The 113,028-nt window shown below is 58.3% G+C and carries 109 protein-coding genes, 3 tRNA genes, 1 pseudogene and 1 riboswitch (1 of these 114 only partly in view); of the genes and pseudogenes, 78 read left to right on the top strand and 35 right to left on the bottom strand.

The genetic code is table 11. From position 1 onward, the window contains the following. Positions 1-434, top strand: the 3' portion of a protein-coding gene (locus ABJ99_RS11200; protein ID WP_054085894.1) for an NAD-glutamate dehydrogenase. It extends 4,423 nt beyond the left edge of the window; only the last 434 of its 4,857 coding nucleotides appear in the window; the start codon falls outside the window, past its left edge; its stop codon occupies positions 432-434. An 85-nt stretch (positions 435-519) separates the two neighbouring features. On the opposite strand, the gene mntP is transcribed toward ABJ99_RS11200, so the two are convergent. Then, positions 520-1,092 carry a manganese efflux pump MntP gene (mntP, locus tag ABJ99_RS11195; protein ID WP_054085893.1) on the bottom strand — a complete coding sequence of 191 codons (573 nt, stop codon included), beginning with the start codon at positions 1,090-1,092 and terminating at the stop codon, positions 520-522. Between the two features lie 6 nt (positions 1,093-1,098). After that, a riboswitch (yybP-ykoY riboswitch) is annotated at positions 1,099-1,264 on the bottom strand. A 106-nt stretch (positions 1,265-1,370) separates the two neighbouring features. Beyond that, positions 1,371-3,971, bottom strand: a complete 2,601-nt coding sequence (gene acnB / locus ABJ99_RS11190) for a bifunctional aconitate hydratase 2/2-methylisocitrate dehydratase (protein ID WP_054085892.1) — start codon at positions 3,969-3,971, stop codon at positions 1,371-1,373. A 402-nt stretch (positions 3,972-4,373) separates the two neighbouring features. Here acnB and ABJ99_RS11185 point away from each other — a divergent pair, with 402 nt between their 5' ends. The 5 genes and pseudogenes from ABJ99_RS11185 to ABJ99_RS11165 form a co-directional block, all read left to right on the top strand. Then, on the top strand, positions 4,374-4,844 hold the full coding sequence (locus tag ABJ99_RS11185; protein ID WP_007250303.1) for a DUF1289 domain-containing protein: 471 nt from the start codon (positions 4,374-4,376) through the stop codon (positions 4,842-4,844). Positions 4,845-4,939: 95 nt separating this feature from the next. Further along, positions 4,940-5,563, top strand: a complete 624-nt coding sequence (locus tag ABJ99_RS11180) for a MiaE family protein (protein WP_054085891.1) — start codon at positions 4,940-4,942, stop codon at positions 5,561-5,563. 148 nt (positions 5,564-5,711) lie between these two features. Further along, the gene (locus tag ABJ99_RS11175) at positions 5,712-6,200 is read left to right on the top strand and encodes a MarR family winged helix-turn-helix transcriptional regulator (RefSeq protein WP_054085890.1); all 489 of its coding nucleotides are present in this window, start codon (positions 5,712-5,714) and stop codon (positions 6,198-6,200) included. A gap of 98 nt (positions 6,201-6,298) precedes the next feature. After that, on the top strand, positions 6,299-7,507 hold the full coding sequence (locus ABJ99_RS11170; protein ID WP_054085889.1) for an HlyD family secretion protein: 1,209 nt from the start codon (positions 6,299-6,301) through the stop codon (positions 7,505-7,507). Positions 7,508-7,558: 51 nt separating this feature from the next. After that, a pseudogene (locus tag ABJ99_RS11165) lies at positions 7,559-9,109 on the top strand (DHA2 family efflux MFS transporter permease subunit); the annotation flags it as partial. A 369-nt stretch (positions 9,110-9,478) separates the two neighbouring features. Here the strand turns inward: ABJ99_RS11165 and lpxH are convergent. Further along, a complete protein-coding gene (gene lpxH, locus ABJ99_RS11160; RefSeq protein ID WP_054085887.1) occupies positions 9,479-10,225 on the bottom strand; it encodes a UDP-2,3-diacylglucosamine diphosphatase in 747 nt (248 codons plus the stop codon). Then, positions 10,222-10,725, bottom strand: coding sequence for a peptidylprolyl isomerase (locus ABJ99_RS11155; protein WP_054085886.1), 504 nt, complete (start codon positions 10,723-10,725; stop codon positions 10,222-10,224). The genes lpxH and ABJ99_RS11155 overlap by 4 nt, the downstream gene beginning before the upstream one ends. A 207-nt stretch (positions 10,726-10,932) precedes the next feature. Between ABJ99_RS11155 and ABJ99_RS11150 the strand changes: the two genes are divergently transcribed. Continuing rightward, the gene (locus tag ABJ99_RS11150) at positions 10,933-12,627 is read left to right on the top strand and encodes a glutamine--tRNA ligase/YqeY domain fusion protein (RefSeq protein WP_007250310.1); all 1,695 of its coding nucleotides are present in this window, start codon (positions 10,933-10,935) and stop codon (positions 12,625-12,627) included. Between the two features lie 24 nt (positions 12,628-12,651). Then, on the top strand, positions 12,652-14,034 hold the full coding sequence (cysS, locus tag ABJ99_RS11145; protein ID WP_054085885.1) for a cysteine--tRNA ligase: 1,383 nt from the start codon (positions 12,652-12,654) through the stop codon (positions 14,032-14,034). 212 nt (positions 14,035-14,246) lie between these two features. On the opposite strand, the gene ABJ99_RS11140 is transcribed toward cysS, so the two are convergent. Next, positions 14,247-16,100, bottom strand: a complete 1,854-nt coding sequence (locus tag ABJ99_RS11140) for a sigma-54-dependent Fis family transcriptional regulator (protein ID WP_054085884.1) — start codon at positions 16,098-16,100, stop codon at positions 14,247-14,249. A gap of 298 nt (positions 16,101-16,398) precedes the next feature. Here ABJ99_RS11140 and ABJ99_RS11135 point away from each other — a divergent pair, with 298 nt between their 5' ends. The 6 genes from ABJ99_RS11135 (at position 16,399) to ABJ99_RS11110 (ending at position 22,419) form a co-directional block, all read left to right on the top strand. After that, on the top strand, positions 16,399-17,493 hold the full coding sequence (locus ABJ99_RS11135; protein ID WP_054085908.1) for an ABC transporter ATP-binding protein: 1,095 nt from the start codon (positions 16,399-16,401) through the stop codon (positions 17,491-17,493). After that, a complete protein-coding gene (locus ABJ99_RS11130) occupies positions 17,493-18,608 on the top strand; it encodes an ABC transporter ATP-binding protein (RefSeq protein WP_054085883.1) in 1,116 nt (371 codons plus the stop codon). Before ABJ99_RS11135 ends, ABJ99_RS11130 begins: the two co-directional genes overlap by 1 nt. Further along, positions 18,601-19,467 (top strand): carbohydrate ABC transporter permease, encoded by an 867-nt coding sequence (locus ABJ99_RS11125; RefSeq protein WP_054085882.1) that lies wholly within the window; start codon positions 18,601-18,603, stop codon positions 19,465-19,467. The genes ABJ99_RS11130 and ABJ99_RS11125 overlap by 8 nt, the downstream gene beginning before the upstream one ends. 10 nt (positions 19,468-19,477) lie before the next feature. After that, positions 19,478-20,278, top strand: a complete 801-nt coding sequence (locus tag ABJ99_RS11120; RefSeq protein ID WP_003376266.1) for a carbohydrate ABC transporter permease — start codon at positions 19,478-19,480, stop codon at positions 20,276-20,278. 12 nt (positions 20,279-20,290) lie between these two features. Beyond that, a complete protein-coding gene (locus ABJ99_RS11115) occupies positions 20,291-20,563 on the top strand; it encodes a DUF2160 domain-containing protein (RefSeq protein WP_003376264.1) in 273 nt (90 codons plus the stop codon). Between the two features lie 86 nt (positions 20,564-20,649). Beyond that, entirely contained in the window at positions 20,650-22,419 is a 1,770-nt protein-coding gene (locus ABJ99_RS11110; protein WP_054085881.1) for an ABC transporter substrate-binding protein, read from the top strand. A gap of 62 nt (positions 22,420-22,481) precedes the next feature. Here ABJ99_RS11110 and folD read toward each other — a convergent pair whose 3' ends face one another. Beyond that, complete coding sequence (gene folD / locus ABJ99_RS11105; RefSeq protein WP_054085880.1) at positions 22,482-23,336, bottom strand: bifunctional methylenetetrahydrofolate dehydrogenase/methenyltetrahydrofolate cyclohydrolase FolD; 855 nt, start codon at positions 23,334-23,336, stop codon at positions 22,482-22,484. A gap of 293 nt (positions 23,337-23,629) precedes the next feature. Between folD and ABJ99_RS11100 the strand changes: the two genes are divergently transcribed. The 4 genes from ABJ99_RS11100 (at position 23,630) to ABJ99_RS11085 (ending at position 25,360) form a co-directional block, all read left to right on the top strand. After that, a tRNA-Arg gene (locus ABJ99_RS11100) sits at positions 23,630-23,706 on the top strand. Between the two features lie 51 nt (positions 23,707-23,757). Continuing rightward, positions 23,758-23,833, top strand: a tRNA-His gene (locus tag ABJ99_RS11095). Between the two features lie 55 nt (positions 23,834-23,888). Beyond that, a tRNA-Leu gene (locus ABJ99_RS11090) sits at positions 23,889-23,973 on the top strand. A 163-nt stretch (positions 23,974-24,136) separates the two neighbouring features. Beyond that, the gene (locus tag ABJ99_RS11085) at positions 24,137-25,360 is read left to right on the top strand and encodes a tyrosine-type recombinase/integrase (protein WP_054085879.1); all 1,224 of its coding nucleotides are present in this window, start codon (positions 24,137-24,139) and stop codon (positions 25,358-25,360) included. On the opposite strand, the gene ABJ99_RS11080 is transcribed toward ABJ99_RS11085, so the two are convergent. The 8 genes from ABJ99_RS11080 to ABJ99_RS11045 all read right to left on the bottom strand — a co-directional run bounded on the left by ABJ99_RS11080 (position 25,333) and on the right by ABJ99_RS11045 (position 28,549). After that, entirely contained in the window at positions 25,333-25,569 is a 237-nt protein-coding gene (locus tag ABJ99_RS11080; protein ID WP_054085878.1) for a helix-turn-helix transcriptional regulator, read from the bottom strand. The two genes, ABJ99_RS11085 and ABJ99_RS11080, sit on opposite strands and share 28 nt — an antisense overlap. A gap of 36 nt (positions 25,570-25,605) precedes the next feature. Then, positions 25,606-25,851, bottom strand: coding sequence for a hypothetical protein (locus ABJ99_RS29095; RefSeq protein ID WP_230081010.1), 246 nt, complete (start codon positions 25,849-25,851; stop codon positions 25,606-25,608). Positions 25,852-25,903: 52 nt separating this feature from the next. Beyond that, positions 25,904-26,104: a hypothetical protein gene (locus tag ABJ99_RS11070; RefSeq protein ID WP_054085877.1), complete on the bottom strand. Its 201-nt coding sequence runs from the start codon at positions 26,102-26,104 to the stop codon at positions 25,904-25,906. After that, on the bottom strand, positions 26,101-26,337 hold the full coding sequence (locus tag ABJ99_RS11065; protein WP_054085876.1) for an Arc family DNA-binding protein: 237 nt from the start codon (positions 26,335-26,337) through the stop codon (positions 26,101-26,103). Before ABJ99_RS11065 ends, ABJ99_RS11070 begins: the two co-directional genes overlap by 4 nt. Then, positions 26,324-26,521: a carbon storage regulator gene (locus ABJ99_RS11060; protein WP_054085875.1), complete on the bottom strand. Its 198-nt coding sequence runs from the start codon at positions 26,519-26,521 to the stop codon at positions 26,324-26,326. Before ABJ99_RS11060 ends, ABJ99_RS11065 begins: the two co-directional genes overlap by 14 nt. Positions 26,522-26,564: 43 nt before the next feature. Beyond that, positions 26,565-27,167, bottom strand: a complete 603-nt coding sequence (locus ABJ99_RS11055) for an Lcl C-terminal domain-containing protein (RefSeq protein WP_054085874.1) — start codon at positions 27,165-27,167, stop codon at positions 26,565-26,567. A gap of 132 nt (positions 27,168-27,299) precedes the next feature. Continuing rightward, complete coding sequence (locus ABJ99_RS11050) at positions 27,300-27,605, bottom strand: response regulator transcription factor (RefSeq protein ID WP_054085873.1); 306 nt, start codon at positions 27,603-27,605, stop codon at positions 27,300-27,302. Positions 27,606-27,769: 164 nt separating this feature from the next. Then, positions 27,770-28,549, bottom strand: coding sequence for an XRE family transcriptional regulator (locus tag ABJ99_RS11045; RefSeq protein ID WP_054085872.1), 780 nt, complete (start codon positions 28,547-28,549; stop codon positions 27,770-27,772). A gap of 86 nt (positions 28,550-28,635) precedes the next feature. Between ABJ99_RS11045 and ABJ99_RS11040 the strand changes: the two genes are divergently transcribed. The 46 genes from ABJ99_RS11040 (at position 28,636) to ABJ99_RS26905 (ending at position 63,878) form a co-directional block, all read left to right on the top strand. After that, complete coding sequence (locus tag ABJ99_RS11040; protein ID WP_054085871.1) at positions 28,636-28,941, top strand: transcriptional regulator; 306 nt, start codon at positions 28,636-28,638, stop codon at positions 28,939-28,941. 135 nt (positions 28,942-29,076) lie between these two features. Further along, on the top strand, positions 29,077-29,484 hold the full coding sequence (locus ABJ99_RS11035; RefSeq protein WP_054085870.1) for a hypothetical protein: 408 nt from the start codon (positions 29,077-29,079) through the stop codon (positions 29,482-29,484). Then, positions 29,481-30,008 carry a hypothetical protein gene (locus tag ABJ99_RS11030; protein ID WP_054085869.1) on the top strand — a complete coding sequence of 176 codons (528 nt, stop codon included), beginning with the start codon at positions 29,481-29,483 and terminating at the stop codon, positions 30,006-30,008. Before ABJ99_RS11035 ends, ABJ99_RS11030 begins: the two co-directional genes overlap by 4 nt. Next, on the top strand, positions 30,005-30,826 hold the full coding sequence (locus tag ABJ99_RS11025; RefSeq protein WP_054085868.1) for an ORF6N domain-containing protein: 822 nt from the start codon (positions 30,005-30,007) through the stop codon (positions 30,824-30,826). The genes ABJ99_RS11030 and ABJ99_RS11025 overlap by 4 nt, the downstream gene beginning before the upstream one ends. Next, positions 30,823-31,137, top strand: a complete 315-nt coding sequence (locus tag ABJ99_RS11020) for a hypothetical protein (RefSeq protein WP_054085867.1) — start codon at positions 30,823-30,825, stop codon at positions 31,135-31,137. The genes ABJ99_RS11025 and ABJ99_RS11020 overlap by 4 nt, the downstream gene beginning before the upstream one ends. Next, the gene (locus ABJ99_RS11015) at positions 31,134-31,730 is read left to right on the top strand and encodes a hypothetical protein (RefSeq protein ID WP_054085866.1); all 597 of its coding nucleotides are present in this window, start codon (positions 31,134-31,136) and stop codon (positions 31,728-31,730) included. The genes ABJ99_RS11020 and ABJ99_RS11015 overlap by 4 nt, the downstream gene beginning before the upstream one ends. Then, positions 31,727-32,515, top strand: coding sequence for a hypothetical protein (locus ABJ99_RS29090; RefSeq protein ID WP_230081009.1), 789 nt, complete (start codon positions 31,727-31,729; stop codon positions 32,513-32,515). The genes ABJ99_RS11015 and ABJ99_RS29090 overlap by 4 nt, the downstream gene beginning before the upstream one ends. Then, the gene (locus tag ABJ99_RS11000) at positions 32,512-33,297 is read left to right on the top strand and encodes an ATP-binding protein (protein ID WP_054085865.1); all 786 of its coding nucleotides are present in this window, start codon (positions 32,512-32,514) and stop codon (positions 33,295-33,297) included. The genes ABJ99_RS29090 and ABJ99_RS11000 overlap by 4 nt, the downstream gene beginning before the upstream one ends. Next, the gene (locus ABJ99_RS10995; RefSeq protein WP_054085864.1) at positions 33,294-34,673 is read left to right on the top strand and encodes a replicative DNA helicase; all 1,380 of its coding nucleotides are present in this window, start codon (positions 33,294-33,296) and stop codon (positions 34,671-34,673) included. Before ABJ99_RS11000 ends, ABJ99_RS10995 begins: the two co-directional genes overlap by 4 nt. Further along, positions 34,670-34,954, top strand: a complete 285-nt coding sequence (locus ABJ99_RS10990; protein ID WP_054085863.1) for a hypothetical protein — start codon at positions 34,670-34,672, stop codon at positions 34,952-34,954. The genes ABJ99_RS10995 and ABJ99_RS10990 overlap by 4 nt, the downstream gene beginning before the upstream one ends. Beyond that, positions 34,951-35,337, top strand: coding sequence for an antiterminator Q family protein (locus tag ABJ99_RS10985; protein WP_054085862.1), 387 nt, complete (start codon positions 34,951-34,953; stop codon positions 35,335-35,337). Before ABJ99_RS10990 ends, ABJ99_RS10985 begins: the two co-directional genes overlap by 4 nt. A 300-nt stretch (positions 35,338-35,637) precedes the next feature. Then, positions 35,638-35,961 (top strand): phage holin, lambda family, encoded by a 324-nt coding sequence (locus ABJ99_RS10980; protein ID WP_054085861.1) that lies wholly within the window; start codon positions 35,638-35,640, stop codon positions 35,959-35,961. Further along, positions 35,958-36,347, top strand: a complete 390-nt coding sequence (locus tag ABJ99_RS10975; protein WP_054085860.1) for a hypothetical protein — start codon at positions 35,958-35,960, stop codon at positions 36,345-36,347. Before ABJ99_RS10980 ends, ABJ99_RS10975 begins: the two co-directional genes overlap by 4 nt. Next, positions 36,307-36,495 (top strand): hypothetical protein, encoded by a 189-nt coding sequence (locus tag ABJ99_RS29085; RefSeq protein ID WP_050585968.1) that lies wholly within the window; start codon positions 36,307-36,309, stop codon positions 36,493-36,495. Before ABJ99_RS10975 ends, ABJ99_RS29085 begins: the two co-directional genes overlap by 41 nt. Before the next feature lie 240 nt (positions 36,496-36,735). Further along, positions 36,736-37,104: a Gp49 family protein gene (locus ABJ99_RS10970; RefSeq protein ID WP_054085859.1), complete on the top strand. Its 369-nt coding sequence runs from the start codon at positions 36,736-36,738 to the stop codon at positions 37,102-37,104. 131 nt (positions 37,105-37,235) lie between these two features. Next, the gene (locus tag ABJ99_RS10965) at positions 37,236-37,565 is read left to right on the top strand and encodes a hypothetical protein (RefSeq protein ID WP_054085858.1); all 330 of its coding nucleotides are present in this window, start codon (positions 37,236-37,238) and stop codon (positions 37,563-37,565) included. 247 nt (positions 37,566-37,812) lie between these two features. Then, positions 37,813-38,022, top strand: a complete 210-nt coding sequence (locus tag ABJ99_RS10955) for a hypothetical protein (RefSeq protein WP_054085856.1) — start codon at positions 37,813-37,815, stop codon at positions 38,020-38,022. Beyond that, the gene (locus ABJ99_RS10950) at positions 38,022-38,357 is read left to right on the top strand and encodes an HNH endonuclease (protein WP_054085855.1); all 336 of its coding nucleotides are present in this window, start codon (positions 38,022-38,024) and stop codon (positions 38,355-38,357) included. Before ABJ99_RS10955 ends, ABJ99_RS10950 begins: the two co-directional genes overlap by 1 nt. A 222-nt stretch (positions 38,358-38,579) precedes the next feature. After that, entirely contained in the window at positions 38,580-39,068 is a 489-nt protein-coding gene (locus tag ABJ99_RS10945) for a terminase small subunit (protein WP_054085854.1), read from the top strand. A gap of 3 nt (positions 39,069-39,071) precedes the next feature. Next, positions 39,072-40,751, top strand: coding sequence for a terminase large subunit (locus ABJ99_RS10940; RefSeq protein ID WP_054085853.1), 1,680 nt, complete (start codon positions 39,072-39,074; stop codon positions 40,749-40,751). Between the two features lie 2 nt (positions 40,752-40,753). Then, positions 40,754-41,968, top strand: coding sequence for a phage portal protein (locus ABJ99_RS10935; RefSeq protein WP_054085852.1), 1,215 nt, complete (start codon positions 40,754-40,756; stop codon positions 41,966-41,968). Beyond that, positions 41,955-42,596: an HK97 family phage prohead protease gene (locus tag ABJ99_RS10930; protein ID WP_054085851.1), complete on the top strand. Its 642-nt coding sequence runs from the start codon at positions 41,955-41,957 to the stop codon at positions 42,594-42,596. The genes ABJ99_RS10935 and ABJ99_RS10930 overlap by 14 nt, the downstream gene beginning before the upstream one ends. Then, on the top strand, positions 42,593-43,795 hold the full coding sequence (locus ABJ99_RS10925; protein WP_054085850.1) for a phage major capsid protein: 1,203 nt from the start codon (positions 42,593-42,595) through the stop codon (positions 43,793-43,795). Before ABJ99_RS10930 ends, ABJ99_RS10925 begins: the two co-directional genes overlap by 4 nt. A 60-nt stretch (positions 43,796-43,855) precedes the next feature. Further along, complete coding sequence (locus tag ABJ99_RS10920; RefSeq protein ID WP_054085849.1) at positions 43,856-44,074, top strand: hypothetical protein; 219 nt, start codon at positions 43,856-43,858, stop codon at positions 44,072-44,074. Continuing rightward, positions 44,075-44,368 carry a head-tail connector protein gene (locus ABJ99_RS10915; protein ID WP_054085848.1) on the top strand — a complete coding sequence of 98 codons (294 nt, stop codon included), beginning with the start codon at positions 44,075-44,077 and terminating at the stop codon, positions 44,366-44,368. It abuts the gene before it with no gap. After that, the gene (locus tag ABJ99_RS10910; protein WP_054085847.1) at positions 44,368-44,706 is read left to right on the top strand and encodes a phage head closure protein; all 339 of its coding nucleotides are present in this window, start codon (positions 44,368-44,370) and stop codon (positions 44,704-44,706) included. The genes ABJ99_RS10915 and ABJ99_RS10910 overlap by 1 nt, the downstream gene beginning before the upstream one ends. After that, positions 44,699-45,172, top strand: a complete 474-nt coding sequence (locus tag ABJ99_RS10905; protein ID WP_017700721.1) for an HK97-gp10 family putative phage morphogenesis protein — start codon at positions 44,699-44,701, stop codon at positions 45,170-45,172. Before ABJ99_RS10910 ends, ABJ99_RS10905 begins: the two co-directional genes overlap by 8 nt. Next, positions 45,172-45,537, top strand: coding sequence for a DUF3168 domain-containing protein (locus ABJ99_RS10900; protein WP_054085846.1), 366 nt, complete (start codon positions 45,172-45,174; stop codon positions 45,535-45,537). The genes ABJ99_RS10905 and ABJ99_RS10900 overlap by 1 nt, the downstream gene beginning before the upstream one ends. 65 nt (positions 45,538-45,602) lie before the next feature. Continuing rightward, positions 45,603-46,106: a phage tail tube protein gene (locus ABJ99_RS10895; RefSeq protein ID WP_054085845.1), complete on the top strand. Its 504-nt coding sequence runs from the start codon at positions 45,603-45,605 to the stop codon at positions 46,104-46,106. A gap of 9 nt (positions 46,107-46,115) precedes the next feature. After that, positions 46,116-46,451 carry a phage tail assembly chaperone family protein, TAC gene (locus ABJ99_RS10890; RefSeq protein WP_054085844.1) on the top strand — a complete coding sequence of 112 codons (336 nt, stop codon included), beginning with the start codon at positions 46,116-46,118 and terminating at the stop codon, positions 46,449-46,451. A gap of 17 nt (positions 46,452-46,468) precedes the next feature. Continuing rightward, complete coding sequence (locus ABJ99_RS10885; RefSeq protein WP_054085843.1) at positions 46,469-46,735, top strand: phage tail assembly protein T; 267 nt, start codon at positions 46,469-46,471, stop codon at positions 46,733-46,735. A gap of 77 nt (positions 46,736-46,812) precedes the next feature. After that, a complete protein-coding gene (locus tag ABJ99_RS10880) occupies positions 46,813-50,901 on the top strand; it encodes a phage tail tape measure protein (protein WP_054085842.1) in 4,089 nt (1,362 codons plus the stop codon). After that, on the top strand, positions 50,901-51,245 hold the full coding sequence (locus tag ABJ99_RS10875) for a phage tail protein (RefSeq protein WP_054085841.1): 345 nt from the start codon (positions 50,901-50,903) through the stop codon (positions 51,243-51,245). Before ABJ99_RS10880 ends, ABJ99_RS10875 begins: the two co-directional genes overlap by 1 nt. Positions 51,246-51,281: 36 nt before the next feature. Next, positions 51,282-51,980, top strand: coding sequence for a phage minor tail protein L (locus ABJ99_RS10870; protein ID WP_054085840.1), 699 nt, complete (start codon positions 51,282-51,284; stop codon positions 51,978-51,980). 2 nt (positions 51,981-51,982) lie between these two features. Then, a complete protein-coding gene (locus tag ABJ99_RS10865) occupies positions 51,983-52,765 on the top strand; it encodes a C40 family peptidase (protein WP_054085839.1) in 783 nt (260 codons plus the stop codon). Beyond that, positions 52,762-53,349 carry a tail assembly protein gene (locus tag ABJ99_RS10860; protein ID WP_054085838.1) on the top strand — a complete coding sequence of 196 codons (588 nt, stop codon included), beginning with the start codon at positions 52,762-52,764 and terminating at the stop codon, positions 53,347-53,349. Before ABJ99_RS10865 ends, ABJ99_RS10860 begins: the two co-directional genes overlap by 4 nt. Before the next feature lie 54 nt (positions 53,350-53,403). After that, positions 53,404-57,246, top strand: coding sequence for a phage tail tip fiber protein (locus ABJ99_RS10855; protein ID WP_054085837.1), 3,843 nt, complete (start codon positions 53,404-53,406; stop codon positions 57,244-57,246). Between the two features lie 319 nt (positions 57,247-57,565). Further along, the gene (locus tag ABJ99_RS28195) at positions 57,566-58,225 is read left to right on the top strand and encodes a hypothetical protein (protein WP_147461839.1); all 660 of its coding nucleotides are present in this window, start codon (positions 57,566-57,568) and stop codon (positions 58,223-58,225) included. A gap of 15 nt (positions 58,226-58,240) precedes the next feature. Continuing rightward, positions 58,241-59,404, top strand: coding sequence for a hypothetical protein (locus ABJ99_RS29080; protein ID WP_230081008.1), 1,164 nt, complete (start codon positions 58,241-58,243; stop codon positions 59,402-59,404). Next, a complete protein-coding gene (locus ABJ99_RS10845; protein WP_054085835.1) occupies positions 59,404-59,769 on the top strand; it encodes a hypothetical protein in 366 nt (121 codons plus the stop codon). The genes ABJ99_RS29080 and ABJ99_RS10845 overlap by 1 nt, the downstream gene beginning before the upstream one ends. Then, entirely contained in the window at positions 59,762-60,040 is a 279-nt protein-coding gene (locus ABJ99_RS10840; protein ID WP_054085834.1) for a tail fiber assembly protein, read from the top strand. The genes ABJ99_RS10845 and ABJ99_RS10840 overlap by 8 nt, the downstream gene beginning before the upstream one ends. Positions 60,041-60,100: 60 nt before the next feature. Further along, positions 60,101-60,646: a glycoside hydrolase family 19 protein gene (locus tag ABJ99_RS10835; protein WP_054085833.1), complete on the top strand. Its 546-nt coding sequence runs from the start codon at positions 60,101-60,103 to the stop codon at positions 60,644-60,646. Positions 60,647-60,740: 94 nt separating this feature from the next. After that, entirely contained in the window at positions 60,741-60,920 is a 180-nt protein-coding gene (locus tag ABJ99_RS10830) for a hypothetical protein (protein WP_054085907.1), read from the top strand. After that, the gene (locus ABJ99_RS10825) at positions 60,917-62,161 is read left to right on the top strand and encodes an SGNH/GDSL hydrolase family protein (RefSeq protein ID WP_054085832.1); all 1,245 of its coding nucleotides are present in this window, start codon (positions 60,917-60,919) and stop codon (positions 62,159-62,161) included. The genes ABJ99_RS10830 and ABJ99_RS10825 overlap by 4 nt, the downstream gene beginning before the upstream one ends. 604 nt (positions 62,162-62,765) lie before the next feature. Next, the gene (locus ABJ99_RS10815) at positions 62,766-63,023 is read left to right on the top strand and encodes a DUF1652 domain-containing protein (protein ID WP_054085831.1); all 258 of its coding nucleotides are present in this window, start codon (positions 62,766-62,768) and stop codon (positions 63,021-63,023) included. A 363-nt stretch (positions 63,024-63,386) separates the two neighbouring features. Next, positions 63,387-63,878, top strand: coding sequence for a transposase domain-containing protein (locus tag ABJ99_RS26905; protein WP_230081011.1), 492 nt, complete (start codon positions 63,387-63,389; stop codon positions 63,876-63,878). Here the strand turns inward: ABJ99_RS26905 and ABJ99_RS10810 are convergent. Further along, the gene (locus ABJ99_RS10810; protein ID WP_054085830.1) at positions 63,862-65,277 is read right to left on the bottom strand and encodes a rhamnan synthesis F family protein; all 1,416 of its coding nucleotides are present in this window, start codon (positions 65,275-65,277) and stop codon (positions 63,862-63,864) included. The genes ABJ99_RS26905 and ABJ99_RS10810 overlap by 17 nt on opposite strands. 264 nt (positions 65,278-65,541) lie before the next feature. Next, on the bottom strand, positions 65,542-66,021 hold the full coding sequence (locus ABJ99_RS10805; RefSeq protein WP_054085829.1) for a hypothetical protein: 480 nt from the start codon (positions 66,019-66,021) through the stop codon (positions 65,542-65,544). Positions 66,022-67,211: 1,190 nt separating this feature from the next. Here ABJ99_RS10805 and tig point away from each other — a divergent pair. The 6 genes from tig (at position 67,212) to ABJ99_RS10775 (ending at position 75,761) form a co-directional block, all read left to right on the top strand. Further along, positions 67,212-68,522, top strand: a complete 1,311-nt coding sequence (gene tig / locus ABJ99_RS10800) for a trigger factor (RefSeq protein WP_054085828.1) — start codon at positions 67,212-67,214, stop codon at positions 68,520-68,522. A gap of 91 nt (positions 68,523-68,613) precedes the next feature. Beyond that, complete coding sequence (clpP, locus tag ABJ99_RS10795; protein WP_002552734.1) at positions 68,614-69,255, top strand: ATP-dependent Clp endopeptidase proteolytic subunit ClpP; 642 nt, start codon at positions 68,614-68,616, stop codon at positions 69,253-69,255. A 106-nt stretch (positions 69,256-69,361) separates the two neighbouring features. Next, the gene (gene clpX, locus ABJ99_RS10790) at positions 69,362-70,645 is read left to right on the top strand and encodes an ATP-dependent Clp protease ATP-binding subunit ClpX (protein ID WP_002552735.1); all 1,284 of its coding nucleotides are present in this window, start codon (positions 69,362-69,364) and stop codon (positions 70,643-70,645) included. A 210-nt stretch (positions 70,646-70,855) separates the two neighbouring features. Continuing rightward, the gene (gene lon, locus ABJ99_RS10785) at positions 70,856-73,252 is read left to right on the top strand and encodes an endopeptidase La (protein WP_007250321.1); all 2,397 of its coding nucleotides are present in this window, start codon (positions 70,856-70,858) and stop codon (positions 73,250-73,252) included. 146 nt (positions 73,253-73,398) lie between these two features. Next, complete coding sequence (locus ABJ99_RS10780; protein WP_004883906.1) at positions 73,399-73,671, top strand: HU family DNA-binding protein; 273 nt, start codon at positions 73,399-73,401, stop codon at positions 73,669-73,671. A 206-nt stretch (positions 73,672-73,877) separates the two neighbouring features. Further along, positions 73,878-75,761: a SurA N-terminal domain-containing protein gene (locus ABJ99_RS10775; RefSeq protein WP_054085827.1), complete on the top strand. Its 1,884-nt coding sequence runs from the start codon at positions 73,878-73,880 to the stop codon at positions 75,759-75,761. Positions 75,762-75,854: 93 nt separating this feature from the next. Here ABJ99_RS10775 and fabI read toward each other — a convergent pair whose 3' ends face one another. The 8 genes from fabI to gloB form a co-directional block, all read right to left on the bottom strand. Then, positions 75,855-76,649, bottom strand: a complete 795-nt coding sequence (fabI, locus tag ABJ99_RS10770) for an enoyl-ACP reductase FabI (protein WP_005770759.1) — start codon at positions 76,647-76,649, stop codon at positions 75,855-75,857. Between the two features lie 24 nt (positions 76,650-76,673). Then, the gene (locus ABJ99_RS10765) at positions 76,674-78,284 is read right to left on the bottom strand and encodes an ABC transporter ATP-binding protein (RefSeq protein WP_054085826.1); all 1,611 of its coding nucleotides are present in this window, start codon (positions 78,282-78,284) and stop codon (positions 76,674-76,676) included. A 1-nt stretch (position 78,285) separates the two neighbouring features. Further along, positions 78,286-79,305 (bottom strand): ABC transporter permease, encoded by a 1,020-nt coding sequence (locus ABJ99_RS10760; protein WP_054085825.1) that lies wholly within the window; start codon positions 79,303-79,305, stop codon positions 78,286-78,288. Position 79,306: 1 nt separating this feature from the next. After that, positions 79,307-80,380, bottom strand: coding sequence for a microcin C ABC transporter permease YejB (locus ABJ99_RS10755; protein ID WP_054085824.1), 1,074 nt, complete (start codon positions 80,378-80,380; stop codon positions 79,307-79,309). Between the two features lies 1 nt (position 80,381). Further along, a complete protein-coding gene (locus ABJ99_RS10750; RefSeq protein ID WP_054085823.1) occupies positions 80,382-82,238 on the bottom strand; it encodes an extracellular solute-binding protein in 1,857 nt (618 codons plus the stop codon). Further along, on the bottom strand, positions 82,235-84,064 hold the full coding sequence (locus ABJ99_RS10745) for an extracellular solute-binding protein (RefSeq protein WP_054085822.1): 1,830 nt from the start codon (positions 84,062-84,064) through the stop codon (positions 82,235-82,237). The genes ABJ99_RS10750 and ABJ99_RS10745 overlap by 4 nt, the downstream gene beginning before the upstream one ends. A 137-nt stretch (positions 84,065-84,201) precedes the next feature. After that, entirely contained in the window at positions 84,202-85,809 is a 1,608-nt protein-coding gene (locus ABJ99_RS10740; RefSeq protein WP_054085821.1) for a LysM peptidoglycan-binding domain-containing protein, read from the bottom strand. A 99-nt stretch (positions 85,810-85,908) separates the two neighbouring features. After that, complete coding sequence (gene gloB / locus ABJ99_RS10735; RefSeq protein WP_054085820.1) at positions 85,909-86,685, bottom strand: hydroxyacylglutathione hydrolase; 777 nt, start codon at positions 86,683-86,685, stop codon at positions 85,909-85,911. Positions 86,686-86,766: 81 nt separating this feature from the next. Here gloB and ABJ99_RS10730 point away from each other — a divergent pair, with 81 nt between their 5' ends. From ABJ99_RS10730 to ABJ99_RS10715, 4 genes are all read left to right on the top strand, one after another. Further along, positions 86,767-87,531 (top strand): methyltransferase domain-containing protein, encoded by a 765-nt coding sequence (locus tag ABJ99_RS10730; RefSeq protein ID WP_054085819.1) that lies wholly within the window; start codon positions 86,767-86,769, stop codon positions 87,529-87,531. A gap of 69 nt (positions 87,532-87,600) precedes the next feature. Continuing rightward, positions 87,601-88,053, top strand: a complete 453-nt coding sequence (gene rnhA / locus ABJ99_RS10725; protein ID WP_007250330.1) for a ribonuclease HI — start codon at positions 87,601-87,603, stop codon at positions 88,051-88,053. Between the two features lie 73 nt (positions 88,054-88,126). Further along, positions 88,127-88,906: a DNA polymerase III subunit epsilon gene (dnaQ, locus tag ABJ99_RS10720; RefSeq protein WP_054085818.1), complete on the top strand. Its 780-nt coding sequence runs from the start codon at positions 88,127-88,129 to the stop codon at positions 88,904-88,906. Positions 88,907-88,927: 21 nt separating this feature from the next. Next, a complete protein-coding gene (locus tag ABJ99_RS10715) occupies positions 88,928-89,485 on the top strand; it encodes a GNAT family N-acetyltransferase (RefSeq protein WP_054085817.1) in 558 nt (185 codons plus the stop codon). 32 nt (positions 89,486-89,517) lie between these two features. On the opposite strand, the gene ABJ99_RS10710 is transcribed toward ABJ99_RS10715, so the two are convergent. Continuing rightward, positions 89,518-89,733 (bottom strand): hypothetical protein, encoded by a 216-nt coding sequence (locus tag ABJ99_RS10710; protein WP_054085905.1) that lies wholly within the window; start codon positions 89,731-89,733, stop codon positions 89,518-89,520. Between the two features lie 210 nt (positions 89,734-89,943). Here ABJ99_RS10710 and ABJ99_RS10705 point away from each other — a divergent pair, with 210 nt between their 5' ends. Continuing rightward, entirely contained in the window at positions 89,944-90,513 is a 570-nt protein-coding gene (locus ABJ99_RS10705) for an NADPH-dependent FMN reductase (protein WP_054085816.1), read from the top strand. Between the two features lie 127 nt (positions 90,514-90,640). Next, positions 90,641-95,842: a dermonecrotic toxin domain-containing protein gene (locus ABJ99_RS10700; RefSeq protein WP_054085815.1), complete on the top strand. Its 5,202-nt coding sequence runs from the start codon at positions 90,641-90,643 to the stop codon at positions 95,840-95,842. 41 nt (positions 95,843-95,883) lie between these two features. Here ABJ99_RS10700 and ABJ99_RS10695 read toward each other — a convergent pair whose 3' ends face one another. Both ABJ99_RS10695 and ABJ99_RS10690 read right to left on the bottom strand, forming a co-directional pair. Further along, positions 95,884-97,035, bottom strand: coding sequence for an acyl-CoA dehydrogenase family protein (locus tag ABJ99_RS10695; RefSeq protein WP_054085814.1), 1,152 nt, complete (start codon positions 97,033-97,035; stop codon positions 95,884-95,886). A 3-nt stretch (positions 97,036-97,038) separates the two neighbouring features. Next, positions 97,039-98,136 carry an enoyl-CoA hydratase/isomerase family protein gene (locus ABJ99_RS10690; RefSeq protein WP_054085813.1) on the bottom strand — a complete coding sequence of 366 codons (1,098 nt, stop codon included), beginning with the start codon at positions 98,134-98,136 and terminating at the stop codon, positions 97,039-97,041. 270 nt (positions 98,137-98,406) lie between these two features. On the opposite strand from ABJ99_RS10690, the gene ABJ99_RS10685 reads away from it, so the two are divergent. Both ABJ99_RS10685 and ABJ99_RS10680 read left to right on the top strand, forming a co-directional pair. Then, entirely contained in the window at positions 98,407-100,086 is a 1,680-nt protein-coding gene (locus ABJ99_RS10685) for an MFS transporter (RefSeq protein WP_054085812.1), read from the top strand. Next, a complete protein-coding gene (locus ABJ99_RS10680) occupies positions 100,083-101,246 on the top strand; it encodes an HlyD family secretion protein (RefSeq protein WP_054085811.1) in 1,164 nt (387 codons plus the stop codon). The genes ABJ99_RS10685 and ABJ99_RS10680 overlap by 4 nt, the downstream gene beginning before the upstream one ends. 205 nt (positions 101,247-101,451) lie before the next feature. On the opposite strand, the gene ABJ99_RS10675 is transcribed toward ABJ99_RS10680, so the two are convergent. The 8 genes from ABJ99_RS10675 to ABJ99_RS10640 form a co-directional block, all read right to left on the bottom strand. Then, positions 101,452-103,068, bottom strand: coding sequence for an inorganic phosphate transporter (locus tag ABJ99_RS10675; RefSeq protein WP_054085810.1), 1,617 nt, complete (start codon positions 103,066-103,068; stop codon positions 101,452-101,454). Positions 103,069-103,217: 149 nt separating this feature from the next. After that, complete coding sequence (locus ABJ99_RS10670) at positions 103,218-104,234, bottom strand: transporter (RefSeq protein ID WP_024647110.1); 1,017 nt, start codon at positions 104,232-104,234, stop codon at positions 103,218-103,220. A gap of 162 nt (positions 104,235-104,396) precedes the next feature. Beyond that, positions 104,397-105,218 (bottom strand): aldo/keto reductase, encoded by an 822-nt coding sequence (locus tag ABJ99_RS10665; RefSeq protein ID WP_054085809.1) that lies wholly within the window; start codon positions 105,216-105,218, stop codon positions 104,397-104,399. A 99-nt stretch (positions 105,219-105,317) separates the two neighbouring features. After that, entirely contained in the window at positions 105,318-106,949 is a 1,632-nt protein-coding gene (locus ABJ99_RS10660; protein ID WP_080378117.1) for a methyl-accepting chemotaxis protein, read from the bottom strand. 364 nt (positions 106,950-107,313) lie between these two features. Continuing rightward, positions 107,314-107,922, bottom strand: coding sequence for a TetR/AcrR family transcriptional regulator (locus tag ABJ99_RS10655; RefSeq protein ID WP_054085808.1), 609 nt, complete (start codon positions 107,920-107,922; stop codon positions 107,314-107,316). 177 nt (positions 107,923-108,099) lie between these two features. Further along, on the bottom strand, positions 108,100-110,964 hold the full coding sequence (locus ABJ99_RS10650) for a PAS domain-containing hybrid sensor histidine kinase/response regulator (RefSeq protein WP_080378120.1): 2,865 nt from the start codon (positions 110,962-110,964) through the stop codon (positions 108,100-108,102). A 428-nt stretch (positions 110,965-111,392) separates the two neighbouring features. After that, positions 111,393-112,076, bottom strand: coding sequence for a hypothetical protein (locus tag ABJ99_RS10645; RefSeq protein WP_054085806.1), 684 nt, complete (start codon positions 112,074-112,076; stop codon positions 111,393-111,395). Beyond that, positions 112,073-113,028: hypothetical protein (locus tag ABJ99_RS10640; protein ID WP_080378116.1), on the bottom strand; the 956-nt coding region annotated here is incomplete at its 5' end. The genes ABJ99_RS10645 and ABJ99_RS10640, both read right to left, overlap by 4 nt.

Raw genomic sequence — 113,028 nt, 5'->3', positions numbered from 1 at the left:
TCGCCGGAACGACGCACCTGTATACGCTGTTGCCGATCATCGAAGCGTCCGACGTGACCGGGCAGAACGCTGCAGACGTCGCCAAGGCGTATTTCGCCGTCGGCAGCGCGCTGGACATTACCTGGTACTTGCAGCAGATCAGCAGCCTGCCGGTGGAAAACAACTGGCAAGCCCTGGCGCGTGAAGCGTTTCGTGACGATGTCGACTGGCAACAGCGGGCGATCACTGTTTCGGTTCTGCAAATGGCTGATGGCCCGTCGGATATCGAAGCGCGTCTGGCCCTGTGGCTGGAGCAACATTCGCTGATGGTCGAGCGCTGGCGTGCCATGCTGGTCGATATCCGTGCAGCGAGCGGTACCGACTACGCGATGTACGCAGTCGCCAATCGCGAGTTGCTGGACCTGGCCATGAGCGGGCAGAGCATTACGGTCTGACCTGGCTGTAACAGGCTGATCCATAAAAAAACCGCATCGAGAGATGCGGTTTTTTTGTGCGCGTTTACGGGGTTCGATCTGCCTGTCAGGCCGCCGCAGTCAGATGCTCGTACAGAATCGTCGCGCCGACCACGATCAGCACGATGCCGCCAACGATTTCAGCGCGCTTGCCGACCATGGTGCCGAGCACGCGACCGAGCATTACGCCGATGGTAACCATTACGGTGGTGGCCAGGCCGATAGCCAGCGCAGCAACCATGATATTGACGTCGACAAACGCCAGGCCTACGCCAACCGCCAGTGCATCGATACTGGTGGCGAAGGCGGTAACGGCCAGAATCCAGAATGAATGCGAACCTGGTTTTTCCTGCTCTTCAGCGTCGTCATGCTTGAGGCCGTTGTAGATCATGTGCAGGCCGAGCACTAGCAACAGCGTGAAGGCGATCCAGTGGTCCCAGCTTTCAGCGAAGCGGGCCGCCACCTGACCGATGCCCCAACCGATGACCGGGGTGATGGTCTCGATCCCACCGAAAATCAGGCCGGTACGCAACGCTTCGATGAAGCGCGGTTTGTGCAGGCTTGCTCCTTTACCCAGGGCCGCAGCAAAGGCGTCCGTGGACATGGCAAGCGCGAGAAAGAGGAGGGAAATCGGGTTCACGGTTATATCCAGTCGGGCTATGAGTCAACGACGCAACCACACGCCCGACTTTAGGCATGGATGCATCGTTGGTCTCGCCAACCAGAAGGTGTTCGTACCACGGCATGCTGCCGAGAATGTTGATACGAACGCTCAGTGACCGGGGTCAAGAGCAGGCTACTCCCCAACAAGGGCCGCCACTATAGCCATTTGAGTGTGAAAAATACATGTCAGTGGAAATTTGAGGCCAAAAAAACCCCATCACGAGGATGGGGTTCTTTTAACGCGTTGCGCGGTGATTACACTTGCAGCGCCGGGATGTTGGCGTTTGCAGCGGCTTCACGGAACTCGGCGATCTGATCGAAGCTCAGGTAGCGGTACACGTCCGCGGCCATGGTGTCGATCTGGTTGGCGTAGCCCATGTACTCTTCGACGGTCGGCAGGCGACCCAGAATCGAAGCAACGGACGCCAGCTCGGCCGAGGCCAGGTAGACGTTCGCGCCGTCACCCAGACGGTTCGGGAAGTTACGGGTCGAGGTCGAGACAACGGTCGAGTTCGGTTCCACGCGTGCCTGGTTACCCATGCACAGCGAGCAGCCCGGCATTTCCATACGTGCGCCAGCCTTGCCGTAGATGCCGTAGTAGCCTTCTTCGGTCAGCTGGTGCGCGTCCATCTTGGTCGGCGGCGACAGCCACAGACGTGTCGGCAACTGGCCTTTGACCTGTTCCAGCAACTTGCCCGCAGCGCGGAAGTGGCCGATGTTGGTCATGCACGAACCGATGAACACTTCGTCGATCTTCTCGCCCTGTACCGACGACAGCAGGCGCGCATCGTCCGGGTCGTTCGGCGCGCAGAGCACAGGCTCCTTGACGTCGGCCAGATCGATTTCGATGATTTCAGCGTACTCGGCATCTGCGTCGGCTTCCAGCAGCTCAGGGTTGGCAACCCAGGCTTCCATCGCCTGAGCACGACGCTCCAGCGTGCGCGGATCGCCGTAACCCTGTTCGATCATCCAGCGCAGCAGGGTGATGTTTGAGTTCAGGTATTCGATGATCGGCTCTTTGGCCAGCTTGATGGTGCAACCGGCAGCCGAACGTTCGGCCGAGGCGTCGGACAGCTCGAAAGCCTGCTCGATGCTCAGGTTATCAAGGCCTTCGATCTCCAGAATGCGACCGGAGAAGGCGTTCTTCTTGCCTTTCTTCTCTACGGTCAACAGGCCAGCCTGAATCGCGTAGTAAGGAATGGCGTGAACCAGGTCACGCAGGGTGATGCCAGGTTGCAGCTTGCCCTTGAAGCGAACCAGAATCGACTCGGGCATGTCCAGCGGCATGACGCCGGTGGCAGCGGCGAACGCGACCAGACCGGAACCGGCCGGGAACGAGATGCCGATCGGGAAACGGGTGTGCGAGTCGCCACCGGTGCCGACGGTGTCCGGCAGCAGCATGCGGTTCAGCCAGCTGTGGATGATGCCGTCGCCCGGACGCAGCGATACGCCGCCACGGGTCATGATGAAGTCAGGCAGCGTGTGGTGCGTCTTGACGTCGATCGGCTTCGGATAGGCTGCGGTGTGGCAGAACGACTGCATGACCAGATCGGTCGAGAAACCCAGGCAGGCCAGGTCTTTCAGCTCGTCGCGGGTCATCGGGCCAGTGGTGTCCTGGGAACCGACGGTGGTCATTTTCGGTTCGCAGTAGGTGCCCGGACGGATACCGGCGACGCCGCACGCCTTGCCGACCATCTTCTGCGCCAGGGTGAAACCCTTGGTGCTTTCGGCTGGCTGGTCAGGGGTCTTGAACAGGTCGAATGCCGGCAGGCCCAGTTCGGCGCGTGCCTTGCTGGTCAGGCCACGGCCGATGATCAGCGGGATACGGCCACCAGCGCGAACTTCGTCGAGCAGCACCGGGGTCTTCATTTCGAAGGTGGTGATGACTTCGTCGCTGTCGTGCTTGCAGACTTTGCCCGCATACGGGTAAACGTCGATCACGTCGCCCATGTTGATGTTCGAGACATCGAATTCGATGGGCAGAGCGCCAGCATCTTCCATGGTGTTATAGAAGATCGGAGCGATTTTGGTGCCGAAGCAGAAGCCACCGGCACGCTTGTTCGGCACGTAAGGAACGTCGTCGCCGAAGAACCACAGTACCGAGTTGGTTGCCGATTTACGCGAAGAACCGGTGCCGACCACGTCACCGACGTAGGCGATAGGGAAGCCCTGGCCGCGCATTTCTTCGATCTGCTTCATCGGGCCGATGGAGCCCTGTACGTCAGGAACGATACCGTCGCGGGCCATTTTCAGCATGGCCAGAGCGTGCAGCGGGATGTCCGGGCGCGACCAGGCATCAGGTGCCGGGGAAAGGTCGTCGGTGTTGGTTTCGCCAGTGACTTTAAAGACGCGCAGGCTGATTTTTTCGGCCAGGGTCGGGCGCTTCTTGAACCATTCGCCGTCAGCCCAGGACTGCACGACCGCCTTGGCGTGAGCGTTGCCGTTCTTGGCTTTTTCGGCGACGTCGTGGAAGGCATCGAACATCAGCAGAGTGTGCTTGAGCTGTTCGGCAGCAACGGGCGCCAGCGTGGCGTCGTCGAGCAGTTCAACCAGCGTGACGATGTTGTAGCCGCCCTGCATGGTGCCCAGCAGTTCGGTAGCGCGTTTTTTGTCGATCAGGGGAGAAGTGGCTTCGCCCTTGGCCAGGGCAGACAGAAAACCGGCCTTGACGTAGGCAGCTTCGTCAACGCCTGGTGGAATGCGGTTGGTGATCAGGTCGACAAGGAAAGCTTCTTCGCCAGCCGGGGGATTTTTCAGCAGCTCGACCAGGCCTGCGGTTTGCTCGGCGTTAAGCGGCTGGGGCACGATACCCTGGGCGGCACGCTCTTCGATGTGTTTACGGTAGGCTTCAAGCACAGTATTAACCCTCATCAGTGGTCCCAAATGGGTGTCCGGGACGCTCATCCAGAAATCGTCCGCGCCCACGCAAGGCTTATTGAACCTTGTTGGCAGGGTGTCGGCGATTCCTAACAGAAGCTGTTTTCAAAGTTTTACGCCTGCAGAACGGGGTGAGGGACGGTCGACACGGCCATTCGTGATGAGGGAATGGCCTGTCGACGCCGCAATGCGGGGTTAACCTGACTGTGCTCGTGACGCTTTGAAAACAGCTTCCAACGGACATTGGCGCCTTAAAAGGCTCGCTGATTCTACGCCAAAACTTCGCTAAAGGTAAGTTAGCCCCTACATCTTCGGGGGTGAACTTGCTTAGACAAAGGGCTAACATAAGCGCCTGTTTCGCCTTCCCCAGTCCTGCCTGACATGCCTGATTACATCATCAAGACACCCTGCGTCGGCCTTTGCTCCACTGTTTACGGGGATCTGGTCTGCCGTGGCTGCAAGCGGTTCCACCACGAGGTCATTCACTGGAACGGCTACAACGAAGACGAAAAAAGAGCTGTCTGGCTGCGTCTGGAACAATTGCTGGTCCAGGTGATGACCGCCAAGCTGGAAATCTTCGATGCCGACAAGCTGCGCATGCAGCTCACCCAGCGCAAGATCCGCTTCGTGCCGCATCAGTCCGAGTATTGCTGGGCCTATCAATTGATTGCGCGCGGCGCGCGGGTCATCAGCCAGGTCGAGGCCTACGGTTTCGTGCTGTTGCCGGAGTTTCGTGACTGGACATTGCCGGAGCTGCGCGATGCGATCGACCGCGAGTTCTTCCTGCTGTCCGAGGCCCATTATCAGCGCTACATCGCGCCGGGCTTTCTGAAGGATGCATTCGGCGCCTGACCCTGTTTGCTCCGCAGGCGAATGCATTTGTGTCGCGAGTCCCCGGTGCTGCTCGTATAATGCCAGGCCTTGTCTCTCCGTCACTCTGTGAGCTTATGTACCCGATCCCCGAAATCGAAGCCTTTCTGCTCTGCCGCACGCCCGACAGCTGGGTTCAGGCCGCACTGCGCAACCTGGACGTTCTGCTTATCGATCATGCGAACAACGAGAAGAAGGCCGCCGGGGCGGCATTTCAGTTCATGTTCCAGTACAACGACAAATTCGATCTGCTGAGCAAGATGTCGCGCCTGGCTCGCGAAGAGCTGCGCCATTTCGAGCAGGTGATCAGCATCATCCGCAAGCGCCAGATTCCGATGGTCAACATCAGCTCGTCGCGCTATGCCGGGGCGCTGCGCAAACGGGTGCGCAACCATAATCCGTACCGGCTGACTGACGCGCTGATCGTCGGCGCGATTGTCGAGGCGCGTTCCTGTGAACGTTTTGCTGCGCTGGTGCCGCATCTGGATGAAGAGTTGGCCAAGTTCTACGGAGGTCTGCTCAAGTCTGAAGCGCGGCATTTTCAGGATTACCTGAAGCTCGCTTACAGCTACGGCGACAAGGCTGATGTGGATGCCAAAATCGAAGAAATCCGCCTGGCCGAGCGCGAGCTGATCGAAAGCCCGGACGAAGAGTTTCGCTTTCACAGTGGCGTGCCTGCTGACGCACCTGCCGCCGCCTGACGTTCGTCAAGCTTCAAAAAAACGACCGCCTCACCAGCGGTCGTTTTTTTATGGGTATTTAGTAAGCAAGCTAATAAATGTTTTGACAACAGCTGTCTAGGCAGTAATATTTTGCAATCACTGCCTAAGCAGCTATCCGGGTGACCTCTTGAAACATTTTAGCCCCGAAAATTTCGACTCCACGCTGATCGGGTTGCTGGTCGGCCGCACCAATGCGCTCAAAGACCGCACGCTGGACAAGTACCTGTTGCCCTACGACGTGACGTTCGCGCAGTTCAAGGTGCTGATCATCATTGCCCAGTTCGCCACCGATACGCCGGTAGAGCTGTGTCGGCACCTGTCGCTGGACAGCGGTTCGATGACCCGCATGCTGGATCGTCTGGAGCAAAAAGAGCTGATCGTGCGTGCGCGCTCGGCGACGGATCGTCGTCAGGTGCGCCTCGCGCTGACCGGGCAGGGGCAGAAACTTTCCGATCTGTTGCCGCAGATCGGGGCCGATGCCATGAACGAGATCTTTGCTCCGCTGGATGCGGAGGAGGTTGCGAGCCTGCAACGGATTCTTACCAAAGTGCTGGTGGCTGCTGATGACCACATCACGCTCACTCGCCTGAGCTTCAACCCCAAAGCCAAAAGCTGAACGGCTCGATAGTCGAGCGGGCGCCAGCCTGCTCGCCGCCCACTGCCCTGAACGGGCGTTGGCAACTGTTCGCCGTCGCTGACTAGAAGGTAATTGTCATGGCCACTGCCGCCACTGAAAACACAGCGCAACCGTCAGAACAGAAAGACGCCAACCCCGGCAAGCGCAAGTTTCTGCTGATCGGGCTCGCGATCATCGTAGTGCTGTGCGGCCTGGGTATCTGGGCCTGGTACGAGATATACGGGCAATGGAGCGAAGAGACCGACGACGCCTATGTGAACGGCAACGTGGTCGAAATCACGCCGCTGGTTACCGGGACGGTGATCAGTATCGGTGCCGATGATGGCGATCTGGTCCAGGAAGGGCAGGTGCTGCTCAAGTTCGATCCGAGTGACGCCGAGGTTTCGCTGCAGAGCGCCGAGGCCAATCTGGCCAAGGTCGTGCGTCAGGTGCGTGGCCTTTACAGCAATGTCGATGGCATGAAAGCGCAACTGGCCGCACAGCGAACCGCGGTGCAGACCGCGCAGGACAACTATAACCGTCGCCGCAGTCTGGCCGCGGGCGGTGCGATTTCGCAGGAAGAGCTTTCGCACGCCAGAGACAGCCTGACCAGCGCGCAAAGTGCGTTGAACAACATTCAGCAGCAGTTGAGCACCAGCGTTGCGCTGGTCGACGACACGGTGGTGTCCTCGCACCCTGACGTCAAGGCGGCTGCCGCCCAGTTGCGTCAGGCCTTTCTGGCCAATGCCCGCTCCACACTGGTGGCGCCGGTTACCGGTTATGTGGCCAAACGCACCGTGCAACTGGGTCAGCGGATTCAGCCAGGCACTGCGACGATGGCCGTCATTCCGCTGGATCAGCTGTGGATCGATGCCAACTTCAAGGAAACGCAGCTGGGCAAGATGCGCATCGGTCAGCCTGTGGAAATCAGTTCCGACTTGTACGGCAGCGACGTGAAGTACAGCGGCACGATCGACAGCCTCGGTGCCGGAACCGGCAGTGCCTTCGCGCTGCTGCCGGCACAGAATGCGACGGGTAACTGGATCAAGATCGTCCAGCGTGTGCCGGTCCGCGTACACATCAACCCTGAAGAGCTGGCGCAGCACCCGTTGCGTATCGGTCTGTCGACCACGGTCGACGTCAATCTGCATGACCAGAGTGGCCCTGTGCTGGCGCAGCAGCCGCGTAAACAGGCGGCGTTGAGTACCCGGGTTTATGCCGAGCAATTGGCCGACGCCGATGCGCTGATCAACCGTCTGATTCACGAGAACAGCGCTTCCGGCGGCAAGACGTCCGCGCAGCGCTGAACCGCCAATCCGTGAGCCCCGGCCAATCGGCCGGGGTGCCGCACTCGTTTTCAGGGATTTGCGATGAGTAACAACGCCCCCGCTTCCTTTACGCCGCCGAGCCTGCTGCTGTGCACCATCGGCCTCTCGCTGGCGACCTTCATGCAGGTGCTCGACACCACTATCGCCAACGTAGCGCTGCCGACCATCGCCGGTAACCTTGGGGTCAGTTCCGAGCAGAGTACCTGGGTGATCACCTCGTTCGCGGTCAGCAACGCGATTGCCTTGCCGCTGACCGGCTGGCTCAGCCGCCGTTTCGGTGAGGTCAAACTGTTCCTGTGGGCGACCATTTTGTTTGTCATCGCTTCATTTCTCTGCGGCATCTCCCAATCGATGCCTGAGCTTGTAGGTTTTCGGGCGTTGCAGGGCATGGTCGCCGGGCCGCTTTATCCGATGAGCCAGACGCTGCTGATTGCGGTGTATCCACCTGCAAAGCGGGGGATGGCGCTGGCGTTGCTGGCGATGGTCACGGTGGTTGCGCCGATCGCCGGGCCGATCCTCGGCGGCTGGATCACTGACAGCTACAGTTGGCCGTGGATCTTCTTCATCAATATTCCCATCGGCCTGTTTGCCGTGCTGGTGGTGCGCTCGCAAATGGCCAAAAGGCCGGTCAGCACTGCTCGTCAACCGCTGGACTACATCGGCTTGCTGGCGTTGATCGTCGGTGTCGGGTCGCTGCAAGTGGTGCTCGACAAAGGTAATGATCTGGACTGGTTCGAATCGAACTTCATCCTGTTAGGCTCGATGATTTCGCTCATCGCGCTAGTCTTTTTCGTCATCTGGGAAATGACCGACAAGCACCCGATCGTCAACCTGAGGCTGTTTGCCTACCGCAACTTCCGGATCGGCACGCTGGTCATGATCGGCGGCTATTCGGGTTTCTTCGGCATCAATCTGATCTTGCCGCAGTGGTTGCAAACCCAGATGGGTTACACCGCCACCTGGGCCGGCCTGGCGGTTGCGCCAATCGGCATCCTGCCCGTGCTGATGTCGCCATTTGTCGGCAAGTACGCGCACAAGTTCGACCTGCGCCTGCTGGCGGGGCTGGCTTTTCTGGCGATGGGGCTGAGTTGCTTCATGCGCGCTGGCTTCAACACCGACGTGGATTTCGAGCACGTGGCAATGGTGCAACTGTTCATGGGCATCGGTGTGGCGCTGTTCTTCATGCCGACCTTGAGCATTCTGCTCTCCGACCTGCCGCCGGACCAGATCGCCGATGGTTCGGGGCTGGCAACCTTTCTGCGCACCCTGGGCGGCAGCTTCGCGGCGTCGCTGACCACCTGGATCTGGATTCGTCGCGCCAACCAGCACCATGCCTACCTGAGCGAAAACATCAGCACATTCGACCCGACAACCCGCCACGCACTCGACAGCCTGGGCGGCGCCAGCCCGCAAGCCTATGCGCAACTGGAACGCACCCTCAACGCCCAGGCCTACATGATGTCCACGGTGGACTACTTCTACCTGCTGGGCTGGATATTCGCAGGATTGATCCTGGTGGTCTGGCTGGCCAAACCCCCGTTCGGCGCCAAGGCCGGACCAGCGGCGGGGGGCGGGCATTGAGAAGGGTTTCTCGTGCCAATGGGGGTGGCATGCAGTTTGTGACTGCTTTAACTGCTTTAACTGCTTTAGATCTGCTTTTCGATCACGATGGCACTGACGACGCAGATTGCGACGTAAGTGACGGCTTCGCCCTGACACTGATCCGGGGGGAACTCGGCAAGGATNGAGCGCCACAAACACAAAGAGGACGCAGAGCGTCCAGAACGGCATGCCGACGCGGAGCATCGGCACGATAGCCAGAGTCAATGCCCTGTCTGCGGGGGGTGTACCGACCTCTTCGCGAACAAGTTCGCTCCCACAAAAGCACGGCTTTCGGGCGGTCAGTTCAGCGCCGCAACCGTCTCCCACAAAAGCACGGCTTTCGAGCCGTCAGTTCAGCAACGCAACCGTCTCCGGCACAAAATCGAATGAGCTCAGGTTCAAGCCCTGTTCATCGACCTGCAGCACCCAGCCCTGACGGTCCCAGTCGCCCAGCACGATACGTTTCGCCGACTGATCGCCAATCTGCAATTTGTGAATCGCCGGGCGGTGAGTGTGGCCGTGGACCAGCGTGCGCACGCCAAACTGCTGCATGATCCTCGGCACTTCCTCCGGAGTCACGTCGACAATATCGTTGGCTTTCATGCGCGTCTGGGCGCGGCTTTCGTTGCGCAACTTGCGCGCCAGCTTATGGCGAGTGCTCAACGGCAGATGACGCAATATGAACAACGTCAGCGGATGGCGCAGATAGCGGCGCATCCGGATATAACCTTCATCGCGAGTGCACAGACTGTCGCCGTGCATCAACAGCACCGGCTCGCCATTCAACTGCACGACGCTGGGGTCGCTCAACAGCGTGCAACCCGCTGCCTTGCAGAACCCCTTGCCGATCATGAAGTCGCGGTTGCCGTGCATCAGAAAAATTCGTGTGCCGCTGTCGCTCAGTTCGCGCAGGGCCTCGCAGATCGAAAGCTGGAACGGCGACATGGCGTCGTCACCGATCCAGGCTTCAAAGAAATCCCCGAGGATATACAACGCTTCGGCCCTACGGGCACGACCAGCGAGGAGAGCCAGAAACGCCCGGGTAATGTCCGGGCGCTCCTGCTCAAGGTGCAGATCGGAGATCAGCAGTATCACTCAACGATCTCGGCTTTCTCGATGATCACGTCTTCTACAGGGACATCCTGATGACCGGCTTTGCTGGCGGTAGGGACGCCCTTGATCTTGTCGACCACGTCGGTGCCTTCGATCACCTTGGCGAATACCGCATAACCCCAGCCCTGAGTGGTCTTGGCGCTGTGGTTCAGGAAGGCGTTGTCAGCCACGTTGATGAAGAACTGCGCGGAAGCCGAATGCGGCTCCATGGTCCGGGCCATGGCAACGGTGTACTTCGTGTTCTGCAGGCCGTTGTCGGCTTCGTTCTGGATGCTCGGGCGCTTGTCTTTCTTTTCTTTCATGCCCGGCTCGAAACCGCCGCCCTGGATCATGAAGGTACCGATCACACGGTGGAATACAGTGTTCTCGTAGTGGCCGGCCTTAACGTATTCGATGAAGTTGGCTACCGTCAGTGGCGCCTCTTCTGCGTTCAATTGCAGAACGATGTCGCCGTGGTTGGTGGTCAGCTTTACTTTGGACATAAGAAAGTCGCTCTCTAGGCAGGTATGAAGGGTCGCAGTATGACCCTGACGCGCAGTTTACAGGCGAGGTTACATTTTTCCCCGCTTTTGCAGCTTTTATACCGTCAAATACGCAGTCTGTTGTCAGGGGCTTGACCGCTTCGGCTATGATAAGCGCTTTGATTTAGTCGGCCTACCCTGGCCGCGCACTGTATGCCCAAGGATCTTATGAGCAAGCCGACTCCAGAACCCGCTGCCAACTCCAAGGCAGGCCCAGCCGTACCGACCAATTTCCTGCGTCCGATCGTGCAGGCCGACCTGGATTCGGGCAAACACAGCAAAATCATCACGCGCTTTCCGCCGGAGCCCAATGGCTACCTGCACATTGGTCATGCCAAGTCGATCTGCGTGAATTTCGGTCTGGCCAAGGAGTTCGGTGGCGATACGCACCTGCGTTTCGATGACACCAACCCGGCCAAGGAAGACCAGGAATACATCGACGCCATCATGAGCGACGTCAAGTGGCTGGGCTTCGAGTGGGCCGGTGAAGTGCGTTACGCCTCGCAGTATTTCGATCAGTTGCACGACTGGGCGGTCGAGCTGATCAAAGCGGGCAAGGCCTATGTGGACGATCTGACTCCCGAGCAGGCCCGCGAATACCGCGGCACCCTGACCGAGCCGGGCAAGAACAGCCCGTTCCGTGAGCGCAGCGTCGAGGAGAACATCGACCTGTTCGCGCGCATGAAGGCTGGCGAATTCGAAGATGGCGCTCGCGTACTGCGCGCCAAAATCGACATGGCCTCGCCGAACATGAATTTGCGTGATCCGATCATCTACCGCATCCGTCATGCGCATCACCACCAGACCGGCGACAAATGGTGTATCTACCCGATCTATGACTTCACCCACGGCCAGTCGGATGCCATCGAGGGGATTACCCACTCGATCTGCACCCTGGAGTTCGAAAGCCATCGTCCGCTGTATGACTGGTTCCTCGACAACCTGCCGGTGCCGTGCAAACCGCGCCAGTACGAGTTCTCGCGTCTGAACCTGAACTACACCATCACCAGCAAGCGCAAGCTCAAGCAACTGGTTGACGAGAAGCACGTCAACGGCTGGGATGATCCGCGCATGTCGACGCTGTCGGGTTTCCGCCGTCGTGGCTACACGCCAAAGTCGATCCGCAACTTCTGCGAAATGATCGGCACCAACCGTTCCGACGGCGTGGTCGATTTCGGCATGCTCGAATTCAGCATTCGTGACGACCTGGACCACAGCGCCCCGCGTGCCATGTGCGTGCTGCGTCCGTTGAAAGTCGTGATCACCAATTATCCGGAAGGTCAGGTCGAGAAGCTGGAGCTACCGCGCCACCCGAAAGAAGACCTCGGTGTGCGCGAGCTGCCGTTTTCGCGGGAAATCTATATCGACCGCGACGATTACATGGAAGAGCCGCCAAAAGGTTACAAGCGTCTTGAGCCGAATGGCGAAGTGCGTCTGCGTGGCAGTTATGTGATTCGTGCCGACGAAGCGATCAAGGACGCCGACGGCAACATTGTCGAACTGCGTTGCTCCTATGACCCGGACACGCTGGGCAAGAACCCGGAAGGCCGCAAGGTCAAGGGCGTCGTGCACTGGGTGCCAGCGGCAGAAAGTGTTGAATGCGAAGTGCGTTTGTACGATCGCCTGTTCCGCTCCCCGAACCCGGAGAAAGCCGAAGACGGTGCCAGTTTCCTGGACAACATCAACCCCGATTCCCTGCAAGTTCTGACCGGTTGTCGTGCCGAGCCGTCATTGGGGCAAGCGCAACCGGAAGACCGTTTCCAGTTCGAACGCGAAGGTTATTTCTGCGCGGACATCAAGGACTCGAAACCGGGTCAACCCGTCTTCAACCGCACGGTGACGCTGCGGGATTCCTGGACCTGATGCTGTACGTTTGAGGGGGAGCCAGTGCTTTCTATCTACAACACGCTCACCAAGAGCAAAGAAGTTTTCAAGCCGCTGGATGGCAACAAGGTGCGCATGTATGTCTGCGGGATGACCGTGTATGACTACTGCCACCTTGGGCATGGCCGCAGCATGGTGGCGTTCGATCTGGTCACCCGCTGGTTGCGCTTCAGCGGTTACGAGCTGACCTATGTGCGCAACATTACCGACATCGACGACAAGATCATCAATCGTGCGCGGGACAACGGCGAGTCGTTCGACGCACTGACTGCGCGCATGATCGATGCCATGCATGAGGACGAGGCGCGCCTCAATATCCTCAAGCCGGACATGGAACCGCGTGCCACCGATCACATTCCCGGCATGCATGCGATGATCCAGACGCTGATCGACAAGGGCTATGCGTATGCGCCGGGTAACGGCGATGTGTATTACCGGGTCGGCAAGTTTCAGGGTTACGGCAAACTGTCGCGCAAGAAGATCGAAGACCTGCGCATCGGCGCGCGCATCGAAGTGGACGAGTCCAAGGAAGATCCGCTGGACTTCGTGCTCTGGAAAGGCGCCAAGCCCGGCGAGCCGAGCTGGGAGTCGCCGTGGGGCGCCGGGCGTCCGGGCTGGCACATCGAATGCTCGGTGATGTCCACCTGCTGCCTGGGTGATACCTTCGATATTCACGGCGGCGGCAGCGATCTTGAGTTTCCGCACCATGAAAACGAAATCGCCCAGAGCGAAGCGGCCACCGGCAAGCCTTACGCCAATGCCTGGTTGCACTGCGGCATGATTCGCATCAACGGCGAGAAGATGTCCAAGTCCTTGAACAACTTCTTCACCATTCGCGACGTGCTGGAGAAATACCACCCGGAAGTGGTGCGTTACCTGTTGGTGTCGAGCCACTACCGCAGCGCGATCAACTATTCCGAAGACAGCCTGCGTGAATCGAAGGCAGCACTGGAGCGCTTCTATCACGCGCTCAAGGGGTTGCCAGTTGCCGAACCTGCGGGTGGCGAGGCGTTTGTCGAGCGTTTCAGCGCTGCGATGAACGATGACTTCGGTACACCTGAAGCCTGTGCCGTGCTGTTCGAGATGGTTCGGGAGATCAACCGTCTGCGTGAATCCGACGTTGCAGCAGCCGCGGGTCTGGCGGCGCGTTTGAAGCAACTGGCCAGCGTGCTGGGTGTTTTGCAGCTCGAAGCCGACGACTTTTTGCGTGCAGGCGCGGAAGGGCGGGTGGATGCGGCTGAGGTAGAAGCGCTGATTCAGGCGCGTCTGGCAGCGCGTGCAGCCAAAGACTGGGCCGAGTCCGACCGAATCCGCGACCAGATCACCGCCATGGGCGTGCTTCTGGAAGACGGCAAAGGCGGCACGACCTGGCGTCTGGCGGACTGATAAAGGCAGGCTGAGCCCGGAAAAACCGGCATTTCGCTTGTCCGCGAACTGCCGGGAACCGGCAGCAAAGCCGGTGCAGCCGGTGCATCAGGCACAATCACGGAGGCCTGTTTTAGGGCCGCTTCGCAGCCCATCGCGGACAAGTCCGCTCCTACGCCCTCTGGGCAGAAGCCTGTTTTGCGGGCTCTTCAGGACTTTTGCATAGCGCAGGACTAAACAATCCGCTGTTCCCGTAACCGCTTGTACAGCGTATTACGGCTCACCCCCAGCTGTTTGGCCAGCAGTGAAATATTTCCACCGGCCGCCTGCAACTGGTGGCTGAGGTCTTCCGTCGATGACTGTCTGTATGGCAACGGACGGGCTTCCAAAGACTCCCTGCATTTCTCATCCATGTTCGCATCGAGCAGAAAATCCTCCGGCAAGTGTTCGGCACTGATTGGCTGCTCGTCCGCCAATGCCAGCGCCACCTGAATCACGCTGTTGAGCTGGCGAATATTGCCCGGCCAGGGGTGACGTTCAAACAGCTCAAGCACTTCTCTGGAGAACCCCGCCCGCTGATGGGTTTCACGGTGCCTCTCCCAGATACGCTGGATCAAGGCATGTTTATTAGTGCGTTCGCGCAAGGGCGGCAGCTCGATGCTCAGGCCGCTGATCCGGTAATAAAGATCCTGACGAAAATGCCCGGCCTGCACTTGCTCGCGCAAACTGCGATTGGTGGCAGATATCAGGCGTATATCCACCGGATACAATTCGCTGCTGCCCAGCGGCTGAACGCAGCGTTCCTGTAGCACGCGCAGCAAGCGCGCCTGCACCGGCATCGGCATGTCGCCAACTTCGTCGAGAAACAGCGTGCCTTTGTCGGCCTTGCGAATCAGGCCGATGCTGCCTTTCTGATTGGCACCGGTAAACGCGCCCCTCTCGTAGCCGAACAGCTCGGCCTCGACCAGTTCGGCGGGGATCGCTGCGCAATTGACGGCGATCAATGGCTGACTGGCGCGTGAGCTGGCCTGATGCAACGCCTTGACGAACACTTCCTTGCCCACCCCGGTCTCACCGTGAATCAACAACGGGATGTCTTTTTCCAGCAAACGCTGGGCTTGCAGCACGGCTTTCTCGACTTTCGCGTCGCCCAGGCTGATTGCTTCCAGATCCAGGCTTCGCGGCACCACAGCTGCCTGAACAGGCTGAACGCTGTGCAGCTTGAGCGGCTTGCGGGTCGGACATTTGAGCAAACATTGAAAGCGATTGTTGCCAAAAGCATGCAGCGCGAACGGCCGCGCTTCCGTTTCACTCAGTAATTGCAGGATCGGGCACTTGAACAGCGTTTCGATATTGACTCCTGAAAGTCTGGCCCCCAGCAAATTGTCGGCACGGCGATTGGCGCAGAGAATCTGGCCGCTCTCATCGAAAATCAGCAGGCCTGCCCACTGGCTGTCGAGGTTGTTCAGGCCTGTATTGAAGATCAACTGGAAATGCGTGTCGCGGAACTGATCGAGGATCAGGCGGTTTTCCACCGACTGACTCATCATTTTCACCATGCCCAGCGTGTGCGAGGGCGGCAGGAAGCTGTCGCTCGACACATCCAGCACAGCAATGATGCGCCGATCGGCATCGAAGATCGGCGAAGCAGAGCCGGTCATGAATCGGTTGGCTTTGAGAAAGTGTTCATCCGGCTCGATATGAATCGCCTGCTCGCAGGCCAGCGCCGTGCCGATGGCGTTGGTGCCGGTGCCGCGTTCGCTCCAGCTGGCCCCGGCCATGAAGCCCTGGGTTTGCGAAGCCTCGACAAAGCGCTGATTGCCCCACGACCTGAGTAACTGGCCTTGAGTATCTGCGAGCATGATCAGGCAATTCGAGTTGCTGAGGATGTTTTCATAGACCGGCAACACCTCCTGATGGGTGGTTTGCACCAGCCCGTGATGGCGTTCCAGCAATCGGGAGACTTCTGCGCCCGGCAACTGGCCGAACGATGGACGCGTCTGATGGCTGAGGCCGAAGTCCCGGCAGCGGGTCCATGAATCCTGAATGATGATGTCGTGAGCAAGCGAAGCGCTGGGTTGAGACATGAGGATGCCTGCGAATGTGACGTATTGTTTTTGTTTTTAGGTCCCGTCGGCGTGACCATCCTTGCCCGCAACGTCCGTCCAGTGTCGTTCAGATTCGCTCAAAGTCAATGTTCATTTTGTTCAACTGTTCAATATTTCTGTTCATTTTTGTTCAGCTGCGAAACTCGTTTGACGCCGTAAAACCGGGCGAATGCTCTGGCTCGGGCTTCGGCACGAAAGTGCCAGAACTGGCACGAATGTCGCTATCTGCAAAGTGTCACGCATTCACCCTTATGAAAAAAACAACAAAGGGCACGCCATGTCACTCACGCTGGAGCATGTCAGTCGCGCAGTCGATGGCCAGATCTGGATCGACGACGCTTCCCTGAGCTTTGAGCCGGGATCATTCAACGTTCTGCTGGGGCGAACCCTGTCCGGCAAAACCAGCCTGATGCGCCTGATGGCCGGGCTGGACAAGCCCGATACCGGGCGGGTGCTGATGAACGGGGTCGATGTCACACAACGACCGGTTCGTCTGCGCAACGTCTCGATGGTTTATCAGCAGTTCATCAATTACCCCAGCATGACGGTGTTTGAAAACATCGCTTCGCCGCTGCGCCAGGCGGGTCTGTCCAAGGACGTGATTCACAGCCGGGTGCAGGAAACCGCGAAGATGCTGCGCATCGAAAAATTCCTGCAACGCCACCCGCTCGAGTTGTCTGGCGGACAGCAACAGCGCACGGCGATGGCCAGGGCGCTGGTCAAGGACGCCGAGCTGATCCTCTTCGACGAACCGTTGGTCAACCTCGATTACAAGCTGCGCGAAGAGCTGCGCCAGGAAATGCGCGAGCTGTTTGCCGCTCGCCATACCATCGCCATTTACGCCACCACCGAGCCTAACGAAGCGCTGGCGCTGGGTGGCACCACCACCATCCTGCATGAAGGGCGGGTGGTGCAGAGTGGCAAGACCCCCGAGGTCTATCATCGACCTGCGACTGTGCTGGCCGCCGAGCTGTTCTCCGAACCGCCGATCAACCTCATGCCGGGCCGTATAGAAGGCAATGAAGTCAGTTTCGCCAACTTCGTGCATTTCCCGCTCAACGTTGATTTGCGTGCCGTCGGCGACGGCGAATACCGCTTCGGCGTGCGCCCCAGCCACCTGAGCCTGGTGCCTTCCAACGATGACGACCTGGAATTGGCGGTCACCGTAGAGCTGGCTGAAATCAGCGGCTCGGAAACCTTTCTGCATGTGCGCAACGAGCTGTTCTCGCTGGTGCTGCATTTGCCGGGGGTGCATGCCTACGACGTTGATGCGGCAATCCGCGTGTACATCCCGACTCATAAATTATTCGTATTCGATCAGCAGGGCGGCCTGATTCAGGCGCCGGGCCTGCGCGTGGCGAGGGTTGCCTGATGGCCGAGATTCGCTTGCAGAACCTGGCGCACAGCTACAGCGCCAAACCCGGTCCGGATGACTATGCGATTCGGGAAATGAGCCACATCTGGGAGCAGGGCGGGGCCTACGCGCTGCTCGGGCCGTCCGGCTGCGGTAAATCGACGTTGCTCAACATCATCTCGGGTTTGCTCAGCCCGTCTCAAGGGCAAGTGCTATTCGATTCCAAAGTGGTCAACGAGCTGCCGCCGGAGCGCCGCAACATCGCTCAGGTTTTCCAGTTTCCGGTGATCTACGACACCATGACGGTGTTCGATAATCTGGCCTTCCCGCTGCGTAATCAGGGCATGGACGAAGCGCGGATTCTCATCAAGGTCAACGAGATCGCCGATGTTCTGGACCTGCAGCCGCTGCTGAAAAAGAAAGCGCGCAACCTCTCGGCGGACGAGAAGCAAAAGGTGTCGATGGGCCGCGGTCTGGTGCGCGATGACGTGTCGGCGATCCTTTTCGATGAGCCGCTGACGGTCATCGACCCGCATTTGAAGTGGAAGCTGCGCCGCAAGCTCAAGCAGATTCACGAGCAGTTCAACATCACCATGGTCTACGTCACCCACGACCAACTGGAAGCGTCGACCTTCGCCGACAAGATTGCGGTGATGTATGGCGGGCAGATCGTGCAGTTCGGTACACCGCGCGAGCTGTTTGAGAAGCCTTCTCACACCTTTGTCGGTTATTTCATCGGTAGCCCGGGCATGAATCTGATCGACGTCACGCCGCAACCGGGCGGGGTCGGTTTTGCTGACATCCGCCTGCCGCTGTCTGAGGCGCTGCAGCAGAAGCTCGCCAATACCTCGTGGAAAAGTCTGAAAGTGGGCATTCGCCCGGAGTTCGTGCACGTCTGGGACGGGCCTTACGACGATGCGATGTGTGCTGACGTGACCTACGTCGAGGACCTCGGAACGTACAAGATCATCACCCTGAAACTGGCCGGCCAGCTGTTGAAAGTCCGTCTGCAGGAAGACAAACCGGTGCCGCAGGGTCAGGCCTGGATCAGTTTTCCGGGGCAATGGCTGATGCTGTATGCCGACGATTACCTGCTTGAAGCCGGTCCTGCGAGTGAGGTGCCCCATGCGTAAGGTGCAGAACAACAAGGCCTGGTGGCTGGTAATGCCGGTGTTTCTGCTGGTGGCATTCAGCGCCATCATTCCGATGATGACGGTGGTCAACTATTCGGTGCAGGACATCTTCGATCAGTCCAGCCGCTACTTCGTCGGTACTGACTGGTTCAGGCAGGTTTTGCAGGACCCGCGCCTGCACGATTCGCTGCTGCGTCAGTTCATCTACTCGGGCTGCGTGCTGCTGATCGAGATCCCGCTGGGCATCGCAATCGCCTTGACCATGCCGACCAAAGGCCGCTGGTCGTCGTTGTGCCTGATTGTGATGACCATTCCGCTGCTGATTCCGTGGAACGTGGTCGGCACCATCTGGCAGATCTTCGGCCGTGGCGACATCGGTTTGCTCGGTTACACGCTCAACAACGTGCTGGGCATCAACTACAACTATGCCGCCAACGCGTCGGACGCGTGGGTGACGGTGCTGGTCATCGATGTCTGGCACTGGACTTCGCTGGTCGCGTTGCTCTGCTATTCGGGGCTGCGTGCCATTCCGGATGTTTACTATCAGGCGGCGCGGATCGATCGTGCGTCTGGCTGGGCCATCTTCCGGCATATTCAGTTGCCAAAAATGAAGAGTGTGTTGCTGATCGCGGTGATGCTGCGTTTCATGGACAGCTTCATGATCTACACCGAGCCCTTCGTACTGACCGGTGGCGGTCCTGGCAACTCGACGACCTTCCTCAGCCAGACCCTGACGACGATGGCGCTCGGCCAGTTCGACCTGGGCCCGGCGGCGGCGTTCTCGCTGGTGTATTTCCTGATCATTCTGTTGGTGTTGTGGGTGTTCTACACCGCCATGACTCACAGCGAAAAGAACTGAGGGGCTGGTCATGAGTTTGCGCAAAATCATCCCGCTGTGGATTTACCTGCTGTTCCTGCTGGTGCCGATCTACTGGCTGGTGAACATGTCGTTCAAGACCAATACCGAGATTCTCGGCGGGCTGACGCTCTGGCCGCAGGATTTCACGCTGGCCAACTACAAAGTGATTTTCACCGACGAGAGTTGGTACAGCGGCTACCTTAATTCGCTGTATTACGTGTGCCTGAACACGGTGATTTCGCTGAGCGTCGCCTTGCCGGCAGCCTATGCGTTTTCACGCTATCGTTTTCTCGGCGACAAGCACCTGTTCTTCTGGCTGCTGACCAATCGCATGGCGCCACCGGCGGTGTTTCTGCTGCCGTTTTTCCAGCTGTATTCGTCCATCGGGTTATTTGATACGCACATTGCCGTCGCCTTGGCACACTGCCTGTTCAACGTTCCGCTGGCGGTGTGGATTCTGGAAGGCTTCATGTCCGGCGTTCCCAAGGAAATCGACGAAACGGCCTACATTGACGGTTACAGTTTTCCGAAGTTTTTCGTGAAAATTTTCATCCCGCTGATTGGTTCGGGAATCGGTGTCACGGCGTTTTTCTGCTTCATGTTTTCCTGGGTCGAGCTGTTGCTGGCGCGCACGCTGACATCGGTCAACGCCAAACCGATTGCCGCTGTGATGACCCGTACGGTCTCAGCGTCCGGCATTGATTGGGGGGTGCTGGCAGCGGCGGGGGTGTTGACCATCCTGCCGGGCATGCTGGTGATCTGGTTCGTTCGCAATCACGTGGTCAAGGGCTTTGCTCTTGGTCGTGTCTGAGGAGTCGAGAAAATGGAGTGGATGTCCTGGACACTGCCGACTGCGGCGTTCTTCATCAGTATCGGGTTGTTGCTGGTGGGCATGACCGTGTGGGAATTGCGCTCGGCGAGCATCGAACGCCGTGGCTTTCTACCGATTGTCACCACGCGTGGTGACCGCTTGTTCATTGGTCTTCTGGGCAGCGCCTACCTGCATTTGCTGGTCATTGGCGTGACTGACTGGAATATCTGGGTCGCTTCAGGGATTTCTCTGGTGTGGCTTGTGGTGGTAATGCGTTGGGGATAGGCGGCGGTCGGGCGTGATCAGCAAAGTGATCCGCTCGGCAGTATTCGAAAAAGCGGGACTACATAAAAGCAACACTGGAGATGACTATGTTCAATAAGAAAAACAAGCTGCAACATAGCGTGACGCTGGCGACCATGATCATGCTCAGCGGTTTGAGTGTTTCGGCTTGGGCGGATCAGTACGAAGAGGCGGCGAAGAAGTGGGCGGCCAGTGAGTTCAAGCCGAGTACGCTTTCCGATGCCGAGCAATTGAAAGAGCTGGAGTGGTTCATCAAGGCCGCCGAGCCGTTTCGTGGCATGGACATCAAGGTGGTGTCGGAAACCCTGACCACTCACGAATACGAGTCGAAAACCCTGGCCAAGGCGTTCACCGAAATCACCGGTATCAAAGTCACCCACGACTTGCTGCAGGAAGGTGACGTCATCGAGAAGCTGCAAACGGCCATGCAGTCGGACAAGAGCATCTATGACGGCTGGGTCAATGACTCGGACCTGATCGGTACACACTTTCGTTATGGCAAGGCCGTTTCTCTCACGGATATGATGGCCAATGAAGGCAAGAACGTGACGTCGCCGACCCTGGATATCAAGGACTTTATCGGCACGTCGTTTACCACCGCTCCAGATGGCAATCTTTATCAGTTGCCTGATCAGCAGTTCGCCAACCTGTACTGGTTCCGTGCCGACTGGTTCGAACGCCCCGACCTGAAAAAGAAATTCAAGGACAAGTACGGCTACGAGCTGGGCGTTCCGGTCAACTGGTCGGCTTACGAGGACATCGCCAAGTTCTTCAGCGAAGACGTTAAGGAGATCGACGGCAAGAAAGTCTTCGGTCACATGGACTACGGCAAGAAAGACCCGTCACTGGGCTGGCGTTTCACCGATGCCTGGTTCTCCATGGCCGGCAGCGGCGACAAGGGCTTGCCTAACGGTCTGCCGGTGGACGAGTGGGGTATTCGCGTCGAGGATTGCCATCCGGTCGGCTCCAGCATCACCCGTGGTGGTGACACCAACGGCCCGGCGGCAGTGTTCGCCACGCAGAAATACATCGACTGGCTGAAAGCCTATGCACCGCCAGAAGCGGCGGGCATGACCTTCTCCGAATCCGGGCCGGTGCCGTCGCAGGGTAACGTCGCGCAACAAATCTTCTGGTACACCGCCTTTACCGCCGACATGACCAAGCCAGGCCTGCCGGTCATGAACGCTGACGGCACGCCGAAGTGGCGCATGGCACCTTCGCCGAAAGGGCCGTACTGGAAAGAAGGCATGAAGCTCGGCTATCAGGACGTGGGTTCGTGGACCTTCCTGAAGTCTTCCGACGAGAAAAAACGTCTGGCGGCCTGGCTGTATGCTCAGTTCGTGACGTCGAAAAGCGTCTCGCTGAAGAAAACCATCGTTGGCCTGACGCCAATTCGCGAGTCGGACATCAACTCCAAAGAGATGACCGCTCTGGCACCGAAGCTGGGTGGGCTGGTGGAGTTCTATCGCAGCCCGGCGCGCGTGCAATGGTCGCCTACCGGGACCAATGTGCCTGACTATCCGAAACTGGCGCAACTGTGGTGGAGCCACGTGGCCGAGGCGGTCACTGGCGAAAAAACAGCGCAACAGGCGCTGGACGGTCTGGCCAAGGATCAGGATGCGATCATGACGCGCATTGAGCGTTCCGGGGTTCAGAAGGCCAGCAATTGTGCGCCGAAGATGAATCCTGAGACATCGGCTGAAGAGTGGTATTCCAAGGCCGAGCAAAGCGGCGGCAAGTTCCTTGCGCCGCAACGCAAGCTGGCCAACGAGAAGCCCAAGGGTGAAACCATCGCCTACGCTGACCTGCTGAAGAGCTGGGAAGCGGCCAGGAAGTAAGGCTTTTCGGGAATAAAAAACGGCACCTCAGGTGCCGTTTTTCATAGGGAGCGACAGGCTGATCAGTCGTGCAGGGTTTCTGCCGCGTACAGCGTGTTTTCCAGCAGGCAGGCGCGGGTCATCGGCCCGACGCCGCCCGGAACTGGTGTAATCCAGCCGGCGCGGGGCAGGGCAGTGTCATACACCACGTCGCCGACCAGCTTGCCATCGTCCTGTCGATTGATGCCGACGTCGATGACGATCGCGCCCGGCTTGATCCATTCGCCTTTGACCAGTCCCGGTTTGCCGGCGGCAACCACTACCAGATCGGCACGGCCCACGTGGCCTGCCAGATCCCTGGTGAAGCGGTGGGTAACGGTGACGGTGCAGCCCGCCAGCAGCAATTCCATCGCCATCGGGCGGCCGACAATGTTCGACGCGCCAACCACCACGGCATCCAGCCCGTACAGATCGACGCCGGTACTGTCCAGCAGTGTCATGATGCCTTTCGGCGTGCACGGACGCAGTAGCGGAATACGCTGGGCCAGACGGCCGACGTTATAAGGATGGAAACCGTCCACGTCCTTGTCCGGGCGGATGCGTTCCAGCAGCAGCGAGGCGTCCAGATGCGCAGGTAATGGTAGCTGCAACAGGATGCCGTCGACGGCAGCGTCTTCATTGAGGCGGTCGATCAGGTCGGTGAGCGCAACCTGGGTGGTGTCGGCGGGCAGGTCGTAGGCCTGGGAGATAAAGCCGACTTCCTCGCAATCCTTGCGCTTGTGCGAAACGTAAACCTGAGAGGCGGGGTCGCTGCCCACCAGAATCACCGCGAGGCCCGGCGTACGCAAGCCTTGCTGGCTTCGTTCGGCGACACGTTTGGCGATCTGCTGGCGCAGGCTGGCGGCGATCGCTTTGCCGTCGATTAGTTTTGCAGTCATGACGCGTGATTAACCATCGAGAGGAAATAAAATGAGCGCGCATTCTCGCATGACATGGCGCGAGGGCAAAGGCGCATGCGGCGGTTATTCAGCTAACTCCTTTATCTAGCTGAATTTTTTTCAGAAAAAGGTTGACGACCCCAGGGGGCGTCTATAAGATTCGTCGCACTTGTCGGGCAGAGCCCCGCACTGGTTAAGCTAGCACTGGTTGATTCGGTCAGGCAGAGTTGCAAATCAGCTCGGTGTGATTGATAGCCTTTTAGTTTGTTATCGCAAGAATACAAATTATATAAGTGCCCGTAGCTCAGCTGGATAGAGCATCCGCCTTCTAAGCGGATGGTCGCAGGTTCGAGTCCTGCCGGGTGCGCCATTTAAGGCAGCATTGGCACAGCAAGTAAGTTGTACCGTCACATGCAATATGGTGGGCGTAGCTCAGTTGGTAGAGCACAGGATTGTGACTCCTGCGGTCGTGGGTTCGAACCCCATCGTCCACCCCATATTAAAAGGGCGCCAGATTCATAGTCTGGCGCCTTTGCTTTAACAGTTTGAAACGCGGATGTGGTGGAATTGGTAGACACACTGGATTTAGGTTCCAGCGCCGCAAGGTGTGAGAGTTCGAGTCTCTCCGTCCGCACCAGATACACTTTCGCCGGGTTCCACTGAGAACCGCGAAAGCCAAGAGAAGCCCGCCTGGCGCGGGCTTTTTATTGCGTCGAGTTCCGCAAGAATCCAGCGTCTTCCGCACATTTTTAGTACATTAGTCAGTCCATCGTTAATTCGAGCTGACTGGTGATGTACTAATGCCCCTGACTGACACCGCTGTCCGGCAAGCAAAGGCCAAGGAAAAAGACTACAGCGTCACCGATGGTGATGGGCTTGCACTGTTTGTGTCTGCCAACGGAACAAAGTCGTGGCACTTCCGATACTCCTGGCACGGCAAGCAGCCGCGCATTTCCCTCGGCACATACCCTGAGATCGGCTTACGCGATGCCCGCGAGCTGCGTGATCAGGCCCGCTCAATGGTTGCTCGAGGCATTGATCCACGGTCAGAGCGTCGGCAGGCACAGCAGGCGAGCGCGGAATCCCAGCAGAACACTTTTGAAATCGTTGCCGAGCGCTGGTATGCCTTCCGCTCGCCACGTCTGAGCAACGCAGCAAAGGGCGGACGCCATCAGTCACGCCTTTACCTCGACAAAGATCTGTTACCCGTCCTGGGCAAGTTGCCTATTGCTGATATTCGCCGCGCCGATGTACTAGCCGCTGTGCGTCGGGTTGAAAAGCGCGGGGCACTGAATGTCGCGGAGAAGTGCAGAACCTGGCTCAACCAGATATTCCGCTTTGCCATTGCCGAGGGGCTGATTGAGACAAATCCTGCCGCTGACATGGATATCGTCGCTGCTGCCCAGCCGCCAGTCAGGCATAACCCGTACCTCAAGCGGGAAGAGCTGAAACCCTTCTTGCTGAAACTTCGTGAGTACGACGGCTCTTTGTTTACGCTGCTGGCTATCCGGCTGCTGATACTAACCGGCGTGCGAACGGGAGAGGTGAGGGCGGCAACGCCCGGTCAGTTTGACCTGGACGCCGGCTTGTGGACGATCCCACCGGAGAACGTGAAGCAACTTGCATTGAAGGTGAAGGATGGATCAGGGGATATACCGCCCTATCTGGTGCCACTTTCGCGGCAGGCGGTTGATGTTGCGCGCCAGCTTATGTCGATGACCGGGCAGTGCAAGCTGCTCATACCGGGGCGCAATAACCCCAACACTCCAATGAGCGAAAACACGGTCAACGACGCAATAAGCAGGATGGGATACAAGGGCAAGCTGACTGGTCACGGCCTGAGGGCCACGCTGTCGACTGCCCTGAACGAGATGGGCTACAACCCCGATTGGATCGAAGCGCAGCTATCACATGCGGGGGAAAACAAGGTACGCAGGGCTTATAACCATGCCGCATACGTGGAACAGCGGCGGGGGATGATGCAGGACTGGGCTGACTACCTGGATTCTGTAGAGGCTTCCTGATCAGCTCTGGCGGCCTCGACCTGGGCCCTGTTCCAGGCGACGACCTCGGATTTGACCCAGGCTACCGAGCGTCCGCCCAGTTTGACCTGTTTTGGAAACTCGCCGGTCTTTGCCATTTCATAGATTTTGCTGGTCTTGTAACCGACCAGCTTAATTACCTCGGGGAGGCGGATGAATTCAACGGGTTCGTCGTTGCGCGCGGTGTTCATAGTTTTACTCCGGGCCGCGCTGGGCGGCGGAAGGGGTTAGAGGCTGGCGCGAAGGTCACGCACCCAGGCATTACGTTCAGTGGTGCGCTTTTGCTCGTCCGCCCACTTCTCCTTTTGGTATTCGATATCTTTGGCTGCTCTCAGCTTCGAGCCTTTCCAGTCGTCCGGAGCTCTGTACCAGATTTCGCCAAACCGCCAAATTCCATCACGGATTTTCGAGCGGATAGCGTCCTCGCTGTAGCCAGACTCGCTGGCGAATTTCCTGATGGTCATGTAGCGCATTGGCTGCTACTCCTGCCGCGTCAGGTTTGGAACTGCGGGTGAAACTGACGCGTCAGCCTTCATCATCTCGCGCCCCCGATTCAGCTACGGTGCGCAGCTTGAGTGCGATACCGCAGGAGTTGGCCAGACCGGTGAGTTGGCCAACTGTGGTGGCCGGGTCTTGAAGCGCCTGACCGAACCGGATCAGACGCTCGCCCAGGCTTTCGAACTCGGTGCGCAGTTGGACCTGGGTGCCTTGGCTTAGAGTGCTCATGCCTGATGCTCCTGATTGGCCTTTGCCGCCTCCTGAGCCGCCTTGGCCAGCGCATCAAGCAACAGCGCTTGTTGCTCTTGGCCATGCAGGTAAAGGCGAAGGGCGCGGATCACGACTGTGTTCATACTGGTGTCGCTTGATGCCGCTGCACGCTCGACCTCGCTGCGCATGTCGTCCGGGAGGCGTACGACGAATTTGTCTGCGCCGCGGCTACCACCTTCATACCGTTTCATGGCGATCACTCCCGGTGCGAGGGTTGGCCAACTTGGCAGTACGGACTTCGGAACGGTCGACGGCCAGCTCGGCCGGAGCATCGATGCCCAGGCGGATCTGGCCGTCGCGGCCACTGATCACGGTGATTTTGATGTCGTTACCGATGATTATTGATTCGCCGAAGCGACGGGTTAGACACAGCATGGTGGCTCCTTGCAGGCGCTGCGCGCCCAAAGCAATTAATGAATCAGCGAATGAATCTGCGGACGGGGCGGACGCGGAGCTCGCTGATCTTGGCGCGGTTGTACTGACTGCCATCATCGAAGTACTGAAAGAATGCGTTGTAGGCGGAGCGCTGCGTGCTCGACCAGTAGCAGCCCTCTTCAAAGCGGTCGGAAAGGTATGCCCAACCGTGATTCAGCTCAGCGGCGGAGGGCAGGTAGAAGTCGCTTTGACCGTCTGCCGTGTACTGACTCGCATAGAAAGCTGCAGGAAAACCAGCGTTCAGAGTAAGCAGTGCCTGGGTATTGGTGCGTCCATCGAACCTGCTCGTCGCACCAGTTTCAGTGCCGCTCGGACCCCATTTGAAATTCCCGGCATCCTCTTGCGCGTAGATCACATGGCACAGCCCTTCGGGATACTGGCGCACGCCGCCGTAGATGCCGCCCTGGCCAGCCCAATACGCGCCTATCTCTGGCGCTTCCAGTGTTTCCGAGTGCGCATCCTTCGCCGGCTCTGGCCGGGTTGTTCCGCTTGCCAGAAAACCGCGTATAAGGCCGGCCGCGACAGGGGATATCCCTTCGACGGAAATGTTCACGTTCAGCGTGTTAATCAGTGGTGCCTGCTTCATTTCACTTTCTCCAGGCAAGCCGAGGGCCTGCCGCGATCGTTGGCTTTCGCAAAATCAGGTTTGTGTTAATGCGTCAGATCGAGCCTGAACACTGGACTGCCCAACTGCGAGATGGGCACGCCGCTGCTCAGATCATGCGATGAGAACGCCTGCGTGCTGGTCTTTGTTATTGCGATGGTGCGGATCTGGGCTGGCCGGGGCTGTATAAGCGAAGCTGATCAGGCCGCGGCGGAACGCTTCGGCAACCAACGCGGCGCGACTTGATACGCCAAGCTTGAAAAAAATTCGCTCAACAGTCTTTTTCACGGTGCCCGGCGCACACTCCAGTGCTCTGGCTACTTCCTTGTTTGCAAGACCAGAGCATATCGCCAAAGCAGTGCGCAACTCTTGATCGGCCAACACACCCTTGGTGCCTTGGAGTCCTTTAAATTTGATCATCTTACGTACCTTCTCTCTGCCGTGTGCGTTGGTGACAGGCAAAATATAAGCAGATTTATAGAAGTGGGCAAGCGGTTTTTGAATAATTTTTATCAGTTTGCTTTTTCCCGGATGTCAGGCACAAAAAAACCCGGCATGCCGGGCTTGGATGGTTGGCGAATTACCTAGTAAAAAGAGGCTCCCCAGAAAACACGCCCCATTATGCGAATCCGAGAATCTTCCATTTCACGCGCTGTGTACGTTTCGTCAGGGTGCTCTGCTGTGTTGTAGCTTCGAACCCGAATTCCGCCACCAGGGAGTCGATAAAGTGCCTTCACCCTGATCTGGCCTCCGTGGTCGATAACGTACATCTTTCCGTCCACAACCAAACTTTCGTTCATATTTGCAAGGACAGTGCTGCCGTCATGCAATACCGGACTCATTGAGTTTCCCGAGATAGCTACTGCAACGACGTGTTCAGCTCCCACGCCCTGTTTCTCTAGAATCTCGTTGTTAAGGTCAAGCCGTGCGGTTGCGCTGATCTCGACAGCTGTCCTGCTGGGATCATCAGGATCGTCAAGCTCAATCAGGTACGGAATTTCCGATGTGAGAAGTGAGTTAGAGGGAGCGAATTTACTGACCGCCTGAAGGGCTTCGATCCTTTTCCGGACAGCGTTATTGAGCGGTGCGTCATCCTCATGCTCCCCATTAACGAGCTCCTCAAGAGCCGCCGCCCAAAGATCCTTGGGATCTTCCAGGGTGTGGATATCCCCTTCGCCGGTTTGGAGCCACAAGCTATTTACCCCGCACTCCTGAGCGATTTGAAGCAAATACGAGGACCGCAAAGTCTTCCCGGATTCAAGCTGACTGATTGCGGTCTGAGCGATGCCGACCTTCTCTGCCAACTCGGACTGAGTCAGATGGGCTTCTTTGCGCGCGAGCTTGATTCGTTCTGATAGGTTCATCCGCTCATCCTATAAATTAGCTTATAGTGTTGCAAATAAGTATTCTTCTGTGCAGTCTATAAAAGGACTTATCAGAGGCCGCCTTCATGGCTAAAAAAATCAGCGAACTAATTAATTTTTTCGGCAGCCAAGCGAAGACTGGGGAGGCCCTGGGTGTCTCGCAGGCTACGGTTTCTTATTGGCTGTCAGGATCGCAAAAGGTTAGCCCCGAAAAGGCACTGCTTGCCGAGGCCGTCACCGATGGCGCCATCCGAGCGTCTTCGCTCTGTGAGCTTATTGCTCAACTCGAAGCTCGCCACAAAGTAGGTGAATCATCCGCTGAATTCTTGATCTCCGCACGTGGGCCTGATGGCTCTGTATGCGTATCCAGTACTGCGCAGGCCTCCCCGTGACCTCCTGCCAATCAAAATTTTTGCTGTCTGGCTAACCCAAACGCCAGGCAACAAAAAGCCCGCTTCGTAGGCGGGCCCTTTAACCACTCCCGGCAAGGAGTGTTTCGAAACTTCTCGTTCTTGGAGAACGAACCAATGCACGCAAAAAATACCACCACGTCCCCAGTAGCGCAAGCGTCTTCGGAAATCACGTTTACCGCCGAACAGAAGCGGTTTATCGCAGACCTTCTGATCGCCGAAAGAAAGCATGCGTCCCGCTGGTGGACGTACCTGAATGAAATGCGTCTCGCCAGCCAGCTTCCGGAGTGGTGTGCTGACAAGAAAGATGTCGGCGACCACCTGGATTATGACGCCTGGGCGAAGGACTGCAGCGCAACAAGTTGGGCGCTTCTGGGGTTCAGTGGTCATCTGAACCGTTTTGACGCGGCTTCGGGCAAGGACGTGATCGATCTTGCCGTTGGCAAGTGGGCAACACTGGACGACAAGCGCGCGCCACGAAACGACATGCCTCTGGATTGTGGCGCGAACGGTGAAGTCCAATGAAAGCTGTAATTCCCAAATCACCGCGCCGTGTCCCGAAACGCAAGCAGATAGGTCTGCGCGAGAAGCCAGAGCAGGCAAGCGCATGGGACCGCCTACCCTTTGTGGGCCGCGATCACAGCAAGCATCACTCCAGCTGGGACGTGCCCCTGTCGGGCGGATACTTCGCTGGCATCGATGTTGGAAAGCTCGTGTTCCGCATGTACCTAAAATATGTCCGCGATGAGCAGGGCAACCCGCTTGCTTTGATCAGCACACACCTAACAGGAATGCTGCATTCGCTTGAGAACAGAAACCCGGTCACCAAGGAGGAGAAGGATTCTGTTAGCGGTCAGCGTGTCGGGTTCTTCAGCGAGCTTTCAACGTGGGTTGAGGCTTCTGCGTGCCGGTTGGGTAGCAGCCTCGACGCCATTCCGCATCGGTCGTTTATGCAGTCAGCCAACGAAGCGCTGCAGCGTGACGATGCTTCGCTCATGGCTGCGATTGAAGTTGCTGCGCGGAAGAAGAAAGCGGAGGCCTCGCAATGAGCCCGATCAACATCAACAACACACCGGTTCCCATCGTTGAGTATCGCGGCCAGCGCGTTGTCACGCTCGCAATGATCGATCAGGTGCATCAGCGGCCAGATGACACCGCCGGGCGCAATTTTCGGGAGCATCGCAATCGGCTGCTGGAGGGTTCTGACTACTTCATCATTTCCCGCGCTCAAAACAGCGAAATTCGCGGTTTAGAGACTGATATCCCTAATCGCGGCCTGATCGTCCTGACCGAGCAGGGCTACCTGATGCTCGTCAAGTCTCTGACTGATGATCTGGCCTGGACAGTCCAGCGCCAGCTGGTCAGTAACTACTTTCGTACGCCATCTGCGCCGATGCTACCCCAGGATCTTCCGGCAGCTCTGCGCCTTGCCGCTGACCTCGCCGAAGAAAAGGCCGTGCTGGCAATCGAAAACCAGCAGCAGGCCAAGAAGATCGAGGCACTTGAAAACCTCTTCATGCCGGGCGAGACGCCGACCCAGTTCGCGAAGCGCCTCAATGGCGTCAACAGCCAGCAGATCAACGCCGTGCTGCTGGATTTGCGGTGGATCTACAACACAGAGAAAGACCCGGAGCACTCACCGAAGTACCGGGTGTACAGCATCGCCCGGTCGAAACAGTGGCTCACCGAGAAGCCAGTCAAGGTCAGTGGAGAGGGCGTCACTGCGTTCATTCGTTACGCGCCAGTGATGCTAGAGGAAGGCACCAAGAAGCTGTTCGACCTCTACATGGCCTTGAAACTGCCCATGAAAAAGACGTGGGATGGGCAGTTTTTTTACGAGAAATTCAATCCGGAGAAGCCCCTGTGAGCAAGAAAATTACCTACGACGAACTCATGGGGCAGATCGCCGAGGCCGCTGTGAACTACCAGCAGGCCGAGACGCAGCGCAACAGCCTGCGTCGTGAGTTGAATGCTCTGTACAAGACCTACTTCACCGCATACGGGCATCCGTACCCCGATGAGCCACGCAAGCGCATAGACCCCGAGGATGACCGGTTCAGCGGTGTATTGCGCTTCACCGATGCTGCTTTCCAGCGCTGGCTTGCGGCGCGCTATCTGACCACCAGTACCAAATGCAAGATGCGCACGCTGATCCAGCGCCTGGAGCGTGCGCTGTGAGCAATGTAATCAACCTTTTCCCAAAGCTCACCTCAGCAGACACGATTAATCAGGAATTCTTCGAACGATTCACTGATGTCGCGCTGCTGCTCAAGTGTTTCCAGAGCGTTCAAGATGCAGTCGAGTTCATTCATGACGGTGGCAAAATCGAAGAGCGTGACGACAGCTACATTGATCTGGTCGGCGCGTACTGGGCGCTCAAGGTCCTGTTCGAGCGCCGTACCGGCGGAGACGCCCAGAAGGTTTCAGACGATCACCGAGAGGTGGAGAGTCGGTGCCTGCTGGCAGGTGAGCAACCGCCAGATATGCACATTCCAGTAGCTGGCTCGTTCGTTGCGCCTACGCCCCCTGAGGTATACAGCGAGCTAAGTGATATGGCACTGGCATGCAAGGCATTCAACTCTGCCGAGCAGATCCGCCTGGGCACAAACGCGACGCTTGCTGCAAACAACGCGCAAATCGGTGCCACGCTTGCTGTGGAGGCGATCAACGTCACAACCGCGCTTCGCCAGCTTGTGCTGCGCCTCTCCGGTGGATCACTGGAGGCGATGGCCGCACAGATAGCCCGCAAGCCAGGGGAGACGCTGCAATGAGCATCATCCGCGCCCCTCGCCCAGAGGGGAATTTCTACCTGTTGAGCAAGAGCATCAGCGAGGACCGGCGATTGAGCTGGGCAGCTCGTGGTGTTTTGGTGTTCCTACTCGGCAAGCCTGATCACTGGAAGGTCTCACCCGCCCACCTGCGCGGTGAGACCGCCGGGTCTGCGAAGCCAACGGGTCGTGATGGTATCTATGGCTTGCTCGACGAGCTCATCAACGCCGGATATGTCCGACGTGAACAGCCTCGTTCCGGGGCTGGAGTGCTGGGCGAAGTGACCTATTTTGTGTCTGAGTCACCGCTTACGGATTTACCGTATCCGGCTGAGCCGCTTCCGGCTGGACCGCATACGGCAAATCCGACACTAGTAAGTATTGAAGGTAAGCAAGTACTGAAAACTCCAGTAAGTACTGAAAACCCTTCGGGTGCTGGAAAGGGGAAGAGTCCAAAGTTCGACCCTACAGCGGTGAAGCCTGCTAATGCATCGGAAAGAGCCTGGACTGACTTCTGCGATATGCGGAAAACCAAACGGGCACCACTGACGCTTCGTGCTTGCGAAATGATCGCCGCTAAGCTGGCAAACCATGCCGACCCAGACGCGGTGCTGGATAAGTCCACCGCCAGCAGCTGGAGCGACGTGTCCCCCGAGTCTGTCCTGCCAGGAACCAGCGCCAAGAACGGAAAGCCATCTCGTCACACCCAGCTCGATCAGGTTGACCACACCGACGGGCTGGAGCTGGACGGCAATGGCAACTACCGGATTTCTGGAGGTGACCAATGAGCCAGGCCCGCTACACCGTCGACAGCCGCCCAGGCGTTTGCTCGATCCACGGCCAGTACACCAATGCGCTGGTTGAGCAGTTCGGCGCAGACCCGATCTGGTACGGCTGCCCGCGCTGCGAGTTCGATAATCGCCATTCAACTGACATCAGCGTCCGCGCTGGCGGCGTGCTGCTTCACAGGGATCGCTTGCTGAACGCACAGCTGCTTGATACGTGCATCCCTGTCCGCTTCCAGCAGGCCACCCTTGAAAACTGGGTCGCCGGGAGTGACGATGCCAAGGCTCGCGCCTGGAACGTCGCCAGGGACTACGTGGAGCGTTTCGCGGAGAACTACGATGCCGGGCGTTGCATGATGCTGCTCGGTCAGGTGGGAACCGGAAAGACGCACCTCGCCACGGGCATCCTGCAGCAGGTCATCCGGTATTTCGGTTCCCAAGGCGCGACTGGGCGCTACACCACGGCCGGGACGATCATCCGTAGCGTCAAGGAAACGTTCGGCTCGCCAACGAAAACCGAAGCACAGGTCTATGCCGATCTGATCCGCCCGCACTTGCTGGTGATCGATGAAGTGGGCTTGCAGAACGGCACCGACTTCGAGCGGCAGGTTCTGTTCGAGGTGATCAACGGACGATACGAGCAGCTCAAGCCGACGATAGTCATCAGCAATCTGAGCATCACCGACCTGAAGCTGAGCATGGGCGACCGTGCAGTGGATCGCCTGCGTGACCGTGGCGGGCTGGTGTGCGTGTTCCGCTGGCCGTCGGCGCGAGGTGCAGCATGAGCCGCGAACTTTACAGCCTTGAGGCTGAGCACGGGATTCTGGGCGCATTACTGCTGGACGCTTCACTGTTCGACGCCATCACCGCCCGGATCACGACGGCCGACTTCGCCTATGACGACAACGCCGCGCTGTATCAGGCAATCATCGACACGCACGCAGCCGGTCAAATGATCGATGTGGTGACGGTGGGCGTCGAGCATCCGGAGTTGCCCAGCGGCGCGCGAACCCTGGCCTATGCGTCAGAGATAGCCAGAAACATTCCCAGCACCGCGAACTGGGCCGGATATCAGCGCATCGTGCTGGAGCGTTCCGCGCTGCGCCGGGTGGTTGAGGTCGCGGAAGTGATCAAGGATTCGGCCAGCGAAAGCTTGCCGGTCGCCGACATCATCGCGCTGGCCCAGCAGGCAACAGCGGATCTGCGCGACCTGGGCGCACCCGACCGGAAGGATTATTACAAGTACAGCGAGGTTCTGACCCCCGTAATCGATGGCATCGACAGTCGATTCAACGGCGCAAAACAGCTCGGGCACTCAAGCGGCCTAAAGGATCTGGACGACCTAATCCGTGGTCTGCGCAACAAAAACATGATCGTGATCGCCGGCCTGCCGGGCTCAGGCAAAACAACGCTGGGCGTGCAGATCGCCCAGCATATTGCATGCTTCGACAAAGGCGTCGGTCTCATCGTCTCGATGGAAATGACCAAGGAAGAGCTGGTAACGCGCGGCATTGCGTCCGTGGGCGGTGTAAGCCTGACGCGTCTTGATGAGGGGCATACGCTCCAGGACGAAGACTGGCCGAAGATCACTAGCGCCGTGAACGTGTTGGCGAACTCCCGCCTGTTCGTCTGCGATGAGGAAGGCATGACTGCTGCCCGGATTCGGTCAACAGCCAGGCAGGTGCAGCGCAAAGAGGGCCTTGACATCGTGGTGGTGGACTACATCGGCCTGATCGCCGCTGAAGGTAGCGGGCAGAACCGAACGCTCGAGCTGGGCAAGATATCCACTGCGCTGAAGAACATGGCCAAAGAGCTGAACATTCCGGTGATCGTGCTGGCGCAGCTCAACCGTGGATCAACCAACCGCACTGACAAGAAGCCACGCCCGAGCGACCTGCGTGACTCTGGTCAGATCGAGGCTGACGCTGACGTCGTGATCCTCGTTCACCGGGATATGGACAGCGAGGAAGGCCAGAACGGCGTGGTTGAATTGATCGTGGGCAAGTGCCGCCACGCCAAAACCGGGTCGTGCATGGTTCAGCAGCAGGGGCAGTTTGTCCGCTTTGTGGACTTCGCCGGAAATCCACGCGCAACAGACGAGGAGGTCGAAATGGGCCGCTCGTCATTCGCCAATCGTTTCAATCGGGGTAGCCAGTCATGAGCAATGTTACAGCGGCACTGCCGCGCAAGAGCCTGACGGCAGTGGAATGCAAATTCCTCAAGATCGGCAACCGCCAGTTGCTCGAAGCCAACAACGGCCGGATGGCCTCGGCCGCGCTGATGGATATCGTGGCCGACTGGCACGCCTCTCGGGCGAGCGCAGGCTTCGAAACCTTCGCCCGCGCATGGATTGCTGAAGGCAACGCCAAAAGCGCCATAGCCACCAAACTGCTGAAAGAACTCTTCGGCATGAATGAACCAGATCCGAGGAAGGCAGCATGAAAAAGCGTACATACGTCGATAAGCCCCTGGGCGACACCGAATACCTGCTGGAAAACTGGGGCTCCTGGCGGATGTCTGGCATGGGCGTGCCGCGCTACGTCTCCCCGCTGGCTGCGTTGAAGAACCAGTGCTGCCCGGAGCCGAGCGCAACGACTTATGTGATCACCGATGACACGGCAATGCTTGTGGACGCCACTATCGCAAGGTTGATTACGCGCAACCAGCAGATGGGGGATTTCATCTGGTGGTACTTCGGCTCCAAATGGACGATGGTCCGGATTGCCGAGCATCACAAGATGTCGGAGCGATCCGCGCGCGAAATCATCCGGCAGGGAGTGGCGTGGATTGATGGTGCTTTGGGAGATATTTCCGAGGCTGCGTAAAAAGTTCTTTCAGGCCTGATAAACACCTGTTTTTATAGCACGGTGTTCAGCTGTTCCAGCGCGGCACCTTAATCAAAAGCCCGGCCGAGTGTTGGGTTTTTTGCTTTATGCAGATGAATGCGCAGGCTGATGCGCAAAGGTCACGGGCTTTGCCCTGGGGAAATCGGAGCCCCTCTGGACTATGGTGCAACTCCATCAACCCGAATGCCGGGATCAGCTCCGGCCATCTGCACCCATTTCAAAGGCTCGCCATATCGGCGGGCCTTTTTCGTTTATAGATCCCGCAAGGGCCAAGACCGGATGCGCACTATGCCCGACAAGCCAGACACCTGGGCCAAGCTCTGGATGGCCCTTTCGAATCCACTATGGCAGGGCGTGATCATGGCCATCGTCGTCTCTTTACTGCGCATTCTTAACGACGCCAAAGAAACCAGTAAGCGCCGGATCCTGCTCGAGTCGCTGATCTGCGGCTGTCTGAGCCTGGTCGCTTCCAGCCTGATCGAGTGGATGACCTGGCCGCCCAGCCTGTCGGTAGCGGCGGGTGGAACGATTGGTTTTCTCGGTGTAACGGCCATTCGCGAGTTAGTCGCCCGATTCATTGGCCGCAAGGTGGACATCACATGAAGGCTATCGCCGCTGCAATCATCATTGCGCTAGTGGGCTTGTTGCTCGTTGGCATCCAGCAGTACCGCGTCGTCGCACTCAGTGGCGCCATGCAGCTGGAGACAAAGAGCAAGAACGACGCCATTGCCGCCAACACCGAAAGCCAAGCCACCATCACCACGCTGCGGGCAGAAGCCCAGCGCAACACTGCCTATCTGAAGGACTTGAACCAGCGGATCAAGGCCAGTGAAGACAAAGCCAAACAGGCGAGGAAAGACTTTGAAGACCTCAAGCGCAACAGCAAGCCGGTTCGTGATTGGGCTTCTCAGCCTTTGCCTGACGGCTTGCGCGGCAAGTCCGCAGCCGGTGCTGGTAAAGACAACAGCAGTAAGGCTAGAACCCCCTGAGCTGATCCCCTGCGAACGCATCAACGCTGATGAAGCCGATCTGCGGCTGAACGGCGATGTGTGGGAACTGAAGGACCAGGCCATCAAGCTGCTGGATACGTGCGCAGACCAGGTCGACGCACAGATCCAGCGCAGCCAGAGCAAGTAGACAACCCCATTCCATTCACCCGCCATAAATGGCAGTCACTGAGGCAACGATCATGGGATCTAAAACCAATTCATCGAAAGCGGTATCCGCACTGGGCTACCTCGGCTTGGCATTCCTTGCGGCTGCCGGCCTTCTGCTCTATTCGCTGGCCTGACGCGCCACAAAATCAGACACTGCCATTTCGTGGCGCGAACACCGACAGCCCTGGCATACGCCGGGGCTTTTGCATTGGAGAAGAGCATGAACGACCAAGCAATCGAGAAAGAGATTCAGGCCAAAGGCAAAACGGCACCGCGTATCACTCCGGCCGACCTGCAAGCCAACATCGACGGCGAGTATTACTTCACCGCCGCCGATGGTGTTCAGACGGCGTTCGCGCAGCAGGATGAGGTGACCCGTCTCACCGGTGCCCATGGCGAGCTTGCTCTTCTGACGTTCTGTGTGCTGAGGCTAAAGAACGGCTTCACGGTCACTGGTGAATCTGCATGCGCCAGCCCGGAAAACTTCGACGCCGAGATCGGCCGCAAGATTGCCCGACAGAACGCTGAGCAGAAGATCTGGCCGCTCATGGGTTACGAGCTTAAGCAGCGCCTGCACACCCCGAAGTGAAAAAGAACTGGATGGTCACGACACCCGGCCACAAGCCATTCCCGATGATCCTTCTGGAGTGCGCCCTCGATCAAGCAGGTGCGCTTGCCTTTGCCCGGTCGATCTGGTCGCGCTGCACAGTGGAGTAACGCATGACCGACACCAAGACACTGAAGGTGGCCACGATCATTCCTGGTCCTCAGTCGAACCCGAACGGCCCGCACCTAGCCCAAGGCACCAAGGTAATTCTTTCTGATGGCAGCGAGTTGAGCGGTGTTGCCGGCGTCACCCTGCGTGCAGAGGCGGGCGGCCTTTGGAAGGCGACCATTGAAGTCTATCCACGCGAAGTGCCCACCATCACGGCACTGGCTGCCGAGGACCGCTGGTACGCATCCGGCGGCGGATGCCTGGTTACTAAGGGCTGTGCCAATGTCCCGTTGGACGAAGCGCTCCATCTGGAGCCAGGCGAGCGGGTCAGGTGAGCGGCCTTACTGAAGCCGAAGCCAGAGTGGCACGGCTACTCGGTGATGCCTGGAACGCCTACCTGGCGCTCCCTGTTGAGCATCTAATGGATCAGCAGGAGTTCTGCACAGCCGTCCATCGGTGCCAAGACATGGTGCTTGCTCGATGCGGTAGACGTGCGCTGAACAGCAAAGGAGCAGACGACGATGGCCTGTAGTGGATGCGACGCCCGTCGCGAGTGGTTCAAGAAGTGGACGAAGGTGGCATATGAACGAGCACAGCAACTCCTTGCTAAGCCAGATCCTGGCCGAGCAGGTGAAGCAGACCCAGCTGCTACAGAGCCAGACCGATCTGCTACACCGGATGGCAGAGCAGCAGGTGACGCTGATTGAAGCGCTTGCAGACAGTGAGTCGGAAGACCCGGACGCCGAGCCCACGCACTACATGAGCGGCGCACCCATCACTGGTTATCCCTGATGGGTAGGCTGAAGACTCTCAAGAGCACGATGCAGAAGCTTCCGGACAGGCTGCAAACGATCAACACGAACTCATGGCGAGCAGGCAAGACTACAGCTGCCCAGCGTGGGTACGACTCCAAGTGGCAGAAGGCACGCTTGGTTCACCTCGACGCAAACCCACTGTGCGTCTACTGCGACAGGAAAGGCAGGGTGACAGCCGCTAACACAGTCGACCACGTGATACCGCACAGAGGCGATATGACGCTGTTCTGGGACCGTTCTAACTGGATGTCCCTATGTGGCCCTTGCCACTCATCTGTCAAGCAGGCAGAGGAGGCTCAGGGGTTTCGCTGATTGGTGGCACTGGCGTGCTACAAGCCAAGTATCCAGATGTGCGCTACTGACGTGCTACAACCACAAAGCTCCTCTTGTGCGGCAGTGACGTGCTACATGCGCTATAACGGTGCAGCACGCCAATGACGTGCTAGGGGGGGGTAAAAATCTTGGCTTTCGTCATACGGAAGACCACTCCCCCTCCCATCCGTACTTTTTTTCCCGACCCTAAGGTTTTTGTTAATGGTGTTAACAGACAAACAACAACGGTTTGTTGACGCCAAGGCCCGAGGTGCGTCCAACAAAGAAGCAGCCGAGGCCGCAGGTTGTAAGGCCTCTACGGCATCCGCTGCCGGTTCCCGATGGGCGAATGACCCGAAAATCAAGGCAGCGATCTTGGCGAGGGCGCAGGCGGGGGATGTTAATCCTGATCGTAATCATCAGCGCGCCTCCGAAGCGGGTGGCGATCCAGAGGAAGGCCCGGAGCAGGGCGGGGAGTACCTTGACTGCCTGCCCGACACCGAGGACCCGCTTGTCTGGCTGCTGGCGCTGATGAACGAGCCCAGGGCGAAGATTTTCGACCGCCGTAACGCTGCCCAGACAGCCGTCCCGTATGTGCATGGCAAAAGGGGCGAGGCGGGCAAAAAGGAGCAGAAAGCCGAAGCATCAAAAGAGGCCAGTAGAGGCCGGTTCTCAGCTGGCAAACCGCCGCTTTCAGTCGTAAAGAGGTGATCAATGCTGTGGACCACTGCCTGTCCTGACTGGTGGAGACGTCTCTCTGCGCGCGAATCAATCATTCCGGAACCGCTTTTTCCTGCTGAAGCTGAGGAAGGCCTTGAGGTATTCCGGTCGCTAAAGATTGTGGACGCGCCCGGCAGTCCGACGATGGAAACGGCTTGTGCGCCCTGGGTGCTGGCGTTCGCTGGAGCGATTTTCGGCAGCTACAACAGCGAAACCGGCCAGCGCCTGATCAGCGAGTATTTTCTCTGCATTCCCAAGAAGAATTCGAAATCGACGATTGCCGCCGCGATCATGCTCACGGCGCTGGTGCGTAACTGGCGGCTTGAGGCTGAGTTCATCATCCTCGCGCCGACCAAAGAAATTGCTGACAACTCGTTCAAGCCTGCGGCTTCGATGATCAAGCATGACGAAGAGTTGAATGCGCTCATGCATGTTCAACCCCACATGAGGCTGATCACGCACCGCGAAACTGGCGCGACTCTAAAGGTCGTTGCGGCGGACAGCGACGTCGTCGGCGGGAAAAAAGCGGTTGGCGTTCTGATCGACGAAGCCTGGCTGTTTGGGAAGAACCCCAAGGCTCCGGACATGATCCGCGAGGCAACGGGTGGTCTGCTGTCGCGACCTGAAGGCTTCATCATTTGGTTGACGACTCAATCGAACGAGCCGCCAGCTGGGATATTCAAGTCGAAGCTGAGCTACGCGCGCGGCGTTCGAGAAGGAAAGATTCACGACCCTCGCTTCCTGCCGGTGATTTACGAGTTTCCGCCGGAGATGATCAAGAGCGGGGAGGCTCGGCTGCCCGAGAACTTCCACCTGGTGAACCCGAACATGGGTTACTCGGTGGACAGGGCAAGCCTTGAAAGGCTGTACATGCAGGCCGAAATAGACGGCGAAGCAGAGATTCGTGGGTTTCTCGCCAAGTTCCTGAACATCGAGATCGGCCTGGCGCTGATGTCCGACAGCTGGGTTGGTGCGGACTTCTGGGAACCTCAGGCAGAGCCCGGCCTTACGCTTGACAGCCTCATTGAGCGCTGCGAGGTGATCGTCGTTGGCGTTGATGGTGGTGGCCTCGACGACTTGCTCGGGCTGGCCGTAATGGGGCGGGTTCGTGACTCGCGTGACTGGCTGCACTGGGCTCATGCCTACGCTCACCCGTCGGTGCTCACGCGCCGTAAATCTGAGGCCCCACGGATTCAGGATTTGGCCGCTATCGGCGACCTGACGCTGGTGCAGAAGATAGGCGATGACGTCGCAGCGCTGGCCGTCATTGTCCAGCGGATCAACGATGCCGGACTGCTCGACAAGGTGGGTCTCGACCCGGCCGGAATCGGCGCGGTGCTCGACGCGCTGTCGGATGTTGGTATCAGCGAAGAGCAAATCATCGGCATCTCTCAAGGCTGGAAGCTCACGGGCGCGATTAAAACGACCGAGCGCAAGCTGGCCGAGGGCGCGTTCCTGCATTGCGGGCAGCCGCTTATGGCTTGGGCTTGTGGCAATGCCAAGGGCGTGCCGTCCGCGAACGCCTTTTTGATCACCAAACAGGCGTCGGGCACCGCGAAAATTGACCCGCTCATGGCCACGTTCAACGCCGTTTCGCTGCTTTCCCTCAATCCAGAGGCTAAAGGCGGCCTTGACGACTACCTCAATAACGGATTTTTCGGACTAGTAGGCTGAACATGGCATTTCGTTGGTACAACCCCCGATCGTGGGGATTCCTTGGCTATACCGACCCAACGACCGGCAATTACGTCGAAGTCGACATGGAGGTCGGCGGCAAGAAAACCAAAGCCGGCGTTACGGTGACCACCACCACCGCGCTTTCGATCAGCATGGTGTGGTCATGCGTGAAGATCCTCTCTGAGTCGTTGAGCGGGCTGCCCTTGAAGCTGTATGAGGACAGCGAGAAAGGCCGGAAGCTGATTCCGGGCACTGATCGCGCGCTTAAGCTCTTGCGCAAGCCGAATCCCTACATGACGCTGCTGAACTTCCTCAAGTTCGTCGTGGTGAACATGGCGTTGAGGGGTAATGCGTTTGCATTGATCGAGCGGAACCGCAACGGCGACCCTGTCGGGTTCGTACCGCTGGACTGCAACACCGTCACGATCGACACGGATGACGATCTCGTCTACTGGGTCACGCCAAAGAATGGCGACCGCTTCCCGGTGTCGCCAGAAAACATGCTGCACTTCAAGCTTTTCAGCCTGGACGGGATCGTTGGGCTTTCACCGATTGAATATCAAGCAGAGACGATGGGTCTGGCCAAGGCCGGTCAGCAGTGGTCGTCTCGCTTCATGCGCAAAGGCGGATTCACCGGCGGGTACGTGATCTACGAGGGCTTCCTGAACAAACAGCAGGAAACCCAGATCATGTCGAAGTTTCCGGATGTGCGAAAGGCCGATGCGGATGACATAGGCAAGGTTGCCATTCTGCAGGGCAATCCGAAGATCGTACCGGCTGGCCTCAGCCAGAAAGACGCCCAGTTCATTGAGTCTCAGCAGTTTCAAGAAGAAGCGCTGGCGGGCATCTACGGCGTACCTCTCTGGCTGGCCAACAGGGCCGGCAAAACCTCAATCATGGGCTCGAACCTTGAGCAGCAGCTCACCGGCTTCATCACTTTCGGATTGAAGCCCTACATCGATGTCGTTGAAGACGAATTCAACGACAAGGTGTACCGAAAATATTCCCGATTTGTTGAATTCACCGTTGAGGGATTGTTGCGTGCCGACAGCGCAGGGCGCGCCGCCTATTACCAGGCCGCTTTGGGCGGCTCCGGCGGATCTGGCTGGATGACGATCAACGAAGTTCGTGAAAAGGAAAACGAAACGCTCTTGGATGGCGATGAATACAACCGGATAACCCGGTGGGAGATGCAAACAAATGTCAAAACTTGAAGTCCCGTTTGAACTCAAGGCAGTGGACGAAGCAGGCAACTTTGAAGGCTACGCCGCTGTTTTCAACAACGTTGACTTGGGCGACGACGTAATCCTGCCAGGTGCGTTTACCAAAGTGAAAACGACGCGCGGCGGCAAACTGAAGCTGGCGCTGTATCACGACCTGACCCGCCTGGTTGGCGCTGCCGATTACACCCAGGACGATCACGGCTTGCTGCTCAAGGGCAAGGTGAATCTGGCGGTGAGCTACGCGCGCGACGCCTATGAACTGATGAAGTCCGAAATCCTGGACAGCATGTCCATCGGCTTCAACACCATCAAGGCTGACTTTGAAGAGCGAGCGGGACGCCGGGTTCGCATCATCAAAGAAGCCGAGCTGTGGGAGGCGTCGTTCGTGCCATTTGGCATGAACCCCGAGGCGCAGGTGCTCACTGTTAAATCTGACATTCGACTATTCGAGAATGCCCTGCGTGAACGCATGGGGCTTTCTCAGAAAGAGGCGGCAGCAGTCGCTTCACTCGGCTACCCCGCACTGCGCCGTGATGGCGGCAATGAGGCCACGGCGATCGTGGAAGGGCTGAAATCACTATCCACCACTTTTGACCAATTTTTTAAGGTGTCGCCATGACCGATGTACTTGAAGTAAAAAACTCCCTCGAAGCCCAGCTTAAAGAGGGTTTCGGTGGACTGCAGAAAAAATACGACGCGGTTGCCGAAGAGCTACAAAAAGGCAATACCGTCACCACGGAGATGAAATCTCAGATCCAGAAACAGAAGGATGAGCTGCAAAAAGTCATCGATCAGGTTCAGGATCTCGAGCAGAAGGGCGTCAAACTGCGCGGCCAGCCAGGCGAAGGCAAATCCTTCATTGATATGGTCGGTGGCCACGACGACTACAAGGGCCTGCAACAGAAAAGCGTGAATTCGGCCACGATCGAGGTCACCAAGTCCGACCTGGCCGGCATGAAAGAAATGAAGCTGGCCAGTGCCGGTCTGGTAGCCCCGATTTACGACCCGGTTATCCAGCAGGGTATCCGGCAGGAACTGCGCATTCGCGACCTGCTCACCACCATTCCGGTTTCCGGGCAGGCTTACACCTACTTCCGCGAGAACGTACACACTCGCGGTGCTGCGCCGGTGGCCGAAGGTGGCTTGAAGCCAACCAGCAATGTGACATTCACCACCGAAACTGATCGTGTCAAGAAGATCGCGGTGTGGATGCCTGCGACGGACGAAGTGCTCTCCGACGTACCTCAGATGTTCGCCTACATCCAGCAGCTGCTGCGCTACGACCTGAAGCTGGAGGAAGAGGGCCAAATCCTCAAAGGTGACGGCACTGGCGAGAACCTGAACGGCCTGATGACCCAGGCGACCACCTACAACGCGGCTCTGAGCAAGACTGGTGACACCGCGATTGACCTGGTCCGCCGCGCGATCTACCAAGTTCGCAAGCAGTCGAAAATGTCTGCTGACGGCATTGTCATGACCGAACTCGACTGGATGAACATCGAGTTGCAGAAGGATGCGGACAACCGCTATCTGTTCGCCAACCTGCAAGGCCTGGTGACTCCGATCCTGTGGGGTCGCCCGGTCATCACGTCTGACGCAATGGAAGAAGGCGATGCGGACGCGGGCGGCGAGTTCCTGGTAGCCAACTTCGCCCGATCGACAACCCTGTTCGACCGCATGACCTTCCAGTTCAAAATGGGCCTGATCAACGATCAGTTCATTCGCAACGAGATCGCAATGCTGGTCGAGGAGCGTCTGGGTCTCGGCGTGCGTCGCCGGGAAGCACTGGTCAAGGGCAATCTCCCAACGGCCAGTTAATTCAATCCACGCTCATCCAAGGTCGGCGCTCAGCCGGCCTTTTTTGTTTTCGGAGGCAACATGAAAATCAGAGCAGTTTGGAGTTTTGTTGGTAACGCAGCGCTGCTGAAGGCTGATTCAGGCAGGGTCAAACGCGGCGACGTGTTCGATGACGTCGACAGCGAATACGGACATACCCTGATCGGCAAGGGCCTGGTTCAGGAGCTGGGTGATGATGGCAAGCCGAAAACCACCAAGGCCAAAGAATCGAAACAGGCCAAGCCGGAAGAGAACAAATAAATGATCGATCTATCCCTGGTGAAAGCCCACCTGCGCGTTGATCACGACGCCGAGGATGACCTGATTCAGGGGTATGTCGACGGGGCGTTGTCGCATGTTGAGCAGCACTGCGACCGCGTGCTGGTTGAGGGTGATCCCGTGCTTCCTGAACAGATGGGATTCACCAAAGACATCAGGCAGGCCGTTTTGCTGCTGGTCGGGCACTGGTACGCGAACCGTGAGGCGGTTGGCACTGGCCTGACTACCGTGCCTTTGGCTGTCGACCGGCTGCTCATGTACAGAAAGAGGTTCTGATGAACGCTGGAAAACTGAGGCATCGGATTGCTTTCCAGTCACTGGGCGCCGGGCAAAACCCGGTAACCGGTGAAGAAACCACGGGATGGATCACGATCTGGGACAAAGTGCCGGCTTCGGTTGAACCGCTCAGCAGTCGTGATCTGATCGCGGCTCAGGCTGCCCAGTCGGATGCCTCGGCGCGGATCGTCATTCGATACCGCGCAGGCGTACTACCGACGATGCGGATTCTATTCCGGGGAGAGGTTTACAGCATCAAGGGCCAGCCACTGCCTGACACGGTTTCGGGGCTGGAGTATCTGACCATTCTGGTTTCAAAGGGGGTGCTCAATGGCTAGCCAGACAAGTGTCGACATGCGGGGCCTGGAGGGCGTGGTGCAGAAGATGAAGACGCTGCCGGGCAAGTTGCAGCGCTCTGGGCTTCGCAAGGCTGCCCGGCGCGCGATGAACATCGTGCGTGACGCCGCCAAGGCCAATGCCAAAGCGCTGGATGATCCGAAGACGGCCGAAAAGGTCTGGAAGAACATCGCCACGCAGGAATCTGCGAAACGATCCAGGCAGGAAGGTGGCGTGGTCATGCGTGTCGGCGTCCGCGGTGGTGCTGGCAGCAATCAGCACAGCAAGGAAGCGGCAGGCAACCCTGGCGGCGACACCCGCCACTGGCGTTACATCGAGTTTGGCACTGAGCACACACCGGCAGTGCCTTTCATGCGCCCGGCCTTCCAGTCGAACGTTCAAAACGTCACCGACAAGTTTGCCAGCGAGCTGATGAAAGAGATTGACGCCGCACTGGGTGGCATCTGATGGCCGCGCCGATATTTGCGGTGTGCGCCGTTGATCCGGAGGTGCAGGCGCTGCTGGGCACGTCACCCACCAGGCTTTATCCGTTTGGCGAGGCCCCCGAAGGCGTTGCCAAGCCCTATGCGGTCTGGCAGGTCATCGGCGGCAACCCTGAAAACTACCTTTCTGGCCGTCCCACGGTGGACGGTTACGCGCTGCAGGTCGACGTTTACGGCGAATCGGGCTCATCTGCTCGAGCAGTCACGGAAGCCATACGAGACGCTATTGAGCTGACCGCTTACATCACCCGTTGGGGCGCGGAGTCACGCGACCCGGTAACGAAGTCCTACCGCAGCAGCTTCGACGTGGACTGGATGGTTCACCGGTAAACCCTGTTTGAAAACCATAGCCCGCCTTGAGCGGGTTTTTTTATGCCCGTCATTTGGAGAACACAATGGCCGTTCTTACTCAAGGCACCCAGCTCTACGCATTGGTGCCGACCGTCTTAGATCCGACGAAACTCGAAGTCCTCGAAGTTGATTGCATCACCGCGTTCAGTCCCGGCGGAAACCCTGCGGATCAGATCGAGGTTACTTGCCTCAGTGACAAGACTCGTCGCTACATGCGCGGGCTGCGCACGCCGGGTCAGGCCACATTCTCGGTGGATGCCGATCCAAAAAACGCTTCGCATATCCGTATGCAGCAGCTCTCCGAAGATGATTCGGTAGAAAGCACAGCATGGGCTGTGGGCTGGGCTGATGGTACTGCGGCGCCAACCGTGAACGCAGCGGGTGACGATTTCGTGCTCCCCGAAACTCGCACTTGGTTCCTTATTGACGGCTATGTCTCTGACTTCCCGTTCGACTTCGCGGGCAACACCGTCGTCAAGACGGCTGCCACCATCCAGCGCTCTGGCGGCTCTGTCTGGGTTCGCAAATCCACTGCTCCGGCCGCGTAAGGAAAAATCATGAATCTGGCAGAACTCAAGAAGAAAGGCGGTGTGGTCGCTGACATTCTCGTAAAAAAGGAAGTTGAGTGGAAGCACCTCGACGCCAAGGGCAAGGAAGTCACCGACAAATTCAAGGTGCATGTGCGCCGCCATACCTTTGGCAACATGGAAGGCATGTTCTCCGGCGGTGAAGCCGCGAAGTCCCAAAACGCACGTTATCTGTCGCTCAGCATCATGCTGGGCGAAGAGGGCACGGAAGAATTGCCATTCAGTGACGCGGTGAACCTCGACCCTGCATTGGGTTTCGCGCTCATGACCGCTGTGAACGAGGTCAACAACCCGGTAAAGAGCTGACCCCTGCCGATGAGCTGATGCACGAGCTGGTGCTCAACGGCATTGGCGGGCGAACGATCGCCGAGGCGAAGGCCAACATCACCTATTCAGAGGTGTTGGCCTGGTCGGCGTACAGGGACAAGCATGGTTCGCTCAACCCGATGCGCCGGATTGAGCTGTCCGGCGCCTTGGTTGCATTGCAGGTAAATCGGGCGAACGGGGGCGAGGCTGATCTGTACGACTTCATGCCGCATGCAGAGCGTCCGGCGATCACCCTGGAGCAGGCCATGAGGGAATGGGGCTGACATCAGGGGCGAAGTAAACAACTCAACGAACACCCACAACCCGCTCCGGCGGGTTTTTGCTGTCTGGAGAAATGCAAATGGCGTCAAGATCGCTTGGCACATTGACGCTGGACCTGATTGCGCGGATCGGCGGATTTCAACAGGGCATGGATCGCGCGTCCCAGTCAGTTACCCGGACCGGCGCCGCGGCTGATGCGGCATCCGCCAGAGTAAGCGCGATGCAGGGGCAGATGCTGTCCCTATCGAACATGGCTTCAAGCTTGGCCGGGCCGCTGGCTTCCGCGTTTAGCTTGAGCGCGATTTACAAGGCATCGGAAGCCTACACGTCCCTGACCAGCCGCTTGAAACTGGTTACAGAAGGTTCTGCCGAACTCGCTACCGCACAGAATGCTGTCTTCTCCATTGCCCAGAGCGCCTATCAGCCCTTGAGCGCAACCGCTGAGCTGTACCAGCGCATTGCGACCAACCAGAAAGAGCTGAAGCTTTCTGGCGAGGGCGTGGCGGGCGTTGTGGGCACCATCAGTAAGACGCTGGCGATTTCCGGTGCGTCTGCGGATTCGGCTAACGCTGCGCTGATCCAGTTGGGCCAGGCCTTCGCGTCTGGCGTGTTGCGCGGCGAAGAGCTGAACAGCGTGATGGAGCAAGCCCCAGCGCTCGCCCAGGCAATCGCTGCTGGTATGGGCAAGACAGTTGGTGAGTTGCGCACACTTGGCGCGGCGGGCCTGCTCACGGCTGATTCTATTGTCAAGGCATTACAGGCGCAGGAAAAAGCTGTAGCTGATCTTTTCAACAAGACGGCGGTAACGATTGGCAACAGCCTCACCGCTACCAGCAATTCCCTGACCCAATTCATCGGCAGGATGGATCAGGCGAGTGGTGTGAGTGCTGCTATTTCGGCCAACATCGTCAAGGTATCGCAGTCCATTGATGGGCTGACCAAGGACTTCGGGGCCACATCGAAGACGTTCGAGCAGGTTTCCAGCGCAGCTGAAACACTGGCGTACATCATCGGTACGCGCATGGCAGTGGCCGCGTTGCAGGGTGCTGCCAGCTTCGCGATGGCCACGAGCGCCTCCATCATGCAGGCCGGTGCGCTGGCGTACTCGACTGCGGAGAGCATCCGAAATACTGCAGCCGAAGCTGCAGCCGCGAAACAGTCTTTGCTGAATGCTGAGTCAAAATACGCAGATGCCAAAGCAAGCTTGTCCAGGGCGAATGCTGAAATCGCGGCCGCCGGCCAGAAAGTTGCCTCAGACCGAATGCGTCAGCAGTCCGAAATCAATAATCTGAAAAGTGTTCAGACCACGCTTGCAGCCGAGCGAGTGCTCGAGGAGCAGCGTCTGGCGGCGCAGATCAGCGAGCAGGGGCGTGCCGCTGCTCGTAATCGTATGGCGTTGGCACGCCTGGATGAGGTCGCGATTATTCGGCAGATACAGGCTGCAGAAACCAGTCTTGCCACCACGACCGTCGCGACCTCTGCGGAGATTCAAGCGTCTTATGCCGCTAGAAGCGCCGCAGTCGCGGCAACTGGCGAGACAAAGCTTGCAGTTGATGCCGCTTCTCGTGCTTCTGATGCTGCAACGGCGGCGTCCGCTAGAGCAAGCTCGGCATTGACGCTGACAGCCACTGCCGGGCGTGGAGTGCTTGGCCTGTTGACGGGGCCTGTGGGTTTGATTGCAATGACAGCCGTGGTCGCCGCGTCATTCATTGACTTCGGCGGCGGCGCAAGTAGCGCTACCGCGGCGCTGATTGATCAAAACCTAACGCTTGATGAGTCGATTACGAAGTTCAAGGAACTGGGTCAGGCTCAGAAAATGCTTCAGTTCTCGACATGGTCGGCGAAGCAAGCCGAGGCGTCCGAGGCTGCTGCGAAAGCATTTGATAATTTTTCGATTGCCGGGCGGAGTGCATACCAGAACTTGTATGTCGGAGGCATCGAAGGCGGTAAGGCCTTTGAGCAAATGCTCAATCAGGTTCGTAATGGATCGAGAAGTCTTGCAAGCGTCACTGCCTCTGTCAAAGAAAATGGCGACATCATGCCGGTCTACATTTCCGCTCTCGAGCAATCAGCAGCGGCAAATGAGCGGAGCGGTGAGGAGGCTGAGAAATACCGGCTGCTTCTCGCTGGTGCGACTCAAGAGACGTCCGGACTGACCACGCAGACGAAAGGGCTCTCGACGGCTTTAGCAGGCTCTGGCGGGCAGACCAAGGCGCAGCTTGCCGAGTGGGAAAAGTACCTGGCGAAGTTGATAGAGACGCGCGACCTGTTTGGTGCCAACGCCGAGGCCCAGGCGGCATATGCGGCGGATCAAATGAAGCTGACTGCCCAGCAGCGCGAGCAAGCCAAGGTCATATCACAACAACAGGATGTGCTGGACAAATACAAGGAGGCAGTAAAGGACAACGACAAGGTCCAGCAGGATGTCCTCAAAAGGCAATTGATCGGCCTTTACACCGTTGAGCAGGCGGCGATCGATGCGGCAGCGGCTACCAAAAAAGCTCATGAAGATTCCGCCAAAGCCGCTGTTGAAAGCTCCAACAAGCAAATAAACGAAATGCGCCGGGTTATCGAAGCCGCCGCCAATATCACCAAAAATGCCAGCTTTCTGACTGGTCGCAACATGCTGATTGTGCCTCCGGCTCAAGCAGATGTGACCGGTCGGAGCATGGTCCTGCCAGGTGTCGAGACGCCGAAAGCTGGGAAAGATCCTCGCACCGATCCAACGGTGCGCGCAAATGCGGCAATTGCTCAGATCAACGAAACAACTGATCCGAACAAAGGCAAAGCGGAAAAGAAATATCAGGAAGATGCGGCTCAGAAAGTTCTCGATCAGGCCCGGCAGCAATATGCGGTTTTGAAAGAACAGTCTGTATTGCTTGGCGCTCAAAAGGGCGATATCGATAAAATCGGAACGGCGTCCCGCGAGCTTATAAAGTGGGAGCAAGAGCTTGCTGACATCAAGTCTAAGCAAACGCTGACCGCAGAACAGAAGTCGCTGCTCACAAAACAGGAGTCGATAACTGCCGATCTGAAACGCAACGCCGCTCTCGAAAAAGAGAATGAGTTGCGCAAAATTGCTCTCGATGAGGCAAAAAAGCTTTCGGCGTTCCAGGCAAGTGTTGGCGAAAGTAATCGCTCTGCGAAATCTGGATTTTCCCAGCAATTGGCAGGCGCTGGCATGGGCGATAAACAGCGCGCGCAGCTTCAGGAAATGCTCGCCATTGAGCAGGACTTCAACAAGCAGCAGCGAGAACTTCAACTCCAGCGCAACAGTGGCGACATCAGCGAAAAGCTCTACAGCGATGAAACCGCGATCCTTAGTGAGGCGATGGCTGAGCGTCTGGTGACCCAGCAGGACTACTACAACCAAGTCGAAGAGGCTCAATCCAACTGGATGGATGGCGTTAAAGACGCCTGGCAGAACTACGTCGATCAGGCTGAAAACTACTCCGCGATGGCTGCTGAGTTCGTGTCCGGCACGCTTGACGATCTGACAAGCGGGCTAGGTGATGCTTTCGCCGATATCGCCACTGGCGCATCAAGTATCGGTGATGCCTTCGCGGACATGGCCGGCAACATGGCCAAGTCGGTGATAAACGCTCTGTCTGATATGGCTGCCCAGTGGCTCGTTTACCAGGCGGTTCAGTTGCTTGTCGGAAATAGCACCAAGACTGCCGGGATGTCCGGCCTGATTGCCAACGCGCAAGCGGCATCGGCGCAGGCCTCGTTGAACGCTTATGCATCGACTGCCGGTATTCCTCTGATCGGTCCAGCCGCAGCCCCGGCTGCCGCGCTCGCAGCTGCTGCTGCAACGGCACCGATGGTCGCCGCCGTATCCGCATCGGCGCTTGCCGGTATGGCTCACAACGGTATGGACAACATCCCGAAGGAAGGCACCTGGCTGCTCGATGGCGGTGAGCGCGTACTCAACCCCAACCAGAACCGCGACCTGACCAAGTACCTGGCTGACAAGTCTGGCGGTGGCGGCGGCGGGTCTATGCCGATCAGCATCAGCGTGCCGGTGACCGTCCAAGGCCAGCCGGGTATGAGCGATTCCGAGGCAGCCAGCCAAGGCAGGGCCATAGGCGAGAGCGCAGCCCAGCAAGTGCGTCAGGTTCTCCGGCAAGAAATGAGGCAGGGCGGGTTGCTCTGGAGGCGCACGTAATGGATGAGACATTCGATTTTGATGTACAGGTCGGCGCGTCCGGTGATGTAACGCAGCGCACCTGGTCGAACGACTTCGGCGATGGTTACACCCAGGCTGGCGGCGTCGGTATCAACACCAAGTCGCAGGCCTGGGATGTGACGGTAACGGGGCGATTTGGCTCTGGCCAGAAGCTCCAGCAGGTCCAGGACTTCCTGGACAGGCACGAGGGTTTCAAATCATTCCTCTGGACGCCGCCGGGCAGCGGGCAGGGCCGGTACACATCGAACGGCTACAAGCTGTCGACCCTCGGCAACGGTCTTCACTCACTGTCCACGAACTTCAAGCAAACCTTCAAACCCTGACCCCGCCAAGTGCGGGGTTTTTCGTAGGTAACGACCATGATTTACAGCGCGGACATCCAGAAGCTGGAGCCCGGCAACCAGATTCGTCTGTACGAACTGGATGCCACGCGGCTCGGCGCAACGCTCTGGCGCTTCCACGGGCACGAGCACGAGGGTGACATTATTTGGCAGGGCCAGCTGTATTCCCCTATCCAGATCGAGGTCACCGGCTTGGACATTCGTGGTGATGGCCGGCCTGCAACGCCAAAGCTCAAGTTGGCCAACGAGCTGGCAGGCATTCCGCGTGCAGTCTCAGCGATTTGCCTTCAGTTCAAGGACCTGGCTGGCGCGGACTTCAAGGTGATCGAGACGTTCAAGCACTTCCTTGACGCCGCGAACTTCGACGGCGGCAACCCGGACGCTGCCGATCAGAGCCGGATCAGTCTGTGGAAAATCGAGCAGAAGACCGAGGAAAACTTCTCGACGGTCGGGTTCGAGCTTTCCAGCCCCATCGATATGGAAGGTCAGCAGTTGCCCGCCCAGCAGATCACCAAGCTGTGCCGCTGGGCCATGCGCGGCCAGTACCGGCAGGAGGCATGCGCCTACACCGGCACCGCGTATTTCGACAAAAAGAACGAGCCCACCGACAACCCGGCGCTGGACCGCTGCGGCGGCTGGTGGAGCAGCTGCAAGTTGCGCGGCAATACCCGCCGGTTTGGCGGCTCAATGGGCGCGAGCCTGATCGCCAAGGGGTAATCATGCGAATCAATCAAAAGCTTCAGGACGCCATGCGGGCGCACGCCGAGCAGTTACACCCGGCTGAGGCCTGCGGGCTGCTGATCAAGACCGAGGCAGGGCGTGAGTACGTGCCGTGCGGCAACGTGGCCACCAACCCTTTACAGCACTTTGTGATCGACAAGCACGACGCGGCGGCGGCAGAGGACCGGGGCGAAGTGCTGGCGATCGTTCACAGCCACCCGGACCGCGCCGCAACGCCGAGCATGACTGATCTGGTCAGCTGCGAGCTGCACGAACTGCCCTGGGCAATTGTGGGCTGGCCGGGTGGTGACATTCAGTGGTTCAAGCCGAGCGGCTTCCAGGCTCCGCTGCTGGGCCGGGACTTCTCGCACGGCCTACTCGACTGCTGGTCGGCCTGCCGCGACTGGTACGCCCGCGAGGCGTCGCTGCCGCTGCCGAACTTCGAGCGCAAGGAACTGTGGTGGGAAGATCCGGACAGCCCGAGCCATTACGAAGAGAACTACGAGGCCTGCGGGTTCGTCCGGGTCGATCAGCCGCAGCGCGGCGACATGCTGATTTTTCAGATACCAACTGTAGGTCGTCCCTGCCATTTCCCGAACCACGCGGCGATCTACCTCGGGGCCGATGCCAGCCTGCACAGCGAGGACGCTCCGGCACTGGGCGGCGCTGGCCCATTTATCTACCACCACATGCCCGGCCGCCTGGCTGCCCGTGAAGTCTACGGGTGGTCGATGGCCAACCGCGTAAAGCTGATCCTGCGCCACAAGGAGTACACCTCATGACCATGCGCACCATCGTGCTCTACGGCGTTCTGCGCAAGCATTTCGGCCGGGAGTACCGCATCGACGTGCACAGCGTGCGCGACGCCGTGAATGCCCTGTGCGCCATGAAGCCAGGCTTCGAGAAATTCCTGCGCACTGGCGAAGAGCGGGGCCTGGTGTTCAGCGTGTTCTGCGGCAAGCGCAACGCCGGCGAGGGCGAGTTCGACATGCAGGGCAGCGACAACAGCGATATCCGCATCGTGCCGCTGATCCAGGGCAGCAAGCAGGCCGGGCTGTTCCAGGTGGTGCTGGGCGTCGCTCTGGTTGTGGGCGGGCTGTTCTCCGGCGGTACGACTACAGCGCTGGGCATGGGCCTGCTCGGAGCTGGTGCTGCGGTCGGCCTCGGCGGAGTGGTGCAGATGCTTTCCCCCACGACCACCGCAAGCGTTGGCAACAACAACGATGACGGCAACAACCCCAGCTACGGGTTCGGCGGAGCGGTGACCACGGTCGCCCAGGGCAACCCATACCCCGTGCTCTACGGCGAACGAGAGATCGGCGGTGCCGTCGAGTCAGGCGGCATCTACACACAAGATCAGATTTGATCATCAGGTAACACCAGACCCGCTTCGGCGGGTTTTCTTTTTTCTGGGGGCGGCATGGGAAGGGCAGTGGCAGCGCGAAGCATTCGCGGGAGCAAGGGCGGCGAGGCGACACAGAAGCAGCCGACGATAGCAAAAAACAGCACAGCTTCGATTGCCACCGCCCGCATCGTTTATTTGTGGAGCTGGGGGCCGATAGTAGGCCCAGTGAACGGCCTGCGCTCAGTGAAGCTCGACGGCACACCATTGGTGGCCGAGGACGGCACTGTCAACTTCCCCGGCGTGAAATGGCAGTTCCGCAACGGTGAGTTGAACCAGCCGCGGCTGGAGGGCATTGCCGAGTCGAGCAACGAGGTCGATGTAAACCAGCAACTGCTCAGCACCACGCCGTACCTGCGAACCATTACCAACCCGGTGCTGGATGCAGTGCGCATTCGCTTTAGCTGGCCGCAGCTCCAGTCTCAGGACCAGAGCGGCAACATCAACGGCGTGCGGATTGAATACGCAATTGACCTGGCCACGAACGGCGGCCCATTCGTGCAGGTGCTTGCGGACTTCGTTGATCGCAAGAACGTCACCAAGTACGAGCGCAGTCACCGGCTCAACCTGCCTGCCGGTAATCGTTGGACTTTGCGCGTGCGCCGGATCACGCCGGAGGCCAACAGCTCGCTGATTCAGGACGGCATGTTTGTCGACGCCGTTGCCGAGGTCGTTGACAGCGATCAGGAGTTTCCACTCACCGCCGTGGGCTGTGTCGAGTATGACGCCGAGCAGTTCGGCGGCGACATCGCCAAGATCGCGGTTCTGATGCGCGGGCGCATCGTTCGAGTGCCAGCCAATTACGACCCGGAGACACGGACCTATGCCACGTCTGGCGCGGGCACCAGCAACGGGATATGGGACGGCACGTTCAAAGAGGCGTACACCAACAACCCGGCCTGGGTGTGCTACGACCTGGCGCTGAACCCGTATTACGGTCTCGGGCATCGAATCGATGCCACGATGGTGGACCGCTGGAACCTGTACCGCATCGCGCAGTATTGCGACCAGAAGGTGCCGGATGGGAAGGGCGGAACGCATCCCCGTTTGACCTGCAACATCTACCTGCAAAAGCAGGCCGATGCCTACGCAGTGTTGCAGGACCTGTCGTCCATTTTCCACGGCATGAGCACTTGGGACGGCAGCCAGATCACGTTCACTGCTGACATGCCCGGCGACCCGGTCTACACCTACAACCCTTCGCAGATCCTGAACAACGGTGAAATCCAGTATTTGGGCACCCGCGCGCGCGACCGTCACAACCTTGCGATGGTGACCTGGGATAACCCGGATCAGGATTTCGAGACAGACAAAGAGCCTGTATTCGATGACGTGGCGATGGCCGAAAGCGGATCGGTCAACGAGCTTGCGGTGGATGCCTACGGCTGCACGTCGCTTGGACAGGCACAGCGGGCGGGGCAATACGCACTTATCACTGAGCAGACCCAGACGCGGCCAGCCACCTTCCGTGTTGGCCTCGATGGCGGCATTCCGAAAACAGGTCAGGTCATCGCCGTGGCCGACCCGATGTTGGCCGGCCGTGCGAACGGCGGTCGTATCAGCGCGGTAGCGGGGCGGGTGATCACCGTCGACCGCGATATCGATCTTTCGACCGGGGCCAAGCTGCGGGTGAACCTGCCCAGCGGCAAGACCGAAGCGCGTGTCATCACCTCGCTCGATGGCCGCCGTGTCACGTTGGCCGCCAGCTTCAGCGAAGTGCCGGAAGCCGAATGCGGCTGGATTCTTGAATACGATGATCTGAAAACGATGCAGTTTCTGGTGCGCAACATCACGCGCCCGGAATGGCATCAGTACCAGCTCGAGTGCATCCAGCACGAACCGAGCAAGTTCGACGCCATCGATTTCGGCGCCGTAGTGGATATCCGTCCAGTCAGCGGTGTTCCGGTGGGAGTGCAGGCTGCGCCGGGCGCTGTGTTCGTTACCCAGCACGTCGTCATTCAGCAGGGTATCGCCGTCACGAACATGACTATCAGTTGGGACGCGGCGCCAGGCGCGGTCGGGTATGACGTCGAGTGGCGCTGGGGCTCGCGCGAGTGGGTCAAGATGCCGCGTACCGGTGAGTTACTGGTCGACGTGCCGGGCATTTACTCCGGCCAGTACATGGCCAGAGTGCGTGCCGTCAGCGCGCTGAATGTCTCGTCTCTGCCGGTCACGTCGTTGCTGACGAACTTGCAGGGCAAGACCAGCTTGCCACCCGCCATCACTTCGCTGACTGCCGCGTCACTGATCTTCGGCATCAAACTGAAATGGGCTTTCCCGGCAGGGGCGGAGGACACGCAGCGCACTGAAATCTGGTACGGCCCGACGAACGATCTGACCAAGGCCGCGAAACTCAGTGATCTGGCTTACCCGCAGTCGGAGCATGTCATGCAGGGCCTACTGGCTGGCGTGACGTTTTTCTTCTGGGCGCGCTTGGTGGATCGGACCGGGAATATCGGGCCGTGGTATCCGGCCGGCGCGGGCGTGATGGGGCAGAGCGGCAGTGACGCAACCCCGGTTCTTGGCCTGCTGACCGGCAAGCTTACGGAAAGCCAGTTCGGAGAACACCTGCTGGGCCGCATTGACCTGATCGACGGCTTCGGCGTTGGCTCCGTGAACGTTCGGTTGGACGAGCTGAAGGCTGAGATCGGTGACTTGGTAGATGCCCTCGAATACGACCCAGAAGAACCCTACGCCATCGGCGAAACGGTTCGGCTCGGCCAGAGGCTCTATACCGCCAAAATAGCCGTTCCGAAAGGTGCGGCGAACTCGCCACCGAACTCTACATATTGGCTGGACACTGGGCAGGTTGTTCAGGCGGCAAATGCTCTGGCAGCCCAGGTCACGAAGAATACCGCTGACATCAGTACGGTGGACGGAAAGACAACAGCAACTGTTGTCCAGCTCAATGCATTGCAGGCTTCGTCAAGGGATGACGGTGTAGAAGGCGAAATGGCTGCTGCCATCAAGGCGTGGGAAGAGACAGCCAACTACGCACAGGAAGTCAGGGTACGAACCGAGAATGATTTTGCGCAGACTCAGCGCACCACTCTTCTGGATGCTCGAGTGGGTGGCAACGAGTCGAAAATAACCATCGTCGAAACGACGGCGGCCAATGATCGGCAAGCAACCGCCCAGCAGATCACGACACTGACCGCGACAGTCAACGGCAACCAGACAGCCACGCAAGCGGCTATTCAATCAGAGGCGAACGCCAGAGCGGACGGAGACGGTGCGCTTTCTTCGAAGATCGATCAGGTTCAGGCCATCGCCAATGGCGCAAGCGCTGCGGTGCGAACCGAGGCTACTGCCCGGTCCGACGCAGATGGCGCTCTCTCAGCTCGTATCGAAACGGCGCAAGCCAAAGCGAACGACGCGACCGTTGCGGTTCAGCAGACAACCAGCGCACTGGCCACCACCAACAACAAGCTGGCCGGCATCTGGTCGGTGAGGATGGAGCTTTCGCAGAGCGGGATACCGTACGCGGCCGGGTTTGGGCTTGGGCTCGAAAGCGGCGCGGCAGGCACGACGTCGCAGTTCGTTGTGCGAGCCGACACGTTCTTGGTGATGAACACCAGCTCTCAATCGCCTCAGTCGTTTTTCGGCATCACGGGCGGGCAGACATTCATTCAGTCGGCCTTCATTCAAGACGGCACGATCACCAACGCCAAGATCGGCAGTTATATCAGCTCAACCAACTATTTGGCCGGGCAGTCCGGGTGGATTTTGAGCAAGGACGGCAGCTTCGAAATCAACTCGCCTCTGGGCGGCGGCGGACGCCAAGTCATCAACGGTGCAGGCGGTAAAGTCTTCGATGAGAAAGGCCAGTTGCGTTATCAATGGGGGAACTTGAGCGTATGAGTTATGGAGTTCGTATATGGGGGGGAAATGGCGAATTACGGTTCGACACAAGCACGTCTACTTGGAGGTCGGTACTTTCCATGGTGGTTTCATTTACTACCGCGACTGATAAATCAAGCCAGGAGTACGCAATTCCTGGCTGTACGCCAGAGAATTCGGTAGCGCTTCTGATACCTATCGGGGCGGTAGGCGATAACGATAGGCAGCTTGAGGCAGAAATAATCAATGGCGTTGTGACTGTAAGAAATTTTATAAACGGATATGCTGGAATAAAGTTTTCTCGCAGCAATATGAGACTGATTGTGTTGAGGTGGTACTAATGTACGGCATGCAAATCACTAACGACTCAGGTGTGGTTTCTTTAGACTCTGAGTTTTCCAGGCTTAGCGTTCTTCAGTCCGGCAGATACGCAGCTTCGTCAAATAAGGTAACAATTACGATAAGTCCTGTCATAATCACACAAGAACCTCCGCTAATATTTCTTAGGCCAGACAATAATAACGGGGTGGTTGTAGTTGGCTGTTCAATTGCTGGCTCGCCTGGAAACTGGACTAGCATAACGATTATTGGACCTCTGAACTACGCCCCTTTAGGTTCATATTTCATAGGTGGTTTTGCGGCAATTCCATCTTCTGGTTATGGGGCTAGGATATGGAATGCAGAGGGAAAGTTGATTTTTGACACAGGAACAACTGCCGCTGTGTTTACCAGGTTTTTACAGAACTGGACATATGAGAAATCAACTTATGACGAGCAAGGTTTCGCTACCAACTGGTATTCCTCCCCGCTGAATTACGGTGCTGGCGATTTTCTAATGATAAATAACGGCTACATGCGAATGCTTTCCGGCGACAACATTGGAAGGACTTGTGGCATACGCTACGACTTTGCTGCGTCTAAACTGTGGTTCACTACGACCGCCCTCAGTAATCCTATTGCGTTTAAGCATCCTGCCTTCTTCGCTAAAATAGCCGCATAATTATTGGAGCTAACAATGCCTTGGTTGAGAAATGGCACAGTAGCTGTCACCCAGAATTCAACGACTGTGACTGGTACTGGCACAACGTTCACTTCTTCCAGAATAGGTGATGCTTTCAACGGACCGGACGGCCGGCGTTACGAAGTTTTCAACATCATCAACGAAACCGTGCTGGCAATTATCCCTCCTTATGCGGGAGCAACTGTCAGTGGCGCTGCCTATTTCATTGAGCCTGTCCAGGGTTATCCAAAGGCGCTGACAGATGTTTTCAATACTGTAAATCAGCGCTGGGGTACAACCCTTGCGGCGCTTGGAACGACCGGCAACTACGATACTCTGCCGGTGAATAAGGGCGGCACTGGCGGAGCTAACCAAGCGGATGCGCGTACTGGGCTCGGCCTGGGCTCGGTGTCCGTTGAGAACACGGTCCCGGTCGCGAAGGGCGGCACAGGCCGCACTGACGGTCGAGCGGTATTTTCAGAGGTAGGTGTTCAGCAGGCCGCAGCCCTTTACAGTGTTCAGGGCATGTACGCAGGATGGAACGCCAGCACTCTGGGCGAGGGTCACTTCATAGTTAACAAGGGTGGTGGTATAGGTGGTTTTAATTGGCGCTCAGTTAATGCAAATAATTCAGCTAGCGGTCCGTCAATGTCGTACTCCTACGAAGGATTGCTGACTGTTCCGTCACTATCAGTAACGGCCTCGCCGATCGCGATCGCATCTGGCGGAACTGGCGGAAATAGTCCGGCTACTGCGCGGCAGGGGTTGCAACTTTCAAATTCGGCCACAATGCCAGCCGTAGGTACTGTTGGGCAGGCTAGTGGGATTCCAACCGGAGCAATAATTGAGCGAGGCTCAAACACAAACGGCGAGTACACTCGCTATGCAGATGGCACGCAAATATGCACATTTAAAACCAGAACCGTAAAAACTCTTGGGAACTCTACTGGAACCTTGTTTTTTTCCTCTGCCGAGCCAGCACGAACGTTTCCTATGCCATTCTCTACTGCGCCCGCTGTGAGCATCACGGCAGCTTTAGAGTCTGGAGAGGGATGGTTTGCAGGGACCGGACTAGTGCTATCAGCAACGCAGTGGACCGCAGGATATGTATTCACACAAATATCGCGTACTGCACAGCAAGTTGCAGTTGAGTATGTTGCAGTCGGAAGGTGGTTCTAATGATTATAAATCTTTCTCCAGTCCGAATAGATAACGAAGAAATTTCTGTCGAAAAATACGGTAAATCTTTATTGATAAATGGTGAGGTTTTCGACTTCGGGCGCATGCTTGATGGGGAAAGTCTTCCGACCACCGCCATTGATTCTAAATGGCTAGCAGGTGGGGAATATGTGGACATGATCGACGGTGAGATTGTACTGACTCTTACGCTTCCAATACCTTACAACTACAGTCAGGAGCAGGCATTTCCTGTCCCTCTGGAAAATGTTCCTGACGGCCCTGTAAGCCTGCCAAAGCCTCTTCCCGTCGTTGCAATGCGAGAGGGAGAAGAGCAAGCCGAATCCCAAGGTGGCGATCATGAGTAACATCGACTGGTCAAAATTGATCACCAAAGAGATGAAGCAGGAGCAGGCCATTAAGCAACGCCTTGCAAATGTGGTGGCCGAGGTCGCCCAACTTAGAAAGATCGCCGACTACACGATTGCGCCGCTTCAAGACGCGGCAGACATCGACGATGCAACGCCAGAAGAGGCTGCGGCGCTGACCAAGTGGAAGAAATACCGAATTGCCCTGAACAGGATTCCGGCCCAACCCGGCTATTTCGACGTAATCGATTGGCCGGTCATGCCTGTCTGACTGGAAAGAATCAAAGAGGCCCGCCATCGAGCGGGTATTTTTTTGTCTGGAGAAACCCAAATGCCGATCACCGCGCAGCAGCTGCTGCAGATCCTCCCGAACGCCGGCCAGAAAGCCGGCATTTTTGCACCTGTTCTGAACACGGCGATGAGCAAGCACCAGATCGTGACCCCGCTGCGCATCGCGGCCTTCATTGCCCAGGTCGGCCACGAGTCAGGCCAGCTGCGTTACGTGCGCGAGCTGGGCGGCAGCGCCTACCTGTCGAAGTACGACACCGGCAAGCTGGCCGAGCGCCTTGGCAACACGCCAGAAGCCGACGGCGACGGCCAGCTCTACCGTGGGCGTGGCCTGATTCAGGTGACGGGCCGAGACAATTACGAGGCGTGCGGCGAGGCGCTGGGGCTGGACCTCATCAACCATCCCGAATTGCTCGAGCTGCCGGAGAACGCCGCAATGTCGGCGGCATGGTTCTGGCACCGGGCCGCGCTCAACACGCTGGCGGACAAGGGCGACCTTCTCCAAATCACTCGAAAAATCAACGGCGGCACGAATGGCTTGGCTGATCGGCAGGAGCTGTACGCCCGAGCATTGAAGGTGCTGGCGTAAACAGCGTGTTCCACTCGACCAATCCATTTCAGGCCATAGGCCGCTGGGGAATGCAGTGCAGACAGTGACGAAGCAAGAAACCTACGACCGCACCATGAAGGTTACGTTGGCAGTGAAGGCGAACGGCGGATCGGTGGCGGTCCAGATCCAAGCCGGTGATAACTGGATCACCACTGACACGCTCTGGAAAGACGGTGCCTACCAGCTGAGCTTTCCGCCGGCGACCATCCGTATCGTGCCCACTGCTGGCGCTGCATTTGAGGTGTATGCATGAGCCTGCAGGTCAACCCAATCCCGCGCCGCCAGCCGATCCGCCGTGGCCTCGGTTTGCTCGGCGACAGCTTCTCGGGCAATTGCCATACCATCGCCGCGACGGCGTTCGGCACCGAGGCCTATGGCTACGCGGCATGGATCGCGGCGCGCACCGGTCTGTTCCCGAGCTACGTCGGCAACCAAGGCAAGGTCGGCGACCACACGGGGCAGTTTCTCGCCCGGCTGCCGGCCTGTATTGCTTCGTCCACGGCCGACCTCTGGCTGCTGCTGTCCCGCACCAACGATAGCACCACGGCTGGTATGTCGCTGGCGGACACCAAAGCCAACGTCATGAAAATCGTCACCGCGTTCCTGAACACGCCCGGCAAGTATCTGATCGTCGGCACCGGCACGCCGCGCTTCGGGGGCAGGGCACTGGCCGGGCGGGCGCTGGCCGATGCGGTCGCCTACAAAGACTGGGTGCTGAGCTACGTCAGTCAGTTCGTGCCGGTCGTGAACATCTGGGATGGCTTCACCGAGACCATGACCGTGGAAGGCCTGCACCCGAACCTCCTGGGTGCGGAATTCATCAGTTCGCGAGTCGTGCCGATCATCACCGCCAACTTCGAATTCCCCGGCATCCCGCTGCCGACAGACGCCGGCGACATCTATTCAGCCATTCGCCCGTTCGGCTGTCTCAACGCCAATCCGTTGCTGGCGGGCACCGGCGGCACGCTACCGGCTGGCGTAAACGCCGTGGCCGGGTCTGTGTTGGCGGACGCCTACAAGGCTGTCGGCTCTGGTTTGGCCGGCATCACCACGCGGTGGTACAAGGAGCCCGCCGCCTATGGTGAGGCGCAGTGCATCGAGCTGGGCGGCAGCATGGCAGCAGCGGGCGGCTACATCTACGTGCAGCCCTCGGCCAACGTCGTGCAGACCAACCTGACGGCCGGTGACGTCATCGAAATGGTGTCGGCAGTGGATATCGTCGGTGCGTCGCGCGGCATACTGGCCTGGGAGGCAGAGCTGACCATCACCAAGCCGGTCAGCGGTGCCTCGACTACGTTCTACTATCGCTCTATGGATAAGTACCAGGAGCCCTTCACGATGCCAGCCAGCTTCTCCGGGCAACTCGAGACGCAACGCGGGACCATTGATCTGACAGAAACGGTCATCACCTCACGCATGGGCCTGTACTTGGCCGCGGGCGTGGCGCAGAACTCGACCGTGAAGGTTTCGCAGTTCGGGATTCGCAAAATGTAGAAGAGTGGTGCGCCTCGCCATAGCTCCAGCTCAAACGCTGGCCGCTGGTTTGCTGCCGTAGTAACCCGCGTAGAAGCATCCAAGGATAGGGCTACTGCATCCAGGCGCTCGTTGTACGAATGAGATGCACGCCTGTCGGAGCGCGCAGCGGAGTGTCAGCAACCCGCTATGGTTAAGGCTCCCTATCAAGGTGCAAGAGAACATGGACGTCACCAAAGTCAGACTCTGCGTTTACGGCCAGCACAACACTAGGCTGGGAACGATGGATAGCAAGGGTGTCATCAGGTCGGATCGAGCTGTGATCTTTAGAGTCAGAAATGGCGCTGTCTATTCAATGCACGAGAGCTATCTCGGAAAATTTGTAGACGGGGTTTGCCGGACGCCTAGGGGCGAGTTGATATTTACATTGCGAGACATGTAAATATCTCAACGCTGAACTGGCTGCAAATGAGGGGGTATAGATCCACTTGGGGGGACACGGTTTGAATAATTTAGTTAATTCAGAGCTAACAGGTGATTGCATCAGCAAAGTGTGAATTGCCGCCTACACTCCGCGAGATGTAGGTCTCAGGAATTCTCCTGGCCTGCGACAAGGATGGTCCGAATGACTTCAAACATGGATCTGAGACCTATCATTGAGGCTGCTTTTTTGCCGATGAAATGCGTATGCGATTTCGTCTCGGTAGGCTTGATGACGATCCGGATATCCAACCCGGTCACCGAGACGGAAGAGTTCACCTTCACGGGCATCGATACGACCGCACTGGTTACGATCCGCGATATTGTCGGGCTTGTACTTGAGGTGAAAGCGGAAGTGAGGCTGCGGCGCTCAGCGTTCTATCTGCATCCAAAAGGACGGTAAGCGTAGGCAGAATGAAAAAGCCCGGAGGAAGGTTGATGTCCGCGACGGGTAGCGCCCCGATAGATCGTTATGTACGATGCTCAACGTGTTAAATCAGTCTGGATCTGACCCAGCGTGATTGAATCAGTACAGCAAAAAGTACATTGACTTCGAATCTTTATGCTGAGCCCCCACCAGGCAGGCGTTTTGGACGTTAATTTGGTTCCCTCCGTCCGCACCAGATACACTTTCGCCGGGTTCCACTGAGAACCGCGAAAGCCAAGAGAAGCCCGCCTGGCGCGCAGCGCTGTTCACGTAAGGGTTGTTGACTAATCCTCAGGCAGCAGGAAAATCCGGAATCTGATTATGGATTCCGGATTTTTTATGTCTGTCGCTCAGGATTTAGGCGCTGTCCTGGACTTTGCTGAGCAGCCTCTCTCACGCCTCGACGTCTTTACTGATCACATTCCGCAAGAGTGGATCAGCGCTGCCGCAACTTTGGCGGAGAAGGCGACCATCCGGCATCGACGCCTGCCCTCTGACATGGTGCTCTGGTTAGTTGTCGGGACGGCGCTTTCTAGAGGCGAGCCGATCGTCTGGGTCGCGCGCCGACTCAATATCTGTGCCGCCCTGATGAATGCCCCACATCATCGCCAATGCAGCCATCAGCCCTTACCGCAAGGGAGAAATCCCTTTGGCCAAGGACTTTATCGAAGGCTGCTCCGCTTAAGTAAACAGCATTGCGCCTCGTGCGGGCTTTTTGTTGTGTCGGATTTCTTCGCGGTCACGTATCGACTCTGGCTGGACCGACGCAGGTCGCGGGCACAATTAGGTTCTGTGCCTCGGCCAGCGCATGGCGTTATTCGTATTCGTTGAGCTGGGGAATGAGCGAGGTGTCGTAAGAAGCTGCGCTCAACGTTGCTTTTATATGCTGCCGGTTCTGCTGGATGGCGTTTTTAACCACTTCAAACTTCAGGAAGGGGAACCCTTCGGTCAGCAATTCTTCCCATTTGAAAATGGTGGCATTGTTTTCTCCCGCTTCCTGGAAAATACAGTCCGTCTCAAGCCCGGATGCTTGAAGTCTGCTGGTAAAGGTTATTTCGTAATCGCGAATGACTTTGCTCTTGTCATTATGATTGATCACCGTTGACCAGAAGTCTTTGAATGCTGTCGACTGAATGGCTTTCTCGCGAAACACCAGAAAGAAGCTTTGCAGGTGTCGAGCATGTTCAATGTTTTCAACCAGTCCGATGACGTCAGCAGTGCTGGAGCGGATTTTTCTCATGAGCTCTGGCCCGCCAATTCCGACAGGGCCGATGATGCTGTCATTGGTCAGGGTGATTTCTTTGCAGTTCTGCATCCAGCTGTTTGCTTTGATGACGTGTGCCCATGCCGCAAAATCAAACCCGGTGTTTTGCCTGGTAGCAATGTTCGAGCAGGCGCTCGCCAGGTTTTCTGGTATCACCACGTCGCTGACATCAGAGGCCACTATCAAAAATACCGACAGTCCGGCGCTGGCAAGTTCTGTTGCGTAGTGGTTTACATGCGGTTTTATCTGCCCATCAGCGCTGTGCGTGATCAGCAATGCAATGCGTTCGGCGGGTGCTGATGTTTTAAGCACATTCAGAGTCGCTGATTCTACTTTCTCATCCCATCGGAGAGGTTCGGCCCGCTGCAGAGGAACGCCGGCTTGCATGCCGGTTTCCAGATAGTGCTTCAGTGGGTTTCCAGAACAGTCTGTAGCTTCTATGTAAGCAGCGGCGTCGAACCTGGGCGACGGATTCAAACCCTCATGGCCGTGCTTGATGAAATGTGCCAAGGGTTCTTCGAGGCCGATTTTATCCTTGTATTTTGTTGAATAATATTCAGGTTCAAAGAAAGGGTTTGGCTCATGCCCTAAGCGACTGCCTGTCTCCGAGTAATGAAACAGACAGTTCTTATGGTGTGATTTGGACTCGGGATGGCAATCCATGTACCAGTCGGAGCGGAAGAAAAGGCTGGCCCATCGGCCCTCGGCGCATCCGCTTGACAGAAAGTGCTCGACCGGATCAAGGCCGGCGTTTGCTACGTCCTGGTACTGGCTCAGATAAAATTCAGAATCAAAAATACCGAGGTTGAGCAATTGCTTTTTTTCTACGGAAATATCCTGGTATCTGCGCCCCTCGGCGTGGCCGTAATCCAGATAGTGCTGTGCTGGATGCAGGCCTGTCGAGGCAAGATCGGGGTTCAGGCGCAAGTATTCTGCTGCAGAAAAATCAAAAGGGAGGAACTTCATAAACACTCCTTTGGCTGTAAATGTGTTATCGGAAGCTACACATGCCGTACCGGGCTTTGCAAGGCGTGCAGGGTGCAGGTGGTGATGAAGTGGCCTGACAAATGAATATCCTGACCTGCTGTCGAAGGTATTGTCAGCAGGCGAGGCAGCCCGTGCAGTCGAAAGAACAAGCTCGTTAGTGCGCTTGCAACGGCTCGGAAAATTGAGCTGCGCAGTACGGGCTTTCTGCCGCGTTGATTTCAAGGTTGGCAGTAACGTTTCTGGTTATTCGATAACAAGCAAAACCCTGGTTTGGCAAAGAGTGGAGGAGTTCGCCCCTGGGATCTCGATAACTACGCTGTAACCTCCGGACTCCAGCGACGACAAATCCGCCTTGAACGAAAAGCCCGATTTCAATAGCTTTTCATTATTGAATGCCTTTATCAGGTCTGGGCGATCAATGATGGTCGGGTTCTTGAACGTGGCTGGGGTTCCTTTGTAGCCGGTCAGGCGAAGTCTGATTTCCTTCGGAGCGTCCTGGTTGGCCGTATCGAAGGCCCATCCGTTGAATTCCGCAATGCCTCGAGGAACATAAATACTTGTCCCTCTTTTTCCGGCAATTGAGTCAATAGCGCATTTGTCGGATGAGTAATAATTAGTCTTGGTGGTTGCTGCGTTTCCCGGGTTCCCTTCTTTTTCATTGCATCCCGTAAGTGTTGCTGAGGTGATCGCGAGAAAAGTAAGTGCAGCAATCATCTTGTACATGGTTTTTCCTGGGGAATGGCACGGTATATAGGGATGGATTTCTTGAAGACTCAAAGGTTCGGAAGTGCTGCCGGTGCGACGCGAGAAGTGTGCGACTCATCGCTAAGTGAAACCTTCGTACATGCTGCTGAAAGCGGCGGAATCAGGGGGCGGATTATGGAGTGGATGACCGCGCAGTACAAGGGCGCAGCAGGGCCTTGGCGGCGGCGCTGGCTCTGGTCGGGCGTTCTTTCTGAGTGGTCATGGGGTAGGTGTCTGGGAAGGTCGCTCTAGTCGAACATCGCGTCACCGGCGCTATGCAGCGCCCTGCATGTTTCAAACGAGGCCATTTAATAGTGCGCACGAACGTCTTGGTGATGCGGTCTTGATACGGATGAAATGATATTTCTGCGACTATTAATATTTCTTTAGTAAGCGCGTTTTGCAGAGGTCAGGTCGCAAACTTTTGCCTTTGAGATTGCGCTACGCTTCTACAGTCTGCGGTGTATGGGCTGCGGCGTTCAGCGAGTATAAAGTTGGCTCGACTGTTAAGCGTCCCTTGAGCGGGGAGGTGATTGATTGCGTACCGGGGTTGTACTCGACACTGACCTGCCGATGGCGGCTTGCTGAACTTATCCGTATGAAAAAATGTCAGCCCCGTCAAATGCTTGCAATGGGTGGCGCGCCTCGGCCACGTTGTGTACGATGCGCGCCGGGCTGGATCAGGCTGGAAGCTGCCCGGCGGATCGAATCAGTCGCGCAAAAGTGCATCGATTCCAGGCTTCGAGGCTGAAGCTTTGCATGGCAGGTCGCTGGAGATTCTTTCGCACTCTCCTTTCGCCATGACACATGTGATTGCGAGTGAAAGCCCGGGTTGCGAGAAAGGCCGCTTTGAGCGGTTTTTTTGTTTCAGCGTATTCGCTCTACCGTCTCGCTGGTCGGCTGGTTTTTCGCCGTCGGTCGAGTGGGGCGTGCTACGTGGACGGAGTCGGTCGTCTCCGGTGCTGATGCTTCCTTATATAGAAGCCGTGCCAGACGCGTCGCCGAGGGTGCAGGGCTTTTTTCTTCCTTGCACCGCAGTGCTCCGCTTTCGTCCTATAAACCCACCCTTTTTCAGTAGGGTGACTTCTTGAGTATGACCCACTAGAATGCATGCCCTTGATTCTGGGGTCGGAAACGGCCGGCTAACGTCTGTGCAACGAGGAATATCCATGCAAGTTTCTGTTGAAAACACTTCCGCTCTTGAGCGCCGCATGACCATTGGCGTGCCCGCCGAACGCATCGAGACTGAAGTCAACAAGCGTCTGCAGCAGACCGCGCGCAAAGCCAAGATCCCGGGCTTCCGCCCAGGCAAAGTGCCGATGAGCGTCATCCGTCAGCGTTACGAAGACGGTGCGCGTCAGGAAGCGCTGGGCGATCTGATTCAGGCGACCTTCTACGAAGCTGTGGTCGAGCAAAAGCTGAACCCGGCCGGCGCGCCTGCTGTAGAACCAAAGTCCTTTGAGAAAGGCAAAGATCTGGAATACGTGGCTACTTTCGAAGTATTCCCGGAATTCACCGTCGCCGGTTTCGATGCCATCGCGGTAGAGCGTCTGTCCGCCGACGTGGCTGACAGCGATCTGGACAACATGCTGGAAGTGCTGCGCAAGCAGAACGTTCGCTTCGAAGTCACCGATCGCGCCGCTCAGAACGAAGATCAGTTGAACATCGATTTCGTGGGCAAGGTCGACGGCGAAGTTTTCGCTGGCGGTTCTGCCACTGCAACCCAGCTGGTTCTGGGTTCCGGCCGCATGATCCCGGGCTTCGAAGAAGGTCTGGTCGGCGCGAAGGCCGGTGAAGAGCGCGTTCTGAACGTGACCTTCCCTGAGGACTATCAGAACCTCGAGCTGGCTGGTAAAGCCGCCGAGTTCACCGTGACCGTCAATACCGTTTCCGAGCCAAAGCTGCCTGAGCTGAACGAAGAGTTCTTCAAGCAGTTCGGTATCAAGGAAACCGGCATCGAAGGCTTCCGCGCTGAAGTTCGCAAGAACATGGAGCGCGAGCTGCGTCAGGCGATCAAGTCCAAGGTCAAGAATCAGGTGATGGACGGTCTGCTGGCTGCCAACCCGATCGAAGTGCCTAAAGCGCTGCTGGAAAACGAAGTCAATCGTCTGCGCGTTCAGGCCGTTCAGCAGTTTGGTGGCAACATCAAGCCTGACCAGCTGCCGGCCGAGCTGTTCGAAGAGCAAGCCAAGCGTCGCGTCGAGCTGGGCCTGATCGTTGCCGAGGTGGTCAAGCAGTTCGACCTCAAGCCTGATGACGCTCGCGTACGCGAGATGATCCAGGAAATGGCTTCCGCTTATCAGGAGCCAGAGCAGGTTGTGGCTTGGTACTACAAGAACGAGCAGCAAATGAACGAAGTACGTTCTGTTGTGCTTGAAGAGCAAGTTGTAGATACTGTTTTGCAGAAAGCTAGCGTGACCGACAAATCGGTCTCCTACGAAGAAGCTGTCAAGCCGGTGGAAGCTCCAAAAGCCGACTGATTTCTCTTTTCGTGCGAAAACACCCACAAGCCAGCCTTCGCGCTGGCTTGTGCGTATTCAAGACTCGACTATTTGGGAGTGAATGCAGGACATGTCCCGCAATTCTTATATTCAGCAGAACTCTGACATCCAGGCCGCTGGCGGCCTGGTCCCGATGGTTATCGAGCAGTCCGCCCGTGGCGAACGCGCCTATGACATCTATTCGCGCCTTCTCAAGGAGCGAGTCATCTTTATGGTTGGTCCGGTAGAGGATTACATGGCCAACCTTATCGCGGCGCAACTGCTTTTCCTTGAAGCGGAAAACCCGGACAAGGATATCCATCTCTACATCAACTCACCGGGCGGTTCGGTGACTGCAGGCATGTCGATCTACGACACCATGCAGTTCATCAAGCCCGACGTTTCGACCATCTGTATCGGTCAGGCGTGCAGCATGGGTGCCTTCCTGCTGGCAGGTGGTGCTGAAGGCAAGCGTCATTGCCTGCCCAACTCGCGGATGATGATTCACCAGCCGCTGGGCGGTTTCCAGGGCCAGGCGTCGGACATCGACATCCATGCCAAGGAAATCCTGCACATCCGTCACCGTCTGAACTCGTTGCTGGCGCACCACACTGGTCAGAGCCTCGAAACCATCGAGCGCGACACCGAGCGTGACAACTTCATGAGCGCAGAGCGCGCGGCTGAATACGGCCTCATCGACTCCGTGATCAACAAGCGTCAAATGCCTGCCTAAGCGGCTCAAAATGTAGGGGGTCGGCACAACCGACCGCCTGCGGACTTGAAAAAGCCCGCAAGAGCCTTCATCTTGTGTTGCAAGCCTACCGGATTGGATCGATCGAATGACTGACACCCGCAACGGCGAGGACAACGGCAAATTGCTCTATTGCTCCTTCTGTGGCAAAAGCCAGCATGAAGTGCGCAAATTGATTGCCGGCCCCTCGGTCTTTATCTGCGACGAGTGCGTCGACCTGTGCAATGACATCATCCGCGAGGAGGTGCAGGAAGCTCAGGCCGAAAGCAGCGCGCATAAATTGCCTTCGCCTAAAGAAATCAGCGGCATCCTTGACCAGTACGTAATCGGTCAGGAACGTGCCAAAAAGGTTCTCGCAGTAGCGGTGTACAACCACTACAAGCGTCTGAACCAGCGTGACAAGAAAAACGACGATGTCGAGCTCGGCAAGAGCAACATCCTGCTGATCGGCCCGACGGGTTCCGGCAAGACGCTGTTGGCCGAAACGCTGGCTCGTCTGCTCAATGTCCCGTTCACCATCGCTGACGCCACCACCCTGACCGAAGCCGGTTACGTGGGTGAGGACGTCGAAAACATTATCCAGAAGCTGTTGCAGAAATGCGATTACGATGTCGAGAAGGCCCAGATGGGTATTGTCTACATTGATGAAATCGACAAGATTTCGCGCAAATCCGACAACCCTTCGATCACTCGTGACGTGTCCGGCGAAGGCGTGCAACAAGCCTTGCTGAAACTGATCGAGGGCACCGTGGCTTCCGTGCCTCCTCAAGGCGGGCGCAAGCACCCACAGCAGGAATTCCTGCAAGTGGACACGCGTAACATCCTCTTTATCTGCGGTGGCGCCTTCTCGGGCCTGGAAAAGGTCATTCAGAACCGTTCCACCCGTGGCGGCATCGGCTTCAACGCTGAAGTTCGCAGCAAGGAGGAGGGCAAGAAGGTGGGCGAGTCCCTGCGTGAAGTCGAACCTGACGATCTGGTCAAGTTCGGTCTGATCCCGGAATTCGTGGGCCGTCTGCCGGTGCTTGCAACGCTCGACGAACTGGATGAGGCTGCTTTGATCCAGATCCTTACCGAGCCGAAGAACGCGCTGACCAAGCAGTACGCCAAGCTGTTCGAGATGGAAGGTGTGGACCTCGAGTTCCGTACCGATGCGCTGAAATCGGTTGCCCGTCGTGCGCTGGAGCGCAAGACCGGTGCCCGTGGTCTGCGTTCGATTCTCGAAGGCGTGCTGCTCGACACCATGTACGAGATCCCGTCGCAAAGCGACGTGAGCAAGGTGGTGATCGACGAAAGCGTGATCGATGGAACATCCAAGCCGTTGCTGATCTACGAAAACAGCGAGCCGCCCGCCAAGGTTGCTCCTGACGCGTAAACCACGGTTGTGAGTTTGCGTGTGAAGTGACACGAAAGGGGGCCTTTGAGGTCCCCTTTTGCATTTTTAGCCAGTTCATTCGTCTTGTATGAAGAATCTGATCTTGGCGGGTAGCCTCACTAGAGCTTGTTTTTTTTGAACGCTACCCCCATCTTGGCTTCAAGCTAATTCCATCTGTCCCGGCCGATTGGCCGCTGTAGAGGCGAAATCATGAAGACCACTATTGAATTGCCTCTTTTGCCATTGCGTGATGTCGTGGTTTATCCGCATATGGTTATCCCGCTGTTCGTGGGGCGCGAGAAGTCTATCGAAGCCCTTGAAGCGGCAATGACAGGCGACAAGCAGATCCTGCTGCTCGCGCAAAGAAACCCGGCTGACGACGACCCTGACGAAAAGGCGTTGTACAGCGTAGGGACCATTGCCACTGTCCTGCAGTTGCTCAAACTGCCCGACGGCACCGTCAAGGTGCTGGTAGAGGGCGAGCAGCGCGGTTCGGTCGAGCGTTTCATCGAAGTCGATGGCCATTACCGTGCCGATGTCGCGCTGATCGACGAAGTCGACGCGCCGGATCGTGAATCCGAAGTGTTCGTACGCAGCCTGCTCGCTCAATTCGAGCAATACGTACAGCTTGGTAAGAAGGTTCCTGCAGAGGTCCTGTCGTCGCTTAACAGCATCGACGAGCCCGGTCGCCTGGTAGATACCATGGCGGCGCACATGGCGCTTAAGATCGAGCAGAAGCAGGAAATCCTCGAGATTATCGACCTGTCGGCCCGTGTCGAGCACGTGCTGGCCCTGCTGGACGCTGAAATCGACCTGTTGCAGGTTGAAAAACGCATTCGCGGTCGTGTCAAAAAACAAATGGAGCGCAGCCAGCGCGAGTACTACCTGAATGAGCAGATGAAGGCCATTCAGAAAGAGCTGGGCGATGGCGACGAAGGCCATAACGAAATCGAAGAGCTGAAAAAGCGCATTGATGCTGCCGGTCTGCCCAAAGACGCGCTGACCAAGGCGACCGCCGAGCTGAACAAGCTCAAGCAGATGTCGCCGATGTCTGCCGAAGCGACCGTGGTGCGCACCTACATCGACTGGCTGGTGCAAGTGCCGTGGAAGGCGCAGAGCAAAGTGCGCCTCGACCTGGCGCGTGCCGAGGCGATTCTCGACGCCGATCACTACGGTCTCGACGAGGTCAAAGAGCGCATCCTCGAATACCTTGCAGTGCAGAAGCGCGTGAAGAAAATTCGCGGTCCTGTGCTGTGCCTGGTCGGGCCACCTGGCGTCGGTAAAACCTCGCTGGCGGAGTCTATTGCCAGTGCGACCAATCGCAAATTCGTGCGCATGGCCCTCGGTGGCGTGCGCGATGAAGCGGAAATTCGTGGTCATCGCCGTACGTACATCGGTTCGATGCCAGGAAGATTGATACAAAAGATGACAAAGGTGGGCGTCCGCAACCCGTTGTTCCTGCTTGACGAAATCGACAAGATGGGCAGCGATATGCGTGGCGATCCGGCCTCGGCGCTGCTTGAGGTGCTTGACCCCGAGCAGAACCATAATTTCAACGATCACTACCTGGAAGTCGACTACGACCTCTCGGACGTGATGTTCCTCTGCACCTCGAACTCGATGAACATCCCGCCAGCGTTGCTGGACCGGATGGAAGTCATTCGGTTGCCGGGCTACACCGAAGACGAAAAGATCAACATCGCCGTCAAGTACCTTTCGCCCAAGCAGATTCAGGCGAACGGCCTGAAGAAGGGCGAGATCCAGTTCGACGAGGAAGCGATCCGCGACATCATCCGCTATTACACCCGTGAAGCGGGCGTGCGCGGGCTTGAGCGGCAGATTGCGAAGGTCTGCCGCAAGGCAGTCAAAGAACACACGATGGAAAAACGTTTCTCCGTGCACGTCACGGCAGAGATGCTCGAGCATTTCCTGGGGGTGCGCAAATTCCGCTATGGCCTTGCCGAGCAGCAGGATCAGATCGGTCAGGTTACCGGGCTGGCGTGGACGCAGGTGGGCGGCGAATTGTTGACCATCGAAGCGGCTGTCGTATCGGGCAAGGGCCAGTTGATCAAGACCGGTTCGCTGGGCGATGTGATGGTCGAGTCCATCACTGCAGCGCAGACCGTGGTACGCAGCAGGGCCCGCAGTCTGGGCATTCCAGCCGATTTCCACGAGAAGCACGACACGCATATTCACATGCCTGAGGGGGCGACTCCGAAGGACGGTCCGAGTGCCGGCGTGGGGATGTGCACAGCACTGGTATCGGCGCTTACACAGATTCCGGTGCGTGCGGATGTGGCAATGACCGGTGAAATCACCTTGCGCGGACAAGTGCTGGCGATTGGTGGTTTGAAGGAAAAACTGCTGGCGGCGCATCGCGGCGGCATCAAGACAGTGATCATTCCGGAAGAAAATGTACGCGATTTGAAGGAGATTCCTGACAACATCAAACAGGATCTGCAGATCAAGCCCGTTAAATGGATTGACGAAGTCCTGCAAATTGCGCTGCAATACGCGCCGGAGCCGTTGCCGGAAACAGCAACCGATCTGGTTGCAAAGGACGAAAAACGCGAGACTGACTCTAAGGACAGAATTAGCACGCATTAAGACTGGACAGGCTTCCTTGACAGCTTTTTAGAGCCCTTGTTATAAAGCGGCTCTTTAAAGCAAGCACCAGCAAGCCTTCCTGCGCTCGTTTTGCTTAACACCTAAAACTTAGAAACGTACTCAAAATAGAGATAAGGGGACTTAGAGTGAACAAGTCGGAACTGATTGATGCTATCGCTGCATCTGCTGATATCCCGAAAGCTGCTGCTGGCCGTGCGCTGGACGCAGTGATCGAATCCGTCACTGGCGCTCTGAAGGCTGGCGACTCGGTTGTTTTGGTTGGCTTTGGTACGTTCTCCGTTACTGATCGTCCTGCTCGCACCGGTCGCAATCCTCAGACCGGTAAAACGCTGGAAATCGCTGCTGCTAAAAAACCAGGTTTCAAAGCCGGTAAAGCCCTCAAAGAAGCTGTCAACTAAGCCTCTCGATGCCTTTGCCCGCTGGGTCTGACCAGGTCTGATCCAGTAGCGGAGCGGTGGTGCATTCGGTTGCAACACCGAAGGGTTCGAGCCCTCCCGCTCCGTCAGTTACGAGAAGGCGCATCCTCGGATGCGCCTTTCTTCTATCCGCTTTCTACCCACGCTCCGCGGTTGGTTAGTCAGTACCACCGTTTTGAGGGACGCAAATGCTGCAGAACATCAGGGACAATTCACAAGGCTGGATTGCCAAGACCATTATCGGAATCATCATCGCGTTGATGGCCTTCACCGGCATCGAGGCGTTGTTTACCGCCACCAGCAACAAGCAGAACGCAGCTGAGGTCAACGGTGAGGACATCTCTCAAAGCGAGTTGAGCCAGGCCGTTGACATGCAGCGTCGTCAGTTGGCTCAACAGCTCTCGCAGCAGTTGGGCAAGGATTTCGATCCTGCCATGCTCGATGAAAAGCTGCTGCGTGAATCGGCGCTCAAAGGCCTGATCGATCGCAAGCTGCTGCTGCAAGGTGCAGCGGACGCCAAGTTCTCGTTTTCCGAAGCGGCGCTGGATCAGCAACTGTTGCAGACGCCTGAATTTCAGGTCGATGGCAAGTTCAGCGCCGACCGCTTCGATCAGGTTATTCGTCAGCTCGGTTACAGCCGTCTGCAGTTCCGCCAGATGCTGGGCCAGGAAATGCTCATCGGTCAGGTGCGCGCAGGTGTTGCGGGCAGTGCCTTCGTAACCGACGCACAGGTTGAAGCCTTTGCCCGTCTGGAAAAACAGACGCGGGATTTCGCTTCGCTGACTCTGCCGGCCGATCCGGCGGCAGTGAAAGTGACCGACGATGAAGTCAAGGCTCACTACGACCAGCATGCCAAAGAGTTCATGAGCCCTGAGCAAGTCGTGCTTGATTACATCGAGTTGAAGAAATCGTCTTTCTTCGACAAGGTTCAGGTCAAGGACGAGGATTTGCAGGCGGCGTATCAGAAAGAGATCGCCAACCTCGCCGAGCAGCGTCGTGCAGCGCACATTCTGATCGAAGTGAACGACAAGCTGAACGAAGAGCAGGCCAAGGCGAAAATTGAAGAAATTCAGCAGCGTCTGGCCAAGGGTGAGGACTTCGCGGCGCTGGCCAAGGAATACTCGCAGGACCCTGGCTCGTCGAACAAGGGCGGTGATCTGGGCTACGCGGGCAAAGGCGTTTACGACCCGGCTTTTGAAGACGCGCTGTATGCGTTGAACAAGGACCAGGTTTCGCAGCCGGTACGCACCGACTTCGGCTGGCACCTGATCAAGTTGCTGGGCGTTGAAGCACCGTCGGTGCCGACCTTCGCCAGCCTCAAGGACAAGCTGACCAACGACCTCAAGTCGCAGCAGGTCGAGCAGAAGTTCGTCGAAGTGACCAAGCAGCTGGAAGATTCGGCATTCGAATCGTCCGACCTGAATCAGCCGGCTCAGGATCTGGGTCTCAAGGTTCAGACCACTGCGCCATTTGGTCGTGAAGGCGGTGAAGGCCTGACGGCCAACCGTGCTGTCATCCAGGCGGCATTCAGCCCGGAAGTGCTGGAAGAAGGCTCCAACAGCAACACGCTGGAGCTGGACCCGGAAACGGTCGTGGTCGTCCGTGCCAAAGAGCATCTGCAACCGCAACAGCTGCCACTTGAAAGCGTTGCCAGCTCGATTCGCGCGCAACTCGTCAAGGAGCATGCTTCGGCGGCGGCCAAGGCCAAGGGCGAAGCACTGCTGGCCGGTCTGCGCGAGGGCAAGATTCCGTTGGCTGCCAAGCAGGCAGGTCAGGACTGGAAAGTCATGGAAGCGGTCACTCGCAGCCAGGAAGGGGTTGACCCTCAGGTCCTGCAGACGCTGTTCCGCATGCCCAAGCCGAATGGCAAGGACAAGCCGGAATTCGCCAGCATTACTGCAGCGGATGGCAGCTTCGTGATTGTCCGTCTCAATGGTGTGAATCAGGCAACCGCGCCGACTGACGCAGAAAAGGCGCAATATCGCCGTTTCCTCGCATCGCGTGCCGGTCAGCAGGATTTCGCAGCGTACCGTGCACAGTTGGAAAGCAAGGCGAAGATCGAGAAGTTCTAAGCTCGAAACCCGCGCAAAAAGAAGGCCGCTCAGTGAGCGGCCTTCTTTTTGAGTGCCGGAAAGTGCCGCTCGCGGGGAGCGGCGCTTGCCGTCTTACTCGTCCATGCTGCCCATCGCGGTGGTGTTGAAACCGCCGTCGACGTACATGATCTCACCGCTGATGCCCGACGCCAGGTCCGAGCACAGGAACGCGCCGGCATTGCCGACTTCGTCGATGGTCACGTTGCGGCGCAGAGGGGTCTGCGCTTCGTTGGCTGCCAGCATCTTGCGGAAGTTCTTGATGCCCGAAGCAGCCAGGGTGCGGATCGGACCTGCCGACACTGCGTTGACACGTGTGCCTTCCGGGCCGAGGCTGCCAGCCAGGTAACGAACGCCGGCTTCCAGGCTGGCCTTGGCCATGCCCATGACGTTGTAGTTGGGCATGGTGCGCTCTGCGCCCAGGTAAGACAGGGTCAGCAGGCTGCCATTGCGGCCTTTCATCATTTCGCGACCAGCCTTGGCCAGGGCAACGAAGCTGTAGGCGCTGATGTCGTGCGCGATGCGGAAACCTTCGCGGGTGGTGGCGTTGGTGAAGTCGCCATCGAGCTGGTCGCCCGGAGCGAAGCCGACCGAGTGAACGATCACGTCCAGGCCGTCCCACTTCTTGCTCAGCTCTTCAAAGACCTTGTTGATCTCTTCGTCGCTGGCCACATCGCAAGGGAAGCACAGCTCAGGGCCTGAACCCCAGCCTGCGGCGAACTCTTCGACGCGACCTTTGAGTTTGTCGTTCTGGTAGGTGAAAGCGAGTTCAGCACCTTCACGATGCATGGCGGCGGCGATACCGGATGCGATGGACAGTTTACTGGCGACACCGACGATCAGGACGCGCTTACCGGCGAGAAAACCCATGTGTTGTTCCTCTTCAGGTTCAGGTTAATCGACAGCTATGGGGGCCAGAAAGGCGGCCTCCAGCAGCTGCTGTGTATAAGGATGTTGCGGTGCGGCGAAGATTTCCTGCGCGGCACCCTGTTCGACCACTTGGCCTTGCTTGACCACCATCAACTGGTGGCTCAGCGCTTTGACGACAGCCAGGTCATGGCTGATGAACAAATACGTCAGGTTGTACTTGGTTTGCAGCGAACGAAGCAGCTCGACTACCTGGCGCTGCACTGTCCGGTCGAGGGCCGACGTCGGCTCGTCCAGCAGAATCAGCTCCGGCTTCAACACCAGTGCCCGGGCAATGGCGATCCGCTGACGTTGACCACCGGAGAACTCGTGGGGGTAGCGGTGCCGGGTATCCGGGTCCAGACCTACTTCCCTGAGCGCTTCGATGATCGCTGTCTGTTGCTCGTCAGCCGTGCCCATGCCATGGATGCGCAGGCCTTCGCCGACGATTTCCCCCACCGACATACGCGGACTCAAGCTGCCGAACGGGTCCTGGAAAACCACCTGCATCTGCCTGCGCAGCGGACGAATCTGCTGTTGCGACAGGGAGTCTAGCGGGTTGCCTTTGAAACGTATGGTGCCCTGGCTGCCGATCAGTCTGAGAATCGCCAGCCCCAGCGTCGATTTGCCCGATCCGCTCTCACCCACGATACCCAGCGTCTGGCCCTGAGGCAGGCTGAAGCGAATGCCGTCGACCGCCTTGACGTGATCGACGGTGCGCTTGAGCAGGCCCTTCTTGATCGGGAACCAGACTTTCAGGTCCTCGACTTCGAGCAGCGGAGGACCGGCCGGGTTGGTCGAAGGACCGCCGCTGGGCTCCGCGCTGAGCAGAACTTTGGTGTACGGGTGCTGCGGCGAACGGAACAATTCTTCGCACGATGCCTGTTCGACGATGCAACCTCGCTGCATGACACATACTCGGTTGGCTATTTGCCTGACGACGTTCAAATCATGGCTGATCAGCAGCAGTGCCATGCCCAGTCGCGCCTGCAAATGCTTGAGCAGTTCAAGGATTTTCAGCTGCACCGTGACGTCCAGTGCAGTGGTCGGTTCATCGGCAATCAGCAGCTCGGGCTCGTTGGCCAGCGCCATGGCGATCATCACACGCTGACGCTGGCCGCCTGACAGCTCGTGTGGCAGGGCTTTGAGTCGTTTGCGGGGCTCAGGGATGCCGACCAGCTCGAGAAGCTCCAGCGTACGTTCAGTGGCCGCCTTGCCGGTCAGTCCCTTGTGCAGGCCCAGCACTTCGTTGATCTGTTTTTCGACCGAATGCAGCGGATTCAGCGAGGTCATTGGCTCCTGAAAGATCATGGCAATGCGGTTGCCACGGATCGAACGGAGTGTCTTCTCTTCGACGGTCAGCAGGTCTTCATCCGCATAGCGAATGGTGCCGCTCGGGTGGCTGGCGATCGGGTAGGGCAGCAGACGCAGAATCGAATGCGCGGTGACGGATTTGCCCGAGCCGCTTTCGCCCACCAGTGCCAGGGTTTCGCCGCGGCGAATGTCGAAGCTGATGTTCTCGACTACCCGCTGCCGCGATTCGCCCGTCACGAACTCGACCGCCAGATCGCGGACTTCGATCAGATTGTCATTGTTCATCTTATTTCCTTGGGTCGAATGCATCGCGGGCGGACTCACCGATGAATACCAGCAGGCTCAGCATAATGGCCAGCACCGCGAAGGCACTGATGCCCAGCCACGGCGCCTGCAGATTGGATTTGCCCTGCGCCACCAGTTCGCCCAGCGACGGCGAGCCGGCTGGCAAGCCGAAGCCGAGGAAATCCAGGGCGGTCAGCGTGCCGATGGCGCCGGTCAGAATGAACGGCAGAAAGGTCATGGTCGAGACCATCGCGTTGGGCAGAATGTGACGGAACATGATCGCGCCATTTTCCATGCCCAGCGCCCGTGCAGCACGCACGTATTCCAGATTGCGGCCGCGCAGGAACTCGGCGCGCGCCACGTCGACCAGACTCATCCACGAGAACAGCAGCATGATGCCCAACAGCCACCAGAAGTTGGGCTGGACGAAGCTTGCCAGAATGATCAGCAGGTAGAGCACCGGCAGGCCGGACCAGACTTCCAGAAAACGCTGGCCCAGCAAGTCGACCCAGCCGCCATAGAAGCCCTGCAAGGCACCGGCGATCACGCCGATGATCGAGCTGAGAATGGTCAGGGTCAGGGCGAACAGCACGGAGATCCGGAAGCCGTAGATGACCCGCGCCAATACGTCGCGGCCCTGATCGTCGGTGCCCAGCAGGTTCTCTCGCGACGGCGGGGCAGGGGCAGGGACCTTCAGGTCATAGTTGATGCTCTGGTAGCTGAACGGAATCGGTGCCCACAAGGTCCAGCCGTCTTTCGCTGCGAGCAGTTCCTTGATGTAAGGGCTCTTGTAATTGGCTTCCAGTGGAAACTCGCCACCAAAGGTGGTTTCCGGGTAACGCTCGAACACCGGGAAGTACCAGTGGCCATCATAGCGCACGGCCAGCGGTTTATCGTTGGCGATCAGCTCGGCGCCCAGGCTCAGGCCAAACAGGATGAGGAACAGCCACAACGACCACCAGCCACGTCGGTTGGCCTTGAAGCGTTCGAAGCGGCGGCGATTGAGAGGAGACAGCTTCATATCAATGCTTCCTGCTTTCAAAGTCGATGCGCGGGTCAACCAGGGTGTAGGTGATGTCGCCGATCAGCTTCACCACCAGCCCCAGCAGGGTGAAGATGAACAACGTGCCGAACACTACCGGGTAGTCGCGGTTGATCGCAGCCTCAAAGCTCATCAGGCCCAGGCCGTCCAGCGAGAAGATCACTTCCACCAGCAGCGAACCGGTAAAGAAGATGCCGATGAACGCCGACGGGAAACCGGCAATCACCAGCAGCATGGCGTTGCGGAACACATGACCGTAAAGCACCTTGTGATTGCTCAGGCCCTTGGCTTTGGCGGTGGTGACGTACTGTTTGCTGATCTCGTCGAGAAAGCTGTTCTTGGTCAGCAGGGTCATGGTGGCGAAGTTGCCGATTACCAAGGCTGTGACCGGCAGCACCAGGTGCCAGAAGTAGTCGAAGATCTTGCCCGGCGTGCTCAGTTCCTCGTAGTTGTTCGAGGTCAGCCCGCGCAACGGGAACCAGTTGAAATAGCTGCCACCGGCAAACATCACGATCAATAGAATCGCGAACAGGAACGCCGGAATGGCATAGCCGACGATGATCGCCGAACTGGTCCAGACGTCGAACTGGCTGCCGTGCCGGGTGGCCTTGGCGATCCCCAGCGGGATCGACACCAGGTACATGATCAGCGTGCTCCATAGCCCGAGGGAAATAGACACCGGCATCTTCTCGACAATCAGGTCGATGACCTTGGCATCCCGAAAGAAGCTGTCGCCGAAATCCAGCGTGGCGTAGTTCTTGATCATGATCCACAGGCGTTCCGGTGCCGACTTGTCGAAACCGTACATGCGTTCGATTTCCTTGATCAACGCCGGGTCCAGGCCCTGCGCGCCGCGATAGTTGGAGCCCGCCACCGAGACTTCTGCGCCTCCACCGGCAATCCGGCTGGTGGCCCCGTCGAAGCCTTCGATCTTGGCAATCATCTGTTCCACCGGCCCGCCGGGGGCCGCCTGGATGATGACAAAGTTGATGATCAGGATGCCGAGCAGGGTCGGGATGATCAGCAGCAGCCGTCGCAGAATATAAGCCAGCATGTTATTGCTCCGCGTTCGCAGGCTTGGCCTGATCAGAGGCTGACGGGGTTGCGGTCACCGGCTTGACGTCCGGCTTCACCCACCAGGTCATCAGGCCGATATCCGACAGCGCTTTGGCCTTGGGGTGATCGAGGTGGTTCCAGTAAGCCACCCGCCAGGTCTTGATGTGCCAGTTGGGGGCCACATAGAAACCCCACAGCAATACCCGGTCAAGGGCCTTGGTGTAAGTGATCAGGCTGGCGCGGGAGTCGGCGTTGATCAGGCCATTCACCAGCGTATCGACGGCAGGGTCCTTGAGGCCCATAAAGTTGCGGCTGCCCGGATTATCGGCGCTGGATGAATCGAAATACACGCGCTGCTCGTTGCCGGGCGAGCTGGACTGCGGATAGCCAGTGACGATCATGTCGTAGTCGCGTGAGCGCAGGCGGTTGATGTATTGCGACACGTCCGCCCGGCGAATCACCAGTTCGATGCCCAGATCACTCAGGTTGCGCTTGTAGGGCAGCAGAATGCGCTCGAACTCGGTCTGCGCGATCAGGAACTCCAGCTTCACCGGGTTGCCCTGCGTATCGACCATTTTGTCGTTGACCACTTTCCAGCCGGCTTCCTGCAATAACTGAAAGGCGCGGCGCTGTTGCGGGCGGATCATGCCGCTGCCGTCGGTGACCGGCAACTGGAAGGGTTCGGTGAATACCCGGTCCGGAATCTTGCCGCGCAACGGTTCGAGGATTTTCAGTTCCTCGGCAGACGGCAGGCCGCTGGAGGCCATTTCCGAGTTGTCGAAATAACTCTTGGTGCGGCTGTAGGCGCCATTGAACAGTTGTTTGTTGGTCCATTCGAAATCGAGCAGCAGGGTCAACGCTTCACGTACCCGCACGTCCTGAAAGACCGGTTTGCGCAGATTGAACACGAAACCCTGCATGCCGGTCGGGTTGCCGTTGGGCAGCTCTTCCTTGATCAATCGGCCGTCCTTGACGGCCGGTGTGTCGTAAGCGGTTGCCCAATTCTTGGCGCTGGTCTCTATCCAGTAATCGAACTGCCCGGCCTTGCCGGCTTCCAGCGCGACGGTGTTGTCGCGGTAATAGTCAGTGGTCAGCACGTCGAAATTGTAAAAGCCCTTGTTGATGGGCAGGTCTTTGCCCCAGTAATCCTTGACCCGTTCGTAGCGCACCGAGCGTCCGGCTTTGACATCGACCACCTTGTACGGTCCGCTGCCCAGCGGGAATTCCAGGTTGCCCTTGCTGAAGTCGCGCTCCGCCCAGAAATGCTTTGGCAGCACCGGCAACTGGCCGAGGATCAGTGGCATCTCACGGCTGCCCTTGTGCTTGAACTTGAACAGCACCCGCAGCGGGTCTTCGACGACGACCTGATCGACGTCGGCGTAGTAGCCCTTGTACATGGGCGAGCCATGTTCCATCAGGGTCTTGAAACTGAATTCGACATCTTCGGCGCGGATCGGGTGGCCGTCATGAAAGCGCGCTTCAGGGCGTAGATAGAAACGCACCCAGCTGTTGTCCGGGGCCTTTTCGATTTTTCCGGCCACCAGCCCGTATTCGCTGAACGGTTCATCCAGGCTTGCCCGGGCCAGGGTGTCGTAGATCAGGCCGATGTCTTCCGCTGCCACGCCTTTGTTGATAAACGGATTGAGGCTGTCGAAGCCGCCGAAGCCCGCTTGCCGGAACGTGCCGCCCTTAGGCGCATCCGGGTTGACGTAGTCGAAATGTTTGAAGTCGGCCGGGTATTTTGGCGCTTCGTCGTACAGGGTAACGGCATGCTGCGGCGCAGCCTGCACCGCGCAGGCCAGGCTGGCCAGCAGCAGTGCAGCTGCCTGAGAGCGCAGAGAGTGCAATCGGTTCATCGTGGCTTCTCCAGAGTCTTGAGCCACCACGCGCGCAGCCCCAGGGTATAGGGCGGGGTAGTGACCATGGCGAATCGGTTGCGATAGGCAAGCCGGTGATTGTTCAGGTACCAGTTGGGAATGCTGTAGTGCTGGGACAGCAGCACGCGGTCCAGCGCACGGGCGGCGGCGACTTGCTCATCGCGGGTCTGTGCGGCCAGCAGTTTGTTCAGCAGCGCATCGACCACCGGGTTGGCGATACCTGCGTAGTTCTTGCTGCCGTTGATCGTGGCCTGGCTGGAGTGAAAGTACTGCCACTGCTCAAGGCCGGGGCTGAGCGTCTGTTGCAGGGTCATGAGAATCATGTCGAAGTCGAAACGGTCCAGACGCTGCTTGTATTGCGCGCGATCCACAGTGCGCAGGCCGGCATCGATGCCCAGGCGGCGCAGGTCTTCGATGTAGGGTTGCAGGATGCGTTCAAGGTTGGGGTTGACCAGCAGAATCTCGAAACGCAGCGGCTGCTTTTCAGCGTTGAGCAAACCGCGATCGGTCAGTGTCCAGCCTGCATCGGTCAGCAGCGTGAGGGCTTTGCGCAGCGTTTCGCGCGGGATGCCGCCGCCGTCGGTCTTCGACGGCGTAAACGGCTGCTTAAACAGGCTGGCGGGCAGTTGATCGCGGTAAACCGCCAGCAGCAGCCATTCGGCGCCGGTCGGCAGGCCCGTTGCGGAAAACTCGCTGTTGGGGTAGTAGCTGGTCGAGCGGTCATAGGCGCCGCTGAACAGCGTGCGGTTGGTCCATTCGAAGTTGAACAGCAGGCCCAGGGCTTCACGTACCCGGATATCGGCGAATGCGGCACGCCGGGTGTTCATGAACAGGCCTTGGGTCTGGGTCGGTATCCGGTGCGGGATCTGCGCCTTGATCACCTCACCGTTGGCGACCGCCGGAAAGTTGTAGCCCGTCGCCCAGTTTTTGGCCTGATGTTCGATGTAGATATCGAACTCGCCGGCTTTGAAGGCCTCGAACGCCACGTCGCTGTCGCGGTAGAACTCCACTTCGACGCGGTCGAAATTATATTTGCCGCGATTGACCGCCAGGTCCTTGCCCCAGTAATCCTTGACGCGCTCGAACACCAGCTGGCGTCCGGGCTGGACGCGGGTAATGCGATACGGGCCACTGCCCAGCGGCGGTTCGAAGGTGGTGGCCTTGAAATCGCGGTCTTTCCAGTAATGCTGGGGCAGTACCGGCATTTCGCCCAGACGCAGGATCAGCAGCGGGTTGCCGGAGCGCTTGAAGACAAAACGGATGCGATGCCGGTTGAGAATGTCGACGCGCTGCACTTCCTGCAAGGCGGTGCGGTATTGGGGGTGACCGTCCTTGAGCAATGTCCGGTAGGAAAACGCCACGTCGTAGGCCGTGATCGGTTTGCCATCATGAAAGTGTGCCTGCGGACGGAGGTTGAATACCACCCAGCTACGGTTTTCGCTGTATTCCACCGACTGGGCGATCAGACCGTAGCTGGAAGTCGGCTCATCGCCGGACGGGTCGTACTGGCCGGTACCGACCATCAACGGCTCGTTGAGCTCGTTGACGCCGTATTGCAGGAAATTTCCCGTTGAAACCGGGCTACTGCCCTTGAAGGTGTAAGGGTTGAGCGTGTCGAATGTGCCGAATGCCATCATTCGCAAGGTGCCACCTTTCGGCGCCTCGGGATTGACCCAGTCGAAATGGGTGAAGCTCGCCGGGTACTTGAGCACGCCAAACTGCGCATAACCATGGCTTTCGGTTATGGCTGCGTTGGCGCAGAAGCTCAAGGCCAGACTGACGATTAGCAGGAAGGGACGTGGCACGATCCAGGCGACTTGGGCTTTCGGGTCGCTAACAGTAACAGCTTGTCCTTGCAGGAAAAAGACTGCAGGCGAGGGCATTGCAACGAGTGCGAATGCCGCTCGCCCCGAGCTGATTCGAGGGCAAGCGGCCGATGTCATCAATGCGGCAGGTAGACGGTCAGGGTCTGACCGGGCTTGAGGGCCTGGCCGCTGCGTGGATTCCAGCGCTTGAGATGTTGCATCTCGACGTTGAAGCGCTTGGCAACCAGGTACATCGAGTCGCCTTTCTGAATCTTGTATTGCATGGACTTCTTGTCACCGTCCTTTGTACTGGCGCTGGCAACGGCTTTGCTGCTGACTTTGCTGGCACTCTTGCTGGTGGTGTCCTGCATGACCAGTGTCTGACCAATGCTGAGTTTTTTGCCTGACAGCTTGTTCCAGCGTTGCAGGTCCTCGACGTCAACCTTGTTGGCCTGGGCGATGGTGGTCAGGTTGTCTCCGCTGCGGACCTTGTAACTGCGCGTGCGTGATGGCTTGTCGTTGCTGGCCAGTGCTTCAAACACCGGCTGCGAGGTTTCCATTCCCGGTCTGACCGGAATACTCAGTGACTGACCGACTTTCAGACGATTGCCTGCCAGCTTGTTGTTGCCCTTCAGCGAACTGACCGTGACCTGATAACGGCTGGCCAGACTTTCGAGCGTATCGCCTCGGCGCACCCGGTAAGGCTGCCAGGCGACCAGCTCTTCCTGTTTCATGGTCGACAGGCTGGCCGTCAGCAGTTGCGCCTTGGACGTCGGCACCAGCAAATGCTGAGGCCCGTCGATGGTCAGGCGCTTCTTGTAGGCCGGATTGAGCTGGATCAATTCGTCTTCGTCGATGTCGGCAGCGCTGGCGACCTTGGACAGATCAACGCGCTTGTTGAGCTCGACCACTTCGAAATACGGCTGGTTGGCAATCGGATTGAGGTTGACGCCATAGGCCTCTGGCGAAAGCACGACCTGTGACAGGGCCAGCAGTTTTGGCACATAGTCACGGGTTTCCTGCGGCAGCGGCAGGTTCCAGTAGTCGGTCGGCAGGTTGAGCTTGTCGTTGCGCTCGATGGCACGGCTGACCGTGCCTTCGCCCGCGTTGTAAGCGGCCAGAGCCAGCAGCCAGTCGCCGTTGAACATGTCATGCAGACGGGTCAGGTAATCCAGTGCGGCAACGGTCGAGGCCTGAATGTCGCGTCGTCCGTCATAAAAACTGGTCTGGCGCAGGTTGAAGTAGCGCCCGGTAGACGGGATGAACTGCCACAGGCCAACGGCCTGGCTGCGGGACACCGCCATCGGGTTGTAGGCGCTTTCGATCACCGGGAGCAGGGCCAGCTCCAGCGGCATGTTGCGTTCTTCAAGGCGCTCGACGATGTAATGCATATACAGGCTGCCGCGTTCGCCAGCGTTTTCCAGAAAGGAAGGGTTGTTGGCGAACCACAGGCGCTGCTGGTCGATACGAGGGTTTTGATCGTTGCCTTGCTGCAATTGAAAGCCCTGGCGCATGCGCTCCCAGACATCCTGGGGCGGCGCCAGCGGGGTTGCGGGCTTGTGGGTCAGGAAAATCGGTTTTTGCTTGATTCCGGCGGCCAGGTTCGGCGTGCGGTGACTGCCGGCAGGGTCGACGCTGGCGGTGCTCTGGCAACCGGCCAGAAGTGCACTCGCGGTGACGGCCATGGCCTGAGCCAACCGAGTCAATGCGTCCGAATGTGAAGGCTTGCTGATAGATGACGACATTGTTCGGGGGGTACATCCAGACGAAAATGTCGGGCGATTCTAGGAAGCAGCCCGCCGCCGGTCAACCATTCAGAATTTTATTGCGGTTTCACGGTCGCTTCAGAACTTATCTTTCCAGGCCCTCAAGCAAGCAAAGACCGCACTTTGCGAGGTGTTTTGCGCGCCGTTCCGTTCGTCCGCTTTTTCTTTAACGGATGTTTCATGGGTGCGCAGGAACGGGTTCGTGCGTTTTTCCAGGCCCAGTGTGGACGGCAGGCTGATGCGGTTTTCGGCACGCAGGCGGGTAACTTCCGCCAGGCGTTCGGTGATATCCCGGTTGTCCGGTTCGACCGCCTGAGCAAAGCGCAGGTTGCTCAGTGTGTATTCGTGAGCGCAGTAGATCGACGTGCTGTCCGGCAACCCGGCCAAGCGTTGCAGCGAGTCATGCATCTGCTGCGGTGTGCCTTCGAACAGGCGTCCGCAGCCTGCGGCAAACAGGGTGTCACCGCTGAACAGCAGCGGTGTCGTGGCAGCTTCATGATAGAACGCGATGTGGCCCAGCGTATGGCCGGGCACGGCATGTACCACAAACTCGAGCCCGAGCACGTTCAGCCGGTCATGGTCGGCCAGTGCCACGTCACGTGCCGGAATGTTTTCCGTGGCCGGGCCATGCACACGTGCCTGAGTGACCTGCTTGAGCTGCACCACGCCACCGACGTGGTCGTTGTGGTGGTGAGTGCAGGATGTCGGTGAGCCCATACTCCGGATGCTCGCCAGCCAGTCCAGGACCGGTTGCGCGTCGCCCGGGTCGACCACCGCGCAGCGCTGGCTCGAAAGGTCTTGTAACAACCATATGTAGTTGTCATTGAAAGCGGGAAGGGCGTGTATCTGTATCATGGCGCAGTTCGCATAGCGGCGGACAATGGTGCATCTTAGAGTCAGTTGCCGCTGTAGGCGAGCACCTCTGGAGGAGAACTCATGACCGATGAAGCGTTCGCTCAGGCTGATCCTGAGTGGCTTGCATTGATCCGCGCTGCCCGTGAATGGCTTTTAGGGCCACTGGGGCAGCTTCTGCTTGAAGAGGAGCGCCGGGTGCTCGACGAAGAACTCGGGCGTTATTTCGGCGGCTATCTGGTGCATTACGGACCGTCGGCGGAGGCGCCGCCGGTCGCGCCGCAAGTGCAGCGCAACGTCAGGCTCGGCGCACCGCTGCCGGGTGTCGAGATTGTCTGTGAAGAACAGGCCTGGCCCTTGAGCGAGCACGCGGCCGATGTGGTGGTGTTGCAGCATGGTCTGGATTTCTGTCTGTCGCCCCACGGCCTGCTGCGTGAAGCCGCCAGCAGCGTGCGCCCTGGTGGGCATTTGCTGATCATCGGGATCAACCCCTGGAGCGCCTGGGGAGTGCGGCACGTTTTTGCGCGTGACGCGCTGCGCAAGGCCCGCTGCATTTCGCCTTCGCGGGTTGGCGACTGGCTTAATCTGCTGGGCTTCGCGCTGGAGAAACGGCGCTTTGGATGCTATCGTCCGCCCCTTGCTTCAGCAGCATGGCAGTCACGCTTGGCAGGTCTCGAAAGCCTCGGCGACGGACGTCAGAGCCCCGGTGGCGGCTTCTATCTTCTGGTTGCGCGCAAGCTGGTGGTGGGGCTGCGGCCCGTGCGTCAGGTGCGCCGCGACCCGATCGGCAAGCTGATTCCCATGCCGATGGCCAAGGTCAGTCGCAAGGCTCTGGATCCGCAGCCCTGAGGATAGAGCGCAAGCCCCGACGGCTGCGCGTGTCCTGCAACGAAGCCCATCATTGTGGAAAAGATTGTAATGAGTGATAGCGTTGAACTCTTCACCGACGGCGCCTGTAAAGGCAATCCCGGTCCCGGCGGCTGGGGAGCCCTGCTGGTATGCAAAGGGGTCGAGAAAGAACTGTGGGGCGGCGAAGCCAATACCACCAACAACCGCATGGAGCTGACTGGCGCCATTCGCGGGCTCGAAGAGCTCAAGCGTCCCTGTGAAGTCACGCTGGTCACCGACTCGCAATACGTCATGAAAGGCATCACCGAATGGATGCCCAACTGGAAGAAGCGCGGCTGGAAAACAGCCGCCAAGGAACCAGTCAAGAATGCCGACCTCTGGCAACTGCTGGATGAGCAGGTCAGCCGTCATACCGTCAAATGGCAGTGGGTGCGCGGTCACATCGGCCACCCCGGCAACGAGCGTGCCGACCAGCTTGCCAACCGGGGTGTGGACGAAGTGCGCGGCATCAAACACGGCTGACCCCTGTCGTGGTTGCAGGCTTGCAGTGGCTGCGACGTGCTAAGATCGCGGCCTGTAGATGAGGCAAGAGTCAATGGCAGTGCAAAACCTGGATAACAGATCGATCGTACTCGATACCGAGACCACCGGTATGCCGGTCACCGACGGCCACCGCATCATCGAGATCGGTTGTGTCGAGTTGATTGGCCGTCGCCTGACCGGGCGGCATTTTCACGTGTATCTGCAACCCGACCGTGAAAGTGACGAAGGCGCAATCGGCGTTCACGGCATCACCAATGAGTTTCTGGTCGGCAAGCCCCGGTTTGCCGAAGTCGCCGACGAGTTCTTCGAGTTCATCAAGGGCGCGCAGCTGATCATTCATAACGCGGCGTTCGACGTTGGCTTCATCAACAACGAATTCGCGTTGATGGGCGCACAGGACAAGGCGGACATCACCCGCCACTGCTCGATTCTCGACACGCTGATGATGGCCCGCGAGCGCCATCCAGGTCAGCGCAACAGCCTCGATGCGCTGTGCAAACGCTACGGCGTCGACAACTCGGGCCGCGAACTGCACGGCGCGTTGCTCGACTCCGAGATTCTGGCGGAAGTCTATCTGGCCATGACGGGCGGGCAGACCAGCCTGTCGCTGGCCGGTAATGCGTCTGACGGTAATGGTTCGGGCGAGGGCGGCAGCAGTCGTGGCAGTGAAATTCGCCGGTTGCCAGCGGATCGTCAGCCCTGTCGCGTCATTCGTGCCAGTGAAAGTGAACTGGCCGAGCACGAAGTGCGTATGAACACGATCGCCAAGGCTTGCGGCGCACCTGCGCTATGGGTTCAGATGCTGGAAGCCGAGGCGCAGGCCTCTTCCTGACTGTAATCGGCGAGTGTTGACATGAACCTGGCAAATCCTGCCTTGAGCATTCGGGTTGCAGACGAGTGCTTCGAGGACTACATCCTCAACAGCGAATTCACTTTCACGGTGTCCGGTTTTGCCCAGGCGCGGATCGGTGAAAGTGTCGAGTCGTGGCAGGTCGAGCCGGTCGAGCCGTACCGCAAGAACTACGGCATCGACTCTCAGGAGTTCGCCGATCATCGTGATGCGGCGTCCAGCTCGGTCATGGTGGCCTGGCTGAACGGACGTGCAGTCGGGCACATTGTCATGAGCACCCACTGGAGCGGCTTTGCCTACATTGACGAGCTGGCCGTGGATGAATCGGCGCGGCGTCATGGCGTGGCCCGCTCGCTGCTCGATGTGGCGCAATTCTGGAGTCGCAAGCGCAATCTGCCCGGCATCGTCCTGGAAACCCAGAACAACAACCTGGCGGCCTGCCGTTTATATGAACGTTGCGGCTACGTGGTAGGCGGGGTGGACCATATGCGCTATCGAGGCATTGATCCACACACTCGGGAAACCGCTATCTTCTGGTACCTGATCTTTCCCGCTGCCTGAGACAAGCGGGCCCAAGACAAGAAAAGCGTTGGTTATCCGGGAATACGGGTCATCTGCACGCCGGACCCGACCAACTCGAAATTGTCCCCACCCAGATGCCTGACCCGGTCACCGATCGCCAATTTGTAGGTGATCACCGGCTGACCGCTCTTTGCCTCATCCGGCTGCGATTCCTGGAACTCATGCACCGGGTAGACGCGACCTTCGACGTCTCTGGCATGAAATTGTCCGACGAGAACTGAAGCCATTTGCTCACTAACCTCTGAAACTGAATATAACTGCTGGTTTACAAAACTATCGAGGCTTGTAGACCACTGATCTATAGGGGAGTTTGCCCGAATCAAAAAAATAATCCGGGCTTCGGGATAGTACTCGGGAATTGACTGGAGCGGGGGGCGTCTAAACCCTGCTTCTGTTCCATACCCAATTTTCCCTTGAATCAGAGGACGGATATTTTCATGAGCCAGGTTCATACCATTGCCGTATTGGTCGGCAGTCTGCGAAAAGACTCCATCAACCGCAAGATCGCGCTTGCTCTGGCAGATCTGGCACCTGCCAGCCTGAAACTGAACATCGTCGAGATCGGCGATCTGCCGCTGTACAACGAAGACATCGACGGCGCTTCACCGCCGCAGGCATACAGCACCTTTCGCGAGCAGCTCGGCGCGGCCGACGGCGTCTTGTTTGTGACCCCGGAATACAACCGCTCGGTACCGGGAGCGTTGAAGAACGCCATCGATGTGGGCTCGCGGCCTTATGGCAAGAGTGCCTTCAGTGGCAAGCCGGGCGCTGTGATCAGTGCTTCACCAGGCGCTGTCGGCGGCTTTGGTGCCAACCACCACTTGCGTCAGTCACTGGTGTTTCTGGACGTGTTGTGCCTGCAACAGCCTGAAGCCTATCTGGGCGGTGCCGGGAGCTTTTTCGATGAGTCTGGTGCGCTGTCCGAGAAAACCCGACCGTTTTTACAGACCTTCATCGACGCGTTCGCCGCCTGGGTCGAAAAGAACGCCCGAGTAGCGGCCAACTGAGCCGATGTCGCTGAGCTGCTTTATGTAACGCAGTTGCCGCAGGCTATCGCAATAAGCTGTTTCCTTTTGTCCTCACCCATGCGCTCAGGTTTCGTGTGCGGTGAGGCTGGACCAAGGGAAACAGCAGATGTCAGACACACCTCCGTATTTTTTCAGCGACACCCTGCGTGCGCGCTTTGCTCTGGATATTCAGGACGCCGTTGAGCAGGCGCGTATCAGTATCAGTCAAAGCCAGTGGCTGCTTAGCCTGACGGGTGAACCCGCTATTGCAGATTTCTCAGCGCCACGGCCTGAGGTTTACAGGCTGGTCACGAGCGATGGTTCGGCGGTCAATGCCGAACTGGCGGGCGCCTTGCTCTTCAGCAGTCAGGATGCAGCGGTCTTTTTAAGCACACTGACGTTCGGAATCGAGCGATTCGAGCATCGCGCTGCATTGCTCACCGCCCTGCAACAGCGGTTCGATGACATCGGTACTCAGGTCACGATCAATGCCGAGCTGGTGGAGGGGCCCCTGTTCGAAGCGCGAACCCTCTCGATCATGCGCCAACAGGCCAGACATCTTGAGGGTCTCTGGTCGCAGTTGCATGACCTTCCTGATCTGCGGGTGGCAGCGGGCAAGGCTTTTCAGGCGGGTCTGACACGGCGAGGGGCGGGAGGGGGCATTGATGTCTTCAGCCATCTTCTGCAAATCGTCGACAGCAGTCCGCTCACTGATCGGGTACTGACAGCCGTCGTGGGCACCCAGTACCTGGCGGATTCGGCGCTGGATGAAATCGTTTCCGAGCGCCTGCCGCCCGGCCTTTTCCGTCAGTTCATGGATCGTGAGGGACTTGCGCTGACTGATCCGGAGGCCAGCCTGTTCCAGAACGCACTGAGCGGTGCGGTCGACGAAATAGGCACTGTTTACGAACGCTTGCTGGCGGACTACTGGACGTCGGCGCAGGCAGATGGCCGGACCCGGCGTGAGTCGGTGATTCATGCGCTGGCCGAGTGTTTTCGCCAACACCTGCTGGCCAGTCGCGCAAACGGTTCGCTGAGTGATGCCGGTTATCATCGCCTGCGTGACCTGTTGCCCTCGCATCGGGTCGCAAGCGATCCGCAATCGATCAGGGTGCGAAGACTGTCGGCGGTTGTGGCCGGTCAGGAGCCCGTCAAGCTGGTCGGACTTTTGTTGATCGACTTCCCGGCAGATGCGTCGTGGGGGATGTACCTGTATTCGTCCCTTTCAGGTTTCAGGCATTTTGACGGTTCTGAGCAACTGGTGGCTTTCCTGACCAGTGACCCTGCGCGCGCCGCGTTGCTGTTCTATTCATCGTTGAACGATCACGTATCGGTCAGCACTCCGGGAAGTGTCGAGCTTTATCAAGAACTGACCACGTCAGATTTTTTCGGCGAGTTCATGGATTCGATGATCGCGCTGCAGCAACGCAACTTGCGCCATGTGCTGGGGCTGCCTGCCATCGGTTTTGAAAAGACGCCGGTGCGTATCGATGATGCCCTGGATATACGGGCGTATCTGGATAGTCGCCTGTTAAGCCTGCAAGACCCGGGGCGCTGGCGTTCTTCGCCGGTTGCCTTCGATCAGCTCTGGGGCGCATCCGTCGCGACTGCAGAAGGGGCGGTGCGTATCAGCCATGAGGCGTCCGATACCTGGCTTGGAAAATTGAAGAAAGTCGAAACACTGCTGGCGCGTCAAGATGCCCTGCACGCTGGCGTGGACGGCTGCATGCTGCACGCATTGAATCGCTATCTGGCGCAGGTGGACGGACCGCGCCTCAATGCCCAGGCGCTTTGGGTGGCCGGGACCGCTGGCGACGAACCGCCAGTGCACATGCTTTCAGCCGCACTCGAAAGGGCTTGTGGTCATACGCAGACAACGCTTTCTGCCGGGCAGGTGCTTGAAGGGCTCGCAGCACCGATGTCAGACCGACCGGTGCGGCGTTTGCCTGTGTCTTTGCTCGAACAGATACTCACCTGTGTACTGACGGACTTTCCTGCGCGTTTCGAGCGGCAAGTGGGTGAGTTTTTCGAAAAATCGAGCCGCTATATGGACATGGCGGTGCACCCAGGCGTGTTATGCAGTCTGATCCGCGAGTACGCATTGCGTCTCGAGCTGCTCATGGAACAGCGCATCGCCACGTTGCCGGAGTCGACGCTGCAGAGCGTTCAGCAAGTGCTCGACAGGCCGCTGCGATCCATGCGTGCTGCGCTCGGCGAAGCGCGCGTGGAAGCCTATACCCTGTCGATCAGTTACGACGCGCACATGCCTTCCATCATGTTGCCCAACACGTTCGTGGTGGGCGGCACCCTCGATCCGGTCCTGTGGTCGCTGGGCCGAGGCCTGACGCTGTTCGAAAACGTTACGACGCTTGAGCAATACGTTCTGTCTCATTTGTTCGGCAGCACGGACGGTGCGCCTCTGTCCGGCCTTCTGACCCTTCCGGACCGCCTGGCGCTGCTCGCTTATTTCGGGCGAGTGCAAACACCGGAGGTCAGGCTGACCCTGCAGCGGATCGACGGACATTTCATCGAGGCCTTGCAGCATCAGGAAATCGAGCGGCAACAGCGTACCGCCGCTGACCTCTACCGGCAGGCCGTGACCTGGCAATTGCCATCAAGCACTTTCATTTATCTGCTGAATGCCGCCGAGCGAGACGACCGCAACCGTCAGGCGTTGAGCAATCTGGGTGTTGCCATTCAGTTCATTATCTACAAGGCGGTGGTACCGGTCTGGATCACCGAGGCCCCGATGCTCGATCAGGTTTCTCTCGTCGAGGCCATGCGTCGGTTCTATGTCATCTGTGTCGGTAGAAAGGACTTTCTGTTCGATATCCCCAGCCTTTACGAGTATTCGCAGGCACAACTGATCGCCCGCCTCAAAGCGGACTTTCCCGAGCAATACCTTGACCCCGAAGCGATCCTGGTCACGCTGACCCATTATGTTCCCGTGCCTGCCGCCCCGGGCCAGGTGCCTGCCTCGATACCCGCAGCGACTCAAAGAGTCAGTGAAAATCTTGTCGAGTTTGCAGCGAATCGCTTCATGTCCAGGCAAGACGGCGTCATTGCGCTGGCCTCTGCAGACGGTCGGCCTATCCCTGCAACGCTGACGCCGCTCTACATCCGCAGCCTGGCTGAATCGATGGATGTTGCGTCGGGCTACCGGACGCTGCTGGAGTCGGCGCTGGCCACCAGTTCGCCTACCTACCTGGAGCGCAGGCAGCTGTTTACCGAACAGATGCCGGCGCTGGACACCTTGCGTGCGCTGGTTCTCAAACTCAGGAAAGAGCTGTCCGATCAGGCCTATCGCTTCATCGAAGGCGTACTGAATATGCCTGACGGGGTCGCTCGTCTCCCGGTTCAGGGGGTGAAGGTGGTGCTCAGTCCGTTGCGACTGCTCCCGGCCACGGAAGGCTGGGCCCCGGCCGTTGTCGTGAACACTTACCTGATCGGACCCGCCGAGCCGCACGCTGGCCCATGGATACTCTATGCGCTGATGCACGACGAATTTGTTTTCAAGGAATACCCGCATCAGGCCGCGTTGCTGGAGGACATTCGAACCTCTGCCAGTCTTCAGGCCTTCATCCTCAGCCGGATCGATCCCGAGTTTCGCAGGATTTACGACAACGGTGGGTTCGTGGAGCCGCACTTGCCGTTCAGCGTCGAGTCCTCGTTCGACATGCCCTGGGAGCAACCGCCATCCGTCAGACTGAGTGTCGAGCCTTTTGAAGGTAATGCTACCGAGTTGCTGTTCAACGGCGCTGTGGATGCGTTGAAGCTGGAGGTTCGGCAGCAGAGTGTCACCAATGCCGAACACCGGAGCAGCGCCTCGCAATACCTGTTCAGCCTGGGCGCCGAACAGATCATGACGCTCATGCCGGGGCGGCTGGGCGTGCTGATTGGTGTATGGCAAAGCCAGACGTTATTGAACTCGTCGGCGGCTTCAGCCGGAGAACAACGCTGGGGCAAGGCGTTTTCAGAGTTCATGGCGGCGCTGAGCGTGATGATTTCCGCCAGGCAAAACCCGCGTGCGCTGGTCGCCCAGCTGGATGAGGAGGTGGGTACGCTGGCGGAAGAGGTTGCGTCTGATGACTCAAATGAAAATAACCCGTCACCCCTGGAATTTTCATGGAGCAACAGTTCGCTCACTCAGCAGATACGGGCCCGTTTGCGTGAGTTCGAATTTCACACTATCGCGCTGAACGCACTGGAGCGCGATGAATTGATGAATACCTACAACGATCTGGAGACCGGCAACACTTATGCCGCTGTAGAAGGCAAGGTGTATGAGTTGCGCTCTGATGCAGAAGGCTGGTTTATCGTTGCTCATGGCAAAACCGGGCCGTCTGTGCGACTTGATGAAAGCCAGCGCTGGAGACTTGATATTCAGAGCGGGCTGAAGGGTGGCGGCGGGATGGTCACCCGCATGTACCGCGAGATCGTGGACGACGATGTCGACGAAGCACTGGTCGTCAATGCGAGCGGTATGTCCGACATTCGCCGTACTTACCGGGAGATGGCGCAGTCGATTGAGGAAGCGCACGCTCAGGCGCAACGCTATCTGGAAAACTGCCTGTCCAATCTTGCTCTTCGCTCACCCGAAGGTGCTGCAGACGTACGGGTGGAGCGCATCCTTGCTGAGTTTTTCAGCGAAAAAACGCCAGATGATCGTATTTACGATATGACCAGAACAGCGGTCACCGACATCTATCAGGCGCTGATGGATCCGTCCCTTTCTCCGATAGACTCGCCGCGCTATGTCGTGGGAATCAACCGGATTGGTCATGAGTCGACCAGCGGCTTTGTCATCCCGGCTGACCCACACCAAAGGATTTTTCTGACCGAACTGTTCTTCCACACCCCCGAGTACCGATTCAAGATCAGTGCGATGCGCTCGGGCGAGTTCAGGTTCGGCAGCCATTATCGCGCCGCCATCCTGCTTCATGAGCTGTCTCATCTTGCTCTCGACACTGCTGATATTGTCTATGTCGACTCTCAGGCACCGTACTTGGACCTTCTGGATGACGCATCGGAACATCGCAAAAAGCTTATAAATCACCAGGTGACGCTCCAGCAGAAAACCTTGTCCTGCAACACGGATCGCAGCCAGTTGTTCAGCAAGCTCGAAGATGGAGAGATTCGTGATCTGCGAAGGAGGGACGGCGATGGCAAACAGGCGATTTTGCGCATTACCGGCAAGCCTACACTGGATCAGGCCAAGGACGTGTTTTATTCCGACGTGCAGAAACGAGCGAAAATCATGCTCAAAAATGCTGATTCGCTGACGTTGCTGATTACATTGTTGGGGCGGGAGCGTTTTGTGCCACGCTGATAACGCACCCCGGCGACCGACGTCGTCGGGGTGGCTGCGCTTCACACCAGATAGTGGCGCAGTTCGCGTGCAATCAACAGGCGCTGGATCTCGCTGGAGCCCTCGTATATCTGGGTAATCCGGGCATCGCGGTAATAGCGCTCGACGGGGTAATCCTCCAGATAGCCATAACCGCCATGAACCTGGATCGCCTTGGAGCACACCCATTCAGCCATCTCCGAGGCGAACAGTTTGGCCTGGGAGGCTTCCGACAGGCACGGCTGCCCGGCGCTGCGCAGACGCGCGGCGTGCAGGGTCAGCAGTCGGGCGGCATTGATCCGGGTATGCATGTCGGCCAGCAGGTTGGCGATGCTCTGGTGCTCGATGATTGGCTTGTCGAACTGCACGCGTTCCCGCGCATAGGCCAGCGCCGCTTCGAAGGCTGCACGCGCGATGCCCAGCGCCTGAGCAGCGATGCCGATGCGGCCGCCTTCCAGATTGGAAAGGGCGATGGACAGCCCTTTGCCGCGCTCGCCCAACAGGTTGGCTGCAGGAATACGGCAGTCATTGAGCGTCACCGCACAGGTGTCAGACGCCCGAATGCCCATTTTGTGTTCGCTGCGGTCCACCACAAAACCGGGGGTGTCGGTCGGCACCAGAAACGCCGACAGGCCCTTTTTGCCAAGCTCAGGATCGGTCACGGCAAACACGATAGCCAGTTGCGCCCGTTTGCCATTGCTGACGAACTGTTTGGCGCCGTTGATCACCCATTCATCACCCTGCAACTCGGCGCGCGTGCGCAGGTTGTGCGCTTCCGAGCCGGCGTGCGGTTCAGTCAGGCAGAAACAGCCGATAGCCCGACCGCTTGCGAGTTTTTCCAGCCAGGTGTGTTTCTGCTCGTCGGTCCCGAAGTTGAGGACCGGCCCGCAGCCCACCGAGCTGTGAACGCTCATCAGCGTGCCGGTGGCAGCGTCGGCGGCGGAGATTTCTTCAACCGCCAGTGCGTAGGCCACGTAGTCGATGTAAGTGCCGCCCCATTGTTCCGGGACCACCATGCCCAGCAGGCCCAGTTCGCCGAGCTTCGCCACCAGCGCATCGTCGATCCAGCCAGCCTTTTCCCAGGCCTGGGCGTGCGGGGCGATTTCGTTGCGGGCAAACTCGCGCGCCATGTCGCGAATCATGACCTGCTCTTCACTCAGTTCCAGATCGTGCATGGCTCAACCCTCCATGCCGCTGAAGAAACTGTCGACGTGCGCGGCGCTGACGTCCTGCGCGCTGCGATGCTTCCATTGCGGCTTCTTGTCTTTATCGATGATCAGGGCCCGTATGCCTTCGATCAGGTCTCCGCGCTCGAACCACTGACGGTCGAGATGCAGTTCCATGGCGAAACAGGCCTGCAGCGGCAGATGACGCCCGCGGCGCAACATCTCCAGGGTGACCGCCATGGCCAGCGGCGAGTGCTTCTGCATGCGGGTGGCGGTGTCCAGCGCCCACTGGCGGGTGTCGCCGATGGCTACTTCCTGCAATTGTTCGAGTATGCCGGGGATGTCCCGTCGGCCGAAGAAATGATCGATGGCCGAACGCAGGGCTTCAAGCGGCGGCTCAGGCAGGCGCTGGGTCGCCAGTTTGGCCAGTGCGCCTTGCAGATCCTTGAGGGGGGTCGATTTCCATTTCAGATGATCGAGCATGTGGTCAAGCCGCGGCAGTTGCTCGCTGTTTGTCGACCAGTTGGCCAGACCGCAATACAGCGCGTCGGCCGCGCCGATCTGTGATCCGGTGACGCCCAGCCAGGTGCCGAGTTCGCCGGGCAGTCGCGACAGGAAGTAACTGCCGCCCACATCGGGAAAATAACCGATGGCAACTTCCGGCATGCCGAGACGGCTGCGTTCGGTGACCACGCGCAGGTCGGCGCCCTGAACCAGCCCCATGCCGCCGCCTAACACCAGGCCGTCCATCAACGCCAGAACCGGCTTGCGGTAACGGTGAATGCTCAGGTCCAGCGCGTATTCTTCGGCAAAGAAGGTGTGATGCAGGTCCTGACCATTCTGATGGCTTTCATACAGCGAGCGAATGTCGCCACCGGCACAGAATGCCTTGTAGCCCGCGCCACGCAGCACCACTGCGTAGATCGCTGGATCATTGGCCCAGCTGTCGAGCTGGCGTTGCAGCGTGCGAACCATATCCAGATCGATGGCGTTCAAGCCTTCGGGGCGATTCAGGGTCAAATGGCCAATGTGATTGCGCACGTCGATAGCCACTGCATTGCGGCTGGTGGGCTGCCGGACCGAGCGGGCGGATGAAACCTGTGAACTCATTCTGAACTCCTTGTTCGATTGCGCTTTCTTCTTGTTCTGGCGTTTGTCGCGGCATCGCAGCAAATCCTAGCAGCGCAAATGTGCAAAGCAAAACTGCGTTTAAGCATAGCCAGAAGTTTCAAATAGCCATCATTTTTCTGTGTTCGCCGGCCGTAGACGCGCTTGCACAGGAATCATTGCGAGCGGATGAGTATTCTCATGGTCAGCAGTGTCACACGAGGGCATTCCACAGGTCCTGACCATGCCAGACTTCTTCCATGAACGCGCTTCATGAGCGATAAATACGCGCCACGCGACTGGGCGGCCCACGAGCGCCCGACCATGCCGGGCTCGCCGTCGACGCCGCTGCATTCCACCGCGCTGCGCTGGGCGTTTGCGCTGGTCGGGGTGATCGTCGCGTTGACCGGCGGCCTCGGCAACGCGCTGGTCATCGCCAACCTGCCTTATCTGCAAGGTGCGTTGGGTGCGACGTCGCAGGACATCGCCTGGCTACCGGCCGCCTATATCATGACCAATGTGTCGATGAATTTGCTGCTGGTGAAGTTTCGTCAGCAATTCGGCTTGCGCGCGTTCACCGAGCTGTTTCTGGTGCTTTATTCGCTGGTGACGCTGGCGCACCTGTTCGTCAACGACATCGATTCAGCCATCGCCGTGCGAGCCGCGCACGGCATGGTCGGCGCGGCGCTCAGTACGCTGGGGCTGTATTACATGATTCAGGCCTTTCCTCAGAAATGGCGGCTCAAGGCGTTGGTTCTCGGGCTGGGTACCGCTCAATTGGCCACGCCGCTGGCCCGACTGGTGTCCGAAGACCTGCTGCAAATTGCCCAGTGGCGGGGCCTTTACCTGTTTGAACTGGGGATGGCGCTGCTCTCGCTGGGTTGCGTGCTGCTTTTGAAATTGCCGCCGGGTGATCGCTTCAAGGCGTTCGAGAAGCTGGATTTTCTGACCTTCGGGCTGCTGGCGTCCGGTTTTGCGTTGCTCTGCGCGGTTTTGTCGCTGGGGCGTATCGAGTGGTGGCTGGAAGCGCCGTGGATCGGCATCGCATCGGCGGCGTCGATTGCGCTGATCTGCGCCGGGCTGGCCATCGAACATAACCGCTGTAATCCGTTGCTGATTACCCGCTGGCTGGGCAGCGGGGCGATTCTGCGCCTCGGGCTGGCGGTCATCCTCTTTCGTATCGTGCTGTCCGAGCAGTCGGTGGGTGCCGTCGGTTTTCTTCAGGCGCTGAACATGGGCAGTCAGCAACTGCATACGCTGTATCTGGTGATGTTGCTGGGCAGCGTCGCAGGCCTGGTGGTCAGTGCGCTGACCATCAATCCTGCGCACCTGATCAAGCCGCTGTTGATTGCGCTGGCAATGATGGCGGTGGGTGCCTGGATGGACAGCCATTCGACCAACCTGACGCGGCAGTCGAACATGTACCTCAGCCAGTTTCTGCTGGCCTTTGGCGGTACGTTTTTCCTCGGGCCGACGCTGGTGCTGGGCATCAGCGGGGTGCTGGCCAACCCGCGCAACATGGTGAGTTTCTCCGTGCTGTTCGGGATCGCCCAGAACATCGGCGGCCTGATCGGGTCTGCTGCACTGGGCACCTTTCAGGTTGTGCGCGAAAAATTTCATTCCAGCCACATCGTCGAACACCTGACGCTGATCGATCCGTTGGTGCAGGCACGGCTGCAAAGCTACAGCGCCAGTTACGGCTCGGTCATCGCCGACCCTGCACTGCGCAACAGCCAGGGCATCCGCGCGATGGCCACAGCGGCGACACGGGAGGCCAATGTGCTGGCTTATAACGATGTGTTCATGCTGATTGCGTTGATTGCCGTGCTCACCATGATCTGGATTTCACTGCGCATGCTGTGGCTGAAAATGACCACCCAACCCCAGGCGCTGGCCCCGGTTGCACTTGCTGGTTCACCTTCCGTACCCTATTCCGGCGTTAAATCTTCATGACTGAATCCACTACCACCGACACTGAAGCACCTCGCAGCTCGTCATCACCGGCCCCGGCACCGTTGAAGTCGCCGGTCACCAGCCGACCCCGCTCGGCGCGCAAGCGCATCGTCTCCTCGGTGATTTTCGGGGCTGTCGCGCTGGTCGGTGTGCTGGTGGTGCTGTACGCATGGCAATTGCCGCCCTTCGGCAGCCCGATCGAGAGTACTGAAAACGCCCAGGTGAAAGGCCAGACCACACTGATCGGCCCGCAACTCAGTGGTTATGTCTATGAAGTGCCGGTGCAGGATTTCCAGTTCGTCAAGGCAGGCGATTTGTTGGTCCGTCTGGATGACCGCATCTATCGCCAGCGCCTGGATCAGGCCGAGGCGCAACTGGCGGTGCAAAAGGCCTCGTTGGCCAATAACCTGCAACAGCGTCGCAGCGCTGAGGCGACGATCGGTCAGCGTCAGGCCGAGTTGCAGAACAGCGTGGCGCAGAGCCGCAAGAGCGCCGCCGACCTGCGTCGTAACAAGGCGCTGGTGACCGATGGCTCGGTGTCCAGGAGCGAGCTGGACGTGACCGAAGCTGCCGATGCCCAGGCCAACGCGGCGGTTGCGCAAGCCAAAGCGGTGTTGCTGATCGCCCGTGAGGACCTGCAAACGGTGATCGTCAATCGCGGCTCGCTGGAAGCATCGGTCGCCAATGCGCAAGCGGCTGTCAAACTGGCACGCATTGACCTGGACAACACCCGCATCGTCGCGCCGCGTGACGGGCAACTGGGGCAAATCGGCGTGCGTCTGGGCGCTTACGTCAATTCCGGTGCACAACTGATGGCGCTGGTGCCGGAGCAACGCTGGATCGTCGCCAACATGAAAGAAACCCAAATGGCCAACGTGCGCCTCGGCCAGCCAGTGAGTTTCACCGTGGACGCACTGGACGGTCACCGGATGCACGGCCACGTACAAAGAATCTCACCTGCCGCCGGCTCCGAGTTCAGCCTGTTGCCCGCCGACAATGCGACCGGCAACTTCGTGAAAATTTCCCAGCGCATCCCGGTGCGCATTGTCGTCGACGCCGATCAGCCGATGATCGAGCATCTGCGGCCGGGCATGTCAGTGGTGGTGAGTATTGATACCAGTGTGGGAGGGGACGTGCCGCCTGATTTGACTGTGCGCTGAACCTCTGGACGATCATGAAATCGGGGACTTTGCTCACTTTGGTCCTTCAAAGTGAGTCGCCGAGGGGCGAAAAGGTGATCTGAGTCGAACCTCTATCCACCTGACATCGCAAAACCGCCGTGTGACGCAGAGCGTCACGAAATGTCTTACTGCCGCGTGGCAACGGCTCGCTCCTTCCCGGGAGCAGAGCTCATCGCGACAGGTGTCAGAACAGCTTGCTGAACACCCAGTACAACGAACCCGACAGCAGAATGGCCGCAGGCAGGGTCAGCACCCAGGCGGTGGCCAGGTTGCGCAACGTGCGCATTTGCAGGCCAGAGCCATTGGCGACCATCGAACCCGCCACGCCGGAGGACAGCACGTGGGTGGTAGACACCGGCAAGCCGTACATGTCGGCTGCGCCAATGGTGAACATCGCCACGACTTCTGCCGACGCGCCTTGTGCGTAAGTCATATGGGTCTTGCCGATCCGCTCTCCGACGGTCACCACGATACGCTTCCAACCCACCATGGTGCCCAGCCCGAGCGCAATGGCAACCACAATCTTGACCCAGGTCGGAATGAAACGCGTGGCACTGTCGATCTGCCCTTTGAAGGCTTCGAGCTTGGTTTTGGTGTCGGCGTCGAAATCACCCACCTTGTTTTTTTCCATCACACGGATGGTTTCCGAGGTCAGGTACATGTCGTTACGCACGTTGGTCACGGCTTCTGCCGGCACCTTCGACAGCGAGCCGTAGCTGGCCACCTCGCTGCCGATCTTGCCGGCCATTACGGCCAGCGCAGGGATCAGCTCCGGGCTGGCCTGTTTGCTGACCAGATAATCGGACAGCGTCTTGCGTGGGTCAGCCGGTGCCGGTTGAGAGACGTTGCGGATCAGCGCTTGCTGGGTGACTTCCGCCACGGCCGCGAATTGGGTGGACTGTTCGGCAGGCATGGTGCGGTTCAGCGCATAGGCCATCGGCAGGGTGCCGACCAGAATCAGCATGATCAGGCCCATGCCTTTCTGGCCATCGTTGGAGCCGTGAGCAAATGACACGCCGGTGCAGGTCACAATCAACATGGCGCGAATCCACAACGGCGGCGGGGCGTTGCCCTCGGGCGCCTTGTACAGCGCTCGGTTCTTGATGAACATGCGCATGGCCAGCAACAGCAGGGCGGCGCAGCCGAAGCCAACCAAGGGCGAGAGCAGCAACGAGTAACCGATCTTGGTGGCCTGCGACCAATCCACACCGCTGGTGCCGTCACGCCCGTGCATCAAGGCGTTGGCAATGCCGACACCGATGATCGAGCCGATCAGCGTGTGTGACGAAGAGGCGGGCAAGCCGAGCCACCAGGTGCCCAGGTTCCAGATGATGGCCGCGATCAGCAGCGCGAAGATCATCGCGAAACCTGCCGATGAGCCGGTCTGCAAAATCAGCTCCACCGGCAACAGGGCGATGATGCCGAACGCCACCGCGCCGCTGGACACCATGACACCCAGGAAATTGAAGAAGCCCGACCAGACCACCGCAAAACCGGGTGGCAGGGAGTGGGTATAAATCACCGTTGCGACGGCGTTGGCGGTGTCATGAAAACCATTGACGAATTCGAAGCCCAACGCGATCAGCAACGCCACACCCAGTAACACGAAGGGCGTCCAGGTGGTGACCACCGTGCCCATGTCGTCTACGTCTTGTTTGAGGCTGTAACCGGTAAACAGCAGGCCCGAAACGAGTATCACGAAGAAAAGAATCATGGTGATCCGGCTGGGCTTGCGGCCGAATTGAGTGGCCGACAGGCTCGCCCGGCCGCCGGCGTCGGGAGAAAGTGCATTGGTAGCCATGTGTGCAATCCTGGGTTGAAAGATTACTGACATGGTCATTGCAAAATGTGACAGAGATGCGACAAGTCACGAATGATCGCCCGCTTGTGGCGGTTTTCTGACAATCGGCGCAGCGCTGCAACCGGTTCAAGAACTGCGCTTACGCTTACTCAATAGTCGCCGCGTTTGCGAAAGGCCCAACGCCCGGCGACCAGCGTGAAGGTCGCCACCAGTGCGACCAGAATCCAGAAGCCTTCAGGGTCCGAGGCCAATGGCACGCCGCCGACGTTCATGCCGAAAAAGCCCGCAACGATGTTGATCGGCAGCGCCAGCACCGTCACCACGGTCAGGGTGAACAGGGTGCGACTGCTCTGTTCATTGAGGTTGGCGGCGATTTCTTCCTGCAACAGTTTGATGCGCTCGCCCAGGGCCGTGAGGTCGTTGATCACCAGTGAGGATTCTTCAATGGACTGGCGCAGCGCTTGCGCATCCTGCTCGCGCAGCCACTGCGGCGGGCGATGCAGCAGGCGCATCAGCGAGCCCGGTTCCAGCGCCAGCAGGCGTTGCAGGCGCACCAGTACCCGGCGCATGGCTCCGAGTTCGGAGCGGTTGTTACTCAGACGTTGTGACAGCAACTGGTCTTCTATGCGGTCGACATTGACGCTGGTCTTGCGCAGGAACTGGGTCAGGACTTCGCCCTGATCGCTGAGCAGATGCGCCAGCAGCTCGATCGGGGAATCGAACTGCTCGCCATGCTTGACTGCCGAGCGCAGTTTGTCCACCGAGCGCAGCGGTTGCAACCGCGCAGTGATCAGCAGGCGCTGGCGAGCGCAGACCCACAGTGTCGAGATATCGGTCGACAGCCGATTGAAGTCGAACACCACATCGTTGACCACCGCCAGCAAGGTGGCGTCGACGTGTTCGATGCGGGTCGACCGCGAGCCTTCATGCAGCGCCTCGAAAAATTCTTCCGGCAGATCCAGCGTGGTTTTCATCCAGCGCTCGCAGGCGGCGTGCGAGAGGTTCAGGTGCAGCCAGATAAAGTCATTTTCATCCGGCGGGTTTTGCAGATAATCCAGCGCGGCGGTCGCGCCGATTTCCTGACCGCTTTCACCGTGACGAAAGCGGAAGCCATAGAGCAGGCCGAAGAGGTCAGAATCCTGATGGTGCACAATGCTGTGATTCATGGCTGTCCACATGCGGCCCGGCCCGAACGGCGAGGCGATTGGCGCATGATGACAACGGGTTATTTCATATTTGTGACAGCTTGTTGCTGAGTATTTCCTCACTTGGCGTAATGCTGGCCGCGTTCAGCGGCCATTCAGTTACCTGAGCCTGACCGCAGGCGGTCAGACCATCGCCAGTGGCTGCTTGCGAGCAGGCGCCGGCCACGCCAGGTCGATGTCGGCCAGGTCCTGTTCGGTCAGCCGGATCTGCTCGGCCGCAATGTTCAGCCGAATGTGTTCCGGGTTGGTCGCCTTTGGGATGGCAATCATGTTGTCCTGACGCAACACCCAGGCCAGGGATATCTGCGCGGGGGTCGCATTGTGGCGTCGGGCGACTTCATGCAGGGCAGGGTGGTAAAGCATGTCCCCAGCCTGGCCGATCGGGCAGTACGCCATCAGCGGAAGATGGCGGTCTGCACTCCACAACATCAGGTCGAACTCGATGCCACGCTGCTCCGGGTTGTACAGCACCTGATTGGTGGCACAGCGCGGGTTGTTCAGCTCGATCATGTCCGGGACGTCGAAATTCGACACCCCCCAGGCGCCGATCTTGCCGGCTTCACGCAGGCGCTCGAAGGCCTCGACGGTTTCGGTCAACGGGTACTGACCCGGCCAGTGCAGCAGATACAGGTCGATATAATCGGTATTCATCCGTCGCAGGCTGGCCTCGCAGGCGGTAGGGATACCGCTGCGGCTGGCGTTGTGCGGGTAGACCTTGCTGACCACGAACACCTTGTCACGCTGCCCGGCAATGGCCTGCCCGACGATTTCTTCTGCGGCGCCATCAGCGTACATCTCGGCCGTGTCGATCAGGGTCAGGCCCAGTTCGATGCCCAGACACAGCCCGGCGATTTCTGCCGAGCGCAGATGACCTTTTTCACCCATGTGCCAGGTGCCCTGACCCAGCACTGGTACCGTGTTGCCTGCCAATTCCAGTGTGCGCATGTGACCCCCGCAGATAAATGATCAATAAGTGAGCGGTTAAGCAAACAGGTCTCAGGCAACAAGATGCGCACTAGGTTCCATGCGCCCACTGGATAACGACTAAACCCTGAACTGTTTCAGCAGCGTGCTCAGTTCTTCGCTCAACTCTTTCAGGTGCAGACTGGCTGAGGTCGACTGCTCGGCGGCCAGCGCAGTGCTCTGGGATAACTGCGCCGCCTGAGTGACGTTCTGGTTGATGTCGTCCACCACATGTGACTGTTGCAGCGTGGCGCTGGCAATCGAAGCGTTCAGGCTGTTGAGGTTGCGCAGGGCCTGACTGATGGAGGTCAGGCTCTGCCCGGCCTGGTTGGCCTGTTCGATGGTCAGTTGCGATGAGCGGCTGCTGTCGCCGATGACCTTGACCGCTGCATCGGAATGCTTTTGCAGGCGCTCGATCATGGCCTGGATTTCTGCGGTCGATTTCTGCGTGCGCTGAGCCAGCAGGCGCACTTCATCGGCCACTACGGCAAAGCCGCGGCCCTGTTCGCCTGCGCGCGCGGCTTCAATGGCGGCGTTCAGTGCGAGCAGGTTGGTCTGCTCGGCAATCGAGCTGATCACCTCCAGCACGCTGCCGATCTGCGTGCTTTCGCTGGCCAGACGCTGCATCACGTCAACCGCCTGGCCGATGGTGCCGGAAAGGTGTTCGATCTGGCGCAGGCTGTTGTCGATGTTGACCTGACCCTGGCGCGCCTGCGATTCGGCGTCGCGCATTTCGCTGGCGGCGTGCTCGGCATTCTTGGCGACGTCTTGCACGCCGTAGGTCACTTCGTTGACCGCCGTGGCAACCAGGTCCATTTGCTGCGATTGTTGCTGACTGCGGTTCTGCGCCTGCTCTGCGTTACCGCCCAGTTCGCCTGCTGCCTGGCCCAGCGCCACGGACGAGTTCTGCAACAGGCCGACCACGTTGCGCAGCTTGGCAATAAAGCCGTTGAAATGCGTTCCCAGCTCGGTGATCTCGTCCTTGCCGTGGGTTTCCAGGGTGCGGGTCAGATCACTTTCGCCGCTGGCGATGTTCGCCATGGCGTCGACCGCCGCTCTCAGTGGCCGGACGATGCTGCGCACGATCATGACCAGAAACAGCACCAGGACCAGTACGATCCCTGCGATGAATAGCCCTGCTTTCCACAGCTGAGTCTTGAACTCTGCGGCGACGTCATCCACGTATACGCCGGAGCCGAGAATCCAGCCCCAAGGCTGAAACAGTTGCACGTAAGAAGTCTTTTTCACCGGCTCGCTCGCGCCCGGCTTCGGCCAGCGATAATTAACCATGCCGGCGCCCTGACTTTTGACGACGGCGACCATTTCGTTGAACACCGCAAAGCCGTCCGGGTCGCGGATCGCCGAGAGGTTCTGCCCTTCGAGCTTGGTATTAGTGGGATGCATGATCATGACCGGCTGCAGGTCGTTGATCCAGAAATAGTCGCTCTGGCTGTAGCGCAGGCTTTTTATCTCTTTCAGCGCCTGCTGCTGGGCCGCTTCGCGCGTCATGCTGCCCGCGGCTTCAAGCCCCTGATAGAACGTCAGGATGCCACTGGCTGTCTGTACCACGTGCATGGTCTTTTCCGCTTTTGCCCGATACAGATCATCATGAGTCTGCCTCAGCAGGACTGCTGCGAGGACCAGAAGCATCAGCACAGAAACGAAAAGAATCAGCCACAAGCGGCGGCTGATGGACAAACTGCGCATATTCATGATCTTCACCCTATCCGTTATTTTTCTTCTTGGCGGCTGATCGGCGTAAAGCCGGACCGCAGAGCCTTTCAAGCATCTCGGCGCGTTCTCTGCAAACATGAGATCAAGATCACATTTTTTATCGGAAAAGGCAGGTATGGCGAATGGCTTACATCAAGAGACGCCATTGGCGCTATCGGTTCACCCGCTGTGCATGTAGGATCCAATTCAACAGCTGCTGCGAAGGAACGCCGCAGTGATCAGGGAGGATCGACCATTGCCAGGAGGCTACTGACAGGATGTCGGAATGGTCATGTTGCAAAACCACCCGCTTCGGCGGGTTTTTTGCGTCCGCAGGAAAATGGGTTGCTCGGCGGTCGTCTGTTTAGCGATCCGGCTCGCAGCCCCTGAGCACCAGCCTGAGAATGGTCTGCGTGGCCGCCTCATAATCTGTGTCCTCAAGTTTCGCCTTGCCGGTAACGGTCGCAATCTGCCAGTCGAAGTCGGCGTAGGTCTGGGTTGCGGCCCAGATGGTGAACATCAGGTGGTGAGGATCGATCGGGGCGATCTGCCCGCTGTCGATCCAGGCCTGTATGCACGCGATGTTGTGCCGGGCCTGATCATTGAGTTGTTCGATCTGTTCAGGCGTAAGATGCGGGGCGCCGTGCATGATTTCGCTGGCGAAGACTTTCGAGGCGAAGGGCAGGTCACGGGATATCTGGATTTTCGAGCGGATGTAACGGCTGAGCACCTCGGCCGGGATGCCTTCGGGGTTGAAGGGTGTCGACGCTTGCAGAATAGGTTCGATGATACTTTCCAGCACCTCGCGATAGAGGTTTTCCTTGGACTTGAAGTAGTAGTAGACGTTGGGCTTGGGTACACCGGCCTTGGCGGCGATGTCGCTGGTCTTGCTGGCGGCGAAACCCTTGTCGGCGAATTCCTCGCTGGCGGCACGCAGGATGAGTTCTTTGTTGCGCTCGCGAATACTGCTCATGACCGGTTGTTCCCTTGCCTGCATGGCGGTCGCGCATGTTAGCACCGGCCCTGCGCAGCGCTCAATGCACACGCGCAGGGCAGGGTGGCTGCCTGCCGGATCCGCTCATTTTCGACGATTTCCACGGTATCAAGCGGCATGCGCTTACCTCCATCGGACATGAGCGCCGCCAGTGGGTCAGGAGTTCATCAGTTCCTGCACGCGGGACGCCAGCACATCAATCGCAAACGGCTTGGTCAGCACGCGCATGCCCGGCCCGAGCTGCTCGTCGCCAATCGCTGCGTTCTCTGCGTAACCGGTGATGAACAAGGTTTTCAGGTACGGGCGGACTTCGCGTCCGGCATCGGCCATCTGCCGTCCGTTCATGCCGCCCGGCAGGCCGACGTCGGTGATCAGCAGGTCGATATGGACATCCGAGCGCAGCAGTTTCAGGCCGGCCAGGCTGTCGGCGGCCTCGATCAGCGTATAGCCGAGATCACCCAGCGCATCCGTGAGCAGCATGCGTACGGTGGGTTCGTCGTCGACGATCAGAATGGTTTCTCCGGATCGGGTGAACTCGACCGGCGCTTTGTCGACAGCGCTTTCATCCTTCACCGCTGCACCGTTGTAGCGTGGCAGATAGATGGTTATCGCAGTGCCCTTGCCCACCTCCGACTGGATACGCACCTGCCCGCCAGACTGATTGGCGAAGCCGTAGATCATCGATAGCCCGAGGCCTGTGCCCTGACCGATGGGTTTGGTGGTGAAGAAGGGGTCGAAGGCCTTGGCGATGACTTCGGGTGGCATGCCGGTGCCGGTGTCGGTCACACACAACGACAAATACTGCCCCGCCGGCATGTCGTGGACCTGCGCTGCACTGCCCTCGATCACTCGGTTGCCAGCCTCGATGGTGATGCGCCCGCCATCCGGCATTGCGTCGCGGGCATTGATGCACAGGTTCAGCAGTGCGTTTTCCAGCTGGCTGGCGTCAACCAGCGTAGGCCAGATCCCGAGGGTGCCGATGGTCTCGATCAGGATGCTGGGGCCTACGGTGCGCTGGATCAGATCCGTCATTCCGCTCATCAACCGGTTCACATCGGTTGGCTGCGGGTCCAGGGTCTGTCGACGAGAGAAGGCGAGCAGCCGGTGTGTCAGTGCCGCAGCGCGCTTTGCCGCGCCCTGAGCGGTGACGATGTATTTGTCCACTTCGCTCCAGCGGCCTTGTTCAATCCGCGTGCCCATCAGTTCCAACGCGCCGGAAATGCCCGCCAGCAGGTTGTTGAAGTCGTGGGCGAGACCGCCGGTCAATTGCCCGACCGCTTCCATTTTCTGTGACTGACGCAGTTTCTCTTCAGCCTGCATGAGCTCGGCGGTGCGGGCGGCCACGCGCTGTTCAAGCGTGTCGTTGAGCGACCGCAGTGCGGCGGTCGCGCGGTCTCGCTCGGCTGCGATGGTGCGTCGTTCGTCAACGTTGATGAGCACGCCCGGGAAGCTCAGCGGCGTGCCGTCAGTGGCCCGGTCGACGCGACCGTTCGCCTCGATCCAGTAATAATTGCCGTCGGCGCGACGCACCCGATACTGATGGGCATACACGCGGCCGTTACTGATGACCGCGTTGATCGCATCGATCAGTGCCGGCCTGTCCTCGGCGTGCACGGTGGCAATGACTTGCTCCAGGCTCAGCCCTTCGCGGCCCAGCGCAGGGTCCAGGCCCAGCGCTCTGGCGAAGGCTTCGTCGACCGTAAAGCGATCAGTCAGCAGGTCCCAGTGCCAGGTGCCGATGATCGCACCCGCCGCCAGGGCGAGCTGAACACGGTCGACGTTCTCGCGCGCCAGCGCCTCGCTGGTGCGCAGGCGTTCCTCGGCGTCCCGCCGCGCCGTGACATCACTGAATATGACCGCAATCTGTCGCTCCGCCGGATCACCGACCCGCACGGCCTTGACTTCGAACCAGCGCTCGAACGCCTTGGCATAGTTCTCGAAGCTGGCAGGTTCGCCGGTCTTTGCCACGTGGCCATAGGCTTCGAACCAGAAGCGTTCCAGGTCCGGTGCGAACTCGGTCACCCATTTGCCGCGCAGGTCGACGCCTGCCTGGCGTTCGAACGCGGGGTTGGCTTCGATGAAGCGGTAGTCCACTGGGCTGTCGTCGGCGTTGAATTTGACCTCGATGATGGCAAACGCGGCTTCGATGGTTTCCAGCATGGCTCGGGAGCGTTCTTCGCTCCGACGCAGCGCAGTCTCTGCCTTGCGCATCTGTGACATGTCGAGCATCGCGCCAATCATGCGCACGGCCTTGCCTTCGTCATCGCGGATCACATGGCCACGGTCCAGAACATCGGCGTAAGACCCGTCCAGACGGCGGAAACGGTATTCATCGCTCCACGCCGTGCCGCTGCCATCGATCACCGCATGGATAGAGGCGTCTATGCGTGCCCGATCATCAGCGTGAATCTGGGCAATCCACCATTCACCTGAGGTGTTCAGCGTGGCAAGCGGGTGGCCATAGGCCTGTTCCAGTGCGTCGTTCCAGAGCACGTGGTTGGCGGCAAAATCCCAGTCCCATATCGCGTCGTTGGTCGCTTTGGCGGCTAACCGGTAACGTTCCTGAGCTTCCTCGGTCGCGCGGCCCGCCAGGTGCTCTTTGGTCCGGTCGCGCAGGATCTTCACGAAACCAAGATGTTCGTTGCTGTCACCGTACAGGGGCATCATTTCACCTGACGCCCAGAAAAGCTGAGAGTCCTTGCGCAGATGCCAGCGCTCGTCTGCGGCGTGGCCCGCGTGCAGAGCGACGTGCATTTCATGCTCGATCTGACCGCTGGCCCGATCTGTGGGCGTGAAAAAACGCTCGGCTGTCTGACCGAGCATTTCCGCGGCGGTCCAGCCCAGAATATGCTCGGCCCCCGGGTTCCAGTCAGTGATGACGCCCGCAGGGTTCGTCAGAATCATGGCAAAGTCCACCGCGCTTTCGAAAACTGCGCGATGGCGTGCTTCTCGGCTGGCCAGTGCTGCCTGGCTAGGGTCAGACTCGCTATCGATGCCGGATTCTTCAAGAGCCTTTTGCAAGCGCGCGACCTGCGCTTGCAACTCTTCTCGGGTCAGGTATTTCAGAGCGCCTCCGGCTCACAGGTGTAAATCGTACTGCAGGCTGTGGCGTGTCCACGACCTGCGTTGCGCAATGAAATCTGGATTGTCGAGGTCTGCGTTTGCTTTCCGTTGAAAGCAGTTCAAAGCGTGTTGCGGTTCCGATCAGGTAAAGATGCTTGCTATGGCGATCACCATACAATGCCGTCTGAGTGCTGTGCGATAGACCGGAACCCCAGACGAGCAGGGGGCGGCAAATTACAGTGTTTTTGCCAGTCTGTTGCGAAAACCGCTGTGATTCAGTTGAAAAGTCACAGCCAGAGTTCGTCGGTAGACATCGGCTTCTGGTCAGGTTTCTTTAGGAGCGTGCTGCTCGAAGACCTGACCGATATCTGGATGATAGAAGCCGGTCACCCTTTCCAGGCTTTTTCGGTGAATTCAGCAGTGCACGGGAGCACGGTGTGGAGAAAATTCAGGTACTTGTTGAACAGCACCTCGTGCTTGAATCGAGCCTCGAAGCCCAGCGTGATGTCGGTACGGTGAGTGACGATCATCAAACGCTTGCGGTCGACGGTGACAAAGTTGTACTCGCCCCATGGCAGGCTTTGTTCATGGTGGATCGGGTTTTCCCAGTTGAGTAGCTTGAGGGCTGCGATAAATGCGATGGCCACCGGGCCGACCAGGAAGAGTAGCGAGCCGGTGATCAGGGCCACGAGAACGAACAGCATGATGACGAACAGGGCGATGCCTTTGAACAGAGCGGACGCGAAGTCGGGGTAGTGGAGGTAGTATTCGACAGAGGCCCGGTCGGTTTTGATGGTGTAGTGGTAAATGGTTTTTTGGCGGATGAGCAGGCCTGTGTAGTAAGCAAGATTTCCTGCAAGCGTCAATATTATAGTAATGAGAAAGTCAGGGCTTTCTAAAATACGATTCCAACCTGCCCAAATAAGAAATAAGCCGACGATTAAATGAATGGCGGTAAATCCAAGCTGCGTGATCATTATCTCTTTAGGTGACCTCGCAAGCGTTTTGATTTTCCAGTTTAGAATGTCGTTGCCTTTCGAAAGATCCAAGGCTTTTTCTTGCTGCGTCATACGGGTGTACTCTCTGCGACTTCCAGGGTCAGGGTGCCAATCCTGCTCGATGCCTTTACCTCTAGTTCCACTGAAGCCAAGCCGTCAATGGCGGTATCGCCTCTTGTGCCAAGCTCCATCTGAAACAGATAGCTTCTATCATCCTCGCCAGTCTTTAAAAGACTGGCCGGGTACCAGAATTGCAGCTCAAGATACGTTGCGTCCTTGTCGAGCGGCACCCAGGTTTCCCAGATGAGGTCTTCGTCTTCAGGTGGCATCCGGGGGAAAGTGAAATCTTCACTCGCTTTGCCAGCAGGCTTGTTAGTGAGCGTTCCGAAGTGTTCGACGTTCCTGAATTGCCCACGGTCTAGAAAACTCTCATGTAGCGGGCGGTCTATTTTTTCCACAGGTAATACGCCCCATGGCCGTTTGCTGCTGATGACGTTGAAATGCACGGAGTGTCCACGTACCAGATTGGGCAAACGCACTTGTACTGCTGCGCCATTTTGTACCGCCACGCTGTAGTAATCGCCCTTGCCAAGATAACGATCTTCATAATGCACGGTGCCTTTGACATGTATCTGCGGAGATAGTTGAATTTCCATCAGTGCGCGTATTTCTTCGCTCTTACCGTTGGTGGTTTCGGTATAGCGATAGTCCATATTTCTGGACCAACAGCACTTGCGTAGCCACCAGCCAACACTGTCTTGCTTGAAGTAATTCAGGGCCATCGTAGTAAAAAGATAAATTAAGCCTGTTACTAGTAGCGCTACGCTGAACCACGGATTCACAACGATAAATGTAAGAGTGCTAGCAGGAAAAAAACCTGCGATTAACTGAGCGGCTGACCCTATTCCCATTAAGCCTACAGAGATGATCTTTAAATCCAGCCAGTTTTTTTCTTCTGATGTTTTAGTCCCCGCTGAATCATCCAAGATGTCAAATATCTCTAATATAGCCGCCGCTATTCCAA

It is taken from the genome of Pseudomonas syringae pv. cilantro, from assembly GCF_001293775.1.
Taxonomy (GTDB): Bacteria; Pseudomonadota; Gammaproteobacteria; order Pseudomonadales; family Pseudomonadaceae; genus Aquipseudomonas; species Aquipseudomonas syringae_P.
The sequence above is the reverse complement of the archived record's forward strand: the minus strand, read 5'-3'. Positions and strand labels throughout refer to the sequence as shown.

Excerpts from the sequence above, each read along its gene's own strand:
- ABJ99_RS11185 (WP_007250303.1), top strand. The coding sequence starts at position 4,374 with ATGCCTGATTACATCATCAAGACACCCTGCGTCGGCCTTTGCTCCACT.
- ABJ99_RS11180 (WP_054085891.1), top strand. The coding sequence starts at position 4,940 with ATGTACCCGATCCCCGAAATCGAAGCCTTTCTGCTCTGCCGCACGCCC.
- ABJ99_RS11170 (WP_054085889.1), top strand. The coding sequence starts at position 6,299 with ATGGCCACTGCCGCCACTGAAAACACAGCGCAACCGTCAGAACAGAAA.
- ABJ99_RS11155 (WP_054085886.1), bottom strand. The coding sequence starts at position 10,725 with ATGTCCAAAGTAAAGCTGACCACCAACCACGGCGACATCGTTCTGCAA.
- ABJ99_RS11150 (WP_007250310.1), top strand. The coding sequence starts at position 10,933 with ATGAGCAAGCCGACTCCAGAACCCGCTGCCAACTCCAAGGCAGGCCCA.
- ABJ99_RS11140 (WP_054085884.1), bottom strand. The coding sequence starts at position 16,100 with ATGTCTCAACCCAGCGCTTCGCTTGCTCACGACATCATCATTCAGGAT.
- ABJ99_RS11135 (WP_054085908.1), top strand. The coding sequence starts at position 16,399 with ATGTCACTCACGCTGGAGCATGTCAGTCGCGCAGTCGATGGCCAGATC.
- ABJ99_RS11130 (WP_054085883.1), top strand. The coding sequence starts at position 17,493 with ATGGCCGAGATTCGCTTGCAGAACCTGGCGCACAGCTACAGCGCCAAA.
- ABJ99_RS11125 (WP_054085882.1), top strand. The coding sequence starts at position 18,601 with ATGCGTAAGGTGCAGAACAACAAGGCCTGGTGGCTGGTAATGCCGGTG.
- ABJ99_RS11120 (WP_003376266.1), top strand. The coding sequence starts at position 19,478 with ATGAGTTTGCGCAAAATCATCCCGCTGTGGATTTACCTGCTGTTCCTG.
- ABJ99_RS11115 (WP_003376264.1), top strand. The coding sequence starts at position 20,291 with ATGGAGTGGATGTCCTGGACACTGCCGACTGCGGCGTTCTTCATCAGT.
- ABJ99_RS11110 (WP_054085881.1), top strand. The coding sequence starts at position 20,650 with ATGTTCAATAAGAAAAACAAGCTGCAACATAGCGTGACGCTGGCGACC.
- folD (WP_054085880.1), bottom strand. The coding sequence starts at position 23,336 with ATGACTGCAAAACTAATCGACGGCAAAGCGATCGCCGCCAGCCTGCGC.
- ABJ99_RS11085 (WP_054085879.1), top strand. The coding sequence starts at position 24,137 with ATGCCCCTGACTGACACCGCTGTCCGGCAAGCAAAGGCCAAGGAAAAA.
- ABJ99_RS11080 (WP_054085878.1), bottom strand. The coding sequence starts at position 25,569 with ATGAACACCGCGCGCAACGACGAACCCGTTGAATTCATCCGCCTCCCC.
- ABJ99_RS29095 (WP_230081010.1), bottom strand. The coding sequence starts at position 25,851 with ATGCGCTACATGACCATCAGGAAATTCGCCAGCGAGTCTGGCTACAGC.
- ABJ99_RS11070 (WP_054085877.1), bottom strand. The coding sequence starts at position 26,104 with ATGAGCACTCTAAGCCAAGGCACCCAGGTCCAACTGCGCACCGAGTTC.
- ABJ99_RS11065 (WP_054085876.1), bottom strand. The coding sequence starts at position 26,337 with ATGAAACGGTATGAAGGTGGTAGCCGCGGCGCAGACAAATTCGTCGTA.
- ABJ99_RS11060 (WP_054085875.1), bottom strand. The coding sequence starts at position 26,521 with ATGCTGTGTCTAACCCGTCGCTTCGGCGAATCAATAATCATCGGTAAC.
- ABJ99_RS11055 (WP_054085874.1), bottom strand. The coding sequence starts at position 27,167 with ATGAAGCAGGCACCACTGATTAACACGCTGAACGTGAACATTTCCGTC.
- ABJ99_RS11050 (WP_054085873.1), bottom strand. The coding sequence starts at position 27,605 with ATGATCAAATTTAAAGGACTCCAAGGCACCAAGGGTGTGTTGGCCGAT.
- ABJ99_RS11045 (WP_054085872.1), bottom strand. The coding sequence starts at position 28,549 with ATGAACCTATCAGAACGAATCAAGCTCGCGCGCAAAGAAGCCCATCTG.
- ABJ99_RS11040 (WP_054085871.1), top strand. The coding sequence starts at position 28,636 with ATGGCTAAAAAAATCAGCGAACTAATTAATTTTTTCGGCAGCCAAGCG.
- ABJ99_RS11035 (WP_054085870.1), top strand. The coding sequence starts at position 29,077 with ATGCACGCAAAAAATACCACCACGTCCCCAGTAGCGCAAGCGTCTTCG.
- ABJ99_RS11030 (WP_054085869.1), top strand. The coding sequence starts at position 29,481 with ATGAAAGCTGTAATTCCCAAATCACCGCGCCGTGTCCCGAAACGCAAG.
- ABJ99_RS11025 (WP_054085868.1), top strand. The coding sequence starts at position 30,005 with ATGAGCCCGATCAACATCAACAACACACCGGTTCCCATCGTTGAGTAT.
- ABJ99_RS29090 (WP_230081009.1), top strand. The coding sequence starts at position 31,727 with ATGAGCATCATCCGCGCCCCTCGCCCAGAGGGGAATTTCTACCTGTTG.
- ABJ99_RS11000 (WP_054085865.1), top strand. The coding sequence starts at position 32,512 with ATGAGCCAGGCCCGCTACACCGTCGACAGCCGCCCAGGCGTTTGCTCG.
- ABJ99_RS10995 (WP_054085864.1), top strand. The coding sequence starts at position 33,294 with ATGAGCCGCGAACTTTACAGCCTTGAGGCTGAGCACGGGATTCTGGGC.
- ABJ99_RS10990 (WP_054085863.1), top strand. The coding sequence starts at position 34,670 with ATGAGCAATGTTACAGCGGCACTGCCGCGCAAGAGCCTGACGGCAGTG.
- ABJ99_RS10985 (WP_054085862.1), top strand. The coding sequence starts at position 34,951 with ATGAAAAAGCGTACATACGTCGATAAGCCCCTGGGCGACACCGAATAC.
- ABJ99_RS10980 (WP_054085861.1), top strand. The coding sequence starts at position 35,638 with ATGCGCACTATGCCCGACAAGCCAGACACCTGGGCCAAGCTCTGGATG.
- ABJ99_RS10975 (WP_054085860.1), top strand. The coding sequence starts at position 35,958 with ATGAAGGCTATCGCCGCTGCAATCATCATTGCGCTAGTGGGCTTGTTG.
- ABJ99_RS10970 (WP_054085859.1), top strand. The coding sequence starts at position 36,736 with ATGAACGACCAAGCAATCGAGAAAGAGATTCAGGCCAAAGGCAAAACG.
- ABJ99_RS10965 (WP_054085858.1), top strand. The coding sequence starts at position 37,236 with ATGACCGACACCAAGACACTGAAGGTGGCCACGATCATTCCTGGTCCT.
- ABJ99_RS10955 (WP_054085856.1), top strand. The coding sequence starts at position 37,813 with ATGAACGAGCACAGCAACTCCTTGCTAAGCCAGATCCTGGCCGAGCAG.
- ABJ99_RS10950 (WP_054085855.1), top strand. The coding sequence starts at position 38,022 with ATGGGTAGGCTGAAGACTCTCAAGAGCACGATGCAGAAGCTTCCGGAC.
- ABJ99_RS10945 (WP_054085854.1), top strand. The coding sequence starts at position 38,580 with ATGGTGTTAACAGACAAACAACAACGGTTTGTTGACGCCAAGGCCCGA.
- ABJ99_RS10940 (WP_054085853.1), top strand. The coding sequence starts at position 39,072 with ATGCTGTGGACCACTGCCTGTCCTGACTGGTGGAGACGTCTCTCTGCG.
- ABJ99_RS10935 (WP_054085852.1), top strand. The coding sequence starts at position 40,754 with ATGGCATTTCGTTGGTACAACCCCCGATCGTGGGGATTCCTTGGCTAT.
- ABJ99_RS10930 (WP_054085851.1), top strand. The coding sequence starts at position 41,955 with ATGTCAAAACTTGAAGTCCCGTTTGAACTCAAGGCAGTGGACGAAGCA.
- ABJ99_RS10925 (WP_054085850.1), top strand. The coding sequence starts at position 42,593 with ATGACCGATGTACTTGAAGTAAAAAACTCCCTCGAAGCCCAGCTTAAA.
- ABJ99_RS10920 (WP_054085849.1), top strand. The coding sequence starts at position 43,856 with ATGAAAATCAGAGCAGTTTGGAGTTTTGTTGGTAACGCAGCGCTGCTG.
- ABJ99_RS10915 (WP_054085848.1), top strand. The coding sequence starts at position 44,075 with ATGATCGATCTATCCCTGGTGAAAGCCCACCTGCGCGTTGATCACGAC.
- ABJ99_RS10910 (WP_054085847.1), top strand. The coding sequence starts at position 44,368 with ATGAACGCTGGAAAACTGAGGCATCGGATTGCTTTCCAGTCACTGGGC.
- ABJ99_RS10905 (WP_017700721.1), top strand. The coding sequence starts at position 44,699 with ATGGCTAGCCAGACAAGTGTCGACATGCGGGGCCTGGAGGGCGTGGTG.
- ABJ99_RS10900 (WP_054085846.1), top strand. The coding sequence starts at position 45,172 with ATGGCCGCGCCGATATTTGCGGTGTGCGCCGTTGATCCGGAGGTGCAG.
- ABJ99_RS10895 (WP_054085845.1), top strand. The coding sequence starts at position 45,603 with ATGGCCGTTCTTACTCAAGGCACCCAGCTCTACGCATTGGTGCCGACC.
- ABJ99_RS10890 (WP_054085844.1), top strand. The coding sequence starts at position 46,116 with ATGAATCTGGCAGAACTCAAGAAGAAAGGCGGTGTGGTCGCTGACATT.
- ABJ99_RS10885 (WP_054085843.1), top strand. The coding sequence starts at position 46,469 with ATGCACGAGCTGGTGCTCAACGGCATTGGCGGGCGAACGATCGCCGAG.
- ABJ99_RS10880 (WP_054085842.1), top strand. The coding sequence starts at position 46,813 with ATGGCGTCAAGATCGCTTGGCACATTGACGCTGGACCTGATTGCGCGG.
- ABJ99_RS10875 (WP_054085841.1), top strand. The coding sequence starts at position 50,901 with ATGGATGAGACATTCGATTTTGATGTACAGGTCGGCGCGTCCGGTGAT.
- ABJ99_RS10870 (WP_054085840.1), top strand. The coding sequence starts at position 51,282 with ATGATTTACAGCGCGGACATCCAGAAGCTGGAGCCCGGCAACCAGATT.
- ABJ99_RS10865 (WP_054085839.1), top strand. The coding sequence starts at position 51,983 with ATGCGAATCAATCAAAAGCTTCAGGACGCCATGCGGGCGCACGCCGAG.
- ABJ99_RS10860 (WP_054085838.1), top strand. The coding sequence starts at position 52,762 with ATGACCATGCGCACCATCGTGCTCTACGGCGTTCTGCGCAAGCATTTC.
- ABJ99_RS10855 (WP_054085837.1), top strand. The coding sequence starts at position 53,404 with ATGGGAAGGGCAGTGGCAGCGCGAAGCATTCGCGGGAGCAAGGGCGGC.
- ABJ99_RS28195 (WP_147461839.1), top strand. The coding sequence starts at position 57,566 with ATGTACGGCATGCAAATCACTAACGACTCAGGTGTGGTTTCTTTAGAC.
- ABJ99_RS29080 (WP_230081008.1), top strand. The coding sequence starts at position 58,241 with ATGCCTTGGTTGAGAAATGGCACAGTAGCTGTCACCCAGAATTCAACG.
- ABJ99_RS10845 (WP_054085835.1), top strand. The coding sequence starts at position 59,404 with ATGATTATAAATCTTTCTCCAGTCCGAATAGATAACGAAGAAATTTCT.
- ABJ99_RS10840 (WP_054085834.1), top strand. The coding sequence starts at position 59,762 with ATGAGTAACATCGACTGGTCAAAATTGATCACCAAAGAGATGAAGCAG.
- ABJ99_RS10835 (WP_054085833.1), top strand. The coding sequence starts at position 60,101 with ATGCCGATCACCGCGCAGCAGCTGCTGCAGATCCTCCCGAACGCCGGC.
- ABJ99_RS10830 (WP_054085907.1), top strand. The coding sequence starts at position 60,741 with ATGAAGGTTACGTTGGCAGTGAAGGCGAACGGCGGATCGGTGGCGGTC.
- ABJ99_RS10825 (WP_054085832.1), top strand. The coding sequence starts at position 60,917 with ATGAGCCTGCAGGTCAACCCAATCCCGCGCCGCCAGCCGATCCGCCGT.
- ABJ99_RS10815 (WP_054085831.1), top strand. The coding sequence starts at position 62,766 with ATGACTTCAAACATGGATCTGAGACCTATCATTGAGGCTGCTTTTTTG.
- ABJ99_RS26905 (WP_230081011.1), top strand. The coding sequence starts at position 63,387 with ATGTCTGTCGCTCAGGATTTAGGCGCTGTCCTGGACTTTGCTGAGCAG.
- ABJ99_RS10810 (WP_054085830.1), bottom strand. The coding sequence starts at position 65,277 with ATGAAGTTCCTCCCTTTTGATTTTTCTGCAGCAGAATACTTGCGCCTG.
- ABJ99_RS10805 (WP_054085829.1), bottom strand. The coding sequence starts at position 66,021 with ATGTACAAGATGATTGCTGCACTTACTTTTCTCGCGATCACCTCAGCA.
- tig (WP_054085828.1), top strand. The coding sequence starts at position 67,212 with ATGCAAGTTTCTGTTGAAAACACTTCCGCTCTTGAGCGCCGCATGACC.
- clpP (WP_002552734.1), top strand. The coding sequence starts at position 68,614 with ATGTCCCGCAATTCTTATATTCAGCAGAACTCTGACATCCAGGCCGCT.
- clpX (WP_002552735.1), top strand. The coding sequence starts at position 69,362 with ATGACTGACACCCGCAACGGCGAGGACAACGGCAAATTGCTCTATTGC.
- lon (WP_007250321.1), top strand. The coding sequence starts at position 70,856 with ATGAAGACCACTATTGAATTGCCTCTTTTGCCATTGCGTGATGTCGTG.
- ABJ99_RS10775 (WP_054085827.1), top strand. The coding sequence starts at position 73,878 with ATGCTGCAGAACATCAGGGACAATTCACAAGGCTGGATTGCCAAGACC.
- fabI (WP_005770759.1), bottom strand. The coding sequence starts at position 76,649 with ATGGGTTTTCTCGCCGGTAAGCGCGTCCTGATCGTCGGTGTCGCCAGT.
- ABJ99_RS10765 (WP_054085826.1), bottom strand. The coding sequence starts at position 78,284 with ATGAACAATGACAATCTGATCGAAGTCCGCGATCTGGCGGTCGAGTTC.
- ABJ99_RS10760 (WP_054085825.1), bottom strand. The coding sequence starts at position 79,305 with ATGAAGCTGTCTCCTCTCAATCGCCGCCGCTTCGAACGCTTCAAGGCC.
- ABJ99_RS10755 (WP_054085824.1), bottom strand. The coding sequence starts at position 80,380 with ATGCTGGCTTATATTCTGCGACGGCTGCTGCTGATCATCCCGACCCTG.
- ABJ99_RS10750 (WP_054085823.1), bottom strand. The coding sequence starts at position 82,238 with ATGAACCGATTGCACTCTCTGCGCTCTCAGGCAGCTGCACTGCTGCTG.
- ABJ99_RS10740 (WP_054085821.1), bottom strand. The coding sequence starts at position 85,809 with ATGTCGTCATCTATCAGCAAGCCTTCACATTCGGACGCATTGACTCGG.
- gloB (WP_054085820.1), bottom strand. The coding sequence starts at position 86,685 with ATGATACAGATACACGCCCTTCCCGCTTTCAATGACAACTACATATGG.
- ABJ99_RS10730 (WP_054085819.1), top strand. The coding sequence starts at position 86,767 with ATGACCGATGAAGCGTTCGCTCAGGCTGATCCTGAGTGGCTTGCATTG.
- rnhA (WP_007250330.1), top strand. The coding sequence starts at position 87,601 with ATGAGTGATAGCGTTGAACTCTTCACCGACGGCGCCTGTAAAGGCAAT.
- dnaQ (WP_054085818.1), top strand. The coding sequence starts at position 88,127 with ATGGCAGTGCAAAACCTGGATAACAGATCGATCGTACTCGATACCGAG.
- ABJ99_RS10715 (WP_054085817.1), top strand. The coding sequence starts at position 88,928 with ATGAACCTGGCAAATCCTGCCTTGAGCATTCGGGTTGCAGACGAGTGC.
- ABJ99_RS10710 (WP_054085905.1), bottom strand. The coding sequence starts at position 89,733 with ATGGCTTCAGTTCTCGTCGGACAATTTCATGCCAGAGACGTCGAAGGT.
- ABJ99_RS10705 (WP_054085816.1), top strand. The coding sequence starts at position 89,944 with ATGAGCCAGGTTCATACCATTGCCGTATTGGTCGGCAGTCTGCGAAAA.
- ABJ99_RS10700 (WP_054085815.1), top strand. The coding sequence starts at position 90,641 with ATGTCAGACACACCTCCGTATTTTTTCAGCGACACCCTGCGTGCGCGC.
- ABJ99_RS10695 (WP_054085814.1), bottom strand. The coding sequence starts at position 97,035 with ATGCACGATCTGGAACTGAGTGAAGAGCAGGTCATGATTCGCGACATG.
- ABJ99_RS10690 (WP_054085813.1), bottom strand. The coding sequence starts at position 98,136 with ATGAGTTCACAGGTTTCATCCGCCCGCTCGGTCCGGCAGCCCACCAGC.
- ABJ99_RS10685 (WP_054085812.1), top strand. The coding sequence starts at position 98,407 with ATGAGCGATAAATACGCGCCACGCGACTGGGCGGCCCACGAGCGCCCG.
- ABJ99_RS10680 (WP_054085811.1), top strand. The coding sequence starts at position 100,083 with ATGACTGAATCCACTACCACCGACACTGAAGCACCTCGCAGCTCGTCA.
- ABJ99_RS10675 (WP_054085810.1), bottom strand. The coding sequence starts at position 103,068 with ATGGCTACCAATGCACTTTCTCCCGACGCCGGCGGCCGGGCGAGCCTG.
- ABJ99_RS10670 (WP_024647110.1), bottom strand. The coding sequence starts at position 104,234 with ATGAATCACAGCATTGTGCACCATCAGGATTCTGACCTCTTCGGCCTG.
- ABJ99_RS10665 (WP_054085809.1), bottom strand. The coding sequence starts at position 105,218 with ATGCGCACACTGGAATTGGCAGGCAACACGGTACCAGTGCTGGGTCAG.
- ABJ99_RS10660 (WP_080378117.1), bottom strand. The coding sequence starts at position 106,949 with ATGAATATGCGCAGTTTGTCCATCAGCCGCCGCTTGTGGCTGATTCTT.
- ABJ99_RS10655 (WP_054085808.1), bottom strand. The coding sequence starts at position 107,922 with ATGAGCAGTATTCGCGAGCGCAACAAAGAACTCATCCTGCGTGCCGCC.
- ABJ99_RS10645 (WP_054085806.1), bottom strand. The coding sequence starts at position 112,076 with ATGACGCAGCAAGAAAAAGCCTTGGATCTTTCGAAAGGCAACGACATT.